The organism is Georgenia satyanarayanai, from assembly GCF_009193135.1.
Taxonomy (GTDB): domain Bacteria; phylum Actinomycetota; class Actinomycetes; order Actinomycetales; family Actinomycetaceae; genus Oceanitalea; species Oceanitalea satyanarayanai.
This window is the reverse complement of the sequence record NZ_VUKC01000005.1, coordinates 1-115343: the sequence shown is the minus strand read 5'-3', so window position 1 is coordinate 115343 and position 115343 is coordinate 1. Positions and strand designations below refer to the sequence as shown.

The 115343-nt window shown below is 71.4% G+C and carries 101 protein-coding genes (1 of these 101 running past the window's edge); 50 read left to right on the top strand and 51 right to left on the bottom strand.

All coding sequences use genetic code 11. From position 1 onward, the window contains the following. The 4 genes in view from hemC to hemL are tightly spaced (at most 23 nt apart) and all read left to right on the top strand, a layout consistent with a single transcriptional unit that may run on beyond the window. A protein-coding gene (gene hemC / locus GD632_RS08160) for a hydroxymethylbilane synthase (protein ID WP_226924748.1) crosses the window boundary here: on the top strand, window positions 1-467 show its 3' portion. 490 nt of this gene lie to the left of the window's left edge; the window shows 467 of its 957 coding nt (coding positions 491-957); the start codon falls outside the window, past its left edge; the stop codon is at window positions 465-467. Next, complete coding sequence (locus tag GD632_RS08155; RefSeq protein WP_152190803.1) at window positions 464-1225, top strand: uroporphyrinogen-III synthase; 762 nt, start codon at window positions 464-466, stop codon at window positions 1223-1225. The genes hemC and GD632_RS08155 overlap by 4 nt, the downstream gene beginning before the upstream one ends. Continuing rightward, window positions 1222-2202: a porphobilinogen synthase gene (hemB, locus tag GD632_RS08150; protein WP_152190801.1), complete on the top strand. Its 981-nt coding sequence runs from the start codon at window positions 1222-1224 to the stop codon at window positions 2200-2202. Before GD632_RS08155 ends, hemB begins: the two co-directional genes overlap by 4 nt. 23 nt (window positions 2203-2225) lie before the next feature. Next, window positions 2226-3569, top strand: a complete 1344-nt coding sequence (gene hemL, locus GD632_RS08145; protein WP_152190799.1) for a glutamate-1-semialdehyde 2,1-aminomutase — start codon at window positions 2226-2228, stop codon at window positions 3567-3569. A gap of 147 nt (window positions 3570-3716) precedes the next feature. Here hemL and GD632_RS08140 read toward each other — a convergent pair whose 3' ends face one another. From GD632_RS08140 to GD632_RS08085, 12 genes are all read right to left on the bottom strand, one after another. Continuing rightward, a complete protein-coding gene (locus GD632_RS08140; RefSeq protein ID WP_152190797.1) occupies window positions 3717-5642 on the bottom strand; it encodes a DUF4127 family protein in 1926 nt (641 codons plus the stop codon). A gap of 39 nt (window positions 5643-5681) precedes the next feature. Further along, window positions 5682-6476, bottom strand: a complete 795-nt coding sequence (locus GD632_RS08135; RefSeq protein ID WP_452176648.1) for a carbohydrate ABC transporter permease — start codon at window positions 6474-6476, stop codon at window positions 5682-5684. Window positions 6477-6585: 109 nt separating this feature from the next. Then, window positions 6586-7506: a carbohydrate ABC transporter permease gene (locus GD632_RS08130; RefSeq protein WP_152190792.1), complete on the bottom strand. Its 921-nt coding sequence runs from the start codon at window positions 7504-7506 to the stop codon at window positions 6586-6588. Next, a complete protein-coding gene (locus GD632_RS08125) occupies window positions 7506-8801 on the bottom strand; it encodes an ABC transporter substrate-binding protein (RefSeq protein ID WP_152190790.1) in 1296 nt (431 codons plus the stop codon). Before GD632_RS08125 ends, GD632_RS08130 begins: the two co-directional genes overlap by 1 nt. Window positions 8802-8871: 70 nt before the next feature. Further along, window positions 8872-10488 carry an FAD-dependent oxidoreductase gene (locus tag GD632_RS08120; protein ID WP_152190787.1) on the bottom strand — a complete coding sequence of 539 codons (1617 nt, stop codon included), beginning with the start codon at window positions 10486-10488 and terminating at the stop codon, window positions 8872-8874. A 30-nt stretch (window positions 10489-10518) separates the two neighbouring features. After that, window positions 10519-11556 carry a LacI family DNA-binding transcriptional regulator gene (locus tag GD632_RS08115; RefSeq protein ID WP_152190785.1) on the bottom strand — a complete coding sequence of 346 codons (1038 nt, stop codon included), beginning with the start codon at window positions 11554-11556 and terminating at the stop codon, window positions 10519-10521. Window positions 11557-11860: 304 nt separating this feature from the next. Beyond that, complete coding sequence (locus tag GD632_RS08110; RefSeq protein WP_152190783.1) at window positions 11861-13123, bottom strand: AGE family epimerase/isomerase; 1263 nt, start codon at window positions 13121-13123, stop codon at window positions 11861-11863. A gap of 77 nt (window positions 13124-13200) precedes the next feature. Then, window positions 13201-14280, bottom strand: coding sequence for a WxL protein peptidoglycan domain-containing protein (locus GD632_RS08105; protein WP_152190781.1), 1080 nt, complete (start codon window positions 14278-14280; stop codon window positions 13201-13203). Window positions 14281-14377: 97 nt separating this feature from the next. After that, entirely contained in the window at window positions 14378-16276 is a 1899-nt protein-coding gene (locus GD632_RS08100) for an alkaline phosphatase (protein WP_193311406.1), read from the bottom strand. A 286-nt stretch (window positions 16277-16562) separates the two neighbouring features. Continuing rightward, window positions 16563-18089 carry a glutamate--tRNA ligase gene (gene gltX / locus GD632_RS08095; RefSeq protein WP_152190779.1) on the bottom strand — a complete coding sequence of 509 codons (1527 nt, stop codon included), beginning with the start codon at window positions 18087-18089 and terminating at the stop codon, window positions 16563-16565. A gap of 12 nt (window positions 18090-18101) precedes the next feature. Continuing rightward, window positions 18102-18674 carry a DinB family protein gene (locus tag GD632_RS08090; RefSeq protein ID WP_152190776.1) on the bottom strand — a complete coding sequence of 191 codons (573 nt, stop codon included), beginning with the start codon at window positions 18672-18674 and terminating at the stop codon, window positions 18102-18104. Beyond that, window positions 18671-19048 carry a VOC family protein gene (locus tag GD632_RS08085; RefSeq protein ID WP_152190774.1) on the bottom strand — a complete coding sequence of 126 codons (378 nt, stop codon included), beginning with the start codon at window positions 19046-19048 and terminating at the stop codon, window positions 18671-18673. The genes GD632_RS08090 and GD632_RS08085 overlap by 4 nt, the downstream gene beginning before the upstream one ends. 118 nt (window positions 19049-19166) lie before the next feature. Here GD632_RS08085 and GD632_RS08080 point away from each other — a divergent pair, with 118 nt between their 5' ends. The 4 genes from GD632_RS08080 (at window position 19167) to GD632_RS08065 (ending at window position 23187) form a co-directional block, all read left to right on the top strand. Further along, a complete protein-coding gene (locus tag GD632_RS08080) occupies window positions 19167-20537 on the top strand; it encodes a TrkH family potassium uptake protein (protein ID WP_226924747.1) in 1371 nt (456 codons plus the stop codon). Beyond that, window positions 20530-21228, top strand: coding sequence for a potassium channel family protein (locus tag GD632_RS08075; protein ID WP_226924746.1), 699 nt, complete (start codon window positions 20530-20532; stop codon window positions 21226-21228). The genes GD632_RS08080 and GD632_RS08075 overlap by 8 nt, the downstream gene beginning before the upstream one ends. A gap of 219 nt (window positions 21229-21447) precedes the next feature. Beyond that, window positions 21448-22248, top strand: a complete 801-nt coding sequence (locus GD632_RS08070; protein ID WP_152190772.1) for a carbon-nitrogen hydrolase family protein — start codon at window positions 21448-21450, stop codon at window positions 22246-22248. Window positions 22249-22332: 84 nt separating this feature from the next. After that, window positions 22333-23187, top strand: coding sequence for a hypothetical protein (locus tag GD632_RS08065; protein ID WP_152190770.1), 855 nt, complete (start codon window positions 22333-22335; stop codon window positions 23185-23187). A gap of 107 nt (window positions 23188-23294) precedes the next feature. Here the strand turns inward: GD632_RS08065 and GD632_RS08060 are convergent, their stop codons facing one another. Next, entirely contained in the window at window positions 23295-23714 is a 420-nt protein-coding gene (locus GD632_RS08060) for a MarR family winged helix-turn-helix transcriptional regulator (RefSeq protein WP_152190767.1), read from the bottom strand. A gap of 72 nt (window positions 23715-23786) precedes the next feature. Here GD632_RS08060 and GD632_RS08055 point away from each other — a divergent pair, with 72 nt between their 5' ends. Together GD632_RS08055 and GD632_RS08050 are read left to right on the top strand one after the other, a co-directional pair. Then, complete coding sequence (locus GD632_RS08055; protein ID WP_226924745.1) at window positions 23787-24878, top strand: acetylserotonin O-methyltransferase; 1092 nt, start codon at window positions 23787-23789, stop codon at window positions 24876-24878. Then, complete coding sequence (locus tag GD632_RS08050) at window positions 24875-25273, top strand: DUF1304 family protein (RefSeq protein ID WP_152190763.1); 399 nt, start codon at window positions 24875-24877, stop codon at window positions 25271-25273. Before GD632_RS08055 ends, GD632_RS08050 begins: the two co-directional genes overlap by 4 nt. A gap of 145 nt (window positions 25274-25418) precedes the next feature. Here GD632_RS08050 and GD632_RS08045 read toward each other — a convergent pair whose 3' ends face one another. The 3 genes from GD632_RS08045 to GD632_RS08035 are packed head-to-tail and all read right to left on the bottom strand — an operon-like array spanning window position 25419 to window position 27924. After that, a complete protein-coding gene (locus GD632_RS08045) occupies window positions 25419-26228 on the bottom strand; it encodes a MetQ/NlpA family ABC transporter substrate-binding protein (RefSeq protein ID WP_152190761.1) in 810 nt (269 codons plus the stop codon). 11 nt (window positions 26229-26239) lie between these two features. After that, window positions 26240-26941, bottom strand: coding sequence for a methionine ABC transporter permease (locus GD632_RS08040; RefSeq protein WP_152190759.1), 702 nt, complete (start codon window positions 26939-26941; stop codon window positions 26240-26242). Beyond that, window positions 26938-27924: a methionine ABC transporter ATP-binding protein gene (locus GD632_RS08035; RefSeq protein ID WP_152190757.1), complete on the bottom strand. Its 987-nt coding sequence runs from the start codon at window positions 27922-27924 to the stop codon at window positions 26938-26940. The genes GD632_RS08040 and GD632_RS08035 overlap by 4 nt, the downstream gene beginning before the upstream one ends. A 404-nt stretch (window positions 27925-28328) precedes the next feature. On the opposite strand from GD632_RS08035, the gene GD632_RS08030 reads away from it, so the two are divergent. After that, window positions 28329-30323, top strand: coding sequence for a hypothetical protein (locus GD632_RS08030; protein ID WP_152190755.1), 1995 nt, complete (start codon window positions 28329-28331; stop codon window positions 30321-30323). 97 nt (window positions 30324-30420) lie between these two features. Here the strand turns inward: GD632_RS08030 and GD632_RS08025 are convergent, their stop codons facing one another. The 3 genes from GD632_RS08025 to GD632_RS08015 all read right to left on the bottom strand — a co-directional run bounded on the left by GD632_RS08025 (window position 30421) and on the right by GD632_RS08015 (window position 35850). Continuing rightward, on the bottom strand, window positions 30421-31641 hold the full coding sequence (locus tag GD632_RS08025) for a pyridoxal phosphate-dependent aminotransferase (protein WP_152190753.1): 1221 nt from the start codon (window positions 31639-31641) through the stop codon (window positions 30421-30423). Between the two features lie 96 nt (window positions 31642-31737). Then, complete coding sequence (locus GD632_RS08020; RefSeq protein ID WP_152190751.1) at window positions 31738-33054, bottom strand: hypothetical protein; 1317 nt, start codon at window positions 33052-33054, stop codon at window positions 31738-31740. A gap of 450 nt (window positions 33055-33504) precedes the next feature. After that, window positions 33505-35850, bottom strand: coding sequence for an amidase family protein (locus tag GD632_RS08015; RefSeq protein ID WP_193311405.1), 2346 nt, complete (start codon window positions 35848-35850; stop codon window positions 33505-33507). 377 nt (window positions 35851-36227) lie between these two features. On the opposite strand from GD632_RS08015, the gene GD632_RS08010 reads away from it, so the two are divergent. Next, complete coding sequence (locus tag GD632_RS08010) at window positions 36228-37499, top strand: MFS transporter (RefSeq protein ID WP_152190747.1); 1272 nt, start codon at window positions 36228-36230, stop codon at window positions 37497-37499. A 20-nt stretch (window positions 37500-37519) separates the two neighbouring features. Here GD632_RS08010 and GD632_RS15975 read toward each other — a convergent pair whose 3' ends face one another. After that, the gene (locus GD632_RS15975) at window positions 37520-37660 is read right to left on the bottom strand and encodes a hypothetical protein (protein WP_193311404.1); all 141 of its coding nucleotides are present in this window, start codon (window positions 37658-37660) and stop codon (window positions 37520-37522) included. 177 nt (window positions 37661-37837) lie between these two features. Here GD632_RS15975 and GD632_RS08005 point away from each other — a divergent pair, with 177 nt between their 5' ends. Continuing rightward, a complete protein-coding gene (locus GD632_RS08005) occupies window positions 37838-38593 on the top strand; it encodes a ZIP family metal transporter (protein ID WP_152190745.1) in 756 nt (251 codons plus the stop codon). A gap of 23 nt (window positions 38594-38616) precedes the next feature. Here GD632_RS08005 and GD632_RS15970 read toward each other — a convergent pair whose 3' ends face one another. From GD632_RS15970 to GD632_RS07995, 3 genes are all read right to left on the bottom strand, one after another. Continuing rightward, complete coding sequence (locus GD632_RS15970; protein ID WP_193311403.1) at window positions 38617-38781, bottom strand: hypothetical protein; 165 nt, start codon at window positions 38779-38781, stop codon at window positions 38617-38619. Between the two features lie 127 nt (window positions 38782-38908). After that, the gene (locus GD632_RS08000; RefSeq protein WP_152190742.1) at window positions 38909-39268 is read right to left on the bottom strand and encodes a VOC family protein; all 360 of its coding nucleotides are present in this window, start codon (window positions 39266-39268) and stop codon (window positions 38909-38911) included. A gap of 177 nt (window positions 39269-39445) precedes the next feature. Continuing rightward, window positions 39446-40462: a zinc-dependent alcohol dehydrogenase family protein gene (locus tag GD632_RS07995; protein ID WP_152190950.1), complete on the bottom strand. Its 1017-nt coding sequence runs from the start codon at window positions 40460-40462 to the stop codon at window positions 39446-39448. 260 nt (window positions 40463-40722) lie between these two features. Between GD632_RS07995 and GD632_RS07990 the strand changes: the two genes are divergently transcribed. Together GD632_RS07990 and GD632_RS07985 are read left to right on the top strand one after the other, a co-directional pair. Beyond that, complete coding sequence (locus GD632_RS07990; RefSeq protein WP_152190740.1) at window positions 40723-43323, top strand: Ig-like domain repeat protein; 2601 nt, start codon at window positions 40723-40725, stop codon at window positions 43321-43323. Further along, complete coding sequence (locus GD632_RS07985) at window positions 43320-46625, top strand: multicopper oxidase domain-containing protein (protein WP_152190737.1); 3306 nt, start codon at window positions 43320-43322, stop codon at window positions 46623-46625. Before GD632_RS07990 ends, GD632_RS07985 begins: the two co-directional genes overlap by 4 nt. 100 nt (window positions 46626-46725) lie before the next feature. Here the strand turns inward: GD632_RS07985 and deoC are convergent, their stop codons facing one another. From deoC to GD632_RS07945, 8 genes are all read right to left on the bottom strand, one after another. Continuing rightward, complete coding sequence (gene deoC, locus GD632_RS07980; protein ID WP_152190734.1) at window positions 46726-47400, bottom strand: deoxyribose-phosphate aldolase; 675 nt, start codon at window positions 47398-47400, stop codon at window positions 46726-46728. Between the two features lie 83 nt (window positions 47401-47483). Further along, window positions 47484-48212 (bottom strand): GntR family transcriptional regulator, encoded by a 729-nt coding sequence (locus GD632_RS07975; RefSeq protein WP_152190731.1) that lies wholly within the window; start codon window positions 48210-48212, stop codon window positions 47484-47486. Window positions 48213-48312: 100 nt separating this feature from the next. Next, the gene (gene rbsD, locus GD632_RS07970) at window positions 48313-48792 is read right to left on the bottom strand and encodes a D-ribose pyranase (RefSeq protein WP_152190729.1); all 480 of its coding nucleotides are present in this window, start codon (window positions 48790-48792) and stop codon (window positions 48313-48315) included. Window position 48793: 1 nt separating this feature from the next. Continuing rightward, window positions 48794-50332, bottom strand: coding sequence for a sugar ABC transporter ATP-binding protein (locus GD632_RS07965; protein WP_152190727.1), 1539 nt, complete (start codon window positions 50330-50332; stop codon window positions 48794-48796). 3 nt (window positions 50333-50335) lie between these two features. After that, window positions 50336-51367, bottom strand: coding sequence for a substrate-binding domain-containing protein (locus GD632_RS07960; protein WP_152190725.1), 1032 nt, complete (start codon window positions 51365-51367; stop codon window positions 50336-50338). Window positions 51368-51400: 33 nt separating this feature from the next. Then, window positions 51401-52423: an ABC transporter permease gene (locus tag GD632_RS07955; protein WP_152190722.1), complete on the bottom strand. Its 1023-nt coding sequence runs from the start codon at window positions 52421-52423 to the stop codon at window positions 51401-51403. After that, a complete protein-coding gene (locus GD632_RS07950) occupies window positions 52420-53349 on the bottom strand; it encodes a ribokinase (protein WP_226924744.1) in 930 nt (309 codons plus the stop codon). The genes GD632_RS07955 and GD632_RS07950 overlap by 4 nt, the downstream gene beginning before the upstream one ends. 426 nt (window positions 53350-53775) lie before the next feature. Continuing rightward, window positions 53776-54393, bottom strand: a complete 618-nt coding sequence (locus tag GD632_RS07945) for a dihydrofolate reductase family protein (RefSeq protein ID WP_152190719.1) — start codon at window positions 54391-54393, stop codon at window positions 53776-53778. 92 nt (window positions 54394-54485) lie between these two features. Between GD632_RS07945 and GD632_RS07940 the strand changes: the two genes are divergently transcribed. The 6 genes from GD632_RS07940 to GD632_RS07915 all read left to right on the top strand — a co-directional run bounded on the left by GD632_RS07940 (window position 54486) and on the right by GD632_RS07915 (window position 60309). After that, window positions 54486-54797 carry a hypothetical protein gene (locus GD632_RS07940; RefSeq protein ID WP_152190717.1) on the top strand — a complete coding sequence of 104 codons (312 nt, stop codon included), beginning with the start codon at window positions 54486-54488 and terminating at the stop codon, window positions 54795-54797. A gap of 321 nt (window positions 54798-55118) precedes the next feature. After that, window positions 55119-55646: a DUF4854 domain-containing protein gene (locus tag GD632_RS07935; protein ID WP_152190715.1), complete on the top strand. Its 528-nt coding sequence runs from the start codon at window positions 55119-55121 to the stop codon at window positions 55644-55646. A gap of 75 nt (window positions 55647-55721) precedes the next feature. After that, window positions 55722-56888, top strand: a complete 1167-nt coding sequence (locus GD632_RS07930; RefSeq protein WP_226924743.1) for a MalY/PatB family protein — start codon at window positions 55722-55724, stop codon at window positions 56886-56888. A gap of 111 nt (window positions 56889-56999) precedes the next feature. Then, entirely contained in the window at window positions 57000-58856 is a 1857-nt protein-coding gene (locus tag GD632_RS07925) for a hypothetical protein (protein ID WP_152190713.1), read from the top strand. Then, on the top strand, window positions 58853-59392 hold the full coding sequence (locus GD632_RS15960; RefSeq protein WP_193311401.1) for a hypothetical protein: 540 nt from the start codon (window positions 58853-58855) through the stop codon (window positions 59390-59392). Before GD632_RS07925 ends, GD632_RS15960 begins: the two co-directional genes overlap by 4 nt. After that, window positions 59389-60309, top strand: a complete 921-nt coding sequence (locus tag GD632_RS07915) for a Kiwa anti-phage protein KwaB-like domain-containing protein (protein WP_152190708.1) — start codon at window positions 59389-59391, stop codon at window positions 60307-60309. The genes GD632_RS15960 and GD632_RS07915 overlap by 4 nt, the downstream gene beginning before the upstream one ends. Before the next feature lie 31 nt (window positions 60310-60340). On the opposite strand, the gene GD632_RS07910 is transcribed toward GD632_RS07915, so the two are convergent. Both GD632_RS07910 and GD632_RS07905 read right to left on the bottom strand, forming a co-directional pair. Next, on the bottom strand, window positions 60341-61489 hold the full coding sequence (locus tag GD632_RS07910) for a glycerate kinase (RefSeq protein WP_152190706.1): 1149 nt from the start codon (window positions 61487-61489) through the stop codon (window positions 60341-60343). Between the two features lie 68 nt (window positions 61490-61557). Next, window positions 61558-62184: a dihydrofolate reductase family protein gene (locus tag GD632_RS07905; protein WP_152190703.1), complete on the bottom strand. Its 627-nt coding sequence runs from the start codon at window positions 62182-62184 to the stop codon at window positions 61558-61560. Between the two features lie 173 nt (window positions 62185-62357). Here GD632_RS07905 and GD632_RS07900 point away from each other — a divergent pair, with 173 nt between their 5' ends. The 13 genes from GD632_RS07900 to GD632_RS07840 all read left to right on the top strand — a co-directional run bounded on the left by GD632_RS07900 (window position 62358) and on the right by GD632_RS07840 (window position 77438). Then, a complete protein-coding gene (locus GD632_RS07900) occupies window positions 62358-63218 on the top strand; it encodes an HAD family hydrolase (protein ID WP_193311400.1) in 861 nt (286 codons plus the stop codon). 285 nt (window positions 63219-63503) lie between these two features. Further along, complete coding sequence (locus GD632_RS07895) at window positions 63504-65237, top strand: polysaccharide biosynthesis protein (RefSeq protein ID WP_226924742.1); 1734 nt, start codon at window positions 63504-63506, stop codon at window positions 65235-65237. Beyond that, window positions 65234-66445: an aminotransferase class I/II-fold pyridoxal phosphate-dependent enzyme gene (locus tag GD632_RS07890; RefSeq protein ID WP_152190697.1), complete on the top strand. Its 1212-nt coding sequence runs from the start codon at window positions 65234-65236 to the stop codon at window positions 66443-66445. Before GD632_RS07895 ends, GD632_RS07890 begins: the two co-directional genes overlap by 4 nt. After that, complete coding sequence (locus GD632_RS07885) at window positions 66442-67434, top strand: ATP-grasp domain-containing protein (RefSeq protein ID WP_152190695.1); 993 nt, start codon at window positions 66442-66444, stop codon at window positions 67432-67434. The genes GD632_RS07890 and GD632_RS07885 overlap by 4 nt, the downstream gene beginning before the upstream one ends. Next, window positions 67431-68132, top strand: a complete 702-nt coding sequence (locus tag GD632_RS07880; RefSeq protein WP_152190693.1) for an HAD family hydrolase — start codon at window positions 67431-67433, stop codon at window positions 68130-68132. The genes GD632_RS07885 and GD632_RS07880 overlap by 4 nt, the downstream gene beginning before the upstream one ends. Further along, entirely contained in the window at window positions 68129-69358 is a 1230-nt protein-coding gene (locus GD632_RS07875) for a polysaccharide pyruvyl transferase family protein (RefSeq protein ID WP_152190690.1), read from the top strand. The genes GD632_RS07880 and GD632_RS07875 overlap by 4 nt, the downstream gene beginning before the upstream one ends. A 3-nt stretch (window positions 69359-69361) precedes the next feature. Next, on the top strand, window positions 69362-69997 hold the full coding sequence (locus GD632_RS07870) for a sugar transferase (RefSeq protein ID WP_152190688.1): 636 nt from the start codon (window positions 69362-69364) through the stop codon (window positions 69995-69997). Beyond that, window positions 69994-71247 (top strand): glycosyltransferase, encoded by a 1254-nt coding sequence (locus GD632_RS07865; protein WP_152190686.1) that lies wholly within the window; start codon window positions 69994-69996, stop codon window positions 71245-71247. The genes GD632_RS07870 and GD632_RS07865 overlap by 4 nt, the downstream gene beginning before the upstream one ends. 35 nt (window positions 71248-71282) lie before the next feature. Continuing rightward, entirely contained in the window at window positions 71283-72338 is a 1056-nt protein-coding gene (locus tag GD632_RS07860; protein ID WP_226924758.1) for a polysaccharide pyruvyl transferase family protein, read from the top strand. Between the two features lies 1 nt (window position 72339). Next, a complete protein-coding gene (locus tag GD632_RS07855) occupies window positions 72340-73143 on the top strand; it encodes a glycosyltransferase family 2 protein (protein WP_193311398.1) in 804 nt (267 codons plus the stop codon). After that, window positions 73140-74354 (top strand): lipopolysaccharide biosynthesis protein, encoded by a 1215-nt coding sequence (locus GD632_RS07850; RefSeq protein WP_152190679.1) that lies wholly within the window; start codon window positions 73140-73142, stop codon window positions 74352-74354. Before GD632_RS07855 ends, GD632_RS07850 begins: the two co-directional genes overlap by 4 nt. A gap of 106 nt (window positions 74355-74460) precedes the next feature. Beyond that, window positions 74461-75546, top strand: a complete 1086-nt coding sequence (locus GD632_RS07845) for an EpsG family protein (RefSeq protein ID WP_193311397.1) — start codon at window positions 74461-74463, stop codon at window positions 75544-75546. 419 nt (window positions 75547-75965) lie between these two features. After that, window positions 75966-77438 carry a polysaccharide biosynthesis tyrosine autokinase gene (locus tag GD632_RS07840; RefSeq protein ID WP_152190674.1) on the top strand — a complete coding sequence of 491 codons (1473 nt, stop codon included), beginning with the start codon at window positions 75966-75968 and terminating at the stop codon, window positions 77436-77438. Between the two features lie 205 nt (window positions 77439-77643). Here GD632_RS07840 and GD632_RS07835 read toward each other — a convergent pair whose 3' ends face one another. From GD632_RS07835 to GD632_RS07815, 5 genes are all read right to left on the bottom strand, one after another. Continuing rightward, on the bottom strand, window positions 77644-78567 hold the full coding sequence (locus tag GD632_RS07835) for a hypothetical protein (protein ID WP_152190672.1): 924 nt from the start codon (window positions 78565-78567) through the stop codon (window positions 77644-77646). Window positions 78568-78636: 69 nt separating this feature from the next. Further along, window positions 78637-79152 carry a CAP domain-containing protein gene (locus GD632_RS07830; RefSeq protein WP_152190670.1) on the bottom strand — a complete coding sequence of 172 codons (516 nt, stop codon included), beginning with the start codon at window positions 79150-79152 and terminating at the stop codon, window positions 78637-78639. A gap of 83 nt (window positions 79153-79235) precedes the next feature. Next, window positions 79236-79799 carry an LPXTG cell wall anchor domain-containing protein gene (locus tag GD632_RS07825; RefSeq protein ID WP_193311396.1) on the bottom strand — a complete coding sequence of 188 codons (564 nt, stop codon included), beginning with the start codon at window positions 79797-79799 and terminating at the stop codon, window positions 79236-79238. A 62-nt stretch (window positions 79800-79861) separates the two neighbouring features. Beyond that, a complete protein-coding gene (locus tag GD632_RS07820; RefSeq protein WP_152190666.1) occupies window positions 79862-81802 on the bottom strand; it encodes a DUF4012 domain-containing protein in 1941 nt (646 codons plus the stop codon). A 49-nt stretch (window positions 81803-81851) separates the two neighbouring features. After that, entirely contained in the window at window positions 81852-82328 is a 477-nt protein-coding gene (locus GD632_RS07815; protein WP_152190664.1) for a DUF6098 family protein, read from the bottom strand. 144 nt (window positions 82329-82472) lie between these two features. Between GD632_RS07815 and GD632_RS07810 the strand changes: the two genes are divergently transcribed. Then, a complete protein-coding gene (locus tag GD632_RS07810; RefSeq protein WP_152190662.1) occupies window positions 82473-83075 on the top strand; it encodes an arsenate reductase/protein-tyrosine-phosphatase family protein in 603 nt (200 codons plus the stop codon). A gap of 27 nt (window positions 83076-83102) precedes the next feature. Here GD632_RS07810 and GD632_RS07805 read toward each other — a convergent pair whose 3' ends face one another. After that, window positions 83103-83747 carry a TetR/AcrR family transcriptional regulator gene (locus tag GD632_RS07805; RefSeq protein ID WP_226924741.1) on the bottom strand — a complete coding sequence of 215 codons (645 nt, stop codon included), beginning with the start codon at window positions 83745-83747 and terminating at the stop codon, window positions 83103-83105. Window positions 83748-84075: 328 nt separating this feature from the next. Between GD632_RS07805 and GD632_RS07800 the strand changes: the two genes are divergently transcribed. After that, the gene (locus GD632_RS07800; protein WP_152190657.1) at window positions 84076-84468 is read left to right on the top strand and encodes an STAS domain-containing protein; all 393 of its coding nucleotides are present in this window, start codon (window positions 84076-84078) and stop codon (window positions 84466-84468) included. A 79-nt stretch (window positions 84469-84547) separates the two neighbouring features. On the opposite strand, the gene GD632_RS07795 is transcribed toward GD632_RS07800, so the two are convergent. After that, window positions 84548-85186 carry a dihydrofolate reductase family protein gene (locus GD632_RS07795; protein ID WP_152190655.1) on the bottom strand — a complete coding sequence of 213 codons (639 nt, stop codon included), beginning with the start codon at window positions 85184-85186 and terminating at the stop codon, window positions 84548-84550. Between the two features lie 229 nt (window positions 85187-85415). On the opposite strand from GD632_RS07795, the gene GD632_RS07790 reads away from it, so the two are divergent. Further along, window positions 85416-85955 (top strand): hypothetical protein, encoded by a 540-nt coding sequence (locus GD632_RS07790; protein WP_152190653.1) that lies wholly within the window; start codon window positions 85416-85418, stop codon window positions 85953-85955. A gap of 130 nt (window positions 85956-86085) precedes the next feature. On the opposite strand, the gene GD632_RS07785 is transcribed toward GD632_RS07790, so the two are convergent. Both GD632_RS07785 and GD632_RS07780 read right to left on the bottom strand, forming a co-directional pair. Then, window positions 86086-87129, bottom strand: coding sequence for a GTP-binding protein (locus GD632_RS07785; RefSeq protein WP_152190651.1), 1044 nt, complete (start codon window positions 87127-87129; stop codon window positions 86086-86088). After that, complete coding sequence (locus GD632_RS07780) at window positions 87126-87383, bottom strand: type B 50S ribosomal protein L31 (RefSeq protein ID WP_152190649.1); 258 nt, start codon at window positions 87381-87383, stop codon at window positions 87126-87128. Before GD632_RS07780 ends, GD632_RS07785 begins: the two co-directional genes overlap by 4 nt. 61 nt (window positions 87384-87444) lie before the next feature. Between GD632_RS07780 and rpmB the strand changes: the two genes are divergently transcribed. From rpmB to GD632_RS07745, 7 genes are all read left to right on the top strand, one after another. Continuing rightward, window positions 87445-87681: a 50S ribosomal protein L28 gene (gene rpmB, locus GD632_RS07775; protein ID WP_152190647.1), complete on the top strand. Its 237-nt coding sequence runs from the start codon at window positions 87445-87447 to the stop codon at window positions 87679-87681. Further along, window positions 87681-87851, top strand: a complete 171-nt coding sequence (gene rpmG / locus GD632_RS07770) for a 50S ribosomal protein L33 (RefSeq protein WP_152190645.1) — start codon at window positions 87681-87683, stop codon at window positions 87849-87851. The genes rpmB and rpmG overlap by 1 nt, the downstream gene beginning before the upstream one ends. After that, window positions 87851-88156 carry a 30S ribosomal protein S14 gene (rpsN, locus tag GD632_RS07765; RefSeq protein ID WP_152190643.1) on the top strand — a complete coding sequence of 102 codons (306 nt, stop codon included), beginning with the start codon at window positions 87851-87853 and terminating at the stop codon, window positions 88154-88156. The genes rpmG and rpsN overlap by 1 nt, the downstream gene beginning before the upstream one ends. A gap of 63 nt (window positions 88157-88219) precedes the next feature. Next, the gene (gene ykgO / locus GD632_RS07760) at window positions 88220-88345 is read left to right on the top strand and encodes a type B 50S ribosomal protein L36 (RefSeq protein WP_152190641.1); all 126 of its coding nucleotides are present in this window, start codon (window positions 88220-88222) and stop codon (window positions 88343-88345) included. 95 nt (window positions 88346-88440) lie between these two features. Continuing rightward, a complete protein-coding gene (locus tag GD632_RS07755; RefSeq protein ID WP_226924740.1) occupies window positions 88441-88767 on the top strand; it encodes an ArsR/SmtB family transcription factor in 327 nt (108 codons plus the stop codon). Next, entirely contained in the window at window positions 88764-88919 is a 156-nt protein-coding gene (locus tag GD632_RS07750; RefSeq protein ID WP_152190637.1) for a zinc transporter permease, read from the top strand. The genes GD632_RS07755 and GD632_RS07750 overlap by 4 nt, the downstream gene beginning before the upstream one ends. 72 nt (window positions 88920-88991) lie before the next feature. Then, a complete protein-coding gene (locus tag GD632_RS07745; RefSeq protein WP_152190635.1) occupies window positions 88992-90008 on the top strand; it encodes a CobW family GTP-binding protein in 1017 nt (338 codons plus the stop codon). 374 nt (window positions 90009-90382) lie between these two features. On the opposite strand, the gene GD632_RS07740 is transcribed toward GD632_RS07745, so the two are convergent. The 5 genes from GD632_RS07740 to GD632_RS07720 are packed head-to-tail and all read right to left on the bottom strand — an operon-like array spanning window position 90383 to window position 97994. Next, complete coding sequence (locus tag GD632_RS07740; protein WP_152190633.1) at window positions 90383-91288, bottom strand: anchored repeat-type ABC transporter permease subunit; 906 nt, start codon at window positions 91286-91288, stop codon at window positions 90383-90385. Further along, entirely contained in the window at window positions 91288-92076 is a 789-nt protein-coding gene (locus tag GD632_RS07735; RefSeq protein WP_152190631.1) for an anchored repeat-type ABC transporter ATP-binding subunit, read from the bottom strand. The genes GD632_RS07740 and GD632_RS07735 overlap by 1 nt, the downstream gene beginning before the upstream one ends. Further along, window positions 92073-93059, bottom strand: a complete 987-nt coding sequence (locus GD632_RS07730) for a choice-of-anchor M domain-containing protein (protein WP_226924739.1) — start codon at window positions 93057-93059, stop codon at window positions 92073-92075. Before GD632_RS07730 ends, GD632_RS07735 begins: the two co-directional genes overlap by 4 nt. Window positions 93060-93088: 29 nt before the next feature. After that, a complete protein-coding gene (locus GD632_RS07725; RefSeq protein ID WP_152190940.1) occupies window positions 93089-94690 on the bottom strand; it encodes an anchored repeat ABC transporter, substrate-binding protein in 1602 nt (533 codons plus the stop codon). A 1-nt stretch (window position 94691) separates the two neighbouring features. Next, the gene (locus GD632_RS07720) at window positions 94692-97994 is read right to left on the bottom strand and encodes a TIGR03773 family transporter-associated surface protein (RefSeq protein ID WP_193311395.1); all 3303 of its coding nucleotides are present in this window, start codon (window positions 97992-97994) and stop codon (window positions 94692-94694) included. 241 nt (window positions 97995-98235) lie between these two features. On the opposite strand from GD632_RS07720, the gene GD632_RS07715 reads away from it, so the two are divergent. From GD632_RS07715 to GD632_RS07700, 4 genes are read left to right on the top strand one after another with little or no spacing between them, the layout of a single operon-like run. Beyond that, complete coding sequence (locus tag GD632_RS07715; RefSeq protein WP_152190627.1) at window positions 98236-98949, top strand: GntR family transcriptional regulator; 714 nt, start codon at window positions 98236-98238, stop codon at window positions 98947-98949. After that, entirely contained in the window at window positions 98946-99965 is a 1020-nt protein-coding gene (locus GD632_RS07710) for an ADP-ribosylglycohydrolase family protein (protein WP_152190625.1), read from the top strand. Before GD632_RS07715 ends, GD632_RS07710 begins: the two co-directional genes overlap by 4 nt. Window positions 99966-100009: 44 nt before the next feature. After that, on the top strand, window positions 100010-101500 hold the full coding sequence (locus GD632_RS07705; protein WP_152190623.1) for a purine-cytosine permease family protein: 1491 nt from the start codon (window positions 100010-100012) through the stop codon (window positions 101498-101500). Next, on the top strand, window positions 101497-102435 hold the full coding sequence (locus GD632_RS07700; RefSeq protein ID WP_152190621.1) for a PfkB family carbohydrate kinase: 939 nt from the start codon (window positions 101497-101499) through the stop codon (window positions 102433-102435). Before GD632_RS07705 ends, GD632_RS07700 begins: the two co-directional genes overlap by 4 nt. 47 nt (window positions 102436-102482) lie before the next feature. On the opposite strand, the gene GD632_RS07695 is transcribed toward GD632_RS07700, so the two are convergent. From GD632_RS07695 to GD632_RS07685, 3 genes are all read right to left on the bottom strand, one after another. Further along, window positions 102483-103055, bottom strand: a complete 573-nt coding sequence (locus GD632_RS07695; protein ID WP_152190619.1) for a hemerythrin domain-containing protein — start codon at window positions 103053-103055, stop codon at window positions 102483-102485. An 80-nt stretch (window positions 103056-103135) separates the two neighbouring features. Continuing rightward, window positions 103136-103753: a dihydrofolate reductase family protein gene (locus tag GD632_RS07690; RefSeq protein ID WP_152190617.1), complete on the bottom strand. Its 618-nt coding sequence runs from the start codon at window positions 103751-103753 to the stop codon at window positions 103136-103138. Window positions 103754-103864: 111 nt separating this feature from the next. Continuing rightward, on the bottom strand, window positions 103865-112234 hold the full coding sequence (locus GD632_RS07685; protein WP_152190614.1) for a DUF2341 domain-containing protein: 8370 nt from the start codon (window positions 112232-112234) through the stop codon (window positions 103865-103867). 164 nt (window positions 112235-112398) lie between these two features. Between GD632_RS07685 and GD632_RS07680 the strand changes: the two genes are divergently transcribed. After that, entirely contained in the window at window positions 112399-113418 is a 1020-nt protein-coding gene (locus GD632_RS07680) for an LLM class flavin-dependent oxidoreductase (RefSeq protein WP_152190612.1), read from the top strand. A gap of 47 nt (window positions 113419-113465) precedes the next feature. Here GD632_RS07680 and GD632_RS07675 read toward each other — a convergent pair whose 3' ends face one another. Then, on the bottom strand, window positions 113466-114062 hold the full coding sequence (locus tag GD632_RS07675) for a class I SAM-dependent methyltransferase (protein WP_152190610.1): 597 nt from the start codon (window positions 114060-114062) through the stop codon (window positions 113466-113468). Between the two features lie 206 nt (window positions 114063-114268). On the opposite strand from GD632_RS07675, the gene GD632_RS07670 reads away from it, so the two are divergent. Further along, window positions 114269-115343 (top strand): DUF222 domain-containing protein (locus GD632_RS07670; protein WP_193311394.1); only part of this gene is annotated, 1075 nt, incomplete at its 3' end.

Sequence of the window (115343 nt, the reverse complement as noted above, 5' to 3'; positions counted from 1 at the left end):
CCGTCGTCCTCGCCCGCGCCGGCCTCGCCCGGGTCGACCGCCTCGGCGCCGTCACCGACACGCTCGACCCCGAGGTCGTCGTCCCCGCCCCCGGGCAGGGCGCCCTCGCCGTCGAGTGCCGCAGCGAGGACCTCGCCGACCCCGCGCACCCGCTCGCCGCGGGCCTGCGGCGGCTCGACGACCACGCCACCCGCCTGGCCGTCACCGCCGAGCGCGTCGTCCTGCGCGTCCTCGAGGCCGGCTGCGCGGCGCCGCTCGGCGCCCTCGCCCACCTGGAGGACGGGACGCTGCACCTGCACGCGACCGTCGTCGAGCACGACGGCAGCCGCCGCCTCAGCCACCGCGCCACCGTCACCCTCCCGGGTGACGACGCCGCCTCGCTCGCTGCGGCCGAGACCCTCGGCACCGACGTCGCGCACGCACTTCTCGAGGCGGGGGCCGCGAGCATCACCGGACGGCCCGCGTGAGCCTGGCCGGCCGCACCCTGCTCCTGCCCAGCACCGACGCCGCCGACCGCCTCGCCCGCGCCGCCGCGGAGCAGGGCGCCCGCACCGTCACCGCCGACCTCATCCGCCACGAGACGATCACCCCCACCGACGCGCTCGACGCCGCCCTCCGCGACGCCGGCACCGCCGACTGGGTCGCCCTCACCAGCGCCACCACCGTCGCCGTCCTCGCCGAGCGCGCGGCGGCCCTGGGGACGACGACGGCGCAGCTGCTCGCCCGCCCGCGCGTCGCCGTCGTCGGCCGGGCGACCGGCGCCGCCCTCGCCGCGCACGGCGTCGAGGCGGACCTCGTCCCGCCGGCGCGCTCGAGCGCCACCGACCTCCTCGCCGTCTGGCCCGCGGGCACCGGCACCGTCCTCGTGCCCCGCTCGGAGATCGCCGCCCCCACCCTCGTCGCGGGCCTGCGGGAGCGCGGCTGGGACGTGCGGGACGTCGTCGCCTACCGGACGCTGCCGGTGACGGAGCCCGACCCCGCGGTCGCCGCGATGCTCGACGGCGGAGGCGTCGACGTCGTCGTCCTCACGTCGGGGAGCACCGCGAGCGCCTTCGCCGCCCTCTACGGCACCACCGTGCCCGCCCGGCTGTGCGCGATCGGCGCGAGCACCGCCGACGCCGCCCGCCGCGCGGGGCTCCCGGTGCACGCCGTCGCCGACCACCAGACCACCGCCGGCCTGCTCGCCGCCGCGGCGCACGCCCTCACCACCGGAGCCCGCCCATGACGCACCAGTTCCCCGCCGCCCGCCCGCGCCGCCTGCGCCGCAGCCCCGCGATGCGACGGCTCGTCGCGGAGACCCGCCTGCACGCCGCGGACCTCGTCCTGCCGATGTTCGTCAAGGAGGGCCAGGCGGAGCCCGCGCCGATCGCGTCGATGCCGGGTGTCGTCCAGCACTCGATGGACTCCCTGCGGCGCGCGGCGGTCGAGGCCGCCGAGGCCGGGGTCGGCGGGCTCATGCTCTTCGGCGTCCCGGCCACGCGTGACGCCGTCGGGTCCTGCGCCACGGACCCCGGCGGGATCCTCAACGCCGGCCTGCGCGCGCTCGTCGAGGAGGTGGGGGACGCCGTCGTCGTCATGTCCGACCTGTGCCTGGACGAGTTCACCGACCACGGCCACTGCGGCGTGCTCACCGCCGACGGCACCGTCGACAACGACGCGACCCTCGACCGCTACGCCGAGATGGCCCTCGCGCAGGCGGAGACCGGCGCCCACCTGCTCGGGCTGTCCGGGATGATGGACGGGCAGACCGCGGCGGTGCGGGCCGCGCTCGACGGCGCGGGGCACACCGACGTCGCGGTCCTCGCCTACTCCGCGAAGTACGCCTCGGCCTTCTACGGGCCCTTCCGCGACGCGGTCGACTCCGCGCTCCAGGGTGACCGCCGTACCTACCAGATGGACGCCGGCAACCGCCGCGAGGGGCTGCGCGAGGCGACGCTCGACCTCGCCGAGGGCGCCGACGTCGTCATGGTCAAGCCCGCGATGAGCTACCTCGACGTCCTGTCCGACGTCGCCGCCCACTCCCCCGTGCCCGTCGCCGCCTACCAGGTGTCCGGGGAGTACGCGATGATCGAGGCCGCGGCGGCGCAGGGCTGGATCGACCGGCGCCGCGCGATCGAGGAGTCCCTGCTCGGCATCCGCCGCGCCGGCGCGGACCTGACCCTCACGTACTGGGCGACCGAGGTCGCCGGCTGGCTGCGCTGACCACCCACCCGCAAAGGAACCCGATGCTGCCCACCGACCCGATGGACGAGATCTTCAGCTCCGCGCGCGCCGTCATCCCCGGCGGGGTGAGCTCCCCGGTGCGCGCCTACGGCTCGGTGGGCGGGGTGCCCCGCTTCGTCGCCGCCGCACGCGGCCCGCACGTCACCGACGTCGCGGGGCGCGAGTACGTCGACCTCGTCATGTCGTGGGGGCCGGGGCTGCTCGGCCACGCGCACCCGGAGGTCGTCGACGCCGTCCAGCAGGCGGCGGCGCGCGGGCTGTCCTTCGGGGCGCCGACGGTCGCGGAGGTGGAGCTGGCCGAGGTGATCCGTGAGCGCGTGCCCCCGGCCCAGCGGGTGCGCCTCGTCTCGACCGGGACCGAGGCGACGATGACGGCGATCCGGCTCGCCCGCGGGGCGACGGGGCGCGACCTCGTCGTGAAGTTCGCCGGCCACTACCACGGGCACGTCGACGCGCTCCTCGCCGAGGCGGGCTCCGGGGTGGCGACCTTCGGCATGCCCGGGTCGGCCGGGGTGACGGCGGCGACGACGGCCCAGACAATCGTCCTGCCCTACAACGACGCCCCCGCGCTCACCGAGGTCTTCGCCGCGCGCGGGCACGAGATCGCCGCGGTCATCACCGAGGCGGCCCCCGCCAACATGGGCGTCGTGCCGCCCGAGGCCGGCTTCAACGGGCTGCTGCGGCAGATGACCGAGGCCCACGGGGCGCTGCTCATCCTCGACGAGGTGCTCACCGGCTTCCGCGTCCACCGCTCCGGCTGGTGGGGCCTGGAGCGCGCCTCCGCCGGCGACGGCGGCACGCGCGCCTGGGAGCCGGACCTCGTTACCTTCGGCAAGGTCGTCGGCGGCGGGATGCCGCTCGCCGCGGTCGGCGGGCGGGCCGAGCTCATGGACCTCCTCAGCCCCCTCGGCCCGGTCTACCAGGCGGGCACGCTCTCGGGGAACCCGCTGGGGACGGCGGCCGGCCTGGCGACCCTGCGGCTCGCCGACGACGCGGTCTACGCGCGGGTGGACTCGGCGGCCGGTGCCGTCGCCGACGCCGTGGGCGCCGCGCTCGACGCCGAGGGTGTCCCCCACCGGGTCCAGCGGGCCGGCAGCCTGTTCTCGGTCTTCTTCGGCGAGGCGGCGGCCGCCGCGCCGGTGCGGGACTACGCCGCCGTCCAGGCGCAGGACGCCTTCCGCTTCCCGCCGTTCTTCCACGCGATGCTCGACGCCGGGGTCGCCCTGCCGCCGTCGGTCTTCGAGGCGTGGTTCCTCTCCGCCGCGCACGACGACGCCGCCGTCAGCCGCGTCCTCGACGCCCTGCCCGCGGCTGCGAAGGCCGCTGCCGCCGCCCGGCCGGCCTAGACCCGCCGCCGACAGCCGGGTCCTCCGCGCTGCTGATCCTGCTCGGCGCGGCTGACGTCTCAGCCGCCCGGAGCAGGATCAGCAGCGGGGTCCACGGTGTGCCGGGCTCGCTGCCCGCCGACGTGCGCCGAGGGACGACGAGCGAGGTCAGCGGGTGAGCGCGGACCGCCGGCGCACGAGGAGGAGCGTCGCTCCCCCGAGGAGGAGCGCCCCGACCAGCCCGGCCGCGGCGGAGGTGGCCGCTCCCGTCGCCGGCAGGCGATCCGTGGACGGCGACGACGGCGCGGACGGTGCCGCCGTCCCGCCCGGCCCGGTCCCGGGCTCGGTGGGTGCCGGTGCCGTCGGCTCCCCGCTCGGGTCGTCGGTGGGCTCCTCCGTCGGCTCACCGGTCGGCTCGGTGGGCTCCGGCTCCGGCTCCGGTGCGACCAGCCGCACCTGGGGCTCCAGCTCCGCCTCGAACAGCCGCGGCCACGGCAGCGCGACGTGCGTGGAGACGAGCTCTCCGATCGTCGCGTCCGCGGCGCCGGGGGCCAGCACGGCGGTGCGCCCGGCGAAGTGCTCGGCGTGGAACTCCTCGGTCAGCGGCACAAGACGCTCGACGACGAAGGCCTCCATCACCTCGGTCTGCTCCTCGGTGAGGCCGAAGACGTTCCACCCGCGCTCCTGCGCCTCGGCGTAGGCAGCGGTCTGGACGTCGTTCTTCCACCGGTCGTCGAGGACGAAGCGGTGGAGCAGGTAGCTCACGTGCACCTCGGCCTGCTCGACGAGCTCCTCGACGGAGTCCCCCACGGATCCTGCCTCGAGGTAGGACCACCGCGCGAAGCCGTGCCCCGTCGCAATGCCGAGGGCGTTGCCGGCCGTGTTCCACGCCGAGTAGGACAGCAGCGAGGCGATCTCCACCGACTCCTCGAGCCGGTCGGTCAGCGCCCGCTCCGCCCGGTTGACCTCGAGCGCGTCGAGGACGATGACGTCCTCCCCCGCTTCCTCGAGCTCGGCCACCCGGGCGACGAAGGCGTCCAGGTCGGTCGCCCGGTCGCCGTCGTCGGCGGAGGGGGTGTTGACCAGGAGCCAGATGTCGGGCTCCTGCGCCACGACCGTCCCCCCGGCCGCCACGACGTGCCGCTCGATGTTCTCCGCGTAGCTCGTGTCCTCGAACGGCGCGACCCAGTCGGCGCCGTCGATGCCGGAGTACTCGACCGCCACGGCCGGGCTGGTGCCGTTGAGCCCCTGGACGAAGCGGCTCACGAGGGTGGCGTCGACCTCGTCGGCGCCCGGGAAGATCTGCACGGTGTCCTGCGCGCCGAGCTCCTCCACGAGTGCGCGCAGCTGCTCGCGCTCGGCGCGGTGCAGGCCGTAGGGCGCGGCGTCGTCCTGCGCGAGCACGAGGTGGTCGACGACGCCCTCGGCGGCCCACTCGACGAGCATGAGGTTGACCTCGTGGTTGCGCTCGCGCGCGGCCACGTAGTCGGCGAGGACGTCGTCAGGGATCTGCGCGCGGACCTCCTCGAGGTCACCGCGCAGCTCCTCGTGCCCGAGGTTCTCCACCCGGTCGGTGAGGATCGCCCACTGCTGGATGAGCGTGTAGTACAGCTCGGCGTTCTCTCCCAGAGCAGAGAGCGCCAACCGCTGGATCGTGTCGTAGACGTAGATCGGGGTGCCCGGGCGCTGCTCGCGCAGCTCCCGGAGCACCGACACGCGCTCGCGCGCCTCCGCCGCCGTGGCGGCGACGCCGGTCCGCGAGGCGATGAGCCCGCCGTAGGCGAGCATGCTCACCGACACGACGAAGCCGTCGGCGTCGTCCTGGTCGAGCAGCCACTGCCCGACGGCGTCACCGTCACCGGGCGTGGTGAAGGTGCCGACGAGGTCCTCGGGCGGCAGGACGACGTCGACGTCGGCGCTGGCCGCCGTCATCGTCGGGAAGTAGACGTTGGCGGGGCGGTCGTCGAGCGGCACGACGACGAGCCTGGGGTCGTCGTCGGCCACGTCGGCGGTGGCGGGCGCGGCGAGCAGGGCCGTCGCGAGCGCGGCAGTGGCGAGCGCAGCGGTGCCGCGGCGGGTGGGTCGGTCGGTCATGGGTCCTCACAGCGTCGTGATTCGGAAGGCGGGAAGGGGTCAGCCCTTGAGGCCGGTCTGGGCCAGCCCCTGGATGAACTGGCGTTGAGCGAAGATGAAGACGACGAGCACGGGCACGACCGTGAGGGTCGTCGCCGCGAGCTGGACGTTCCAGATCGGGCCGCCGTACGCGTCGACGTACTGCGTCAGCGCCTGCGGCAGGGTGAAGTTCTCTCGGCTGGAGAGGAAGACGATCGGCTCGAGGTACATGTTCCAGGACTTGAGGAACATGAAGATCGCGACAGCGGCCACGGCCGGGCGGGCGAGCGGGAAGGCGATCCGCCAGAAGATCCCGAACCGGGTGAGCCCGTCCATCCGGCCCGCCTCCTCCAGCTCGGCCGGCAGGGCGAGGAAGAACTGGCGCATGATGAAGGTGGCGAGCACGCTCGGCGCCCCGAGGATCGGGATGACCACGAGTGGCCAGTGCGTGTCGATGAGTCCCATGGCGTTGACCATCCGGAACAGCGGCACGATCGTCACCTCGATCGGCACGAGCAGCCCCACGAGGACGAGGACGAACAGGAAGTTCGCCCCCGGGAAGCGCACCCGGGCGAAGGCGTAGCCCGCCATCGAGGAGAAGAGGATCGTCCCCAGGGTGACGAGCAGCGCGATGTACAGGCTGTTCCAGTACTGCTGCGCGAAGGGCTGCAGCTCGAAGACCTGCCGGTAGGGCTCGAGCGAGGGGCTGGTCGGCCACAGGGTGGGCGGCACCCGCAGGATCTCGCTCGTCGTCTTCATGCTCGACGTCGCCATCCACCACGTGGGGAAGAGGAAGGGGACGCACGCCAGAGCCATGACGACGACGAGCACCCAGCGCCAGGGGCGGCGTCGGGGCCGCGGCCGTCGTGGCGTCGCGTCGGGCGGGGGCGCGAAGGTCGTCTCGCCGACGGCCTGGTCGACCAGGTCAGACTTCATGGAACACCCACCGCTTTCTCGTCTGCCACTGCACGAGCGTGAGGGCCAGGACGATGACGAAGAGCAGGACGGCGACGGCACTGGCGTAGCCGAACTGGTTGAACTCGAAGGCCTGGCGGTAGAGGTAGTAGACGAGCACCGTCGTCGTGTTCCCCGGCCCGCCCTTGGTGAGGACGTCGATGAGCGCGAAGGTCTCCAGCGAGCCGACGATCGTGAGGATCGAGACGAGCAGGAGCGTCGGGGAGATCATCGGCAGGACGATCGAGCGGAAGCGCCGCCACGGGCCTGCACCGTCGAGGGTCGCGGCCTCCTGGATCTCTTCCGGCACGCCCTGGAGGGCGGAGAGGAAGAGGATCATGTTGAGGCCGACGTTCTTGAAGACTTGGACGACGACGACGGCGACCATCGCCGTCACGCTGCCCCGCAGCCAGTTCGGCCCGTCCACCCCGACGGAGCCGAGCGCGGAGTTGATCCCGCCGTCGGCCTGGAGGAGGAAGCCCCACACGATCGTCCACGCGACGAGGGAGACGACGACCGGTGAGAAGAAGGCGACCCGGAAGAAGGTCGTCCCCGGCAGCTTCTGGTTGAGGAGCACCGCCAGGCCGAGCGCCAGGCTGATGTTGAGCACGACGACCCCGACGGAGAACCAGAGGCTCGCGACGAGCGAGTCGCGCAGCGCCTGGTCCTGCAGCATCCGCTCGTAGTTGGCGGCGCCAGCGAACGTGAAGGTGTTCGCCAGGACGTTCCACTCGTGCAGCGAGTACCAGATCACCGCGATCAGCGGCCCGACGACGAACAGGAGACTGCCCGCGATGACGGGGGCGGTGAAGGCGTAGCCCCAGGCGGCGTCGCGCCGCCGCCAGGCGGACCGGCGCGGCCGGCCCGCCCGGGTGCCGGTGAGGACGGCCATCAGTTCTCGAGCAGAGGCTCGATGGCCGAGCACACGGTGCCGAGGACAGCCTCGACGTCGGCGGACGGGCTCCACAGCTCGTCGAGGGCGCCGCGGACCGCGGCGTCGAGCTGGGCGAAGTTGCGGTGGGCCGGCTTCACCTGGGCGTCGACGATGCTGCTGATGACGGCGGTCTCGAGCTGCTCGGGCGACAGCAGCGGGTTCGCGTCGCCGAGCACGTCGACGGTGAGGAGGGACTCCCGCGGCGGCGGGAAGTAGGCGGCGAGCTTCTCGGCGCTCTCCGGGCTGGTGAAGTAGGCGAGGAAGTCCGCCGCGATCTCGGGGTTCTCGGAGTTGGCGAGGACGCCGATGCCGGCCTGGCCGATGACGTCCTGCTGGCCGGCGGGGCCGGCGGGCAGCGGGACGACGTCCCACTCGAAGGACCCGTCGAGCGAGGCGGCCCGGGAGATCTGCGTGATGGTCATCGTCACGTCACCGGCGAAGAAGTCGCTGCTCGTGCCGGGGCCGGGCATGGCGGCCTGCTCGAAGGCGGCGTCGTGGAACCACGTCATCGCCTCGACCATCTCGGGCTCGGTGAAGGTGCACTGCGTCCCGTCCTCGGACCACGGCGTGGCGTCCCAGCCGTCCCACACCGTGGCGAGGTTGCCCCAGCCGGCGTAGTCGAAGTCGCGCACGACGAGCCCTGCGCCGCCGAGCTCCTCCGCGCTGGCCGCCGAGATGTCGCGGGCGGCGTCGTAGGTCCACTCCCCCGCGGCGAGCAGCTCGGCCGGGTTCTCCTGCCCGGACTCCGCGACACGGTCGGTGTTGACGAACATGACGAACGGGGAGTTGGAGAAGGGGTAGGCGTAGACGCCGTCCCCGTCCGACCACAGGGACAGCGCGGAGTCGAGGAGGTCGTCGAACTGGTAGCCCTCCTCGCCCTCGAGGGTGGGCCGGATGTCGGTGAGCGCACCGCTCTCGACGAACTCCGGTGCCGAGCTCTCGAAGATCCACGCGAGGTCCGGGGCGTTGCCGCCCGCCAGCTGGGTGGTGAGTGTCGTCGTGTAGTCCTCGAAGGGCAGCGGCTCGAAGGTCACGCTCGCGACGGTGTCCGGGTGCTCGTCGACGTAGTCGGCGGCGATCTCGTCGAAGAGCGCGAGCTGGCTCTCGTCGGCGGTCCAGACGGTCATCCGAAGGTCGACGGGCGAGTCGGGCGTGGCGGCCGTGCCGTCGCCGTCGGCGTCGCCGCCGCATGCGGCGAGGGAGCCGACGCACAGGACGGCGAGGGCAGGAACCAGAGTTCGACGGTGAACCATCTTGTCTCCTTCATCAGGGGTGGTGCCGAGCGCCGGACGGCGTCGGTGGAGGGGCTGGGCGGGTGCCGGGTCAGTACCCATAGACGCCGTCCGGCCAGTGGAGCTCCACGCCGTCGGCGAGGAGGCGAGAGCGCAGCTGGTGCACGAGGGCGGGGTCGCCGTGGACCTGGTGCGGGGTGGTGCGGTCGGTGATCGACGTGGCAGCGAGCACGCCCGCGACCTCCCCGATGTTCCACTCCACCGGGTGCAGCCGGTAGCAGCCGTTGGTGATGTGGGTGGTGCCGATGTTCTTCGCCGCCGCGAGCAGGTTGGTCACCCGCTGCGGGACGAGGGCGCCGAGCGGGATCTCGAAGGGTGCAGAGCCGACGTCGACGTAGTTGTCGCCCCCGGTCGAGGGGTGCAGGTCGATGCGGTACATGCCCACGCCGACGCTGTCGGGGTAGCGGCGCGAGCCGGCGTCCCCGCGGACGGCGAGGGAGACGTCCTGCTCCCGGATCGTCTCGAGCGCGCGGATGCGGCGTCCCTCCCGGTGGTAGGGGGCCATCGCCAGACCGTCCTCGGTGCCCATGACGTCCGGGCGCAGGCGCAGCCCGGGCCAGCCGGCCCCGCCGTCGGGGCGTGGGGCCTCGGTCTGCATCCAGTAGAGCATCGAGAGGCTGAGCTGGCGGGCGTCCTCGAGCCGGGCGGCGACGACGTCCTCGGGGACGTCGATGACCGGCCCCTCGAAGTAGTCGATGCTCGGCCAGTTCACGAGCGTGATGTCGCTGGGATAGGTGCCGGGCTCGAAGAGGTCCTTCGCCGCGATGCGGCGGAAGGTCCACAGGTTGCCGTCACCGGGGTTGAGGCTCTGGTCGGCGAACACGGACAGCGGCTCGTCGCCGGGGTTGGGCGCGAAGTGCCGCTCGGTGATCTCCAGGGTCCGCGGGTGCGGGGCGGTCCAGCTGAGGAGGTTCCCGCCCCAGAAGTCGGGGCGGACCGAGCGCCAGTGGTCGTACTGGGCGGGACGCTCGATCGTGTGGTCCTCGCCGTCGATGTGGTCGACGGCGAAGCAGACCGACACGGCCTGGATGTTGTCCGGCTGCGCCTCGGCCGGCGCGCTCGGCTCCCCCGTCTCGGCGGAGGACTCGAAGCCGGTGACGTACTCGGTGCCGGACAGCGGCAGGAGGTCACCGGTCTCGGTCGCGTCGAGGACGTACTCGGCGCCGACCGTCGTGAGCTCGCCCGTGCGGAGGTCCTCGAGGGTGACGGAGCGGATCGCGTCGCCCTCGGTCTCGCAGGAGACGGGGCGGCGGTGCATGAGGACGCGCAGCTGTCCGCCGGAGACGTAGGGGGCGAGCATCTCGTCGATGACGGCAACGGCCACGCGGGGCTCGTGGCACAACTTGCTCACCCAGCCGGCGCCCGGGTTGAGGTCGCTCTTGCGGCGCGCGGCCTCCTTGAGCGGGTAGCTGCGTCGGTAGTAGTCACGGATGCCGTCGCGGAAGCGGCGGTAGGAGGACGTGCAGCCGAAGTCCTCGATCCACGGGTGCTCGTCCGGCGGGACGGCCTGGGAGGTGGACTGGCCACCGAGCCAGCCGAACTCCTCGGTGAGGATGACGGTCGCGCCGTGGCGCAGCGCGCCGAGCGCGCCCGCCACCCCGCCGAGCCCGCCGCCGACGACGAGGACCTGGGTGCGTAGTTCCACCAGTGTGTGCCTTTCTTCTGGCCGGGTGCCCGGCTACTGACGTGGGGCGACGGTCGCCCCGGGGACGAGGGTGCAGGGGATGCTCACCTGGAGGTCGCCGGCGGCAGCCGGGTCGGCCGCGAGCTGGCACAGGACGATGCGCAGGGCGTGGGCGCCCATCTCCCAGCGCGGGATGAGGAAGCCGCTCCAGTCGACGTCCTCGCCGTCGGGGCGCTCCGGGTCGCCCAGCCGGGCGATCGACAGGTCCCGGGGGACGTCGAGACCGCGGGCCAGGGCGGCCCGGCGCAGCGGGGCGGCGAGGTCGGAGGTGACGAGCGCGGCCGTGACGCCCGCGCCCTGGAGGGTGTCGAGGAAGGCGCCCGACTCGAGGTCCGGGGCGTCGAAGGTGACCGGCTGGAGCCCGGCGGCGGTCATCGCCTCGCGGTAGCCGCGGGAGCGGTCCTCGATGGACTCGTGGCCGGTGAACTCGTTGACGAGGACGATGCGCTCGTGGCCGAGGTCCACGAGCCGCTCGACGACGGCGCGGGTCGCCTCGCCGTAGGCGGCGGCCGCGTAGGGCGCCTGGCCCTCGGGCGCCTCGCGCCGGCCGACGAACGCGAAGGGGAAGTCCTGGCGCAGGAGCTCGGCGAGGTCCTCGGGGTAGCTGCGGCGCCCGAGGAGGACGCAGCCGTCGGCCACCCGCAGCCGCCCGACGCGGCCGGTGGAGACGAGGCTCTTGCCGGAGCGGCCGGACATCGAGGTGAACATGAGGAGGTCGACCCCGGAGCGCTCGGCCTCGTCCTCGATCCCCTCGAGGAAGGGGTAGTAGAAGTCACCGCCCGAGTGCGGGAAGACGGGCTCGTAGGTGTAGACGCCGACGATCGAGCTGCGGCCGCCCGCGAGCAGCTGCGCGCTGGGGTTGGCGGAGTAGCCGGTGACGGCGATCGCCTCGAGGACACGCTCGCGCACCTCGGCGCTGACCCGGCGCTGGGCGGCGCCGGTGCCGTTGAGCACCATCGACACGGTCGTCTGACTGACGCCCGCGAGGCGTGCGACATCCGCCTGCGTCGCGCGTCGTCCCTTGACCACCATCGCTGTCTCCTTCGACCGAGTGGTCTCCAGAGAAGTGGGTTTTGCGTAAAACTACAACCCACTCAATTTAGGCCAGGTCATGCGCACAACTCGGTGGCACATGCTGGCACTCGCGCACACCTCGACACACGACAGTGGTGTTTTGCGTATGACGTATGGGCCAGCGGCCCGAGCCACGCCAGGTGGACCAGGCCGACGGCGCCCCCACCGTGACGGCGGAGCGTCGGCTCGGCACTCGGCGTCAGTCGCGCCCCGGCAGCACTGCGCCGCGCTGCACTTTCGGGAGCAGGGTGCGACCGGACGGTCAGGCTCGGCGCAGGGCGCCCTCGCCCAGGGCGGAGGCGAAGGACGGGGTGAGCGGGACGTCGGCCATGAGCGCGGCCTGGTAGGCGTGGTACACGTCCGGCCTGCCCTCCCACGTCCCCGCCGCCGGGCGGTTGGCGGGGTCGAGCTCGTGGTGCCAGGAGCCGCCCTCGTGGTCGACGAGGTAGGAGTCGGCGTACCCCCACCAGCGCTCGAGGTCGGCGGCGTGGGCGGTGTCACCCGTCACGCGCTCCAGCACGGTGGACGTCGCGATGGCCTCGGTGACGACCCAGTGCATCCGCGCCCTGACCACGGGCTCTCCCGACCAGTCGGTCGTGTAGACGAAGCCCTCCGCGCCGTCGGCGTCCCACCCGTCGGCCACAGCCTGCGCCGCGAGCGCCACGGCGGCCTCGGGCAGGCCGGCCGGGGCGTCCGTGCCGAGCGTCGCATCGACGGCGAGGAGGAGACGCGCCCACTCCAGACCGTGACCCACGGTGGCGCCGTAAGGCTTGAACGGGTCGGCCGGGCGGTCGCGGTTGTGCTCGAGCAGCGGGGTCCAGTCGGTGGCGAAGTGCTCGGGGATGCGCCAGCCGTTCTCGCGCGCCCAGGTGGCGACGTGCGCGGAGATCCGCCCGGCACGCTGGTGCCAGCGGGCGTCGCCGGTGACGTCACCGGCGGCGAGGTAGGCCTCGACGCTGTGCATGTTCGCGTTGATGCCGCGGTAGGGGTCCAGCGTGGTCCACGCACGGTCCCACTCGTCGACGACGAGCCCGGCCTCCTCGTCCCAGAAGTGCTCGTCCTGGCCGGCGAGCGCGAGGTCGAGCAGCTCCTCGGCGCCGTCGACGCCCGCTGCGAGAGCAGAGCTCGCCGCGAGGACGACGAAGGCGTGGCCGTAGGCCTGCTTCGTCGTGTCCGACGGGCCGTCGGCGGTGACGGCGGCGAACCAGCCGCCGTGCTCGTCGTCGTGCAGCGGTCCGCGGAGGGCGCGCACGCCGTGGGCGGCGAGCGCCACGAGCTCCTCACGGTCGGGGCCGCGGAGGGCGGGCTCCTCGTCGGCGAGGACGCCGAGGCTGAACACGTGCGTCATCCGGCAGGCGATCCACAGCTCGACCGTGGACGGGTCCACCGCACCGTGCTCGTCGAGGTACCCGAAGCCGAGGTCGCAGCGCGCGGCGGCGGCGAAGCGCAGCAGCTCGGCGCGCTGGGCACGGCGGTAGTCGACGCTGCCCGGGCGGGTGTCGGTCGTGGGGCTGGAGTGCGTCATCTCGGTTCCTTCCGAATCGCGGCCGTCCATACCGTAGTGCGCCCCGCCCGGGGCAGCGGCCTCGGCAGTCCCCGCGGTCAGGTGGCGGTGGTCACGAGCTCGCGGGCGGCCTCGGCGCGGGCGGCGGCGACCGCCGCCTCCAGCCGCGCCCGGGCACGCCGGCGGCGGACCGCCACGAGCACCCCGAGCCCCGCCACGAGCACGAGGACCGCGAGCTGCGCCCACGGCAGCGCCCACAGCGAGACCGTCCCGACAGCGGCCAGCAGCTCCCCGGGGACCTCGTCGCTCCCCACGACCACCGGTGTCACGCCCACCTCGGCGCCGAGCCGGAACGTCGGCCAGGCCGGGACCGACGCGGTCTGCGTCGCGGACCGGCCCGGCAGGACCTCGCGCGGCCCGTCGACGGCGACCTCCCCGCCCCCGAGCCCGAGCAGCCCGGTCACGCGTGCGACCTGCGCCGCCCCCAGCCGCACGTTGCCCTCGTTCTCCACCGTCCACGACAGGTCCACCGTCCCGGGCGCGAAGGGGTTCCACGACGGCCGGTACTCGGCGCGCAGGTCCGCCACCCCGAGCGCCGGCACGATGTCCCCGGCCACCCGCAGGTGCAGCCGTGCACCGGCGCGCGAGTCGAGCGCGACCGAGCTGCCCTCCTCGTCGGTGCCCACGGAACGCAGCGAGGCGACGATCCCGGCGGGCTGGTCACCGGGCGTCGCGTCCTCCGGCACGGTGACCGTGAAGGGCACGACCGCGCTGCCCATCGGCTCGAGCACGACCGCGTCCTCGATCTCGACCCACGAGCCGGCCGCCTCGGGCGCGACGTCGCTGGGGAGCACGTCGAAGTTCCCGCCCGCGGTCACGGTGCCGTCCGAGGCGAGGAGCGCGAGCGTGATGGGTTCCTCCGAGTAGTTCGCCACCTCGACGTGGTCGGTGTGGCTCGCTCCCGGCTCCAGCTCGAGCCGGAAGGAGACGCGCCCGTCGGCGCCGTCGGGCCCGGCGGGCGCGATCCCGAAGGTCACCTGGTCCGCGGTGCCGGGCACGACGCCGGTCGCGTCACGGGAGTCGGTGGCCGGCACGTCGTCGGAGGGGACGACGTCGGTGGGCAGCGCCGTCGGGAGGACGACGACGGCGGCCGGGAGGGCGAGCAGGATGCTCGCCACGGTGGCGCGTAGGTGGGTCCTGCGCGGGTCCTTCGACGGGGCCGCGCCGGCCCCGCCGGTGGAGCGCCCCGGCGGGCACGGCAGTGTGGTGGTGTGGTCAGTCGACCGGGAAGAGGGTCACGGTCAGCGACCCGGCGTAGGCGCCGTCGCGGGTGTCGACCGGTACCTCGAGCTCGAGGTCCGCGTCGAGCACCGCGGTGCCGATGCGGCCCTCGGCGTCCGCGGACGCGAGGGTCTGCGCGGCGGCGAGGCCCGTACCGCCGGACATCACCGTGCGCACGCGCTCACCGGCGGTGACGCCGGCCTGCCTCTCCACGAGGCCGGGCGTCCAGCCGAGGTGCCCGGCGCGGATGGTGCGCTCGCCGTCGGAGACCAGTGCGGAGGCCTGGCCGGAGACGGACCAGCCGGCGGCCTCGGCGCGCGAGTCGGTGACGGACACGGTGGGCAGCGCGCCGTCGAGGCGGAGGCGGTCACCGGCGTGGCGGAGGTCGCCGAGCTCGACCTTGCCGTCGGCCACGCTGAGCACGAGGGTGCCGGGCAGGCCCGGGCCCTCGCCGTCACCGATCTTCGGGATCACGGCCTCGACCTCGATGCCGCCCTCGGACGGCTGGGTGGCCCACAGGTCGTCGAGGAGGAAGTTCGCGAGGTCGGTGTTGTCCAGGTAGCCCCCGCGCACCGGGTCGGTGCCGGTGGCGCGGGCGAAGAGCGTCTCCAGGCCCACGCCCTTGGCGAAGACCGGCACGAGCTGGTTGGTGTGGCTGCCGGAGTACCAGTCGACGTCCGGCAGCTCGCCGGCGGTCCCCTCCATCGGCGTCCAGCCCGGGTCCGAGCCGGCGCCGGCGAGGTAGCCGGTCTCGTGGTCGGCGGTGACGATGATGAGGGTGTTGTCCCAGCTGGCGTCGGTGTCCTCGGACTCGACCCACTCGACGGCGGCCTCGACGGACGCGTTGAAGTCCTGCGTCTCCTCGATGTTGCGCGCCGTGTCGTTGGCGTGGCCGGTCCAGTCGATGGCGCCACCCTCGACCATGAGGAAGAGGCCGTCCTCGTCCTGCTCGAGGACGTTGAGCGCGCCCGCCGTCATCGTCTCCAGGGACGGGACGTTGTCGTTGAGCGGCGTGTCGTAGGGGGCGGTCTCCTCGCCGTCGGCGGCGCGGCCCTGCTGCAGGGTCGAGGCGACCTGGGCGAGACCGAAGACGCGCTCGGGGACGTCCTCCCCGGCGGCGAGCGCCTCGAAGTCGGCCTTCTCCTCGATGTAGTCGAAGCCGGCCTGCCCGTCCTGCACGCGGGCGAGGTCGCTCTCGGAGATGTAGCCGTAGGAGGCCTCCGCGCGACGTTCACCGGAGTCGGTGAACTCCGGGTGCCCGGCGCCGAGGATGACGTCGACGTCGCTGCCGATCATCTCGGTGGCGATGCCCTGGTAGTCGTTGCGGTCGGCGTTGTGCGCGACGTACGAGGCGGGGGTGGCGTGGCTGAAGGGCACCGAGGAGACGACGCCGGCGGCGCGGCCGGTGGCGATCGCGCGCTCGGTGAGGTTCTCCACCCGGTTGCCCTCGTGGTCCAGGCCGGTGGCGCCGTTCGTCGTCTTGACGCCGGTGGCCATCGCGGTGCCCGCGGCGGCGGAGTCGGTGGCCGGCCCGTTGATGTACTGGAAGTCCGTCCACGCCTTCCCGGCGTCGTAGGAGTTGCCGTGCTGGAAGGTGGCCATGTTGGTCAGCGCCCAGTCCTCGTAGACCTGGACGGCCTCGCCCGGGAGCGTGCGGATCTTGCCGTCGGGGCCGCTGAGGACCTGGTAGCGGGCCTGCCCGGTCTCGTAGAGGTTGGTGCTGGCGACGTGGTTGTAACCCATGCCGTCACCGATGAAGACGATGACGTTCTCGGGGACGGTCGGCGTGTCCTCGGGGGCGGCGCTTGCAGCGGCGGCCGTGCCGACGAGGGCAGCGACGACTCCGGTGGCGATCAGACCGCGGCGGGTCAGGCCGCAAGGTCGGTGATCCATGGGGATGCTCACTCTCGACTCGATTCGTGCCCGCGGTGTGCGGGCGCCTCGGACGCTAGGAACCGGTGGTGAACCGGGAGGCGGAGTTGAGGGAACCGTCGGTGAACAGCAAGCGGCCGGCAGTCGAGACGATGCGGGGTCTGCTACCCCCGCAGGACGAGAACCGGCCCTTCGGACGAGCGGGCGGAGAACGGGACGACTCGTGAGCAGCTCGAGGCCGAGTGCGACCGGCCGCTCGCCGCGACCCGCCGAGAGGTGTGGTCCCGGCGCGGGCGCCGGGGATACGTCAGAGGCTGGCCCGGAGGGCGCGCAGGCGCGTGAGGGACGCGTCCTTGCCGAGGATCTCCATCGACTCGAACAGCGGCGGCGACACGCGCCGCCCGGTGATGGCCACGCGCAGCGGCGCGTAGGCGAAGCGCGGCTTGATGCCCATCTCCTCGACGAGCACCGCCTTGAGCGCCTCCTGCTGGGCCTCCGGGGAGAAGTCCTCCAGGCCCTCGAGGACCGCGATCGAGCGGTCGAGCACGTCGGCGGCCTCGGGGCGCAGGGCACCGCGCGCGTCCTCCTCCACGGCCACGGCGTCGTCGGCGACGAAGAGGAAGCCGAGCATCCCCGGCGCCTCGCCGAGCAGCGTCATGCGCTCCTGGACGAGCGGGGCCGCGGCGGTGAGCAGCGCCTGCTGCTCCGCGGTCAGCTCGTCGTAGGACCCGGCCGGGACCACGCCGGCGTCGCGCAGGTACGGCACGAGCCGTGCGCGGAAGTCCTCCGCCGGGAGCAGACGCAGATGGGTCGCGTTGATGGCCTCGGCCTTCTTGAGGTCGAAGCGGGCCGGGTTGGGGTTGACGTCGGCGACGTCGAAGGCCGCGACCATCTCCTCACGGCTGAAGATGTCGTTGTCCGGGGAGATCGCCCAGCCGAGCAGCGCGAGGTAGTTGAGCAGACCCTCGGGGGTGAAGCCCCGCTCGCGGTGGAGGAAGAGGTTGGACTCCGGGTCGCGCTTGGACAGCTTCTTGTTGCCCTCCCCCATGACGTAGGGCAGGTGCCCGAACTGCGGCATGACCGAGGCGACGCCGATGTCGAGCAGCGCCCGGTAGAGCACAACCTGGCGCGGGGTGGAGGACAGGAGGTCCTCACCGCGCAGCACGTGGGTGATGTTCATCAGGGCGTCGTCCACGGGGTTGACGAGCGTGTACAGCGGCTGGCCGTTGGCACGGACGATGACGAAGTCGGGAACCGAGCCGGCCTTGAAGCTGATCTCACCGCGCACGACGTCGGTGAACGCCACGTCCTCGTCGGGCATCCGGATGCGGAGCACCGGCTCGCGGCCCTCGGCGCGGAAGGCGGCCTTCTGCTCCTCGGTGAGCTCGCGGTCGTAGCCGTCGTAGCCGAGCTTCGGGTCGCGGCCCGCGGCGCGGTGGCGCGCCTCGATCTCCTCGGGGGTGGAGAAGGACTCGTAGGCGTGCCCCGCCTCGAGCAGCCGCTCGGCGACATCGGCGTAGAGGTCCATGCGCTGCGACTGCCGGTAGGGCTCGTGCGGCCCACCGACCTCCACGCCCTCGTCCCAGTCCAGCCCGAGCCAGCGCATCGCGTCGAGGAGCTGCTCGTAGCTCTCCTCGGAGTCACGGGCGGCGTCGGTGTCCTCGATCCGGAACACGAAGGTCCCGCCCACGTGGCGCGCGTAGGCCCAGTTGAACAGCGCCGTGCGGATGAGCCCGACGTGCGGGGTCCCGGTCGGCGAGGGGCAGAAGCGGACACGGACGGCGCCGGAGCGGGCGCCGTCGTCGGCAAGGGCGGGAGCGGGGTTCTCGGTCATGGTGCCCCCAGCCTATCGAGCGCCGTCGGCGACCTCCTTCAGGTGCTCGACGTACTCGGTCCACCACCGCTCGCCCCGGCCGGGGAGGTTCGCCGCCCCCACCCGCAGGCCGGCGGCGCCGTCGATCTGCTCGCGGACGATGTCGGCGTGACCGATGTGCCGGGAGGTCTCGGCGATGACGTGGACGAGGATGTGGTGGAGGGTGACCTCGTCCTCGCCCCACCACGGCACGCGCCCGGGTGAGTCGAGGTCGAGCCCGGCGATGGTGGCGTCGGCGTGCGCCCACGCCTGGCGGTAGCCGGCGACGACGTCCTCGACCGACTCCTCCGCCGTCGCCCACATGTCCGCGTTGTCCTCGGCGTCGTCGCTCATCCACGGCAGGTCCACCGGGCTCGGGCGGCCGAAGGTGTCACCGAAGTACCCGAGCTCGATGCCGGTGAGGTGCTTGACGAGCCCGAGCAGGTTGGTGCCCGTGGGCGTGTGCGGCCAGCGCAGGTCCCGCTCCGGGAGGCCCTCGAGCTTCCACAGCAACGCCTCACGGGCCCGCTGCAGGTACTCGTGGAGCGTCTCCTTGGCGTCCCTCATGACGCCGCCCGTGAGAAGCACAGGCAGAAGGGGTGGCCGGCCGGGCTCGCGTACACCTGGAAGTCCTCGTCGTCGTCCGGGTACTGCGCCTCCTGCAGGAGCTGGGCGCCCACCGACATGACGTGCTCGTGCGCCTCGGGGAAGTCCTCCACCCACAGGTCGAGGTGCACCTGCTGGGGGTTGCCGTCGGGCCACTGCGGCGGGACGTGGTCGGGCGCGAGCTGGACGGAGACGGGCACGGCGCCGTCGACCACGACCTTGTGCCAGTCGTCGGCGGTGACGGTGACGGTGCCGCCGAGGACCCCCGCCCAGAAGCGGCTCTCCGCGGCGATGTCGGCGGCGTCGAAGACGGTGGTCAGGCGGGTGATCCTCACGGGCGGCCTCCTCGTTCGGGTGGGTGGGTGGCCGCCACGCTAGCGAGGTCGGCGGGCGGTGGGAACACCACCTCGCGTCGTGTAGGCGAAGGGGGCCGGGCGGGTCTACAGTCCTCGCGTGCCACTCACGGGCCGCTCACGGCCTTCCTTCCGGCGCCTGCGTGCGGCGCACCCCGCAGAGGCGATCGTCGCGGCCTACGCCGCCGCCCTCGCGGTCGGGACCGTCCTCCTCCTGCTTCCCGTCTCCGTCACCGAGGCCGCCGGTGGTCGTGCCAGCCTCGTCGAGGCACTCTTCACGGCCGGCTCGGCGGTCTCGGTCACCGGGCTCGTCGTCGTCGACACGCAGACGCACTGGAGCACCTTCGGGCACGTCGTCATCTTCCTGCTCATCGAGCTCGGCGGGCTCGGGCTCATGACCTTCGCCTCGCTGCTCGGTCTCATCCTCGTCCACCGGCTCGGGCTGCGGACCCGGCTGGTGACGAGTGCGTCGATCGGGACCCCGAGCGCGCACGACCTGCGCGGCGTCGTCGTCGGTGTCGCCACGATCGCTCTCACCGTCCAGGCCGCCACCGCCGCGATCCTCGCGGCGCGCCTGGCCCTCACCCACGACTACCCGCCCGGGCGCGCCCTGTGGCACGGGGTCTTCCATGCGGGCTCGGCCTTCAACAACGCCGGCTTCGCGCTCTACTCCGACAACCTCATGGCCTTCGTGGCCGACCCGTGGGTGTGCCTGCCGGTCGCCGTCGCCGTCATCCTCGGCGGGATCGGGTTCCCCGTCTTCCTCGAGCTCAGCCGCCACGCGCGAGTGCCCCGGCTCTGGGGCATGAACACCCGCATCGTCCTCGTGGGCACGGCCGTCCTCCTCGTCGGCGCCACGGTGACGGTCACCGCCCTCGAGTGGGACAACCCCGGCACCCTCGGCCCGCTCGACGCCCCGGCGAAGCTGCTCGCCGGGTTCTTCGCCGCCGTCGTCGCGCGCACAGCCGGTTTCAACACCGTGGACGTCGCCGAGATGAACACCCAGACGTGGTTCGCACACGACGTGCTCATGTTCGTCGGCGCGGGCCCCGCCGGCACGGCCGGCGGCATCAAGATCACGACGGCGGCCGTCCTCGTCGCCATCGTCCTCGCCGAGATCCGGGGCGAGGGCGCGGTGACGGTCTTCGGCAAGCGCCTCTCCCGCGCGGTGCACCGCCAGGCCATCACGGTGCTCAGCCTGGGCGTCGCCGTCGTCATGGGTGGCACGTGGGCGCTGCTCATCACCACCGAGTTCACGCTGGACCAGATCCTCTTCGAGGTGGTCTCCGCGTTCGGCACGGTGGGCCTGTCCACCGGGATCACCCACCTCCTGCCCGACGGCGGGCAGCTGCTGCTCGTCGTCATCATGTTCGCCGGCCGGGTCGGACCCGTCACGCTGGCGACCGCCCTGGCGCTGCGACCCCGCACCCGCCTGTACGAACTGCCGAAGGAGCGACCCCTCATTGGCTGAGCACCTCCGTCCCCGCCGCCGCGCGATCACCGCGCTCGGGCGGGGCGACTCCGTCGTCGTCATCGGTCTGGGCCGCTTCGGCCAGGCGCTGGCCCTGGAGCTGGCCGAGTCGGGCGTCGACGTCCTCGGCGTCGACACCGACGAGACGATCGTCCAGGACTTCAACGGCCGGCTCACGCAGGTGGTCCGGGCCGACGCCTCCCGCGAGGAGGTGCTCCGTCAGCTCGGAGTCGCCGACTTCACCCACGCCGTGGTGGCGATCGGCTCGAGCATGGAGGCCTCGATCCTCGCCAGCTCGTGGCTGCTGCGCCTCAACGTCCCGCACGTGTGGGCCAAGGCGATCACCGCGGCGCACGGGCAGATCCTCACCCAGCTGGGCGTGCACCACGTCGTCTACCCGGAGAGCGAGATGGGCCGGAAGGTCGCGCACCTCCTGCGGGGCACGATCGCGGACTACCTCGACCTCGGCGGCGGCTTCGCGATGGTGACCGCCCAGGCGCCGGTGCTCATGACCGGCAAGCCGCTGGACAAGGTCGGCTTCCGCAAGAAGCACAACCTCAACGTCGTCGCGGTGCGTCAGCCGGACGGCAGCTGGGGCCACGCCACCGGCGAGACGGTGCTGAGCAGGGGCGACACGATCATCGTCGTCGGGCCGGCCGCCGTCGCCGAGGGCTTCATCGACATGCGTTGAGTCCACGCCCGTCGTCACAAGCAGATGAATGCGCTCCCACAAGCGCTGTCACCCGCTAGTGTGTCCACACGCAGACCTGAGCCGGCCCACGACAGCCGGCGGGGGGCGACGACGGCGCTACTTCTCGGGCGGGGGGTGGCGCCGCCGGCGTGTGCGGGACGCGGCGCGCCGAGGCGGGAGAGGTACCCTCGGCCGGACGACGTCGGAGGGAGGAGCGCCATGTCGCTGACGGTTGCGGTGGTCCAGTTCGGGCCCGGTGAGGACAAGGCCGCGAACCTGCGCACGATCGAGGAGCACCTGCGCACGGCCGCTGCCCGTGGCGCCCGGCTCGCGGTGCTCCCGGAGTTCTCCGTCTTCACCGCCCCGGCCATGGACGAGCGCTTCGTCGCGAGCGCCGAGCCCCTGGACGGCCCGGGCGTCGGGCGGCTGCGGGAGCTGTCGGCCGAGCTGGACCTCACCGTCGTCGCCGGCGTCAACGAGGCCGCCGACGGCGAGCGCATCCGCAACGCGCTCGTCGGCGTCCAGGGCGGTGAGCTGCGTGCGGTGTACCGCAAGGTCCACCTCTACGACGCCTTCGGCTACCGCGAGTCCGACCGCGTCATGGCGGCGGACCCGCAGGAGGCCGCGCTGCTCGAGGTCGACGGCTTCACCGTCGGGCTGCAGACCTGCTACGACGTCCGCTTCCCCGAGGTCTCCCGCACGCTCGTCGACGCCGGTGCCGACGTCCTCGCCGTCCCCGCCGCCTGGGCGCCGGGACCGCTCAAGGAGTACCACTGGGGCACGCTGCTGCGGGCGCGGGCGATCGAGAACACCGTCTTCGTGCTCGGCGCGGACCAGACGGCGCCCACGGGCGTGGGCAACAGCGTGGTCCTCGACCCCATGGGGGTGGCGCTGGCCGCCGCCGGCGAGGCACCGGGCGTGGCCGTGGCACAGCTGGACCGGGCCCGCCTGGAGCAGGTCCGTGAGGTCAACCCGGCGCTGCGGCTGCGCCGCTACCGGGTCACGCCGGAGGCGCGCTGAGCCGCGGGACGGCTGCACCCGATTTGGCGCACATGCCTATACAATTCCGCGGGCGGCAACAGGTGCCGCCGGACGGAGGCAACGATGCGCTCACACATCCGGATGGCAACTGTCGTCCTCAGCCTGGGCCTCGTGGTGGCCGCGTGCTCCGATGCCGAGGAGGCGCCGGCAGACGCCGCACCCACGAGTGAGGGCCAGCAGTCGACGGCAGAGACCACGGACGCCGAGACCGACGCCGAGGATCACGGCGCTCACGGCGCGCACGGCGGGGAGGACCACGACGCCGCAGCGGCAGCCGCGGCCTCGGGGCCGGTCAGCGCCGCGGTGCTGGGGACCTCGACCGGCTCCTACGGCCCGCTGGACGAGGGCCTGGGCAGCGCGACGAACACGCTCGTCGTCGAGGGCACCGTCACGCTCGTCAAGGACGAGAACGGCACCCAGATCTCGACCAACGTCACCGGCCTCACCTCCGGCGCGACCCACCCCGCGCACCTGCACGACGGCTCGTGCACCGAGTTCGGCGGGCACTACATGCACGACCACGCCGGCCAGCCGGAGCCGCCGAACGAGATCTGGCTGTCCTCGAGCAACGACCCCGCCGGGCCCCTCGAGCCCAGCCAGACCGGCAGCGCGCTCGGCTCGGGCGGGGCCGAGTGGGTCCCGCGGGAGACACCGCTGTCGATGATGATCCACGACTCCGAGTTCCCCGGGCTGCCCATCGCCTGCGCCGACTTCGCCGCCTACGACGGCCCCGTCACCCTCGTGCTCGAGGGCACGGTCGACGGCGTCGACGCGATCGAGTACTCCCTCGACGGCGGGGAGTGGCTGGCCTACGAGGGCCCGGTCGAGATCGCCGACGCCGGCTCGCACACCGTGGCCTACGCCCCGGCCGGCGAGCACGACGACGCCCCGGAGATCACCTTCACCGTCGCCGGCTAGCCTCCACCGATCCCCGCTGCCGAAACGGATCTGCGCGCCTGACACATCAGCCGCGCAGGTCCGTTCCTGCAGCGGGGTCCGGGGCGGGCGAGCCTTCTCCCGGGAGGTCACCCGTCGGGGTCGGTGACCTCCCGCAGCCGGACCAGCGCCTCCCGGAGGCTGCCCGTCAGCTCGGCACCGAGGTGCCCCTCCCACTCCCGTTCCACGGCGGCCACCACCTCCAGCGCCCGCACGGCGCCCGCACGGCCCCGCGGGGTGAAGCGGATGAGACGGGCGCGCCCGTCCGCCGGGTCCGGGACCCGCTCGACGAGCCCTTTCTCCTCGAGCGCGGCGACCAGGAGGCTCGCCGTCTGCTTCGTCACCTGCGCCTGCCGGGCGAGGTCGGTGAGGCGTGACCCGCCGTCGGCGATCCGCTGCGCGAGCCGGGCCTGGGCCGGCGTCACGTCGAAACCGGCGGCCTGCATCGCGCCGATCACCCGCTCGTCCATCGCGCGGTAGGACACGAACATCAGCGTCGCGAGATCCATCGGCACACCCCCTTGACAGCGGTCCGGCACGGAGGAAACTAGTCAGTACTACTGACCATCTTAGGGGTCATCATGAGCAGGGTCCCTCCCACCCGGCTCGCCCGGGCCGCGACCTCGGTCCGGACGACGGTCCAGCACCTCGCCGCGCGCATGGTGCCGCCCGAGGTCGGCGTCCTCGAGCTGGGCTCCGGCTTCATGTCCACGCACGCGCTCTACGCTGCGGCACGTCTGGGTGTCCCCGACACGCTCGCCGCCGGCCCGCTGTCCCCCGCCGACGTCGCCGCGCGCGTCGGCACCCAGCCGGACGCGACCCACCGGCTGCTGCGGGCGTGCGCCACGTGGGGCGTCTTCCGGGAGGAGCCCGACGGCCGTTTCGCGCTGACGCCGCTGGCGGACCGGCTGCGGTCGGGCACGGCCGACTCGATGCGCGACGTCGTCCTCATGCTCGGCGACCCGCGCTACCAGCGCGTCTGGGCCGAGCTCGCCGCAACCGTGCGGACCGGCGAGCCGGGCGCCGAGCGGGCACTCGGCCGGTCGATGTGGGAGGTCCTGGAGCAGGACGCCGAGTTCGGCGACGTCTTCCACGCGGCCATGACCCGGCTCTGCGCCCTGGACTGGCCGGCGGTCGCCGCCGTCTACGACTTCACCCGCTTCTCCCGGGTCGTGGACGTCGGCGGCGGGCACGGGCAGCTCCTCGCCCTCGTGCTCGGGGCCTCCCCCGCCGCGCAGGGGGTGCTCGTCGAGCGGCCGTCCATGGCCGACGGCGCTGCCCGCCTCCTCGGGGAGGCCGGCCTCGGTGGCCGCTACCGCTTCGAGGCCGCCTCGTTCTTCGACTCGGTCCCTCCCGACGGTGACGTCTACCTCCTGCGCCGGGTGCTCCACGACTACGACGACGCCGGGGCCGCGGCGGTCCTCACCACCCTGCGCGCGCACATGCGCGAGCGCGCGACCCTCCTCGTGCTCGACGGCGTCGTCCCGTCCGGGAACGCCCCCCACCTCACCAAGGCGCTCGACCTCGACATGATGCTCTTCGTCGGGGGCCGCGAGCGCACCGAGCCCCAGTGGCGCGCCCTCCTGGCCGACACCGGGTTCCGGACCACGCGGATCGTCCCCACGGTCTCGCCCATCTCCGTCATCGAAGCCGTCCCAGGCAGGAAGCCATGAGCACGTTCACCCAGATCTGCGCCGCCCTCGCGGCGGTCATCGTCATCGCCGTCTCGCCCTTCGAGGCGTTCTACATCCACCGCCCCCGGGTCCAGCGCTTCCTCGGCATCGAGCCCGACGGCCTCCCCAACGTCCACCTCTGGTCGTTCTGCATCGGGGCGCGCAACGCCCTGGTCGGCGTCGGCACCCTCGTGGGGCTGTGGATGGTCAACTTCGGCGACCGGGCGGCGGGGACCGTCGTCGTCGTCGCCTGCCTGGTGTACCTGCTGCTCTCCTCGCTGTTCATGGGCCTGGCCGACGCGCTCGGCTACTGGCGGCCACGGGGCAAGAGCGTCAAGGGCACCGTCGCCTCCTCGGTGCTCCCGGCCGCCGCGCTCGTCGCCGTGGCGCTCTGAGACGGCCGGTCCGGTCCGCGGCCGCGGCGGTCCCGCACGCCGCTGCAGAAACGGAACTGCGCGGCTGACATGTCAGCCGCGCAGTTCCGTCTCAGCAGCGTGGTCCGGGAGGGCGGTGCCGGCCCCAGCCGGGCGCCCCCCGAAGTCACTCCACGGGGATGATGACGCCCTGGTACTGCTCCTCGAGGAACTGGTCCATCTCGTCGGAGGTGAGCAGCTCGTAGAGGGTCGCGATGCGCGGGTCGTCGGCGAGCTCCGGGGTCGTGGACAGCACGTTGTAGTACTCGCTGTCGCTCTCCTCGGCGAGGATCATCCTGTCCTCGCCCAGGCCGGCGGGCAGCGCGAAGGCCGCGGTGACGATGGCGGCGTCCTGGTCCTCGACGGCCTGCGGGAGCGTGGCGTTCTCGATCTCGACGAACTCGATGTTGCGCGGGTTCGCGGTGATGTCGGCGATCGTGATGGGGTCCTCGGTGACCTCGATGAGCCCGTGCGCGGCGAGGAGCTTGAGGGCGCGGCCCTCGTTGGTCGGGTCGTTGGGGATGGCGACCGAGGCGCCGTCGGGCAGCTCCTCCAGCGACGCGTAGTCGTTGGAGTACAGGCCCATGCGTGGGAGGTACACCTCGCCGACGGACACGAGGTCCTCGCCCATCGCCTCGTTGAAGGTCTCCATGAACGTGGTGTTCTGGAAGAGGTTGGCGTCGGCGTCGCCGTCCACGACGGCGGGGTTCGGCGTGTTGTAGTCGCTGAACGGGATGAACTCGATGGTCAGGCCCTCGGCGGGGCCGAGGTCCTCGGCGAGGAAGCGGAGCATGTCGCCGGCGGGGACCTCGAGGGCGGCCACGCGGATGGTGTCGGACTCGGCGCCGGAGGTGGCGGCGTCGTCGTCCCCTCCGCCGCACGCGGCGAGCGTGAGGGCGGCGACGACGGCGACGGGCAGGGTGCGGGTGAGGCGCATGGATCTACTTCCTAACGGTGGGAGGCACGTCGGGCGACGTAGTTGCCGACGGACTGGAGGATCTGGACGAGGACGACGAGGAGCACGACGACGACGAGCATGTACTCGAGGCTGTAGCGCTGGTACCCGTAGCGGTAGGCGACGTCACCGAGGCCGCCGCCGCCCACGGCGCCGACCATCGCGGAGTAGCCGATGAGGCCGACGACGGTCGTCGACAGGCCCAGCGTGAGCGCGGGGACCGCCTCGGCGAGGAGGACCTTGAAGAGGATCGTGCGCTTGGTCGCGCCGAGGGAGACGGCGGCGTCGATGACCCCGCGGGGCACCTCGCGCACCGCGATCTCCACGAGCCGGGCGAAGAAGGGGATGCCGGCGATGGTGAGCGGGACGATCGAGGCGGTCGGTCCGATGAAGGTGCCGACGACGAACCGCGTGAACGGGATGAGCAGGAACATGAGGATGATGAAGGGGATCGAGCGGCCGATGTTGACGACGACGTCGAGCGTCCGGTTCACCACCTTCCCCAGCGCGCGGGAGCCGAAGGGCTTGGCGTAGAGGCCGCCGTCCTCGGTGGTGACGAGGAGGACACCGATGGCGACGCCGACGACGACCGTGAAGAGCAGCGCGACGAAGACCATGTAGAGGGTCTGCCAGGTGCCGGTGGTGACGACGTCGATGAGCCGGGACCAGAAGTCCGGGTCGTTGCGGTCGATCATCGGACCACCTCCACGAAGAGCCCCTGCGAGCGCAGGTAGGTGAGCGCGGTCTCGACCTGCTCGGCGGACCCCGGGATCTCGAGGCGGGTGCGGCCGGTCTGGGTGCCGTCGTGGATGGTCTCCATGGCGGCGCCGAGGATCGCGACGTCCAGGCCCTGGTCGCGGGCGAGGCGCGCGATGACCGGCTCGGAGGACGTCTGCCTGGTGAAGGTGACGTCGATGATCGTCGTGCCGCGCGGCGCGGGGAGCTCACCGAGCTGGAAGAGCTCGGCGGCCAGGCGCGAGCCGGGGGTGGTGAGCAGCCGGTCCATGGGGCCGTGCTCGAGGATGCGGCCGTCCTCCATGAGCGCGGCGGAGTCGCAGATGCGCTTGATGACGTCCATCTCGTGGGTGATGAGGAGGACGGTGAGGCCGAGCTCGCGGGACAGGCGGCGGATGAGGTCGAGGACCGAGCGGGTGGTCTCCGGGTCGAGCGCCGAGGTGGCCTCGTCGGACAGCAGGACGCTCGGGTTGTCGGCCAGGGCGCGGGCGATACCGACACGCTGCTTCTGGCCGCCGGAGAGCTGGGCGGGGTAGGCGCCGGCGCGGTCGGACAGCCCGACGAGCTCGAGGATCTCGGTGGCGCGCCGGCGGCGCTCCGCGCGGGCGGCGCCGGCGATCTCCAGGGCGAGCTCGACGTTGGCCTGCGCGGTGCGCGAGGACAGGAGGTTGAAGTGCTGGAAGATCATCCCGGCTCGGCGGCGGGCCTCGCGCAGCTCCTTGCCCTTGAGCTCGGAGATGACGGCGCCGTCGACGGTGACCGTGCCGGAGTCCGGCTTCTCCAGGGCGTTGACCGTGCGGATGAGGGTGGACTTGCCCGCGCCCGACTGCCCGACGATCCCGAAGATCTCCCCCGGCTCGACGCGGAGGCTCACGTGGTCGAGCGCGTGGACGTCCCCGCCGGGTGTGCGGAACGTCCTGGACACGTCCACTAGGTCGATCAAGCGGGCCTCCTACGGGTGCACGAGCGCGCGCGGGGGTGCGGCGCGTCGTGGGCAGGTCCAGGGTCCGACGGCAAACGGTGCGCTGTCCACCTCTAGAGACGCCCGTCTCAGCATGCGGCCTGTGACATGCGGCGCGGCCAGGCGCGCGGCTCGGCGCACGGGCCGCGCGCCGCCCCGGCGTCCTCGCGTCGTACGATATGCCCCGGCACTGGTCGTGCAGATGGGCGACGCAGCGCTGCCCTTCGGTGGCGCGACCCGGTCACCCCCGCACCGACCTGCCCCTGCCCGCGGTTCACCCGCTCCGGGCGTGTCCCGCCACCTGCGCCGGTGCCACGGTAGGCGCAGACGATGGAGTCGAGTCTGCCGTCCGGGGCAGCTCCCGCCGTCGTCGGCGGGAGTGCGTCATGGGCTGGAGAAGCGTCGGCATCCTGGTAGCCGAGTCTGCGCCGTCCACCGAGCCTGAGACGTGGAGCCAGCGCGCCGCCACCGCGGTGGCGGACTTCTTCGAGCGGTGGACGGCGCCGCTCGACTCGCTCGCGCTCGCCGTCCTCGGGCTCCTTGCCGCCATCTACGTGCTCGCGCGGGCGTGGACACGGTGGTTGCTCCCGAGGTCGTTCGCCCACCTCCCGGCGGCCGGTACGCGCCGGGGCCTGGAGCGCGCCGGCGCCTGCGCCCTGGCACTCCTCGCGACGATCGCGTTCGTCCACCTCCTCGTGGGGGCACCGAGCACGAGCGCAGACCTGGGCCCGCTCCTCGCGCGGGTGACCGGCATCCTCGTGCTGGCGCTCGGGGCGGCTCGCGTGTTCGCCGGCCTGCTCGCGAGCGCCTTCAGGGTGTCGGTGACCGCGCGCGCACCGGACGGCACGGAGTCCCCTCAGCGGGCCGCACATGTCGTCGGCCTGCTCAACGAGCTGGGTGCGCGGTCACCGCAGGGGGCCGAGTACCCCCGCGGCACCGACGTGTCCGCCCTGGACACCGCTGCCCTCAGCGCGCTGCCGACAGGCGCGGTCGCGAAGATCCTCGTCGGGATCGTCAGCGTGTTCCTGCCCCGCGCCCCGTGGGAGGTGTCGGTCGACGAGGAGTCCGAGAACCGGGAGACGGTGCAGATCGCCCACAACGGCCGCACGGTGCTCGCCGCCGTCGTCGATGGCCCGCTCCTCGGGCTCCGTGACCCGGCGGTGAAGGGTGGGGTCGCCACGCCCGCCACCGCCGCGACGACGACGGTGACGCCCGACCTGCACCGGGTGACGGCCGCGATGGTGCTCGCCAAGCTGCACGAGGTCCACCACCTGCCGGGGCTCGGCGGTGCGACGGACGGCACCTCCATCGGGCTCCAGGCCGTGGCGACGACCGACTTCGCGCGGGACTACGACGCCGCGGTGCCGCTCCTCGCCCGAGCCGTCGCCATCGACAGCGGGAACCTCGGTGCCGCCCTGGCTCTCCTCCACCACCGCTTCCGTGACGCCACGGACCCCGCCGAGCTGGCGACCTACGACGAGGCGCTCGCCCGGCTGGGGCAGCGACTCACCGAGCTGGCGACAGCATGCCCGACGGAGAACGCGCTCCTCCCCCTGCGTGCCCGGCTCAACCGGGTCGTCGCCCAGATCAACGGGGCGTACGCGAGCGACCGTGCGGACACGGACCCGAGTGCGTTGGACGACTGCCGCAAGCTGGCGGAGAAGCTCGTCACGGACGTGCGGACCCTCCTCGCGGACGAGAGGACCGCCGCGGACAGCAGGACAGTGCTCGCGGCGATCCAGCGCTCCGCACGCATCCTCATGGTCGTCGGCAAGGACGAGGAGCTCGAGCCGCCGCTCACTCCGCTCGAGCACCACCAGGCGGCCTGCCACTACGCCACCGCTGCCCCGCCGAACCCCGGCAGGGCGGTCCACCACCTGCGTATCGCGGCGACCGACCCCGAGCTGGCGGCGTGGCGGGCGAAGGACCCCCAGCTGGGACGCTTCCGCACGACGGATGTCTACCGGGAGGCGTTCCCTCCCGAGAAGGGCACGTTCCTCACCCTGCCCGGCGTCGCCGAGTCCACGGGCGCGCTCACCCGCCTGGGCATCACCAACGAGCGCGCGCTCCTCGGGCACGGTGCCGACGAGCTCGGCCCGCTCCTCGGGCGCACACCGACGACGGCGGCGCGGCTCCTCGCCCTGGCACGCCTGGTGTCGCGGGTTCCGGCCGGCCTCCACGCCTGGCGGTTCTCCATCGCCACCTGGGTGGTCGAGCAGGCGCACGGACCGACGACGCGGTCGGAGCTCGCCGAGTCGGCGGGGAAGACGTTCGCCGAGATCCTCGATGCCAAGGAGATCGAGGCGCTCCAGGCCTGGGTCAGGGGCAGCGGGCTCCCCTGGCGCTCCCCCGTCGCGGACTACCTGCGCGCCGTCCGCTGACCCCGCCTGCTGCCGACGCTCGCGTCGCACCTCCCCGTCATCGGTCGCCCATCCGAACGGCGTCGGAGGTGGTGAACGTGCGACGCACGTGCGGCGCTCAGGCGCGCAGCCGGGCCAGTCCCTCCGCCGCCCGCTCGAGCACGCTCTCCTGCTTGACGTAGGTGAAGCGCACCCACGAACCGAGCGCCTGTGCCGTCGGCGAGCCCGCGGCACAGAACGCACTGACGGGGATCCCGACGACGCCCGCCAGCTCCGGCAGCCGTCGGCACAGGTCGACGGCGTCGGTGAACCCGAGAGGGGCGGCGTCGGCGACGACGAAGTACGTGCCGGCAGCCCGCACGGTCGCGAAGCCGGCGGCGTCGAGCGCGCCGGTGAGGAGGTCGCGGCGGGACTGCAGCGACGCGGTGAGCCCGGCGACGTACTCCCCCGTCCGCCCGTCCTCGTCGGCGAGCGCCGTCGCGACGGCGTGCTGGAACGGGCCGGAGGCGACGTAGGTGAGGAACTGCTTGACCGTCCGCACGGCGGTGACGAGCTCGGCCGGGCCGTGGACCCACCCGACCTTCCACCCGGTGAAGGAGAACGCCTTGCCGGCCGAGGAGATCGTCAGCGTGCGCCCCGCCGCCGCGGGCAGCGTGGCGAGCGGGACGTGGCGCGCGCCGTCGTAGGTGAGGTGCTCGTAGACCTCGTCGGTGACGACGACGGCGTCGCGCGCGGCGGCCTGCTCGGCCAGCAGGGTGAGCTCCTCGGTGGTGAGCACCGTGCCGGTCGGGTTGTGCGGGGTGTTGACGAGGACGAGACGGGTGCGGTCGGTGAAGGCGGCGCGCACGTCGTCGGCGTCGAGGTGGAAGCCCTCGGGGCCGGGGCGCAGCGGGATCGTCCGGTGGGTGGCGCCGGCCATGGCGATGGAGGCGGCGTAGGAGTCGTAGTACGGCTCGAGCGTGAGGACCTCGTCGCCCGGGCCGGCGAGGGCGAGGATCGCCGCGGCGATCGCCTCGGTGGCGCCGGCGGTGACGAGCACCTCGGTGTCCGGGTCGACGCTCAGGCCGTACTCGCGGCCCTGGTGCACGGCCACCGCCTCGCGCAGCTGCGGGATGCCGGGGCCGGGCGGGTACTGGTTGTGCCCGTCGCGGATCGCGGCGATCGCGGCGTCCTTGAGGTGCTCCGGCCCGTCGACGTCCGGGAAGCCCTGCCCGAGGTTGACCGCGCCGGTGCGGGTCGCGAGCTCGGACATCTCGGCGAAGATCGTCGGGGCGACGGCTCCCGACGGCGAGAGCAGGCCGGCCCCGCGGGCCACGTCGATCCAGCGGTCACTACGCATGGTCGGCATCCTCCCACCGCCCCGCCGTCGCCGGCGCGGCCGACCACGAGCCGTCGTCGCCGCTGACGACGCCGGCACGAGGAACCTTCCCCCCTCTCACCCGCGCCGGGCGGACTGCTCCTTCACCCAGCTCTCCAGCCACGCTCTCCCGCTGGGGAGCTGCTCGGGCCGGTCGAGCACGACCAGGGTGTTGAGGTCGAGGTTGTGGTGCTGGCCGAACGCGGGCAGCACCTCCGTCCGGAAGCGCTCCGGCTGGTCACGGACCAGCAGCAGGACCCGGTCCCGCGAGCCGGGCTCCCGCGCCTCCCCGACCAGCCACCCGGCCGCGTACTCCTCGTCGAAGCGGCCGGACAGCCCGCCGTGCTCACCCGGCTGCTCCATGACCACCAGCGGCGCCTGCCCGGGTGGGCTGGCGACGGTGACGTCGTCGAGCTCGGTCGCGGCGTGCGTGCGGCGCCGTCGCAGCTCCGCCTCGTCCAGCGCGGCCGTCAGGGGGTAGGCGGTCCACTCCCGGACGCTCACGAAGGACCCGAGGGAGGGCCTGGAGAGGGGCGTGCGGAACGCCACCTGGAGGAACTGCTCCTGCAACGCCGTCGCGGCGTCGACCCGCAGACCCCGCCGGCGTGCGGTGAGCACCACGAGGTGGTCCTGCGCGACCGCGCCGGCGCGGGACAGCGCCCGGCTGCCGAGGGCCGGCAGCATGCCGAGCAGCGCCAGACCCGCGGCGAGGAGGTAGATGCCCCACGGGGGACCGTCGTCGTACGTCGGGAGCCAGAGGGCGAAGAGCACGGCTCCCCCGGCGGCGGCCCAGAGGACCACGGCCGGCACCCGGAGCCACCCCGCGAGCCCGGTGAACGGCTCGACCACGGGCAGTCCCCGGGCCAGCTGACCCGGGCGCGCGCCGGCCCACCGGACGGCGTACCGCGCATCGGCAAGGGCGATCACGGGACGCATGAACGAGAGCACCCAGCGGGCCAGCACCGTGGCGCCCAGCAGGACCGGGAGAGAGAGCACCAGCAGACGTCCACCAGGACCTGGGAGCTCGCCCAGCGCCTCGAAGGGGTCAGCGGCCGCGCCGTCCTCGCCCGAGACGACCATGCCGACGACGAGGGCCACCACCGCGGCCACGACGGTGGCCGCGCCGAGGATCCAGAACAGCCGCGAGAGGAGCGTCGCGAGACGCTCCGCGCCGAGTCCGTCCGGGTGGTCGAGGCGCCGGGACGACAGGAAGTCACGACCGTCCTGCACGCTCACAACCGTGCGGGCCGGCCGGTTGGTGAGCAGGGCCTCGACGGAAGCGCGACGGCCGGCCGTGCCCACCAGCCGGTCGACCTCCCCGGCGCCGAGCAGCCGACGGACCCGGGCCGCGGCACGCCGCCGCTGGGCCTGGGACATCTCGCTGGCGGTTCTCACACGGGCCCCCTCGTCGACCTGCTCCCGGCGCCGCCTCGAAGCCGGCCTCCCCCGTCCTCAAGGGTGCACCATGCACGGCCGGTCGCCGTCACCCGCCGGGGCCGGGCGCCGGTGACTCGTCGTCGTCCGGTGCCGTGGCGTCGTCGGTCGCGGTGGGCTCCGGGTCGGTGGGCTCGGGCTCCGGCGCGGTCGGCGCGGGCTGGGTCGGCTCCTCCGTCGGCTCCTCGTCGTAGCCGAGGCCGGTGCCGCACGGGTAGACGTCGCCGACCGTGACTGGCAGCCGGCCCCCGGGGGCGGCGTCACCTCGACAGGACGGTTCGTGACGGGGCAGGACCTGGACGTTCGGCGCAGAGGCGCGACGTGGCCGGGCCCCGGGCGTGCCCCACGCGAAGGGCCCACACCCCCGTGGTGGAGGTGCGGGCCCGTCGCGGCAGGTGCGTTGCCCGGAGGTCAGCCCACCGGCAGGCGCCGCACGCCCAGGGTGTCGCGGCCGTCGCCGTTCCAGTCCCCGACGAAGACCTCGTCGGTCGCGCGCCCGTACATGAGCGAGAAGTCGGCTGCCCCACCGACGAGGGAGTTCTTCACGAAGTAGGCCTTGCCGCGCCGCACCGCGAAGGTGTCGGTTCCGTTGCCGTCCCAGTCACCTGCCAGCGTGACGTCGGCTGCCCGGCCGTAGGTGAACACCCGGTCCGCGTCGCCGCCGACCATCGCGTTCTTCACGTGGTAGGTCGCCCCGCGCCGGACGGCGAAGGTGTCGGTACCGTTGCCGTCCCAGTCCCCGACCACGATCGCGTCACCGGCACGGCCGTAGCTGACCACCGTGTCGGCGTCACCACCGCGGAGCGAGTTCTTCACGTGGTAGGTGCTCCCGCGACGGATCGCCAGCGTGTCGACGCCGTCGCCGTCCCAGTCACCGACCACGACGACGTCTCCCGGTCGGCCGTACGTGAACACGTGCTCGGCCGGGCCACCCCTCGGCGCGTTGCTGACGTGGAACCGGTTCTCGCGACGCACGACGATGGAGTCGGTCCCGTCACCGTCCCAGTCACCGATGAGCACCTCGTCGGTCGCGCGTCCGTAGTGGAAGGCGTGGTGTGCCGTCCCCGACCAGTCGTCGGAGAGGAAGAACCCGGACGGCGACGGCGAAGGCTCGACCGGGCCGGGGGTGGCCGGCAGGTCGGGGAAGCCTGCCGGCGCGGCCCGGAGCTGGCTGGCCTGCTCGTAGTCGTAGGCGAGGCCGAGCAGCTCGCCCTCGGAGTAGGGCCGCCCCATGAAGGAGAGGTCCATCGGCAGCCCCTGGGATCCGAAGCCCATCGGCACGACGACGCCCGGGAACCCCACGGAGCTGTACCCGGCGAACGTCGAGGGCTTGGGGACGCTGGACCGAACGAACGTCGGGTCCTCGACGGTCTCGACGGGGTTGTTGATCGGCGTCGCGAAGCTCGTCTCGTACGGGAAGACGAGCGCCTCGACGTCGTTGTCCTCGAAGAGGGAGAGCTTGTACTCCGTCGCGGCGGGCAGGACGCGCTCGACGAGGTCCTGGAACGCCGGGTCGTCGGTGGACGTCGTGAGCGACCGCTTCAGCAGGTTCAGGACGCTGGCCTCCACGGGCAGCGCCGACTGGCTGACCTCGGCCTCGTAGATCTCGATGAACTCCTCGACCGTCTTGGGCACGTCCGGCCCGAAGGTCGCGAGGTAGGTCTCGAACTCCTCCTTGAAGCGGTAGTCGGCGATGGTGCGGATGTTGGGGCCGCCGTTGGTGAGGTAGAAGTCGACGAACTCAGGGTCCAGCTCGATGTCGACGAGCGTGGCCCCCTGCTCCTCGAGGGTCTCCAGCGCCTCCTCCGCCATCGCGTCGATCTCGGGGTCGCCCCCGAAGAACGTCCGCACGACACCCAGCCGCACGCCGTCGAGAGCGTCCTCGTCCAGGTGGTCGAGGTAGTCGATGCCGGGCGCGCCGGGGGCGCCACCGGGGTAGTCCTCGTACACCTCCACGCTCAACGGGTCCGCCTCGTCCACGCCGGTCAGGGCGCGCATCATGATGGCGGTGTCGGTGACCGTGCGGGCCATCGGGCCGGCGGAGTCGAAGGTGAGGTTCTTGGGGACGATGCCGTCACGGCTGATCAGGCCCGTCGTCGGGCGTAGGCCGACGATCCCGTTGTAGGCCGCGGGACCGCGGACCGACGTGCTCGTGTCGGTACCGACGGCGAGGACGGCGAGGTTCGCCGCGATGGCCGCGCCCGACCCGGCGCTGGAGCCGCCGGTCCCCCGCTTGGCGTTGTACGGATTGACCACCTGTCCGTTGATGGTGTTGTAGCTGCCTCCGGCGAACTCTCCCATCTCCGCCTTGCCGAGGATGAGAGCACCCTCCTCACGGAGCCTGGCGGTGATGAAGGCGTCGTCCGGCGGCACGGCGTCCTCGAGGATGACCGAGCCGTTCGTCGTCGCCATGTCGTGGGTGTCGATGTTGTCCTTGAGCAGCACAGGGACGCAGTGGAGGTCGCTGCGCGGGCCAGTGCTCGCGTACTCCTCGTCGAGGGCTGCGGCGGTCTCGAGGGCGTCGGGATTGACGGTGGCGACGGAGTTGATCCGTGGGCCGGCGTCGTCGTACGCCGCGATCCGCGCGATGTAGAGCTCGGTGAGCTCGACGCAGGTGAGGGACCCGTCGGCGAACGCGCGGGAGATGTCCTCGATCGTCGCTTCCTCGACGAGGAAGTCGTCGTCGAGCGCCGGCTGCGCGACGGTCGGTGCCGCCGTGGCGAGCGTCGCCATCGTCGTGACACCGAGCAGTGCCACGCCTCGTCGTCCTGCGAGCACGCGGGTAGCGGCTCTCTCCTTCGTGTGCTTCATGTTCCATCTCCTCGTGCGTACCGGTACGTGTGAGCCGGGCAGACGGAGCGGCCGCAGGGACGCATGAGCTGCTGTTCCTCGGCCATGGCGACGCCCCCTACCCCAGGACTGCTCCGCCGTTCGGAACGAGACGCCCAGGTGTGAGGCGATACTGCGAGACCGTCGTTTCCCGCGAGTTACCTGCTGTTGCGCCCACGTAACAGGCGCACACCGCCGAGGGGCTCGGCCCGGCCTGCGCCCTCCGCGCGTCGCGAACCGCGGCAGTCCGAGAGCTCCCGGCTTCGCCTCGGTCCTAGACTCGGCCCGTCGGCGAGAGGACAGCGATGCCGCAGGACCACCACAGCCAGCGCCGTGCCGTCGTGCTCCTCGCCCTGAGCAACGTGCTCGGTGGGATCGGGGTGGCGTCCGGGATCGCCGTCGGCGCCCTGCTCGCCGAGCAGCTCGGTGGCACGGCCGTCGCGGGCCTGGCCCAGGCCACGGGCGTCCTCGGCGCCGCGGTCGCCGCCGTCCCGCTCGCCACCCTGGCCACCCGGCGGGGCCGGCGGTGGTCGCTCACCCTCGGGTACACGATCGCCCTGCTCGGCGCCGGCGTCGTCGTCACGGCCGCCGTCGTCGGCTCCTTCCTTCTCCTGCTGCTCGGGCTGGGCACCTTCGGGGTGGCCCAGGCCGCGAACCTCCAGTCCCGGTACGCCGCCGCCGACGGCGCGAGCGCCGCCACCCGCGCCCGGTCGATCGCGGTCGTCATGTGGGCGACGACGATCGGCTCGGTCGCCGGTCCGAACCTCACCGCCGCCGGCGAGCGGGTGGCGTCGGGCGTCGGGGTCCCGGGCCTCGCCGGGCCCTACCTGTTCTCCGCGCTGGCCTTCGCCGTGGCCGCCACCGTCCTCGGCACCTTCTTCCGCCCCGCCGGCGGACCGGCGGACGGAGCCGTCGGACGGCCGGAGGCGGGCGCCGCGTCATCGCGCCGGGCGGTCGGTGCCACGGCCGCCCTGCGCTGGGCCGCGGGCCACCCGGTGGCCCGGTTCGCCGTCGGGCTCATCGCCGGGGCGCACGCCGTCATGGTCATGGTCATGGTGATGACGCCGGTGCACATGCAGCACAGCGGCATGAGCCTCGAGCTCGTCGGGATCGTCATCAGCGTGCACGTGCTGGGGATGTACGCGCTCAGCCCGGTCTTCGGATGGCTGGTGGACCGGTCCGGCGGCACCACCGTGGCGGTCGAAGGCATCGCCGTCCTCCTCGTCGCCACCGTCCTGGGCTTCGTCGCGGCGGCCTCGGGCGGTCGACCGGTCCTCACCGCGGTCGCGCTCACGGTGCTGGGGCTCGGCTGGTCGGCGTCGCTCATCGCCGCCTCCGCGCTGCTCACCGAGGTCGCGCCCGACGACGTCCGGGTCCCGTTGCAGGGCGCCACCGACGCCGTCATGAGCTACGCGGGCGCAGCCGCCGCCGCCCTCGCGGGGCCGGTCCTCGCGGCCGGCGGGTTCCGCGCGGTCAACGTGGCCGCGGCCGCGCTCCTGACGCCTGCGGCGCTCCTCGCCGTGGGCGCCGTCCGCCGTCCCGCCGCCCACGCCACCGTGCCCGCCGACGGCGGGTGACGGCGGCGTCGCGGCTCGGGTCAGACGAACTCCTCGATGTCCCCGGGCTCGGCGGCTGCTACCGGAGGCGCCGCCGGCGAGGTCTCGTGCGCGGCGGCCACGGTCTCGCGCCGCGGGTCCGTGCGCTCGTCGGTGATCTCGGTCAGGTGGTGTCGCTTCATCGCAGACGGGGCTGCCTTCCGGTCCGGTGTTCTCACCGCCCGGTGTCGAACGATTGATATCACGGCACCACTCGACCGGCACGCCATTCCGCGCTCGAACTCACCATGGGGTCGCGGTCCGTCCTTTCCCGGTGTAGGGATGGGTGGCCGGTCGGCACCGAATGGATCGAGGAGCACGTGACAGAGGTTCTCGAGGCAGGCGCGTGGGGGGCGCTGGGCGGCGCCGCCCTCGTCATCGGGGCCGCCGTCGCGTGGTTCGTCCGGGTGCCGGCGGCCGTCGTCGCGGGCGTCATGGCCTTCGGCTCCGGGGTGCTCATCTCCGCACTCGCCTTCGAGCTCGTCCAGGAGGCGGCCGACGTCGGCGGCGTGTGGCCCACGGCCCTCGGCTTCCTCGCCGGGGCGGTCGTCTACATGCTCGCCAACGCACTCCTCGCCCGCCGCGGCGCCCGGCACCGCAAGCGCTCGCAGGGGCAGCAGCCCCGCGAGGAGGAGTCCAGCGGCAGCGGGGCCGCGATCGCCGTCGGCGCCCTGCTCGACGGCGTGCCGGAGTCGGTCGTCCTCGGCGCCAGCCTGCTCGGCGGCGCCGGGGTGAGCACCGCCGTCGTCGCCGCGGTGTTCATCTCCAACCTGCCCGAGGGCCTGTCGAGCGCCGCCGGGATGAAGCGGTCCGGGCGCAGCGCGCGGTACGTCTTCGGGGTGTGGGGCGGGATCGCCGTGGCCAGCGCCGTCGCGGCCGCCCTCGGCTACCTGCTCCTCGGCTCCGCGTCACCGCAGGCCGTCGCCGCCATCACCGCGGTGGCCGCCGGCGCCATCCTCACCATGCTCGCCGACACGATGATCCCCGAGGCGTTCGAGCGCACGCGCACGCTGACCGGGCTGATCGCGGCGGTCGGCTTCGTCACCGCCTTCGCGATCAGCCGCGCGGGCGGCTGAGCCGCCTGACGGGCGGCATCCCGTCAGAGGAACTCTTCGGAGTCCCCGAACTCACCGATGACGAAACGGAGCGCGGCCTGCTGGATCTCGTACTCGGCCACCACGGTGTCGCGCCACGACTTCGTGCGCTCCACCGACTCCGTGCGCTCGGCCGATGTCTCGACCAGGTGATCTCGCTGGGTGCCCATGGGGTTGCCCTCCCGTCCGGGGTGCTGGCACCGCCCGATGCCAACAGGGCTATTAGTACCACGGTAAGCGGCAAAGGCACAGGTGTCTAAGAATTCTTCCCGTCTCCGGACAACTGTCGCGACGCATTCACCAGCACAGGCAGAACGGGTGCCCCGCCGGGTCCGCATACACCTGGAACGTGTCCGCCGCGTTCCCGTTCGTGGCGCCCTTGAGCAGCCGGGCACCGAGCGCCATCACGTGCTCGTGCGCCTCGCTGATGTCGTCGACCCACAGGTCGAGGTGGATCTGCTGCGGGGTGCCGTCGGGCCAGTCCGGCGGCACGTGGTCGGGCGCCAGCTGCACCGCGACAACGGGCTTGCCGTCGACCACCACCTCGTGCCAGTCGTCGTCGGCCTCGATGGTTCCTCCCACCACCCCTGCCCAGAAGCGGCTCTCCGCGTCGAGGTCGGCGGCGTCGAACACGACGAGGTGGTGCTTGATCTGCATGGCGGCCTCCTTGCTCGCGAGGGCCAGGCTAGTGGCCGCCGCCCCGCCGGCGCGAGGGGCAGAATGTGGTGATCTCGTGCTCACTCCGGGACGCACGTCCGGTACTCCCGCACGCAGCACGAGGTGCGTCCGGACGACGGGAGGTGCGTCCCGGCGCAGGGGCCCGCCGGCGGCGCCTCAGACCCGCAGCAGGGCCTTGATCGCCCGGCGCTCGTCCATCGCGCGGTACGCCTCGGCGGCGTCCTCGAGCGGCACCTCGAGGTCGAACACGCGGCCCGGGTCGATGCGCCGGTCCCAGATGAGGTCGATGAGCTCGGGCAGGTACTCGCGCACGGGCGCCGGCCCGCCGTGGAGGTGGACGTGGGAGCCGAAGAGGAGCCTGCCGGGGATCTCGACGCCGTGGGAGACACCGACGAACCCGACGTGCCCGCCCGGCCGGGTCGAGCGGATGGCCTGGAGCATCGCCTCCTGCGTGCCGACGGCCTCGATGACCGAGTGGGCGCCGAGCCCGTCGGTGAGCTCCTTGACGGCGGCCGCGCCCTCGTCACCGCGCTCGGTGACGATGTCGGTGGCGCCGAACTCCGTCGCCAAGGCCTGCCGGTCGGCGTGCCGGCTGAGGGCGATGATCCGCTCGGCGCCCATCTCGCGGGCTGCCAGGACTCCGAGCAGCCCCACCGCGCCGTCGCCCACGACCGCCACCGTCCTGCCCGGCCCCGCCTGCGCCGCGGCGGCCGCGAACCAGCCGGTGCCGAGGACGTCGGAGGCGGCGAGCAGGCTGGGGATGAGGTCCGGCGCGGGCTCACCGGGCGTGGCGACGAGCGTGCCGTCGGCGAGCGGGACGCGCAGGTACTCGGCCTGGGAGCCGGTCATGCCGACGCGCTGGACGCAGGCGGACTGGTAGCCGGAGCGGCAGATCTCGCACGTGTTGTCGGAGGCGATGAACGAGCCGACGACGAAGTCGCCGACCTTGACGTTGCTCACCGCCGAGCCGACCTCCTCGATGACGCCGACGTACTCGTGCCCCATGGGCCTGGGCTCCCGGATCTCGTCCGCGCCGCGGTAGGGCCACAGGTCCGAGCCGCACACGCAGGCCGCGGCGAGCCGGATGACCGCGTCGGTCGGCTCCTGGACGGTCGGCATCGGCAGGTCCTCGACGCGGACGTCGCCCGCTCCGTGCAAAACAGCTCCGCGCATGAGGGTCACTCCATCTCGTCAGGTCCGGACTGCCAGGTTCGCCTCCCGCGCCTACCGCCACAACCGGGGACGACGACGGCGGCCCCGCTCGCGTGCCGCGGGCGCGGCCGGGCGCGCTCAGGAGGTGACCCGCCCGCGCTGCCCGATCGGGCGCAGCGGACGGCCCTCGGGGACATCGACCCGGCAGCACCGCCGGTCCTAGCATCGTCGCAGGTCATCAAGCGTCCACGGGTGGGCGCACCGACCCGGGAGGCGTCACCATGGCCGTTCACCTGTCACTGGCCGGCAACGCGGTGGGCGACGGCTTCCTCATCGCCCCACTGGGCTCGACGTACCCGGCCGAGCTCCTGCTGTGGACCGACGCCGGCACGCTCGCGGTGACCCTCCAGGCCTCCCCCAACGTCGCCGGGCTCGTCTTCTCCCAGACCTCCCTCACCCTCTCCACCACCCCGTCGAGCGTCATGGTGCACGCGACCCTGCAGAGCGGCGCGCGGGGTGACACCGTCATCGAGGTGCTCGACGGCGCCGCCGTGGTCGCGAGCTTCGCGGTGACCTCGCTCAACAGCCCGGTCGTCCACTTCCGGGGCCGGTTCGAGGCCCGGTTCGCCACCGACAACGCGGCCTACAACCGCAACCCCGTGTACACGGCGACGAACGACGCCGTGGTCCCGCCCGGATGGACGTGGGCGCTGGAGGGTGAGCCCGACTTCGTGCCCCCCGTCGGGAACGTGCCGGAGAACCTCGAGACACCGGTGGGCCGGGTGGTCCGCTTCAACGGCCCCGTCGCGCTGCGCAGCCACGCGCAGCCGGTGACCACCGCGGTCGACGCCGTCGTCGGCACCACCGCCGCGGGACCCGAGCGGTTCACCCGGGGCGACCCGCTCATCGGGGAGCCGGTGGACCTGGGTCCGGACACCTACCTCGCGGGCAACAACCCGCAGCACCCGGCCGACCCGCAGCCGGAGGAGATCTGGGGCGCGGCCCTCGAGCCGATGGCCCTGTTCGAGCTCCACCTCGGCAGCCGGCTGAGCGGCCGGTCGAGCCTGGGGCCCTTCGTCGCCAAGGCGACGACGATCAACCAGCACACCCGCACCCCGGACGACCGCCCGATCGCCAACGGCCTGGTCGGCGCCTCGCTCGACCTCGCCGGCATCGGGCTGCCGGACCTCGCCACGTGGAGCGCCACCCGCATCGACCAGCTGCTCGCCGACTACACCGCCCTCCCGGCCGTCGACACCGTCCAGCGCCGCAACCTCAGGCGCCGGATCGGGCACCTGCTCTCCTCGGTCACGGCCGCCAAGCGCTCGGCCGTCCAGACCGCGCACCCCGGTGAGTTCACCGTGCGCGCCGGCACCCTGCCCGGGGGCTGGTCGGGCAAGGAGGTCTACGACGGCAAGGTCAACGCCGACCTCACGTTCACGCCGAACGGCTCGGCCGTGGTCCAGTACCTCTCCGGCCACAGCTCCCTGAACTTCCAGTGGACCCCGTTCGCGTTCCACTCCGACGAGCTCCAGGGCCACCACTGGGGCCTGCTCGGCGCCGGCTCCCTCCTGCACGGCGCGTACACCGGCGACCCCCACACCACCACCGTCGACGGCACCCGCTACGACTTCCAGAGCGTCGGGGAGTTCACCCTGCTCCGTGGCGACGGCCTCGAGGTCCAGGTGCGGCAGACACCGGTGAACGCCGCGAACCCCGTCACCGACGGCCACAGCGGCCTCACCGTGTGCGTCAGCATCATCACCGCCGTCGCCCTCCGGGTGGGGCGTCACACCGTCTCCTACCAACCCACCCGCGAGGGCAGGCGACTCCAGCTGTTCGTCGACGGCAAGCCCCGCGACCTGCCGTCGCACGGCCTGGACCTCGAGCGGCACCGCCTCACGGTGTTCGACGCCGACGGCGAGGAGGGGCTGCGCGTCGACTACACCACCGGGGCGGTCGTCACCGTCACCCCGGCGTTCTGGGGCAGCTACAGCGTCTGGTACCTCAACGTCGCCGTCTCCGGGACGGCGGCGCACGAGGGCGTCATGGGGTACCTCCCCGAGAAGAGCTGGCTGCCGCGCCTGCACGACGGCACCGACGTCGGCCCGATGCCGTCCGACCTCCACGACAGGTACAAGCTCCTCTACCGCACGTTCGCCGACTCGTGGCGGGTGGGCGACCAGTCGAGCATGTTCGTCTACGAGCCGGGGACGTCCACCGACACCTTCACCGACCGTGACTGGCCCGGCGAGCGCCCACCGTGCGACACCATCAGACCCGAGCTCGCCCCGCCGGGACTGCACCAGCTCGACGGCATGGACCTCGAGAAGGCCGAGATGGTCTGCCGGGTCGTCACCGAGCCCGACCTCCACGCCAACTGCGTCTTCGACGTCGCCACCACCGGCGACGAGGAGTTCGCCCGCGGCTACGTCACCGCGCAGGAGCTGCGGATCTACGGCACCAAGGTCGAGATCGCCGGCTTCGAGGCGCCGGTGTTCGGGGACCGGATGCCCCGGGACGTCCCGCCGGAGGAGGCGCGGCCGCCCGCCGGTGCCCTCGCCGTCACGGCCCGCGTGTCCGCGCTCGCCGCCGGCCGTCCGGTGCCCACCGGCTCGGTGACCCTCGTCGTCGACGAGGTGCCCCTCCGGCGCCCGCTCGAGCTCGACGACGGCGGCCGGGTGCGCACGGTCCTGCGGCTCAAGCCGGGCCGCCACGTCATCCGCGCGGTCTTCTCGGGCGGCGGGAAGTTCGAGTACCACTCGAGCACCAGCCCGAACCTGCGGCACACCGTCAAGGAGCGGGCCGGTGAGCGCCCACCGGGCAAGGAGGAGCGCCCCGGGAAGGAGCGCCCGGCGGCAGCTCCGGCGGACGAGCCATGACCAGCGGCGGCAGCCCGTACGAGGTGCCCGTCGCCGTCGACGCCGACCCCTCGACGCCCACGTGGCTGGAGACGACGATCGCCACCCGCCACGCCATGGTCGACATCGGCGGGGTCATGGCCCACGCCGAGACCTTCAACGGGGCGATCCCCGGCCCGACGCTGCGGATGGACGTGGGCGACCGCGCCTTCGTCCGGCTCGTCAACGAGATGCACCACCCGATGGGCGTCCACCTCCACGGCATCGAGCTCGCCAACTCCGCCGACGGCACCGAGGTCACCCAGGACGGCGTCCAGCCCGCCTCCCACCACCCGCCCCCGGCGCCCGCGCCGGCGGGCGGCACCTACCTCTACGCGTTCCGCGCGACCCGCCCCGGCCTGTACTGGTACCACCCGCACCACCACCACGCGACGAACCACGTCTTCCGCGGCATGTACGGGATGATCGTCATCGCGGACCCGCACGAGGCGGCCCTCGTCGCCGCCGGTGTGCTGCCGGGGGCGGCGGACACCCGGCAGCTGGTGCTCAGCGACATCACGGTGTGCAAGGCACCCGGGTCCAACGACGCCACCACCTACCCCGACCCGACCGCCCTGCCGGCCGCCGACCGGCCCGAGTGGCTCAGCGGCGCCACCTCCCAGCCACCCCCGACACCCGTGACGCTGTGCGAGCTCCCCACCGCCGTCGACGACGCCGGGGACCCGGCCCTGGCGTCGTACGGACTGGGCGACGTCCCGAGCGTGTTCCGCCCCGGCCAGCACAACGAGGGCCAGACCGTGCTGACCAACGGGGTGGCCGTCGGCGGGCGGCTCGGGCAGCCGGGGGCTCCCGGCGCCCTGCTGCCCGGCGCGCAGACGATGAACGTCCTCGCCGGCCAGGGGCTGCGCCTGCAGATCGCCAACTGCGCGATCAGCCGGTACTTCCGGCTCATCCTCACGACGAGCACCGGGGCCACCGTCCCGCTCCTCCGGGTCGGTGGTGAGGGCGGGCTGCTCGACGCGGCGATCACCGAGGGCGGCGTCGTCGGCGGTCACGACGCCAAGTACGACGTCGGGGAGATCCTCCTGCCGCCCGGCAGCCGCGCCGACGTCGTCGCCGCCATCCCCCCGACGGCGAGCGGCGTGCTCACCCTGTGGACCCGCGACTTCCGCCGCAACGGAGGTCTGTGGGCCGGCCTGCCCACCGTTCCGGTCATGCACCTCCAGGTCACCGGCCCCGCCCCGAGCACCTACACGATCGCGGCGGGCACCGCGCTGCGGGCGGCCGTCCCGGCGCCCGTCGAGACCCTCGGCCCCACGACGGACACCCTGCTCGACCCCGCCACCTTCACGCCCGCCAAGCCGGGCTCCGCCCTCCAGGACATCCAGGTGACCGGCACGACGGGCATCGACGGCGTGAGCGGCTCGTTCATGGGCTTCGCCTCCTACACGGACGCGCCGCACATCGCGACGTCACGGTGGGCCGAGAAGGCGAAGGTGCTCGAGCTCACCGTGACGAACCTCAGCGGCAGCCACCACCCGTTCCACCTCCACGGGTTCTCCATCCAGCCGGTCGCGCTCGAGCAACCCGGGTTCCCCACGTACACCTGGCCCTACCGCGAGTTCCGCGACAACGTCGACATCCCGGCCGCGTACACGCTGCGGTTCAGGGTCCGGCTCGACGAACGCACGCTCAAGGACGGCGTGACGATGGGCGGCGCCCTCGGCCGGTGGCTGTTCCACTGCCACATCTTCATCCACCACCACCAGGGAATGATCAGCGAGCTCGTCGTCTCCGGCGGCGACGGCAGCGAGCGCCCGCACGTCGACGTCGGCGGGTCGTGGGCCTACACGCCCGTGGGCGGGATCGCGCAGCGGCACGGCACCTACCACCACCCCGACGGCGACCCGGTCACCCTCACCGCCACCGCCGGGACGGTGGTGGACACCGGTGGTGGGACGTGGTCGTGGAGCTACGACGCCGCCGGGGCGACGCCGCACGTCGAGTACGTCTACGTCACGGGGACCGACCCCGCCGGCCGGGTGGACCAGGCGGTGTTCCGGCTCAAGGTGGGCGCACCCGACGACGGCGCGGACAACGGTGACCCGCACGTCCACACCGTCGACGGGAACCGCTACGACTTCCAGGGCGCCGGGGAGTTCGTCCTCCTGCGCGACCACGAGGGCATGGAGGTGCAGGCCCGCCACTGGCCGGTCCGGGCGGCCAGCCCCGTCACCGACCCGGCCACCGGGCTCACCTCGTGCGTGAGCCTCAACACCGCTGTGGCGGCGCGCGTGGGCGAGCACCGCGTCGTGTACCAGCAGAGCCGCCCGGGCGAGAAGGGCGAGCCCGAGCTTCTCGTCGACGGCGAACGGGTCCGGCTCCCCCGCGGCGGGCTCGACCTCGACGAGCACCGGCTCACCGCCGTCCCGCTCGACAACGGCGCGAGCGGCCTGCGTGTGGACTACGCCAGCCAGGCGGTGCTCACGGTGACACCCCACCTCTGGTCGGCGTACGGGCTGTGGTACTTCAACGTCCACGTCTCCCGCACCCAGGCCGAGGAGGGGATCATGGGGCCGATCGCCGCAGGGAGCTGGCTGCCGATGCTGCCGACGCGCACATCGGTCGGCCCGCTGCCGGCGAGCCTGCGGGCGCGGCACCAGGTGCTCTACCGGACCTTCGCCGACGCGTGGCGGGTGACCGACGGGACGAGCCTGTTCGTCTACGGACCCGGGGAGTCGACGGCGTCGTTCACCGACCGGCGCTGGCCGGCGGTGAAACCGCCGTGCCGGCTCCAGCCCTGGTTCGACGTGCCGGGCGCGCAACCGCCGGTGACGGGACTGTCGGTGGAGGCGGCCGAACGTGCGTGCCGGCTCGTCACCGACGGTGCGCTGCACCACGACTGCGCGCTCGACGTCGCGGCGACCGGGGACGAGGAGTTCGCCCGGGACTACCTGCGCGAGCAGGCCCTCGCCCGGCGCACCGTCACGGTGCAGCTCGTCGTCGACCGGCCCGACCCAAGGGCGGGGACGATCCTCGTGGCGACCGTCCTGCCGCTCTCGGGCCGCGGCAAGGAGTGGGCGGCGGCGAGCGGGTCGGTGACCTTCGTCGTCGACGACGCACCGGTCGGCCAGCCGGTCCGGCTCGACCGGCGCGGGCGGGCGATGCTCGTGCTCCACCACCTCAAGGAGGGGCGCCACCGGGTGCGGGCCGAGTACGGCGGCGGTGGCCGGGAGTCGTTCCTCCCGTGCTCGAGCGCCACGGCGGTTGTGTCCGCGGGCGACCGGTCCGAGCACGGGGGCGGCCACCACGCCTCGGCGTGACACATGCCCCGGACCTCTGGCCGTCCTTCGACGCGGCACAGCCCCGGGGATGGTCAGGGACCCGCCGCGCCTTCGACGCCGCGAGCCCCTGACCACGAGCTCAGTAGGAGACCGTGAGCTCGTCAGCGGTCGCCGTCACCAGCGCGATGCCCGCACTCGTCCCGAGCAGCACGGCGCCTGCCGCAATGAGCGAACGCGCCTGGTCCAGATCCTTGATGCCACCGGACGCCTTGACCTGCACGCCCTGGGGCGCGCGAGCAACAAGGAACTCGATGCTCGCCGGATTGGCGATCTCGACGGCGCCGCTGCTTGCGTTCTTGAGGAACGCGGCACCTGCCTCGATCGAGAGCTCGACCGCCGCCTCCTTCTCCTCCGCCGTGAGAAGCGGCAGCTCGAGCATGACTTTGACAGGCACACCGGCGGCGACGACACCCGCGATGTCGTCACGGAAGTCGTCGTAGCGGCCACTCTTGAGCCACCCGACCTGAACTCCGCAGTCGATCTCATCCGCACCGGCCTTGACCAAGGCTTCCGCCTCGGCAGCCTTCCCGGCGGGAGTCATGACGCCGCAGGTGGGGAAGTCGAGGGCGGAGGCCACCTTGATGCCGCTGCCGCGCAGGACATCGGCCACGAGTGGCACCCAGGAGCCGGGCACCATGGCGGCGTTGAACCCGTGCTCAAGTGCCTCCTCGGCGTGGGCGACCATCTGGTCCCTGGTCACGCCGGTGTCAATGAGGGTGTGCTGGATGTAGGGGGCGAGGCTGGGCTCGGTCATGTTTTCACTCCACTTGTCTATGGACAACTATGTACAACTCTAGGCCAGGCGGGAACAATGGTCTATTGCAAGAAGGGCAGCTGTCAGCGAGAGAGCAGCGAGGTCACGCGCATCCGCTCACTGTGGATCCACACATCGGAGTACTCGACGGGACGACCGTCGGCGAGGTAGGTGATCTGCTCGAGGTACAGCAGGGGGTGCCCCTCGAGGACGCCCAGGCGCTGAGCAAGCTCTGCCGTCGCCGCGACGGCACTAAAGGTGCGACGGCCGCGGGAGATCTTCAGCCCGTGCCGAGACTCCAGCTCACCGAAGAGAGACTGGTGGCTGAAGTCGACGGTCTCAAGGCCAGGGGCGACGTCCAGCCGGACGTAGTTCACGAGGTAGGCCACCGGCCCCTTCGAGGATGACCGGACACGCTCGAGGTGCAACACGTCCTGCCCCTTCGCCAGGTCCAACAGCGCCGAGACCGGGGCCGGCGCCCGCATCGTGTCGACGGTCAGCACCTCCGTGCGCACCTCCTCGCCTCGGTGGGCGAAGTCCTCGCTCAGGGTGGTGAGCTTCTGCGCGATGGAGGGCTCGAGGGCGGTCGCGGTGACGAAGGTCCCGCGACCACGCGCCTGCACGAGCAGGCCCTCGCGGATGAGCGTCGAGATCGCCCGTCGCAGGGTGCCTCTGGAAATCCCGAACTCCTGGGCCAGCTCCGGCTCACTGCTCAGCCGGTGGTCGGGCTGCCACTCCCCCGAGATGATCTTCTCCCTGATGACGTCCGAGACCTGAACGTTCAGTGGCTGCGGACCCTCATGGTCGAACATCGGTGCGGCTCCCACTGGCCGCCTCCTTCCGCGCGTCGTTGCCTGGACGATCATGCCCTGCCCACCACCGTCACACGTGGTGACAGGCAGGGCACACCGCTCAGTCTGTCCGCGACTCGGCGGCGCGCATGCGGTCCTGGTAGTAGTCCGGCACGACGACGCCGGGCTCGTCGAACCACCGCGGGACGTCCACCCCGCACACGAGGCCGACGTTGCCCCACGGGTTGAAAGCACCGGTGCGAATGATGATCTTGGCGCGCTGAGCCATCTCGCCGAGCATGTCGGCGTGCGACCGAGTCTCAAGCGGAGCATCGGAGAAGGTCTCCTGAACGAACGCCGCAAGCGGCTCGTTGTGGGTAACGACGTCCTCTGCCAGGACGACGCCCTCGACGATGAGCTCCCTGCTCACGAGCTCGAGGACGGTCTCGAGCTTGGGAAGGTCCTCCGCGATCGCCAGGTCCACCCTCGTCGCGGTGCTCGGGATCGGGAAGCCCGCGTCGACCACCATGACGAGGTCGGTGTGACCGAGGGTCGCGAGCGCCCCGGACAGCTGGGCGTTGAGAATTCCGTTCCGCTTCACTTCAGGCACTCTCCTTGAGTGTGTCGGCCCCAGTGGCCAGGGCCATGATTGATTCCTCGGTCGCGGTCGCCGTCGGCAGGACACCGACGACGTGGCCGGCGGCCATGACCGCGATGCGGTCAGTGATCGCGAGCAGCTCGGGCAGGTCAGAGGAGGACACGACCATGGCCATGCCGCTCGTCGTGAGCTCCCGGAAGACCGCGTAGATCTCTGCCTTGGCTCCGACGTCGACACCGCGGGTCGGCTCGTCGAGGAGCATGAGCCGGGGGTCGATCGCCAGCCATCGCGCAATGAGCGCCTTCTGCTGGTTGCCACCCGACAGCTGAGTGATGGCCTGCCCGACGTTGGAGATCTTCACGCGCAGCTGCTCCGCCCTATCCTTCGCGTCGGCGCGGAGTGCGCCGCGACGGAGCAGGCCGAGCTGCGAGCGTCGCGACAGCGTGAGCACGTTCATGTTGTCGGCCACGCTCATCGTCGGGAAGATCCCCTGGTGCCGCCGCTCACCCGGCAGGTAGGCGATGCCGTTGGCGATCGCGTCCCGGGGCGACGGGTGGCGCACGTCCTCGCCGTCGAGGGCGATCGTGCCGCCGTCGATCGGATCGGCGCCGAAGACGGCCCGTAGGAGCTCGACGCGGCCGCTGTCAGGTAGCCCCGCGATGCCGAGCACCTCGCCCGGTGCCACCTCGAGGCTGACATCGTGCACCCGAGATGCCCGCACCTCACGCAGCGTGAGCCGCGGGACCTGCCCACTCTCGCGGTGCGAAGTCGTCTCCGAGCGTGCGAGCTCGGATGACAGCTCTCGGCCGACCATGGACCCGACGATCTGGTCGGGCGTGACCTCCGGGGTGTCCCAGCCGCCGATGTGGTGGCCGTCCCGCAGGACATGGATGCGGTCGGAGAGCGCGAAAACCTCCGGGATCCGGTGGGAGACGTAGAGCATCGTCACACCGTCGGCGCGCAGGCCCTCGATGACGGCGAAGAGGCGCTCAGACTCCGCGGGCGAGAGCACCGCCGTCGGCTCGTCGAAGATCACCACGCGCGCCTCACGCGCCAGTGCCCGGGCGATGACGACGATCTGCTGCGTTGCCGCATCGAGCTCACGCACGAGACGGCGAGGGTCCAGACGCTCGCCGAGACGGTCGAGCAGCTCGGCAGCGCGGGCGTCGATCGCTCGTCCGCTCGGGAAGAACCGGCTGCCCGGCTCCGCCCCGAGCATGATGTTCTGCGCGACGGTCCGCTCACCCGCGAGGGCCAGCTCCTGCGGGACCAGTGCCACCCGGTGCTCGCTCAGCATGACGGACGGGTCGAAGCGCGTGACGGGCGTGCCGCGCACCTCCACGTCCCCCGCCGTCGGGGAGTCGAGCCCCGCGAGGATCTTCATGAACGTCGACTTGCCCGCTCCGTTCTCCCCCATGACGGCGGTGAGCGTGCCGTCGTACACGTCGAGGGTGACGTCGTTGAGTGCGCGCACCGGTCCGAAGTGCCGGGTGAGGCCCCGGACCGACAGGGCGACCTGCCGGGAGTGGTCGGTTGCCTGCACGGGTCAGCCCTCGACCGGCACGTCGGCGACGGTGTCCGGGGTGACGACGAGCACACCGGTGTCGACGTCGTCGATCTCCACGCCGTCCTTGAGGAAGTCCGCGAGGAGCTTGACGGCCTGGTAGCCCTGCTCCGCCGGGGCCTGGCTGATCGTGAGGTCGACGACGCCACGCTCGAGGTAGCCGACCGTCTGCGGCTGGACGTCGAAGCCGATCGCGTGGATCTCACCGGCCTTGCCCGACTGCTCGATCCACTGCGCCCCCGCGGTGAAGCTGCAGCAGTCGAGCGAGACGAGGGCGAGCGCGTCACCCTGGCCGGCCATCGTCGACTCGACGGTGTTGTAGGCGGCGGTCGGCTCGTTGCCGGTGTTCACTGGGCCGACGACCTCGATCCCGCTGCCCTCGATGCCCGTCTCGAAGCCGGAGAAGCGGTCGTTGGACCACCCGGCGCCGGAGTCGACGGAGAAGACGACGACCTTACCGGTCTCGCCGTCGAGCACGGTGAGGAGCTCCTCCGCGAGCGCCTCACCGGAGGCGACGAGGTCCTGGCCTACGAAGCCCATCTGCTGGGAGTCGGGGTTGTTGGTGTTGAAGGAGATGATCGGGATACCGGCGTCGTAGGCCTGCTGGATGACCGGCTTGAGCGCGTCGTTGCTCGCGGAGGACACGGCCAGGCCGTGGATCGCCTGCTGGTTGATGAGGGTCTGCAGCTCCGACACCTGGTCGGCCGCGTCTCCGCCGGAGGGGCCGATCATCTCGGCGTTGACGCCGAGCTCCTCGGCGGCGCGCTGCATGCCCTCGCGGATCGGGACGGCGAAGGCGAGCGACGGGTCGTGGTAGCTGAGGCGGATCTCGAGGGTCTCGCCGGCGTCGACGGCGTCCTGGATGTAGGGGGCCAGCTGGAAGCCGCCGTCGCCGTCGTCCTCGGCAGCGGCGGAGCCGTTACCGGAGGTGACGGCACCGCAGGCAGCGGTAAGGAGGAGGGCGCCCGCACCGAGCAGGGCGGCGGCGGAACGACGAAGGGTGGAACGGGACATGATGACTTCCTTGTCTGATGAGGCGGGTGGGGTCTACTTCTTGGAGCCGGACCTGCGCCCGAGCCAGGCGTCAGCGGAGACGGCGATGATGATGACGGCGCCGGTCGCGACGGTCTGCCAGAAGGACGAGATGCCGCGGAGGTTGAGGACGTTCTGCAGGACACCGATGAACAGGACACCGATCGTGGTGCCGAGCATCGTGCCGGAGCCGCCGGCGAGGGCGGCGCCACCGATGATGACGGCGGAGATGACCGTCAGCTCCATGCCGGTGCCGGTGACGCCCTGCACGTAGGAGAGGAAGGACAGGCCGAGCACGCCGGCCAGACCGGCGACCGTGCCGGAGATCGTGAAGGCGACGACCTTGACGCGGTTGGCGTTGATGCCGGACAGCCGCGCCGCCTCGGCACTGCCGCCGACGGCGTAGCTGCTGAACCCGTACCGGGACCGGGCGAGCACGACGTAGCCGATGAAGGCGACGACGACGAAGAAGATGAGCTGCATCGGGACGATACCGAACAGCCGTCCCTGACCGAGGAGGTTGAACTCGGTGACCCCGGGGTCACCGGAGGACAGGGAGATGGGCGAGCCGCCGCTGATGAGCAGCGCGAGACCGCGGTACACGCTCAAGGTGCCGAGCGTGACGATAAAGGACGGGATGCCGAAGCCGACGGTCATGATGCCGTTGAGGAACCCCGCGAGGGCTCCGGCCAGGACGCCGAGCAGCGACGCGACGGGCCAGGCCATCCCGTCGGCCATGAACAGGCCGGTGGTGATGGCTCCGAGTCCGTAGATCGAGCCGACCGAGAGGTCGATCTCGCCGTTGATGAGCACGAAGGTCATGCCCACGGCCATGATGCCGAGCTGGGCCACCTGTTGGCCGACGGTGAGCAGGTTGCTGCTGCCCGTGAAGCCGGGGGCTACGAGCGCGCCGACGACTAGAAGGAGGCCGAGGGCGATGAGAGTGCTGGCCTCGCGTGCGTGGAGGAAGCGCCTGAGCGGCGAGGGCCGAGCGGTTGACACGGTGCGGGGTGCCGGCGGTGCTGCGGTGGCGGTCATCGCGCACCTGCCTGGACGGAGGCGTTCATGAAGGCGTCGAGCTCCTCGGTGTGAGGGATGGAGGGGATGACCTCGGCGATACCGACGGCATAGGCGCCAGCAGCGGCAGCGAGGCGGACGGCAGCGGGCAGCTCCTTGCCCTGGTCGAGGGCGTGAGCGAGCGCGCCAGTGAAGGTGTCACCGGCCCCCGTGGTGTCGACCACGGCGCGGGGCGGGACAGGGTCGACGCGGTAGCGCCGTTCCCCGTCGTCGACGAGGGCACCGGCGCTTCCGAGGGTCATGACAATGACGCCCTCGCAGACCTCCCGGAGGCGGTCGACCAGCTCGTCATCCGCTGCCGTCGCGTCAGGAGCGAGGCCGAGCATGGTGCGCGCCTCGCTGGCGTTGGGGGTCAGGACGTCGATCCACGGCCACACCTCCGCGGGGATGCGCTGAGCAGGCGCGGGGTTGAGCAAGGTCCTCACCCCGTGGCGGTGGGCGGTCTCGAGCGCGGCGGCGGCGACCTCGAGCGGGATCTCGAGGGACACCACGAGAAGGTCGGAGGCTGCGATCGCCGGCTCGAAGCTCGAGACGTGGTCGCGAGTGAGGTCGTCGAGTGCGCCAGGGGCAATGACGATGCGGTTCTCACCGTCACCGTCGACAAGGATGACCCCGACCATCGTCGGGGAATCGGTCCGCACCACCGCGTCGACGCCGATGCCCTCGGCCCGCCAGAGGTCGAGGGCAGAGTCGCCGAACTCGTCGCGACCGACGGCGGTGAGGATGGAGACCGAGGAACCGAGGCGGGCGGCGGCGACGGCCTGGTTGGACCCCTTGCCACCATGACTGGAGGAGAAGGAGCCGTCGGAGATCGTCTCACCGGCCACCGGGATGCGCGCCGATCGCATGGTGAGGCCGACCCCGTAGCTACCGACAAGCGTAATCATGTATGACCTCTTTGTCTGGGGACAACCCTGTACAAGACGAGACTGTAGAGGTGCTCTTGATCACTGTCAAAGCGGTCGAGGCCGTACCGACGTCCACCCGACGCGACCACTCCCCGCCTCGACACGGCGGGCGGACGCGACCGCCTCAGGGCGCCACGACGCCTGCGGCGGCAACCCGCTCCACCGGACCGCCGACAGATTCTTGCTCGCCGAGCAATGCCTCAGATCTCCGCGCTCGAGGACGCCCGCCCTCGCCCTCCCCCCACGCAGAAGCCCTGGTTGCGGTGTTGAGCCACGCTCACCACGGCCCGTCGAGAGCCCCGAGGAAGAACCGCCCCACACACCCAAGCCTCCCCGGTGAGCGAGTGGACGACCTCGCACCGCCCGCCCTCTCCGCGGAGATGAATTCGAGCCGTCAGGGTTGTCCTAGGTGACGACGTCGTACACGAGGTGCGTCGCCGTCGACGTCGGGGTGACGGACCGCTGCACGAGGGTGCGCGGCTGCGCTCCCGCGAACAGGGGCGTCCCGGCGCCCAGGATGAGCGGCGCGAGGTGGAGCGAGAGCACGTCGACCAGCCCGGCCGCGAGCGCCGAGGCGATCGTCGCCCCGCCGCCCATGACGACGACGTCGAGGTCCTCACAGCGCTCCTCCGCCGCCGACTCCGCCCGCTCCCGCGCCACCGCGACGGCGGCGGCGAGCCCCGTCGTCACGAAGGTCCAGTCGAGACCCGTCAACCGGACGGCCCTCGGCGGTGAGCTCGTCACGACGACGAACGGGGGCGTCCCCGCCTCCCCGGCCCCGTACCCGACCTGCTCGCTCCAGCCCCGCGGCCCGTCGACGACGTCGAAGAGCCGCCGCCCCATGACCACGGCGCCGGACCGTGCCGTGCCCTCCCGGAGGGTGCGCTGGTCGGCGGGGTCGTCGGAGAAGGCCCAGCGGTGCAGGGGCTCGCCGCCGGTACCGAGGCCGCGCTCCGGCCCGGCTCCGGGACCCGTGACGAAGCCGTCGAGGGAGGTGGTGATGTCGGCGATGACTCGGCTCATACCAGGACCGACCGTCCCCGGCGGCGCTCCTCATCGGGATGCGAGGAGGCAGCCGTGGTTGCGACGTCACACCCTCGCGCCACGATGGGGCCGTGACCCAGGAGCTGCTCGCGTGGGACGCGCACGCCGCGGTGTGGCAGTGCGTGCTCAACGAGCAGCGCATCCCCCACCGCCGCGCGCAGCGCAGCTGTGACCTCCCGGTCCCCGTGACGGCGCGGCTCGTGTGGGAGCACGACGGCGAGGAGCACCTCGAGACCGTCGCCTGGGCGTGGACCTCTCGCAGCGTGCTCGTCGAGGTGCACGACAGGCGCCGCCAGACGATCGGCGTCTGGCTCCCCGCCCGCGACGTCCGGCGCCCCGCGAGTGCCGGGCAACGCCTCGCTCAGACGGCTTCCTCGCCCTGATCGTCGGCGTCGATCATCACCCTCAGCCGAGACTGCACCGCAGCGTGCTCCGCCATGAGTGCCTCGTGCCACGACGGCGCGGGCCTCATCACCTGCGCACGGTCCACGACCTGCTCATCTCCCATGGGGCTCCCCTCCCGCCGGGTGTCGGCAACCCGCCCGGTGCCGACCTGCACAACAGTAGTCGACAACCTCCCGACGTGCGCCACGGACTGCGAACGGGTAGACCCGTAACTCGGAGCGCAGATCGGCCACCGACCCGGCGGACCTGCGCTCTTCCGCGCCCGAACGGGCCGGACCCACCGACGAAGGCAGAGGTTCGTGCACACCAAGACCATCCGCGCGGGGGCGACGTCCCTGGCCGCGCTCGCGCTCGCCCTTTCTCTCGCCGCCTGCGGCTCGGACGACGCGGAGCCCGAGGCGACGACCGAGACCACCCAGGAGGCCACCTCCGAGCCGACCACCCCGGAGGCCGAGCCGAGCGCCACCGAGGAGGAGGAGGCGGAGACCGGCGCCGCCGACCAGGAGGCGGCTCTCGACGAGTACGTCGCGCTCGAGCAGGAGCAGCTGGAGGCAGCGGGCGACTCGCTCAAGGAGATCTACTCCGAGGTCACGGTCACGGCGGAGTACCCGGACACGGCCGTGTTCGCCTACACCTACGCGCAGCAGGTCGACCCGGAGGAGGCGGCGACGCAGCTCGAGAGCATGGCCGGGGAGCTCAAGGACCTCTGTGAGACGGCGGTGTTCCCCGCCATGGAGTCCGTGGGCGTCACCCCGAACCAGAGGGTCACCTACGTCTACAACAACGCCGACGGCACCGAGCTCTGGACCCAGACGTTCGAGTCGTAGGACCCGGGCGGTGACGTCCACGGGATAGCGTCGTGGACGTCACCGCCGCGTCCGGCGGCCGAACGAGGAGGACCTGTGCACCGATTCGACGAGATCACCGTCGACCAGCTCCGCGCCGCGGGCAGCACCAAGTGGACGATGTTCCCCGACGCGATCGGTGCCTTCGTCGCCGAGATGGACTTCGGCGTCCCTCCCGCCGTGGCGGAGGTGGTCCGCACGGCCGCCGACACCCAGGCCCTGGGCTACCTCCCGGCCGCCGACCGCACGGCCGCCAAGCGCGCCACCGCCGGCTGGCTGGACCGCCGCTTCGACTGGCAGGTCCCTGAGGACAACGTCTACCTCCTGCCCGACGTCCTGTCCGTCATGCGCATCGCCGTCCAGCGCTTCACCCCGCCGGGGTCCCCCGTCATCGTCCCGACACCGGCCTACATGCCCTTCCTCACCGTGGTCCCCGCCCTGGACCGCGAGGTCGTCGAGGTCCCCTCGACCCTCGGGGAGGACGGCCGTTACCGCCTCGACCTCGAGGCCATCGACGCGGCCTTCGCCGCCGGCGCCGGCCTCCTCGTCCTGTGCAACCCGTGGAACCCCGTCGGACGGGTCCTGTCGCGCGACGAGCTCACCGCCGTCGCCGAGGTCGTCGACCGCCACGGCGGGCGCGTCTTCTCCGACGAGATCCACGCGCCCCTCGTCCTCGACGACCTCCCCCACATCCCCTACGCCTCGATCGACGAGCGCACCGCCGGCCACACGATCACCGCCGTCGCCGCCTCCAAGGGCTGGAACATCCCCGGCCTCAAGTGCGGGCAGATGGTCCTGTCCAACGCCGACGACGTCGCCGCGTTCGCCCCGTACGCCACCGACGCCGGGGACACGGTCGGGCTCCTCGGCGGCCGCGCCGCCACCGCCGCCTACACCCACGGCCAGGACTGGGTCGACGACGTCGTGGACTACCTGCGTGGCAACCGCGACCTCCTCGCCGAGATGGTCGACCAGATCCCGGGCCTGCGCCTCAGCCCGGTGGAGGGCACCTACATCGCCTGGCTCGACTGCCGCGAGCTCGACCTGCCCGGCGGGCCGGCCCAGTTCTTCCGCCGCCACGCCGGCGTCGCCCTCACCGACGGCACCCACTGCGGCGCCGCCGGCGACGGCTTCGCCCGCCTCATCTTCGCCATGCCCCGGCCCATCCTGCGCCGGGCCCTGGAGCGCATGCGCGAGGCCGTCCGCTCCCGCGACGCCGGATGAGGCGCTGAGCCGGGACGACTGAGGCACGTGCGTGTCCTGATTCCGGCCCCGGCCGCGGGCGGTCCGCCATACTGAGGGCACTGACAACGATGTCGAGCGCCCGGAGCACCGATGACCTCCTTGAGCACTGCCGCCGACGTGTGGCAGGAGTGGGTACGTCTCGGCGTGATCCGCCCGCAGGACTACGACGCGGATGTCGTCGAGGCGCTCACTCCGCTGATTGGCGGGGCCGAGGCCCCCGCGAGCACGGTCGCCGACCGGCTCCGCTCCCGGGACGTCACCGTGCGTGACCTCGTGCGCGCCGTCACGCCGCTGCTCACGTCCTTCGCCGGCATGGTCCGCGACCTGTTGCGGCTGTACACGCGGGTCGGCGCGCAGCACGCCACCGGTGAGAACCTTCGCATGGAGTACGAGTACGAGGACGGCCACGTCGTCGACGAGTCGCTCGCTGCCTTCCGCGAGCACGTCGCGTCTGCCGAGACGGCTGTCGCGCTGCTGCCCTCGCTCGTCTTCGATCCGACGCGTGCGTGGCAGGGGCCCGGCTCCGAGTACCGGGAGGTCGAGAGCGAGTTCTCCCGGACGGTTGACGGGAGCTACGACCCCGTCATGTGGGACGACACCCTCCCCCCGCCGCCCGCCACCGGACGCCCGGACGTGGACGACGTCCTCGCCCAGTGGTGGACCCTCCTCCAGGAGTGCACTCGGCTCATCGCGGCCGTCGCCGACGACTACGGACAGCTGCGCGCGTGGCTGTACAGCGAGCCGGAGGACGTACCCCGACACCACATCGACCTGGGCTGGGCCGCGACGGACTTCTGGCCGGTGTTCCAGATGCACGCGGCTCACGGCCTCGCCGAGTCCACCCGGCAGGGGAAGCCTCCGTCACTCGAGGAGCTCGCGGCACTGCGGGAGTGGCTCGACAGCTTCTGGCAGGAGACCCCCACGGAGATCTCGCTCGACGCCCTGGCGGACATCTTCTCGATGCCGATGTGGGGACGCCGGCACGAGCTGTACGCCGCCTGGATCCTCACCCAGCTCGACCGGGCGCTTCCCGGACGGCTGCACATCGAGCTCGTCGACGGCGCGCTCCGGTTCCCGTTCTCACCGACGCGGCTCGCCACGCTCCAGGCGGCTGACCTCGCCGGACGCTCGTGCGACATCGAGCTGTGGAGCGAGTTCCGCACGCCTGCCCACGACCTCGTCGGCTCCGGCAGGAGGAGGGCCGTGCAACCCGACTACCAGTTCCGTCGGGCAGCGACGACCGACGCAGCCGGAGTCGTGCTCGCCGTCGAGGTGAAGCAGTACCTACGGTCCGCCCTGCGCAACCCCAGGGACGCGCTTCGTGACTACGCGGTCAACCTCCCCACCGCCCACGTCGCCCTGGTCGCGCACGGTCCCCTCAGTCCGCGGGTCCTCGAGTCGTTCGCCCCCACCATCAGGGACAGGGTGTCCGCGTTCCCCTACGTGCGGCCGACCGAGCCCGCGCGGTGTCGGGAGTTCCGTGCCGCCGTCGCCGCGCACCTGCCACCACCCCCGCCCGCACCGGCCGAACCGCCTCGCGCCGCGGCGGCACCCACGGCTGCGCGTGCCGGCAGTGCGGCACTCGTGACGTTGACGTGGAGCCCCGCCGTCCACGATCTCGATCTCCACGCTCGTCGCGAGGACACCGACGAACGAATCTCCTACGCGAATCTCGAGGAGCGGTGGGGCCGGCTGCACGACGATGCCGTCAACGGCGGGCCGGAGCAGCTCACCCTGCACCCGACCGGTGGTCGGATCAGGGTGACGGTCCGTGTGTATGACGGACCCGCGTCGCTGCGCGACGCAGGAGCAGCGGTCGAGGTCGCCGTCGACGGCTCCGTCGCGCGACTGGCTCCAGCTCGCGGCGTCAGCTCCGAGTGGACGGTGGGTGAGCTGACGCCGGAGGGACGATTCGTGCCGGGCGCCGAGACGATCATCAGCCCATGAGCTCCGCGGCGCCTCCACGGCTCGGACCTCTGCGCCTCAGGGTGGAGCTCACCCTGGCCGCCTTCACGCCGGCATTCGCGCTGCTCGCCGTTCGCGCCTACGCCACAGCGTGGTTCTGGCTGTTCGCCGGCATCGCCGCCACGGGACTCGTCCTGCTCGTGGTTCTCGCGGCGGTGGTCCGGGTCGGCAACCCTGAACCTTTCCGCTTCACCGAGGTGGAGGACCGTGGGGAGGAGGTCCTCGGCCACGTCGGCGCCTATCTCCTGCCCGTCGTCGTCGACGCCTCGATGGGCACACGCGACGTCGTCATCGCGGTGACGGCTCTCGGCCTCATCGTGCTCATCCACGTCACGACGGGCCGGGTCCACGTCAATCCGCTGGTCTACCTGACGGGACGGCGGATCTACACCGGCGTGAGTGGCGGGAACGCCTACTACGTCATCGCGCGGACCGACCCCTCCGACTGGGCCGAGACACGGCCGCAGTTCGTCCCGGTCGCCCCGTCACTCCTCGTCGAGAGGACGGCAGGCCGATGAGCACCCCGGATGTCATCGCGGAGCAGCTGACGGCGCGCCTGGCAGAGTCGGTCTCGCTCGCCGTCGGGCGGTTCTCCGACGACTCCGTCGCCGGAGAACGACTTGCCCTGAGCAGGAGCACCGCAGAGGCCTTGCGGGGAATCGCTCGCCCGATGGTCGACCGGCTCAGGACGGCACGTGCGGTGCCGTACACCGCGGGCAACGAGGTGGAGGGCGAGGAGTACTTCCTGGTGTCGGACGCGGAGACCCTCGCCGACCTCGGACCGTTCCGCCGGCTCGCGTTGAACCTCGGGAGCATGCCGATGACGCGGCCGGCCGACCTGGACGGCTCCCTCGACGTCACCGCCGCGGGGTTCGGGGACGAGGACGCCGCACGGGTGGTCGCGGTCCAGAAGGCAGACCCGCGGAGGGGCCACCGCGGCGGGAGGTTCTTCGCCCTTGGGGCCCAGCAGCTGACTCTGCTCGACGAGCCCCTCTTCGCGTTCTCACCGCGGTTCGACTTCGTCGTGGGGCCCGACTGGGCCGTCGTGCTCAACCAGCGAGCGTTCGAGAGCCTGCTCCGGCACGTCTCCCAGGTCGAGAAGCGGATCGGAGGGTGGGTCTCCAGCATCACCACGCATCTGCCGATGGCGCCGGGCAGCGCCGACGCCCTGCGTGCCGTGGCGATGCGCGACTCTCGTACGTGGCGCCGCCTGCGCGAGATCAGCCACCGCGGTCACCTCTCGCGGATCACGGTCGATCAGGTCCGTGCGTACAGCGTTCGCGTCGGTCTCGACGCCGACACCGTCGTCCAGGACGGCCAGCTCGTCTTCGACCCGGCCGAGCGGTTCGGGTTCCTCCACCTGCTCAACGAGGACCTGTACCGCGGGGATCTCACCGACGAGGTGTACGAGGCCCAGCGCAAGGCGCCCACATAGGGACTCCCGCCCTCCCCGCGCGGAGGTGGGGTCACCGGGCGAGCATGCGGCAGACGGACTCGGCCGCGTCGGCGACGAGCTCGGCCGCGTCGTCCCTGAGCTGGTCCTCTGTGGCCGGCCCGCGGGCGATGGACACGGCCGCGGTCAGTCCCGCTGCGGCCACCTCCGCCGCCGACACCTCGACACGACCGGCGACGACGACGATCGCCGCGCCCGCGGGGGCACAGTCGCGCACGCCGTCGACGACCTTGCCGTGCAGCGACTGCGCGTCGAAGCTGCCCTCACCGGTGAGCACGACGTCCGCGCCGGCGAGCAGGGCCTGAAGGCCGACGGCGTCGGCCACCAGGCGGGCTCCCGGGACGATCTCCGCCCCCAGGGCGGCGCACAGGGACGCGGGCAGCCCACCTGCGGCGCCCATGCCCGGCGTGCTGAGCAGGGCGGCCTCGTCGGCGCCCGTCGCATCGGCCAGCGTCCTCGCGAGGTGGGCCAGACCCGCGTCCAGGGCGACCACGTCCGACGGCGTGGCCCCCTTCTGCGGGCCGAAGACGGCGGCCGCGCCGCGCTCCCCGACGAGCGGGTTGTCGACGTCGACGGCGACACGCCAGCTGGCCCGGCGGGCGAGCGGGTGGAGGTCCTCGAGCTCGATGCGGTCGATGGCTGCTAGCCCTCCCCCTCCGGGTGCGACGGGCGCACCGTTGCGGTCAAGGAGCCGCGCCCCGAGGGCACGGAGCACGCCGGCGCCGCCGTCCGTCGTGGCCGAGCCGCCGATGCAGAGCAGGATCTCCCGGGCCCCGGACTCGAGGGCGGCGCGCGCGAGCTCGCCGACGCCCGCGGAGTCGGCGCGCAGCGGCTGGAGCGGCACGTCGCGCACGTACGGGAGCCCGTTGGCCTCGGCCGCCTCGATGACCGCCGTCGTCCCGTCCGCGGAGAGCCCGTACCTCGCCGTCCGGGTCCGGCCGAGGGCGTCGGTGACCTCGCAGCGCACCTCCCGGCCCTGCCACGCGCCGAGCAGCGCGTCGAGCGTGCCCTCACCGCCGTCGGCCATCGGCACCGCGGTGACGGTCGCCCCCGGACCGAGCGCTCGGCGGGCTCCCGCCGCCATCGCGCGTGCGGCCGCCAGGGCGCTCAGGCTCCCCTTGAACGAGTCCGGCGCGACGACGACCCTGATGCCCCTGCGCATGGTCCGCAGGCTAGGGCGCCGCCACCCGCAGCCGCACCTCGGTGGTCCGGGGAGGGCCGCTCGGAGCGCTACCGGGTGAAGGTGAGGTGCACGACGCCGCTGGGGGTCGAGACCGCCTCCACGCGGTACTGCTGCTCCAGCGCTTCCAGCCCGTCCCACAACCGCACGCCTCGCGCGAGGAGGATCGGGACCTGGACCACGTGGAGGTGGTCGACGAGCCCGGCAGCGAGGAACTCGCGCAGCACCGTCGGCCCGCCCCCGATGCGGACGTCCCCGCCGCCGGCCGCCTGCCGCGCGACCTCGAGCGCTGCTGCGGGGGTGGTGTCGAGGAAGTGGAAGGTCGTGCCGCCGGCCATCTCCAGCGGCGGGCGAGGGTGACGGGTGAGCACGTAGGTCGGTGTGTGGAAAGGCGGGTCCTCGCCCCACCACCCGCGCCACTGCGGATCGTCCTGCCACCCGGGTGGGCCGAACTTCCCCGAGCCCATGATCTCCGCCCCGATTCCCTGGCCGTGACGCTCGGCGAGGGCATTGTCGACACCGTCGGCACCGGAGGCGTCGTCCCAGAACCGGGTCGCGAACATCCACTCGTGGAGCCGCTCCCCGGCGTGGCCGAACGGGGCGTCGAGAGTCTGCGGCTCCCCGGTGGCGAAGCCGTCGAGCGAGATCGAGAAGTTGTGGACCCTGACGCGAGACATGGCAGCCCTCTCCCAGTTGACCGTGCCCGGGGATGGACCTGCCTCGCCGCGCGAACTCATCGCGGCCGACGCGGACACCAGCTGTCGTCCGGCTGCCTCGGCGATGTTCCCACTCTGCCCTGCGGGGCGACGTAGCGTGGAGGGAGCACCCATCTGTCGAGCTGAGGAGTCTCGTGAAGCCCTGGCCTGAGTTCGTGCCCCGTCTGGTGGCGACCGACATCGACGGCACGATCCTGCCCCACGGGGGCACGGTGAGCCCCCGTACCCGTGACGCGCTGCAGCAGTACGTAGAGCGAGGCGTCGACGTCGTGCTCGTGACGGGACGGCCGCCACGGTGGCTGCCGCCGGTCGTCGAGGCGACGGGCCTGAGCGGGGCGGTCATCGCCGCGAACGGTGCGATGGTCGTCGATGCGTTGAGCCTGGACCACATCGAGATCAGCGCGATCTCACCGGACCACACGGCAGAGGCCGTCGGCAGGTTCACCGCCGCCCTCCCGGACGCCGTGTTCGCCGTCGAGACGCCCTGGGACATCCGCGTGGGCCCCGGGTTCACCGAGGCCCGCACGCGCGGCCGCCGCGAGGGGCTCACCCCGGCGGGACCGCCCGTCACCGACGTGTCCTCGATGGACGAGCTGGTCGAGACCGGGGACGTCATCAAGATCCTCGTGCGCAGCCCCGCCTCGCACCCCGACGAAATGCTGGAGGCGGGCCGCGCCGAGGCCGGTCACGTCGTGAACGTGACCCGCTCTGGGGTCGCCCAGCCCCTCCTCGAGCTCGGCCCGCTGGGCGTCACCAAGGCCTCGACCCTGGCGGCGTTCGCGCGCGCCCGCGGCATCGACCAGTCCGACGTCGTCGCCTTCGGGGACATGCCCAACGACGTCGAGATGCTGCGCTGGGTGGGCCACGGGTTCGCCATGCACGGCGGTCACGCCGAGGCACTGGCCGCAGCACCTCATGTCGCTCCTCCCGTCGAGGAGGACGGCGTCGCGCAGGTGCTCGAGACCTTCCTCGCGCCGCGGACGACGCTCACGTAGCCGCGCTGCCATCTACCACTCGGCGTTCCCCTGGTCATGTCTCGCGTGGCGAGGTCCCACGCTGCGGACGACAGCGCCACCTGGCCGTGCGCTCGGTCACGCGAAGCGTTGTGCGCGATGGGTGTCCCGTATGCTGCTCGACGACTGAAGCCCATCTGGGCCTGCCGTTTCATGCCGCTCGATCGGCGATCAAGGCGCGCCACTAGGAGGATCACCTTGTCCGGGGGGACACTGGCTCGACGAAGCCTGATCGGGCTGTGGGACTGCGCCGCCTGGTGCATCGCCGTGGCGCTCATCGTTGGGACCCGATACGAGTTCTACCTCAACGACGCCCAGTGGAGCACCGTCATTCTCTATGCCGGGCTGGCAAGCGCGGCGCAGGTCGTCGTGGGCGCGCTGCTCAAGCTCTACCGCGGGAAGTACCGGGTGGGCAGCTTTGAGGAGAGCCTCGGCCTCCTCCTCTCCGTGGTCGTGGTAGCGCTCGTCCTCATCGTCACGTTCGTCCTCATCCGCGATCTTGAGGAGTTTCCCCGTGGCATCGCGTTCCTCGCGCCGCCATTCGCACTGACTCTCATGGCCGCCGGTCGGTGGGCCTACCGTGCGTGGACCACGCCGACGCGGCCATCGAGCGAAGAGACCGAGAACGTCCTCATCTACGGCGCTGGTGACGCCGGCTACCAGCTGCTCCGACTCGTCAAGATGGACTCGTCCTCCCCGTACCGGGTTGTCGGCTTCATCGACGACGACCCCGGCAAGCGTCACCTCAGCCTGCTCAACGCACCGGTGCTGGGGAGCCGGAACGACATCGTCCGGCAGGCCCAGGCGCGTGGTGTCACGACGGTCATCCTCGCGATCTCCGCCGCGAGCAAGACGATGATCGCCGAGGTCGCCGACATCGTCGAGGGTGCGGGTATGAAGTTCCTCCTGCTGCCGCCCCTCAGCCAGATCCTCGGTGGGCGGGTCAAGCTGAGCGACGTCAAGGAGGTCGACATCGCCGACATCCTCGGTCGCCGCCAGATCCGTACCGACATCGGTTCCATCGCCAACTACCTCACCGACAAGCGCGTCCTCGTCACGGGCGCCGGTGGGTCCATCGGTTCCGAGCTCGCCCGCCAGGTGCACAAGTTCGGTCCCGCCGACCTCATCCTCCTGGATCGGGACGAGTCCGCGCTCCACGGCGTGCAGCTCTCCATCTACGGCAAGGCACTCCTCGACACCCCGGACATGGCCCTCGCGAGCATCCGCGACAAGGACGCGCTCCGGGAGATCTTCGCGGTCCACCGCCCGGAGGTCGTCTTCCACGCCGCCGCGCTCAAGCACCTGCCCATGCTCGAGCAGTACCCGGAGGAGGCGTGGAAGACCAACGTCATCGGCACGCAGAACCTCCTCGAGCTCTCCGCCGAGTTCGGCGTCGACAAGTTCGTCAACATCTCGACCGACAAGGCCGCGAACCCGACGAGCGTCCTGGGCAAGACCAAGCGCCTCGCCGAGCAGCTCACGGCCTGGTACGGCCAGCACGCGAGCGGCACGTACCTCTCGGTCCGCTTCGGCAACGTCCTCGGTTCGCGCGGCTCGATGCTCCACACCTTCCGCCAGCAGATCGAGCGGGGCGGGCCGATCACGGTCACGCACCCCGACGTCACGCGGTACTTCATGACGATCCCGGAGGCCAGCGAGCTGGTCATCCAGGCCGGCGCCATCGGCAGCGACGGCGAAGTGCTCGTCCTCGACATGGGAGAGCCCGTCAGGATCCTCGACGTGGCGCGGCGGCTGGTCACCCACTCCGGTCAGGACGTCGAGATCGTCTTCACCGGCCTGCGCCCGAACGAGAAGCTCCACGAGGACCTCTTCAGCGAGAACGAGACTGGGGTGCGTCCCCAGCACCCGCTCATCTCGCACGTCGCCGTGCCTCCGATCGCACCGGCCCAGCTGGACCGCGTGCACGACGACGGGAGCCCGCACCACGGAGATGCTGACCGGTCGGCTGAACCGGACTACCAGAAGGAGCGCCAGTCATGAACGATCGGATCTTGCTCTCGCCGCCCGACACCGGGCCGGCCGAGGAGGAAGCCGTTCTGCGTGCACTCCGAGGTGGGTGGGTGGCGCCCCTCGGCCCCGAGGTCGACGCCTTCGAGGAGGAGATCGCGTCCTACACCGGCAGGAAGCATGCCGTCGCGCTGTCATCCGGCACTGCCGCACTTCACCTCGGGCTTCTCAACTACGGCGTCGGTCCGGGGGACGTCGTGGTCACCGCCACGATGACCTTCGCTGCCACAGCGAACGCGATCACCTATACCGGTGCGGAGCCCGTCTTCGTCGACTGCGACGAGACGGGGAACATCGACGTCGATCTCCTCGACCACGCAGTTACAGATCTTCAAGCGCAGGGCAGACGGATCGCGGCGATAGTCCCCGTCGACCTGCTCGGCAAGGTCGCCAATTACGAGCGGATCACCGAGATCGCCGCCCGTGCGGGTGCACCGGTTCTGTCAGATGCCGCCGAGTCGCTCGGCGCATGGCGGAACGGCCGCCCCGCTGGGAGTTTTGGCGACGTGTCAATCCTGTCGTTCAACGGCAACAAGGTGATGACCACCTCCGGTGGCGGCATGCTCCTCACCGACGACCCACACGTCGCGACGAGGACGCGATACCTCGCGACCCAGGCCCGCCAGCCCGTGCTGCATTACGAGCACACGGAGATTGGCTACAACTACAGGCTTTCGAACATCCTCGCCGCGATCGGCCGCGCACAGCTTGGCCGCCTGGACGAAATGATCGCGCGCCGACGATGGAACCGCCTCAGGTATCGCGAGATGGTCTCTGCGCTCCGGGGGGTCCAGATGTTCGGCGCTCCCGACGGCTCCGACGGGGCTCCGACCCGCGACAACTACTGGCTCACGTCGATACTTGTCGACCCCGACGCCGCCGGCTGGAGCGCCTCGACGCTCGCAACGCGACTCAACGCAGGCGGTATAGAGGCCCGTCCACTGTGGAAGCCGATGCACCTCCAGCCCGTCTACGGGGGCCTGCTCTCCTATGTCAACGGCACCTCGGAGCGGCTGCACTCATCGGGACTGTCGCTCCCTTCAGGGTCTGTCATGACTCCAGCACAACTCGACCGCGTCATCCAGACGGTTCAGGAGGTGACCGGGGATCTACACCGGGCAGTTCCAGATGCTTCGGCGCTAACAGCTTCGCCGTCCACGTCCGCCCCGCATAGCCGATGACCACCACCGTCAACGTCCTGATCCTGAGCGCAGGGCGCCGAGTCGAGCTCGTACGGGCGTTCCAAAGAGCGCCGCAGGGTCTCGACGTCACTCCACGGGTTGTCGCTGCCGATGCCAGCGCTCTGGCCCCTGCGCTGTACTTTGCGGACGCACACGAGGTTCTCCCCCGGTGCACGGACGACAACTATGTGCAGGCTCTGCTAGACCTGTGCACGAGGCACGCGATCGACCTGGTCATACCCACGATCGACACCGAGCTCGCAGTGATGGCGGCAAATCGCGAGCTGATCGAGGAGACGACCGGCGCGCTGGTCGCCATCTCCGACCTATCCAGCATCGCCGTCTGCCGGGACAAGGTGAAGACCCACACCTATCTCCGGAGCAAGGGTCTCGTCACCCCACACCTCTACACCGAAGATGAGGTGACGGGGATGCGCGTTAAGTTCCCTGCCTTTGCGAAGCCACGCGGCGGTAGCTCATCGGTCGGCGCACAGCGCATCGACAACGCCGTTGATCTCGAGGCTGCTCGCCGCACGACGCCTGACCTCATGGTCCAGAGCTACGCATCGGGAGATGAGTACACAGTCGACTGCTTCGTCGCCCCGGACGGAAGAACGCTCTCGATCACGCCACGACTTCGTATAGCAACGCGCTCGGGCGAGATCTCGAAGGGAAGGATCGACCATGCGCCGGAAGTAGTTGAGGCGACCGAGCGACTCCTTGCAGCGCTCCCGCTCCGGTACCACGTCACCGTGCAGTGCATCGTCGATAACGGGGCGGTCTCCTTCATCGAGATAAATCCTCGTTTTGGCGGGGGCGCTCCCATGTCGATCCACGCGGGCGCCGACTCCTGTCTGAACCTCTACCGGATACGCCTCGGCCTCCCCACCCCGCCCACACCGGCCAAGGACGGCGCAACGTTCCTCCGGTTCGACAGGACATTGCAGGTCGGAACGAGCGCGGAGCCCCAAGGGGTACTGTTTGAATGAGCCAGATCAACTTCGTCGTATTCGATCTCGACGACACGCTGATGCCCGAGGAGAACTACGTCCGAAGCGGCTTCGCCGCGGTGGCCGACTTCCTCGCGCCGGTCACCACGACGAGTGCCCCGGTGATCGTCGACGCACTGACGTCTTTCCAGACCGAAACTCCGGGCCGCACCTTCGATCGCATCTTGCAGTTCCTGCAGGTAGACCGATTCACGCCTCAGGAACTGGTCACCGTATATCGCGAGCATAAGCCGCGCATCGACTTCTACGCCGATGTCATGCCTACTATCTCCGCTCTTCGCCAAGTCGGCGTCCGAATAGGCATAGTCACTGACGGTTACGCCGTTGCGCAGCGTAGCAAGTTGAACGCGCTCGGCGCTTCTGAGCTCGTCGACGACATCGTCGTCACCGACGAGTACGGACCTGACTTCTGGAAGCCAGATCCCAGAAGCTTTGAGATGCTCGCACGCAACGCTAACTCCGACATCGCACAAATGGCCTACGTCGGCGATAACCCGGCGAAGGACTTCGCCGTCGCCAGCACGCTCCCGCTAACGACTGTACGCATCATGCGGGACGGCGTCCACGGTCACCGCTCGTATCTCAATGACCTACGCGAGCAGATCAGAATTTCGGCTCTGACCGACATCCCGCAGGTTCTTTCGCTACTACCATATTCGGAAGGGAGGAAGGTTTGAGCCAGCGCATCGGCTTTACAGGCCCTTTCTCGGACGTGAACTTTGGCGACTACGCGATGCTCGTCAACAACTACCTGGACATCACGCCTGACGAAGCCGTGCTCTACGCGGCCGATTCCACCTTCCTGCAGAAGGTCGTCGACCACTACCTGAGCGATTCGAGTCCTGCGATACGTCCAGTGGACCTGCGGACGGACGCGGCAGACGGCCTCGATCTCACCGACGCGAGCTTCACACCCGCAGAAGCACTCCCCATGTACGCCGACCCGCAAGGTCTGCTCGATTCCGTGGCGGGTCTCGACGTTCTCGTGGTGAACGGAGGCGGCTACCTCAACGGACTCTGGGCCTCACCTCATCGCGCGCCTCAGCTCATGCAGATCCTCGGCCCCGTGTACGCAGCGAGAAGAGTGGGCACGCAAATCGTGTTGACCGGGAACGGTTACGGCCCATTCGGGGCTTACGAGGACTTCTTCTTCTCCTTGCTCAACGACTTGCCGGGAGTTGCCCTACACACGCGGGATGACATCTACTCCCCTGCTCACCTCCGCCGACTCGGCGTTGCGAGTGAGCGTGTCAAGCAGGTGCCCGACGACCTGTACTTTCTCAGTCCAGGGGTGCCGCAGGCCTGGGACAACGACCTCCCTCCCAAGTACGTCGTCATCGAGTCCTACGCGCCCGTCGAGGAGCTCGCCGCAAATCTGGACACGATCACGCGCTTCGTCCGGGCCATGCGTGACGTGCACGATCACGCAGTCGTCTTCCTGCCTCTCAACCTTGGCCGCGGCGGCACAGATCAAGCCGCGTTCCTCGCCGATCGTCTGCCCGATCTCCATGTTGTCGACATCGAGGCCCACGGGTTTCTTCCTATCGAGACCGCCGCCGCCGTGATAGGTGGTTCATCCCTGGTCGTCAGCATGAGGTACCACGCTGCCGTCCTGGCGATCCAATTAGGAGTGCCTGTCGTCAGCGTTCTGCGTCCCGTCCTAGGAAGTCGCCAGTACTACCACAGCAAGACCTACGGCCTGCTGGCGAAGGCTCTCGGTGCGGATATCGACCAGTCCCTTTTCCTGCGGAATGACATGTACGAGACACTCGACGAGGTGTCCTCGGAACTCAGCGCAATCATTGGCTCCCAAGGTCACGTCATCCGCTCGCGCAAGACGGGGCACGACGCATCCCTCAAGCGCGAACGCGACGCACTGATCAAGCAGATCAGGGAAGTTTGATCGATGGCCCTTTACGAGAAGCTCGGGAAAAGAGTCTTCGACATCGTTGCGACGACGGGCGCTCTCGTCGCTTTCGCACCGGTCTCCGCGGTTATCGCAATCGCCATCCGCGCCGAGTCCCCCGGCGGGGTCCTCTACACCCAGACGCGGATCGGGAAGAGCGGGAACCCGTTCAAGATCTACAAGTTCCGAACGATGCTCCCGCTCGAGCAGAGTTTCCGTCCAGACGGGAGCCCACTCGACAATGACGAGCGAGTCACCCGCGTGGGATCGGTTCTCCGGCGACTGAGCATCGATGAGGTGCCGCAGCTCATCAACGTTGTCAAGGGCGACATGTCGCTGGTCGGCCCACGCCCGACCTTGCCGTACCAAGTCTCTCGGTACACCGATGAGCAGCGCCGGCGCCTACGCGTGCGCCCCGGTCTCACGGGCCTGGCGCAGGTGAGCGGGCGCAACTCCCTGACGTGGACCGAGAAGATCGAGTACGACGTCAAGTACGTCGATGACATCACCTTCCTTGGAGATCTGAGGATCGTGGTTCGCACGCTGAGTACGGTTCTGCGGAAGGAAGACACTGCGTTCAACCGCCATGACGACCTCAGTGTGCATGAGCGTGACTACAGGGACGACATCACATGACTCGGGGTCGAAACTCGGAGAGGTGGCTGCGCCTTCCACGACGTGTCCGGACTCGCGCGGAACTCCCCAGCGATCGGCGCGAGGCCCGACGAGTCATCCTCCTGCTGGTCACCGCCGACCAGTCCGTGAAGCTGCTCTATCCCCATTGCCGGGTCCTCCGGGACAGAGGATGGACTGTGCACGTCGCATCCTCACCAGGTCCCAACCTCGAGAGCCTGCGAGCCAGCGGCTTCGAAACACATCCCATCGCCATGAGGCGCGACGTCTCCCCCGCTCGCGATGCGGTCGGACTCGTCAGAATCACACTGCTGCTCTGGAAGTTGAAGCCCGACGTCGTGAGCGCCGGAACTCCGAAGGCGGGTCTGCTCGGTACGTTGGCGGGAGCGGTGACCCCCAAGGTCAAGTCGGTCTACCTCGTGAGGGGACTGCCGCTCGAAACCGCGGTCGGCCTCAAGCGGAAGATCCTCATGGCCACGGAACGGCTGGCCTGCAGATCAGCAGATTCCGTCCTGACGATCAGCAGATCGCTCGAGACGCGGCTGGATGACCTACGGATCTGTGACCCGAAGAAGATGCGCACTCTCGGACCCGGATCGTCCAAGGGAGTCGACATCGACCGGTTCGTACCGGACGAGTCGTCCCGTCAACATGCCGAGTCGACGCGGAGAACGTTGACCGAACCGATCCTTGGCTACATCGGGCGTATCGCACCAGACAAGGGCCTGGATATCCTCGCGGACTCGCTGTCAATCCTTGCTGCACGGGGCGTTCGGGGAACTCTCCTCGTCATCGGAAATGACGACTCGCCCGCGAGCGCAGCGATACGAGCACGGCTGGACAGGTCGGACTGGACTGTCGTCCAGCGTCCCTACGAGCCAGCTGTCGAACGGGTGTATCCCGTCCTCGACATCCTGTGTGTCCCGAGCCGTCGCGAAGGTTTCGGCAACGTCGTGCTCGAGGCCGCGCTCGCCGGCGTCCCATCGGTGGGGATGTCAGTCACCGGAGTCGTCGATGCCATCGTGGACGGAAGTACCGGCCTGATCGCACATGCCTCGGGAGCAGCTGCGTACGCCGCGTGCATCGAGAAGCTGGCGGCCGATGAACACTTGCGAACGCGGCTCGGCACCGCGGCCCGTGAGCGCGTCGTTGAGCAGTTCGGCGAAGACGCCGTGTGCACTCGCTATGTACAACATTACGAGTCACTGACTCCAGCCCCATCGGATGAACGACAGAGACGAGGGTCCTGGTGAGTACAAGCCGAGTCACCGCGGTTGGCTATTACGGTATGTCGAACTTTGGCGATGACCTGTTCCGCGCGACTATCGTCGCGCGCGGTTCCGACCTGTGGCCGTCCGCACGAGTGCGCACGTCGGCTCCTCGCGACAGGTCCACCCGCGTCGGTCGGGCATACCAATCCGCGTCGAAGGCCGGCGCCATGCTTCGGCTGACCTATGCAGTGCGTGACTTTCGCTGGGCCGACGAGATCGTCTTGGCAGGCGGGTCGGTGTTCCAGGCAGTCAGGGGACGCCACGTCATGGAGGCCTGGCTTGCCCGACACAGGCTCCGCCGCCTGTCGGCGCTCGGAGTCTCGTTCGGACCCTTCTCGAGCGCGACGATCGAGCAGGAAGTAGCCGAGTTCACGCGGGCGTTCGAGCGCATCGTCGTCAGAGACCGGCCCTCGATGGAGTTCGCGGAGCTGTGGGATATCGCGGACAAGGTCGAGTTCGGGGGTGATCTCGCGGCGCTCTACCCCTTCGAGGCCGAACTGCCGACGCCATCGGATGACCTCACCAGCGTCGGAATCATGCCTTGCGCGTACAAGGGCCTCGACCGTCGGGCGTACCTCGGCGGAATCTCGGAACTTCTCGCCGCCCTTAAGGAAGTCCATGGGGCGCGGCTTCGAGTGACGTCGATCGCGCTCAACTACCACCCGACCAACGGTGACCTCGAACTCGCCAAGGACGTCGCTCGCGCTGCCCGAGCTCACACCGACGATGTGCAGCTTCATGTCTACGACGGTGATCTAGTTGAAACACTTGGTGTGATCCGACGCCAGTCGTTCAACGTGGCCACCCGCCTGCACGGAGGCATCGTCTCGTACCTCACGGAGACACCCTTCGCCCAGGTGAGCTACCACGCCAAGTGCGCCGACTTCATGAACGACATCGGGGCACCCGACGCCGCCACACTCCCCACTGATGCAGACGTTTCGCGGTGGCGCGCTCTGGCTGAGTACGCGTGTGCATACAGTCGACCCCAGATGAGCGTGGACGACTACCGTCAGCGGGCCGAGTCGACGTACGTCGAAGGCTCGGGGCGGATAGATAGAAGAGGAAACTAGCTTGGACGTTTCTGTCATTATCCCGCACTACGGCGACACCTCGACGCTGAAGCGCGCGATCGAGTCGGCTCTCGATCAGACCTTGCCACCTCAGGAGATCATCGTCGTCGACGATGCGAGCCCGGTTCAGGATCGGGAGGCACTCGCTCGCCTCGTGAAAGAGCTCTCACCAAGCGTCCGCGTCGTTCAGCTGCACGAGAACTCGGGCCCGGGCGGCGCACGCAACGCCGGTTGGGATGCGGCGGGCGGCGACGTCGTCGCCTTCCTAGACTCGGACGACTCCTGGCTTCCCACGAAGCTGGAGAGGCAGTGCGGCGCCCTTGAGAGCCAGGCGCTCGACCTGGTAGGCGGGCCCAACGTCTGGTTGGCTCTCGGAGACACCACGTCTGAGCAGGGTCCTCGCAACGCAGCCGTCGTGACTCGTCGGGCTCTTCTCTTCAAGAATCGCTTCGCCACCTCAAGCGTCATGGTGCGGCGAGAAGTCGGACTGCGGTTCAACGCCGAGCGCCGGTACGCAGAGGACTACGAGCTGTGGTTGCGGCTCCACCTCAATGGAATGCGTCTTGGGCGCCTCCCGACGCCCCTGAGCGTGAGCTACAAGCGCCCATTCGGAGACTCGGGTCTCAGTGCGAACCTCGCTGCCATGGCGCGCAATCAGCTGCACGTCTACTACCGGGCGCGAGCGGACCGCCTGCTCAGCTTCGGCGAATGGCTCGTGGCCAGCGCATGGTCAGTCGCCCGAAGCGGACGACGGTTCGTGAAGTCTTTCGCCTTCCGGGTGTTCGAGAATCGCCGACCGCGGTGAGCAGACGGCTCAGCCTCCGGGGGTGGGGTTCGTCGCTCGGCCTCACAACCGGATACCTCGCACGCGCCGCAACTCAGTGGTTCTTGCTCTGGTTCTTTGCGGCAACCGCCGGTCCGCAGGGCGCGGGCCAGTTCTCACTCGCAATGGCACTGTCCGCCCCGGTGTTTATCTTCTCGCAGCTAGGCATGCGCAATCTCTATATGTCTATGCGGGACCGTCCGGGCCTTTCCACGTTCTTCAACCTCCGTACCATTCTTTCCCTGGCAGCCGGTGGAGTGGTGCTCACCATCGTTGCGATCCGGTCAGACATCGGGGCCAGCATCGTCGGCCCTGTCATAGCGATCAAGTTCTTCGACTCGTTGACCGATATCTGCGTCGGGGCTCTCCACGCCAATGGCCGAACCAGTCGCGTAACGGCGTCGATGTATGCGAACGCGGTCGGCACGACCACAGGTGCCGGCGCGGTGTTCTACCTCACCGGAGATCCCATCTCATCGCTCTGGGCGTCTGCCGTCGCGTCGGCACTCGTCTTCGCATACTTCGGCATCCCTGTGCTCCGCGCATATCGAACTCCGACATTTGGAGGCTTGCGCGCACGCTTGACGGAGAGCGGAGTCATCGCGAGGTCAGGCCTGCCCCTCGCGGTGGCCGAGGCAATCTCCACACTGCTGGCGTACCTGCCCGTGCTGTATCTGGCGGAGACCGCTACACAAACCGAGATCGGCCTGTTCTCGACTGCGATGTATGTGATCACATTCGCCAACCTGTTCTACAGCTCTACCCAGCAAGTCTGGCTTGCGCGACTCGCGCAGGAGCATCGGGCGGGCCGTCTCCGAGCGGCGGCCATGCCGCCCCTCATCGCAATGGCGGCACTAGGACTGCTCGGCGCCGGCGCTACGTTCGCGCTTCTGCCACCCCTGCTCCCTGTCATCTATGGGCCCGAGTTCGGGCTCACCCACTCCCAAGTCGCCCCACTTGCCATCGCGGTCCTCATGCTCGCATTCTCATACGCCGCAAACCTTCTCCTGCTGGTCCTGAACAGGTACACAAGACAGTTGTACGTCGCGGCCTCCGCCCTCGGCGTCTCGCTCGTGACAGCGTTCATACTGTGGGACCACGGCTCGATCTGGGCAGCTGGCGTCCTGGTCGCGACCGCCGCCTGCGCGCGGGCGGTCGGTGCGGTCACAGCACTCCTCCGGGCAGAGAGTTGACCAGACATATGGGTTGCGGTCTCCGCGATCGAAGAGCAGGGATCGATCTAGATCATCTCGGGACGCAAGCAGGCCGACACACTATGCATGGAGCGGAGGGCGCCGAGTGGTCGAGAGCATCCTGATCGGAGCCATCTTGGCGACCGCTGTTGCATGGTCGCTCGCTCTCGCGCTCGTCCCGTCGGGCCGGGAGACACCCGGCGCCTTGGTGTTTCCTCCCCTCGCTGTATATACGTCACTCGCTGGCTACGCGGCCCTTGTCGTAGGTCGTGGCATTAGCGACCGACAGAACTACCTACGGGATCTCGAAGAGGTCGCTCGTGGCGGTGGCATCGATTCTATCGAGCGCGAGCCGTTGTTCTGGGCATTCCTCAAAGGCGTCTCATTGTTCGGCGACACCGATGTCCACCTCTATGTCGGCGTAGCGATCGTGTGCGCAGTCGCCTATATCGCGGCCCTCCGGCTGCTGATGCCATGGGCTTCCGTTCCCGTGACGTTCTTGGGCGTACTTGCACTCGGCTTCTTCGTGACATACTCGTCGGTTGCCATTCGCCAGGGACTTGCGCTGGCCTGCATCGTACTGGCGATCTCACTGCTTCTCAGCGGCGCTAAGAAGTCCGCTTTCGCCGCACTCATCGTGGCGAGCCTCTTCCACTGGTCAGCCATCACGGCCGCCGCAATCATCCTCATAGTGTTCGTGACCAAGGTCAGTTACGCCACGCTCGTGAAGATCTGGCTCATTTCGTCCGCAGCGGCATTCACGGGCATCTTTCGATTCCTCTTGAGCCCTCTCAACCAATCGATCGACAGACTGGGCGCATATGCCGACCCGGACCTCGCCCGCAGTTACAGCGGTGGCACTCTCCGAGTCGAATTCTGGCTGTTCTCGCTCGGTCTGCTCGTCGCCATCCACTTCTTCGCGGTGCGGGGTCCCGGTGAGCGGGGCGCGACAGAACTCGCTCGCTACTTCGTCGCACTCAACTGCATGTACCTGCTCTTGGCGCATGTGTACTTCTCGGACCGCATCGCCGTGTATTCATGGACTCTGGCGCCGATCGCGCTCATCCCCGCACTCGTCAAGGGGGGTCGCACACTCGGCGACCACTTGAGAGTATTCGCGACCTTGATCGCCATCCTCGCCGTCGGCTTCCTGTTCGGCCCGTTCGGGGAGATCTTGTCCGGAGCCACCTAGGCGGATGACCAGCGAAGACGGACGACGGTGCGTCGACTCGCCCATCATGCTCCGCGCCGTCACAGTGCTTTATCGCTTGTTCAGCAACCAGCGACTGACGCACGGCTCGACAGGTCACTCCCGCACGTGCCGGACACCCATGGCGTGATAACTGCCGCTCAGGCGCTTTGGCACTCCCCCAGTCACGCCTGCGGTCGTTGCGGCTATGACACTGGCCGCTCCTCAGGCCGACTGCCTCCTCCGCCCCGGAAGGGCGCTCCGTCTTCCCTACCGGAGAGCCCCTGAGCCGCCGGTTCGGAGGGCCGAAGCGCCCCAGTGCCGCGGCGACGGCACGGCTGGCATCGCTTCGGCCTGAAGCCGCTACACGCGAAGGTGTGGGAGGATGTTTCGGCACGATAACTGGGCTACCGGGGGACCGAATGGATCTGCGCGACTACTTGCAGGTGCTGCGCACACGATGGCTGACCGTCGTCACCGTTGGGCTGCTGACCCTTGCCGCAACCGCAGCAGGCACGCTTCTCACCACGCCGGAGTACACCTCGTCGACGCGGATGTTCTTCGCCGTGCAAGGAGGCGAGTCGGTGTCAGATCTCGCGCAGGGCTCGACGTTTACCGAGAAGCAGATGGCGTCCTATGCCGAGGTCGCCAAGTCTCCGATCGTGCTCGGCCCGGTGGCGGACCGCTTCGGACTGGGCGGGGACGCCTCCAAACTCGCGGCTGCCCTCAATGTGTCTGTTGCCACGGACACGACGATCCTCGTCATCGCGGCAACGGATGAGGACCCGGTCCTGGCGCGCGACCTTGCGAACGCGGTCGCAGATCAGTTGGCGTCTACGGTCGGCGGCCTTTCCCCCGAGCGGCCCGACGGTACCGAGACGGTCCGCGCGACCATGCTGAGCGAGGCCCAGGTGGCAGACTCGCCGTCCTCGCCGAGAACCGCTCGGAACCTCGCGATGGGCCTCGTACTCGGTGTGCTCCTAGGCGTAGGCGTAGCCCTCCTCCGTCAGTTGCTCGACACGAAGGTTCGCGACGACAACGACATCGCCGCCGTCACCGACGTGACGCCGCTGGCAACCGTGCCGGTAGACCTCACGGCGACCGACCACCCAGTATTCATGCACGACGACTCCATGGGCGCCCGAGCCGAGGCGATCCGCCGTCTTCGCACCAACCTCCAGTTCGTCGACTTCGGTGACCGTCCGAGCTCGATCGTCGTCACCTCCTCCGTCCCAGGCGAGGGTAAGACGACCACGGCCATCAACCTGGCAGCCTCTCTCGCCGACGCCGGCGCGCGCGTCATCCTCATCGACGCGGACCTGCGCCGTCCCTCCGTCGCGAAGTACATGGGCTTCGAGGGACGCGTCGGTCTGACGACGGTCCTCATCGGCCGTGCGAACGTCGAGGACGTCGTCCAGCCTTGGCACGGCACCTCGCTGGATATCCTGCCCTCAGGCCAGATCCCGCCGAACCCGAGCGAGCTGCTCGGGTCGCGTGCCATGACTCGCCTCCTGGGCGACCTCGCAGGAGCCTACGACGTCGTCCTGATCGACAGCCCGCCGCTGCTCCCCGTCACCGACGCTGCCATTCTCAGCAAGCTCGTGGGTGGGACCCTGGTCGTCGCCGGTGCGGACCGCCTCCAGAAGCCGCAGTTGCGGACGTCGCTCGAAGCACTCGGGAAGGTGGACGCACACGTGCTCGGCATCGTGCTCAACAAGGCGCAGCGCAAGGAGCGCGACCGCTACGCATACGAGTACTACAGCAGCGAGGACCCCTCGCTCACCGGCTCCCGCGTGTCCGCGACGCGCTCCAGCCGCCGGACGTCGGCGCCCCAGCCCACTCACGCCAAGCGCTCGACCTGGCCCGGCGAGAAGCTCTCCGCCTCGCGCCGCTAGATCCGCAGAGCCACGCCCCTCGGTGGGCGCGGGCGCTCTCGCACCGGCCCTGCCGGAGCAACGCTGCTCCGGCCAGGGTGCGACGAACGAGCGCACGATGACGGGTCCCTCGTCTGTCTGCAGGACTGTCCTCGACGGTGCAGGCGCTGCCCCCTGGCCGGGCTCGACGAGATCCCGGCGGATGCTCCCCCGACGCCCTTCCGAGCTACCAGCTCTGGCCGCCGTCGGTCGATACGTAAGTCGCGTCGCCCGCCCACAGCCACAGGGCGTCAGGACCACCGGACACGGCGAGAGGACCGTCCCCAGCATCCACGCACGACGTATCGTCCAGCGCGGCACCATCGACGGTGGTCAGCACGACGGCGACGTCGTCGTCACAGCTCTCGTGGGCCCCTGCCAGGATGAAGCCACCGTCCCGCACGCCGATCGCGGAGGCGGTGATCGGCGCCTCGGTCTCCTCCCAGGACGCGCCTCCGTCGGAGGTGAGCGCGAGATCGCCGTCCCGGCAGAGCAGCGCGGCGTCGGTGGCGTCGAGCGCGGCGAGGTCGACCGCCTCGCACGGTGCTGCGACCGTGCCGGCCGGCGTCGCCATCGTCGCTCTGTCCGAGGGGATCAGGTACCAGGAGCCTTCGAGGTACTGGTCGTTGCTGAGCCAGCTGGAGCCCGCGGTGGACGAGGAGAGGTACGTCGGCTCGCAGTCGGCCGCTCCCCCGATCGCGAAGAGCGTCTGCGGCCCGAGGACGCGCACCCTGCTCACCGGCGCCAGGTCGAGCGCCAGCTCCTCCCAGCTCTCGCCACCGTTGCTGGTGCGCTCGAGAGTCGCCGGGTCCGAGCAGTCACCGACCTCTGCCCGCCAAGCCGTCGCGGCGTCGGCGCCGACGATGATCCGCTCGGCCGGCTCACGCCGGTCGGGCTGTTCGCTCGGCGTCGGGAGCTCCACCGGCTCCCGCTTCGCCGGCGGCTCACCTTCCGCAGCTTCCGCCGGGCTCGCCGACGGCGCAACCTCGGGGGCGCCGCCGTCGACACCGGGCGCCGGTCGAACGACGAGGAGTCCGATGAGCACGATGTTGAGGACGACGAGTGCCCCAAGTCCGAGGACGGACCACGGGCGGCTGGAGCGGAACGGCATGGACTTCACCTCAGGGACGACGGGACCGAGCAGAGCCCGGGCTGGGCGACCCGCGCGGGACACGGACGGTCAGGGACCGAGGAACACCTGCGAGCACAGCAGCTTGACGCCGTCGGGCACGCAGCCGATCCCGATCTCGGTGAGGTCGGGATCGATGATGTTGGCGCGGTGGCCGGGCGACCCGAGCCACGCCTCCACCACATCCATCGGCCGCGCTGTGCTGTTGACGAGGTTTTCCGCCGCCGTGGTCACCGGCGCGCACCGGTCGATGACCGGCTTCAGCGGGGCGTGGACAAGCTCCTCCTGCCCGACGAGGGCCTGGGCACGTTCGAGAGCGGCCTCCCGCGCACAGTCCGAGTACTCGAGGCCGGGCAGCCCCTCCTCGTCGCGCGCCTCGTTGGTGAGCTCGGTCAGCTCGTCCGCGTAGGCAGCGGGGTCGGACGTGGCCGTCGGCGAGGCGGCGGCAGAGGGCTCGTCGGTCGAGGACCCTAGGGCGTCTTGCGGCGCGCCGCACGCGGGAAGGAGGAACAGAGCGACGAGCATTGCCGTGAGGCGGTGGCGACGGCGCGCGTGCGGGTCACGCACTGGGCAAGCTCCCTCCCGGACGCTCAGAGGGCCCCTGCGATTGCTCGCAGGGGCCCTCCGAAGACGGTCGTGACGATGGGGCGTCAGGCAGTGACCTTGCCGCGGCGGGCCAGGAACAGAGCCGCGCCACCGACGAGCAGCAGCACGACGCCACCGATGATGAGCGGGGTAGCGGTCGCACCCGTCTCGGGGAGGGACGGGCCGGCGGCGCCGCCCGTGCCCTCGCCGGCGCCGGGAGCAGCGGTGGCCCCACCGTCGCCGGGAGCGGGGGTGACCCCACCGTCGCCGACAACGACCTGGAAGGTCTCGATGACGTTGCCGTCAGCGTCGGTGGCGACGATCTGGTAGACCGCCTCAGCGTGAAGCGTGACGCTGAAGACGGCGGCGCCGTCGACGGAGGTCTTGGTCAGGGACTTGGTGCCGGCGATCTCGATGTCGTCGTCCTCCACGGCGTCCGAGGAGATCGTGAGCGTGACGTCGGTGCCGGAGGGCGCCTGAACGGTGACCGTGAAGGCCTCGCCCGGAGCCGGGTTGGTCGTGGAGATCACTGCGTCGAAGTCGTCCTCACCATAGGTGGCGAACGCAGCGGTCGGTGCGAGCACGAGCAGAGCGGCCGCGAGCAGGCCAGCGAATGCGCGTCGGATCATGGTCTTCCCCCATTGGGTCGTCAGGACCGTGTCGGTCGATCGGTCGGACTTAAGGTTATCGGCTACTGTCGACATGTCAACGCGGTCGAGATGTACCTCTCACCGCCCGGCCCCGGAGTCGTCCTCAGGACCGCGTCCTCAGTGAAACCCGGACCCGTGGTGATGTCGAACTGGGTGATGACGGAATCTCCTGGGCTGAGACTGACCCGCCGGCCGACGACCACCTGCTGGTCGTGCACCTGGGGGAACGCGCCGACCTCGTCCGCGTTCGGGTCACGCACGTCCGTGATTCGACCACCGGTGGGGGCGTAGACGAGGAGGTTCGAGCGCATGTCGCCCTCCTCCACGATCCGACCGGCGCCGACCACGGACGGCGGCAGGTCCGGCGCGTCGTCGGGCACGTCGGACGCGAGCGTGACCGTGACGGTGAGGTCCTGGTTGCCGTTGGCGTGGCACTGCTTGGCCTCGATCTCGACCTCCATCCGCTGGTAGTACGCGATCTTGGCCTCGCTCAGGTCGTTGACGTAGACGCCGACGACGGGGGCGCCGCGGCCGTCGTCCCCGCGGAGCTCGCCACTCAGTGACGTCCCGCTCAGCAGCTCCTGCTCGTCCTCGTGAGCCGACCAGACGAACATGCGTCCCTCGTCCGCAGCTTGCACAAGCGCCGCCACGGTAGCGGCCGGCGCTGCCTCGCCGTCCATGACGGCGGAGAAGATCTCCGCAGCGGCGACCTCGAAGAACTCGTCCTGGGCGCCGGTGTCCTCGATGTACCGGTACACCCCGTTGAGCATGATGTCCGCGGCGTTGTCCGCGTTCAGCTGGGCGTCGCCCTCGAACATCTCTGACGAAACACCCAGGGCGCCGAGCTCGTCCTCGTCGAGACCGATCGGCCCGGTGGCCTCGAGAAGCTCACCGAGCGCGACCGGGTCCAACGACAGGACGCCGTCGACCTCCCCGCCCACGCCCTCGCTCCACATCGCCCGGATGATCTCGGCGCTGCGAGGAAAGTCCGGCGTCGCGGTGACGTTGCCCGGGAAGCGGGCCAGCTGGGTGCCGAAGAGGGCGACCTCGGTCTCCGTCAGCTCGACCGCCCCGTCGCCGAAGTATCCGACCTCGCCCGCCGAACGCTGCTCGACCAGCTCGATCGCGCCATCGTCTGCACGGACAAGGAGAAAAGCGCCCGTCAGGCCGCCCGTCGCACGGGGCTCGGCGTTGTTCTGCACCATGAAGATGTAGTCGCGCGACTCGTCCGCGCCGAGCATCGGCGGGATGAGCTGGACCGCGCGCGACGCCGTCGCGGTGAGACCGGCGAGCTCGCCCACCTGGCCCTTAAGGTTGTCGATCTGGTCGCCGAGCAGGCCGACGAGCTCGTTCGAGTCCACCGAGTCGAGACGGTCCCTGCCCGCGAGCACAGCATCGTTCGCAGCGACGACGCGGGGAGCCACCTCCGTGAAGGGGGCGAGGTCGATTCGACCGTCCTGCGGAGCGAGCCGCGCGGGGGCCACGATGTCCGTGGCGGCGACGAGGTCGGGGAGCGCGTCCGCGGCCAGGTCGTCGACCACGACCGTGGCGGTGCGGACGGCCTCGACGTTGGGGCCGGCCCACGGCAGCCTCGCCGCGACCGCCCAGTGCGGCCCGGCAACGGCGTCCCGGGCGGCACTCGTGTGCTCGCGCAGGTCAACCGCCGTGGAGCTCGCGGCGTCGGTCTGCCCGCCCAGCGCCTCCTGGCGCAGCTCGGACACCAGCGGCATCGCCGCCCGCATCTCCACGACCGCGGTCCGCCCCTGGAGGGCGAAGAGGACCAGGAGGGCGATCAGGCCGAGCAGGATGCCGACGATGACGAGCGCCAGCACCGTGCGGTTGCGGCCCTTCTTCTTGCGACGACGACGCGACGTGCCACCGCCGTCGGTGGTGCTGCTGGTCGCCGCACGGGCACCAGGGCGCATGTCACGGGTGGCGGAACCGCCGTCGTCGTCGAGCCAGCTGGGGAAGTTGTCCGTCACGGGGACCATCACATCACGGCCCGACAGGTGACGACCTCCTCCCCTGGTGCTATCCCGTGAGAGAGCGGAAGGCGCGCGTCTGCCAGGCGGCGTAGGACTCGTCCGCCTCGACGAGCACCTTGTGGCTCACGAGCGCCAGGGGTCGCAGGTGGGCGATGAGCGGCTCGCAGTCCGGCCCGCGGCCGCGAACCTGCCCGGCGATCAGCCACGGCTCGATGCCGCTGTGGACGAGGTGGGAGTGCCGGGTGAGCTGACGCGCGATCCACGTGCGCGAGCCGGCGCCCCACCACGGCTCGGGGCACATCGGCCAGGCCGGAACGCCCGGCAGCAGGTTACCGCTCTCGCGTTCGCGCCGGTTGCTCGTGTCCGAGTCGTCCGGGCTGTAGCTGAACCGGAGATACACGTCGTCATGCGCGCTGCACGCGCGCACGACGTCGCTGAGCGTGACCAGGACCGGCAGCTCGTGGCCGCCGCGCTGGGGCTGGTACATGCCGGTGTTGGCGCCCGACGGGTTGATCAGAGCCATGACTACCCCTTTGCACCGTTGCTCCGGCTCCCGGGATACGTGAACCGGTGACGACAAGTCTCCTCCCGCGCCCGTGGACACGCCATCCCACCAGGGGTCGATGTCGATAGGCTCAAGGCCTACTGGCGACGGGAAGGGACGGCCATGGCGGCATACCGATCGGGTGAGGACTTCACGCTCCTCATCGTCTGCACGGGAAACATCTGCCGCTCCCCCGCCATCGAACGGCTCTTCCGGTCCGCCTTCGCCCCCGAGAGCGGGATCGCGGTGCACAGCGCCGGGACCGGGGCGCTCGTGGGCGAGCCGATCCAGCCGCCGATGGTCGCCCTGCTCGAACGGGCCGGTGTTTCCGCGGACGGCTTCGCCGCCCGGCGGGTCACCGAGCCGATGGTCGCCGGGGCGGATCTCGTGCTGACCGCGACGCGTCAGCACCGCGCCGACGTCGTGGACCATGTGCCCGCCGCCGTCCGGCGCAGCTTCACGCTGCGGGAGTTCGCCCGGCTGGCCGCCGCCGTCGACCCCGCCGAGCTGGACAACGTTGCCGGTCCCGGCGCCCGGCCAGCCGAGCGTCTGGCGGCTCTCGTGCCCCTCGCGGCGCGGGAGCGGGCGCAGGTGCCCGCCGAGCTGGACGACATCGTCGACCCGTACCGGCGCTCCGACGAGGTGTACCAGGAGTCCTTCGACCAGCTGCTCGACGCCGTGCGGGTCGTGGCACGGGTGGTGCTGGGAGTCGGGGCGACCGCCTGACACCCGCGGTTTCGCGGCCGGCTCGGCTCAGTCCGCGTAGCGGAGCTGGCGCTGCAGACCGGCGAGGAGGATGTCGAGGCCCTGGTCGAGCTCCGTGACGCCGTCGTAGGTGGCGAGCTCGTCGGCGAGCGCGCGCACGCGGGGGAACTCGCTCCGCGGGAGGCGGTGGAGCCCCAGGCGGAGCAGGGCATCGCTCTCGTCGGGGTCCGCGACCACTTCCTGCAGCTCGGTGAGGACGTGGCCGTAGAGGAAGCCGAAGTAGGCACGGTAGACGTGGAGCGCGTCGGCCGGTGAGAAGCCGGCGTCGACGAGGAGGTCGAGCAGCACCTCGAGCGGCCGCAGGGTGCCGAGCGGACGCAGCCCGAGCGGCGTGGCGAGCGGGCGCGTGACGAGCAGTGGCACCATGCGGGGATGAGCGACCGCCAGCGCGCGGAAACGGTGGGCCACCCGCCGCAGCTCCGCGGTCCAGTCCGTCGCGCCCGGCGTGGTCACGAGATCGGCCATGACGCTCTCGACGAGGCTGTCGACCAGCGCGTCGCGGCTCTCCGCGTAGCGGTACAACGCCATGGCGTTGCAGCCCAGCTCGCGAGCGAGGCCACGCATCGTCAGCGCCTCGGCACCGCCGTCGTCGACGATCTCGAGCGCGGTCGCAAGGACCCGTTCGCGGCTCAACGGCTCCCGACGGCGCTCTCTGGCCTGACGGGCGGCGTCGTCGTGCGCGGGTGTTCCTGCCCCTACCACTGAGCTCCTTCCGCGAGGTCGGCGCCAGATTAGCGCTCGATCTCGCTTGCGTGGGTATACACCGTAGACGTACGGTGTTAACCTGCGCAAGAAACGGCGTGGACCGCGGGTCTCGACCCGCCCCGGCACGACACTCTCCGCACGGCGCTCGGCGTACCGCCGAGACTTGCAGAGGCGAACGAACTCCTCCCGCCAGCGGGTCGATCATCATCTACACCGACGAGGGCACGCACGTCCTTACGGGAGAGACGAGGCCACCATGTCCACCCAATCTCAGCTCCCCGAGCCCGCAGCGGGCAGCGTCACGCTCATCGCGTCACCGGACCGCGTCCGCCTCGTCCTCAGCGGTGAGCTCGACATGCTCATGAAGGTCGAGCTCCTCGACGCCGTCCACGAGGCCGTCCTGCACGACGTCCCGGTCGAAGTGGACGTCCGCGACGTCACGTTCATGGACTCCTCGGTGCTCGCCGCGCTCAGCCGCCTCATCCAGGCCACTCGCCAGCGCCCGACCTTCATCAGCCCGCCCCCGGTGGTCCGCTTCCTCCTCGACGTCACCCGCATCGGCGACCTCGTCGACATCGTCGGCGTCGACAACGAGCCCCTCGAGCCCAGCAGTGCGGAGCAAGCCTTCCCGGGCACCACCTCTGCCTGACCCGGTCCGCCCTCGCGACCTCCGTCCACGGTAGGCGACCGGCACGCCGCACCAGCAGCGAGCGCGGAGTCGGGCCCGCTCACGCCGTCGCGGTCTCCCGGCCCTCCTCCACCCCGTAGGTCCCGGACGCGAAGGGCACCGGTCGCAGGACGCGCGAGACCACCCCGCCGTCGAGCACCTCGGTGTCCACGACGTCGAAGCCGCTCGGGGCCGCGCCGTCGTCGAACAGCCGCTTGCCCGCCCCGACGACAACCGGGAACTCGATGACCCGGTACTCGTCGACGAGCCCCTCGTTGTGCAGCGTCTGGATCAGCTGCCACGAGCCGTGGACCTGCAGCTCCTCCCCCGGCCGCTCCTTGAGGGCGCGGACCGAGGCGGCGACGTCGGCGGCGACGACGCTCGCCGTGTTGGCCCATGTCGGCGTGGTGAGGGTGGTCGACACGACGTGCTTGGGCAGGCCGTTGAGGGCGGCGGCGACCGTGTCGGCCGGGTCGGTGACCTGCGGCCAGTAGCCGGCCATGATCTCGTAGGTGACGCGGCCGAAGAGCAGCTCGCTGGTCCGCTGGAACCAGCCGTCGACGACGGCGCCGAAGCCCTCACCGGCCACCGGGACCATCCACCCGCCGCGGTCGAAGCCGCCGCTGGGGTCCTCCTCCGGGCCGCCGGGGCCCTGCATGACGCCGTCGAGGGAGACGAAGGTGTGAACGGTGAGCCTCATGCTCGGGATCCTTCCTGGTTCAGGTGTGCTGTCCCAGGTGTGGACCCCAGGCACGGGGCGAACTCATCGGGGCAGCGGGTCGGGCTGCTCACCCGCGACGCAGGACTCGACCAGCACCAGCGCGCAGGTGTGGCCGACCTCGCGCAAGAGGGGACTTTGGACCCCTCAACCGGGGGGTCGGACGGGCGTATGTATGGGGTGCACCCTTTCTCTCCCCGGGAGCCCCGCCGTGACCACTGCACCCGTCCTGTCCCACCTCGCCTCCCGCGACCACGCCGAACGCGTCCTGTCGGCACTGCATCGCGACGACGTCACCCGCCTTCTCGGTGGCCAGGCGGCCCCCACGCCACCCCAGGTGGCGACCACGCTGCGTGCGCTCGCCGACTTCCCGCTGTGCCTCCGCATCCTGCCCCAGGGCGCCCGCCGGCAGCGCGGCGGCGACCCGGCCACCGGCCTCGCGTCGTACCTCGCGGGCTTCGCCGACCACCTGGCCCATCACGAGCTGCGCACGCCCTACGACCCCCGCTACTGGATCCTCGGCGAGCCGGTCACCGTCCGGCTGCAGCGGCTGCTGTCGACCGGCGTCGTCCTCGACGGCGCCCGCCCGACCCCGCAGCAGAGCGCCGCGACCCTGCTCGCGCTGGCCGACACGCGCGCCCTGGAGCTGCCGCGCCGGATGGTGGAGGTCGCCGGTGACGGTGACCTGCCGTGGAACGGGGCGACCGGCATCGGGCGGTTCTTCCGGGACCTCGCCGACCTCGTCCGCTGAGGTGCCGGGTGCGTCCCCGCGAGCGGTCGCTGGCCGCGCCGGTGCTGAGCGGGTCAGGCGTCGGTGCGGCGGCAGGACAGCCTGTCGCGCCGCGGGGCGATGGGCGCGACTCCGGAGCGCTGCGGATCTCCTACACGGCGTCGCCGACGGCGCCGAGCCAGGGGTCCAGCCCGTCCCCCTCACCCGCCCACGACCCCAGCCCGCCGGCGAGCTCGACGTCGGTGAGCAGGACCTCCTGGAAGGCGTCGACGACCCGGCGCGGCTCGCCGCCCACGCCGGTGACGACGAGGTGCGTGCGCGGCTCGCCGTCCCACGTCCCGATGCGGCCGATGCTCACGTCACCGACCGCCCCGTCCCACGCGCACGCGAGGCGGGGCCGGCTCGCGACCCAGAAGTGCCCCTTGCTGCGCACGGCCGCCCCGCCCAGCTCCTCGGCCCGCTCCATGAGCCGCTCCGGGTGGACCGGCCGCCATGAGCTGAGGTCGACCGTCCAGACGTCCTCGGCCGGCTCCGCTCCGGTGGCCGAGACGGCCAGTAGGTCACCGCGCCTGGGATCCGGACGGGCGTCGAGGAGCCGGTCGGTGGGGACCGCGTACCAGGGAGCGAGCCGGTCCGGCCCCACGAGGTGGGCGACCAGCGCCTGGGCCCGCTCGTCGCCGTCGCCCGAGACGAGGACGACGTCGGCCGTCTCGAGCTGGCCGACGACGACCTCCCCGATCGTGCGGTCGTCCTCCGGCGCCGCCCCCAGCCCACGGTCGCCGAGCCGGTCGCCGCTCGCGAGGTCGTCGAGGAGCGCGTCGAGGTCGACGACGGTCGCGACTCCCGCGGGCACCGCGCCCGGGACCGTCCGCAGCGCGTGGAGGACCGGGACGGCCTCGATCGCCGTCGGCAGCGCGAGGACGACCGCCGCGGGGCGCTGGGCGACCAGCTCCTCGAGCGTCGGCAGGATGTCCTCCCGCGTGGCGCAGGACGCGCAGGCGTGGTCGAGTCGCCGCTCCGTGTCGGACCGCACCCCGGACGCGTCGTAGACCACGCGACGCAGGGCGCCTGTGTGGACGTCGATGTCGTGCTGCAGGACGACGGCGCCGGGGATGTCGCAGAGCAGTGCGCCCGCGGCGGACCCCCGGAGCACCTCGTCGGTGGTGCACAGCGTGATGACGGGGACCTCGCTCACTGCTCGGCACCCCGCTGCCCGTACCGGCGGCGGAAGCGCTCGACGCGCCCCTCGCTGTCGAGCACCCGCGAGCGCCCCGTCCAGAACGGGTGGCTGGCGGAGGAGATGTCGACGTCGTAGACGGGGTAGGTCCTGCCGTCCTCCCACTCGACGGTCTCCTCCGGCCGGAGGGTGGAGCGGGTGAGGAAGGCGACGCCGGCACCGGCGTCGCGGAAGACGACCGGGCCGTACTCGGGATGGATGCCGGACTTCATCAAGCGCCTCCTGCTATTGTTGTTGAGATCGATTCTCATTATCGTACAGGAGGTCCCCGTCATGTCCGCCCACTGCCAGGTCACCGGGAAGGCGCCGAGCTTCGGCCGTCGCGTCTCCCACTCCCACCGACGGACGTCGCGCCGCTTCAACCCCAACATCCAGGCCCGCCGCTACTGGGTGCCGTCGCTCGGCCGCAACGTGCGGCTGCGGGTGTCCACCACGGGCATCAAGATCATCGACAAGCGCGGGATCGACGCCGTCGTCGCCGACATGCTCGCGCGCGGGGAGAAGCTCTGATGGCCGGCAAGCGCACCGACGTGCGCCCGATCATCAAGCTCCGGTCCACGGCAGGGACCGGGTACACCTACGTCACCCGCAAGAACCGCCGCAACACCCCCGACCGCCTGACCATGCGGAAGTTCGACCCCGTGGCCCGCCGCCACGTCGAGTTCCGGGAGGAGCGCTGATGGCCAAGAAGAGCAAGATCGCCCGGGACGCCCAGCGCCGCGAGATCGTCGAGCGCTACGCCGACCGTCGCGCGGAGCTCAAGCGCGCCGCCGTCAACCCGAACCTGCCCGACTCCGAGCGCCGGGCCGCCATCCGCGCCCTGCACAAGCTCCCCCGCGACGCGAGCCCCACACGCCTGCGCAACCGCGACGTCGGTGACGGCCGCCCGCGCGGCCACCTGCGCAAGTTCGGCATCTCGCGGATCCGCTTCCGCGACATGGCGCTGCGCGGGGAGCTACCCGGCGTGCGCAAGTCGAGCTGGTAGCCCACATCCGCAACCCCACCCCGAGCACGACGCTCCCCGACGTGCCCCGACCCAGGAGGTCCCATGAAGGTCCGCTCGTCTCTCAAGTCGCTCGCCAAGCAGCCCGGTGCGCAGGTGGTCCGCCGTCGCGGGCGCATCTACGTGGTCAACAAGCAGAACCCGCGCTTCAAGGGTCGCCAGAAGGGCTGACCCCGCCCGCTCGGCCGGGGTGACATGGACACAGGAGTCATTCTCATCTAACATGAACATATTGCAATCTTTTCATACATATGGTGGAGTGTGACGTGCACGAGGAACCTGGTCTGGCAGATGCGGCACAGCTGTTCAAGGTGCTCGGCAACGAGTCGAGACTGAGACTGCTGCGCCTCGTCGGCCAGGAGCCGCGGACAGTGGGAGCACTGGTGGAGGTGGCCGCGATGTCACAGCCACTGGTCTCCCAGCACCTGCGAACCCTGCGTCAGGCCGGACTGGTTGCTGCCCAACGCAGTGGCAGGGAGGTCGTCTACTCCCTCGCCGACCGCCACGTCGAGCACGTGGTGGACGACGCCCTCGCGCACGTCCAGGAACCGGTGGCCCGCGGGGCCACGCCGAACGATGGGGAGCACTCATGAGCACCACGCATGCCGAGGCCGAGCACACCACCACCGAGCACGAGCACGGCGAGGCCTGCGGCCACGAGGCCGTGGAGCACGGTGACCACACGGACTACGTCCACGACGGTCACAAGCACGCCGCGCACGGTGACCACTACGACGAGCACTGATCGTTCCCGGCGCGGGGGAGGCGCGGCCACGGCCGCTCCTCCCCCGCTGCTGTGCCGGAGGAAGGACTCGCATTGCCCCGGCCCGTCCCCGTCATTGCACTCACCGGGTATCTCGGAGCGGGAAAGACGAGCCTGCTCAACCACGTCCTGCGGCAGCCAGGCGCCCGCGTGGGCGTCGTCGTCAACGACTTCGGTGACCTCAATGTCGACGCCGGCCTCGTCACCGGGCAAGTGGACGAACCGGCGGCGATCACCGGCGGCTGCCTGTGCTGCCTGTCCGACACCGACGAGCTCGACTCGGCCCTCGAGCGCCTCGCGAGTCCGCGCCTGCGGCTCGACGCGATCATCGTCGAGGCCAGCGGCCTCGCCGACCCCGCGACCCTCGCGCGCCTCATCCGTTTCAGCGGTACCGACGGCGTGCGCCCCGGTGGCATCGTCGACGTCGTCGATGCCGTGCGGCACCACGAGACCGTCGACCGCGACCCGAGACCGCCGGCTCGCTACGGCGTCGCGTCCCTCGTCGTGGTGAACAAGCTCGACCAGCTGCCAGCCGCCGAGCGCGACGCCGCCGTCGACGCCGTCGCCTCCCGCGTCCACCAGCTCAACCCGCGCGCGCACGTCGTCGGCGCCGTCGGCGGGCGCATCGACCCGGGGCTCCTCTACGACGTCGCAGACCCGGCCGAGGACCCGGGCCAGCTCCCGCTGCGCGAGCTGCTCCTCGCCGACACCGGGTCGCACCCGCACGTCCACGCCGACTCCGTCACCGTCACCGCACCCGGCGGCGCCGACCCGGCGCGCGTCGTCGCCCTCCTCGAGGACCCGCCGCCGGGGGTCTACCGCATGAAGGGCACCGTGACGGTGCGCCCCGGCACGGTGTGGCGCTCCTACACCGTCAACGTCGTCGGCCACTCCCTCCACGTGGCTTCCTCCCGCCACGCCGCACCGGGCAGCGAGCTCGTGGCGATCGGCCTCCACCTCGACGGGGAGGCCGTGCGGGCCGCCCTCACCGCGGCGGTCGCCCCCGTCGACGGCACGCCGCCGGCCGCCGGGTTCCGCCGCCTCCAGCGGTACCGGCGGCTCAGCCTGTAGGAGCTACTTCTTCGATGAGCTCGCCGGAGTCGTCGGGGGCACCTGCGGCGGCCGCTGCGGAGTGGACCCAGACGGCTTTGGCATCCACCCTCTCGCCTCGAGCCGGCCACCGGGGCGCTGCTGAGGCATCGATGTCACTTCTCCGTCGATCCGGCGGGTGGTGCAGGAGTCGCCGGCGGCGAAGAAGGGCGGTCGCTCCTGCCCACGCGTCCGACAGGGACATACCCCGAGGACTCGCTTCGACGGACCTCTTGCGAGGTCCGGGCCCCTCATCAACCCGACCCGACGAACTCTCGCCAACCACGTCGACCACGTCCGTCGGCGCGACCGCGATGGCTGTGACATCGGGCCGGGTTGCCCTCAAGGACTCTCGGTCAGGCCGCGACCGGCTCCCGGACCGCGCGCTCCTCGCCGTCGGCGACAGATCGCTGCGCGAGCAGCTTCCCGAGCAGCCCGTGCCGGGGCGCCAGCACCCAGGTGAGGACGAAGACCGCCGTCGCGAGGAGCACGATGGTGCCGCCCGTGGGGATGTCGACGGCCCAGGAGAGGTAGAGACCGACGAACGCGCACACCGCACCGATCGCCGGTGCGAGGACCATCATGAGCCCGAGCCGGTCGGTGAGGAGCCGTGCCGTCGCCGCCGGGACGACGAGCAGCGCGATGACGAGGATGTTGCCGATGACCTGGACCGAGACGACCACGGACACGGCGACCATGACGTAGAGCAGGATGTCGAGCGCGAGGATCGGCAGGCCGGCCGAGCGGGCCATCTCCCGGTCCAGGCTCACCGCGACGATCTCCTTGTGGAACAGGAAGGCGAGCAGCAGCATCGCCACGCCCGCCCCCGCGACGACGTAGACGTTGGAGTCCGGGATGCCGGTGATGGAGCCGAACAGGAAGTTCTGCAGCGAGCCCGAGTAGCCCGGCGCGCCCGAGATGACGACGATGCCGAGCGCGAAGGCGCCGACGAAGAAGATCCCGATGACGCTGTCCTCCTTGAGCCGCCGGTTCTGGGAGAACACCGCGACGAAGACCGCCGTGAGGACGCCCGCGACCATGCCGCCGACGACGAGGGAGCCCTGGAGGACGAAGGCGATCGCCAGGCCGGGGAAGACCGAGTGCGCGACCGCGTGGCCGACGAAGACCATCCCGCGCAGCACGACGTGGCTGCCGATGACGCCGCAGACGACCGCCGACATGACGGCGACGAGCAGCGCCTTGGGAAGGAAGGAGAGCAGCGGGTTGCCGAGGTCCTGGAAGAACTCCACAAGGCTGAGCATCAGCGCACCCCCAGCGCGGTCAGCAGCGGGGAGTCGGGGCGGAAGCCGAAGGCCCGGATCCACACGGCCGGGTCGGTGAGCTCCGCGGGCGGGCCCGAGGCGACGACCGCCTGGTTGACGAGGTAGAGGCGGTCGAAGGTGTGCATGGCTCCGGCGAGGTCGTGGGTGGTCATGAGCAGGGCCCGGCCCTCGTCGCTCAGCGCCCTGAAGAGGTCGGTGAGCAGCTCCTGGGTGGGGATGTCGAGGCCGGTGAAGGGCTCGTCGAGCAGGAGCAGCCGCGGGCGCAGCGCGAGCGCGCGCGCCACGAGGACCCGCTGGCGCTGGCCGCCGGACAGCTGGCCCACGGGCCGGTCGCGCAGGTCGGCCATGCCGACCCGCTCGAGCGCCTCGTTGACCGCGCGGAAGTCGTCGACCTTGGCCCGGCGCAGCCAGCCGATGGTCCCGACCCGTCCCGAGAGGACGACGTCGTGCACGCTGATGGGGAACTCCCAGGCAAACTCGTGGCGCTGCGGGACGTGGCCGACCGTCCGCCGGGCGGCCCGCGCGCTGCTGCCCGAGACGTCGACGTCACCCTCGCGGACCGGGACGAGACCGAGCACGGAGCGGATGAGCGTCGTCTTCCCGGCACCGTTGGGCCCGATGAGACCGACGAGCTCCCCGCCCGCGACGGACAGGTCGACGTCACGGAGCACCGGTCGGCCGCCGAGGTCGACGGCGAGGCCGCGCACGGTGAGCTCGGCGCCGCCCGCCCGGGTAGCGGGCGCGGCGCTCTGCTGCGTCGTCGTCATCGCTCATCACCCGGCTCGAGCGCCGCGCGGCGGTCACGCCGCGAGCGCATGACACCAGCGGCGACGATCGCGCCGAACACAAGCACGACGGCGGCGATGCCGATCGCGAGGAGCGGAGCGGCGCTGCCGCCCTCCTCCGCTGCGTCCTCGGCCGCCGGGCCGCCCGCGTCGTCCGCGGCCGTCGCCTCCTCCGTCGCCGACGCCGCGTCCGTCGTCGCCTTGCCGTCGTCGGTGGCCGCCTCCTGCCCGCCCGCGAACGTGGCGGCAAAGGCCTCGGCCGGGTCGGTGTCCTCCCCGACGGCGAAGCGCAGGACGGCGCGCTCGCCGGCGGTCGTGCCGTCGGTGAGCTCACCGCGCAGCTCGACGTCCACGAGGTAGGTGCCGGGATCGGTGAAGACCCAGTTCGCGTGCACGTGGGTGTTGGTGTCGGCCCAGATGTCCTGCGGCTGCGGGTCGTCGGAGGTCCACAGCAGCTCGGCGTCGGCGAAGTTGCCGCTCTGGAGGAACACGGTGAGCTGGCCGGGGCCCTGGACGCCGTGCAGGCGCAGGGTCATTCCGCGCACGAGCTGGTCGACGACCTCGGGGTCCTGACTGTTCCACCCGAGCCACGGCACCTCGTAGTCCTCCGTCTGCGGGATGACGTGGACGTCGGCGCCGGGCTCGGCGTCGATGAACGCGAACTGCTCGTCCTCGGGAGCCGGCAGCACGGCGGTGTCGCCGAGACGGAGCACGAGGTCGTCGAGCTCGCGCCACACGGGCGGCGCGCTCGTGTCGTCGCGGGCCAGCACGGTCCACTCGCCGTCGATGAACCGCGGGCCGATGTCGACGTGGCCGCTGTCGACGACCACCTGCGCAGTCCCGATCTCCTCCCCCCGGTCGACGTTCTGGTCGAGGCCGTCCTCGATGGACGCCGCGGCCGGTAGGACGGCCGTGAGCAGGAGGGCGGCGCCGGTGAGCGTGGCGAGGGCGTGGGGTCGGGACACGGGTTTCCTTGGTCTGGTGGTGGGGCGCATCAGGACAGGCACTCCCGCAGCGTGTCGGCGTTGAACCGCATCATCTCGACGTAGTTCGTCACGGTGTCGTCGAAGGTGTCCCCGTAGATGGGGCACACCTCGACGTCGAGGTCCTCGGCCGTCTCGACGAGCGTGGAGGAGCGGGCGATGAGGTTCGGCTCGAGGAACACGGCCGGGATCTGGAGGTTGCGGATCGTCTCGACGAGCCGGCGGCGCTCCTGCATGCTCGGCTCGGTCGCCGGGTTCGGGGTGACGAAGCCGGCGATGTCGATGTCGTAGGCGGCGGCGAGGTACCCGAAGGCGTCGTGCGTGGTGACGAGGTAGCGCCGCGACGGCGGGATCTGGGCGATCGTCTCCTCGACGTACGTGTCGAGCTCCTCGAGCTCGGTGAGGTAGGCGTCCGCGTTGGCGCGGTACTCCGCCGCCCCCGCGGGGTCGATCTCGCTCACCGTGTCCCGGATGATCTCGACGTAGGACTGGGCGTTGGCGACGTTCTGCCACAGGTGCGGGTCGATCTCCCCGTGAACGTGGGCGCCGAGCACCGCCTGGGGAAGCTGGTAGACCTGCTCGCCCGCGCGGCCGAGGAAGCGGAAGCCCGGGTCGGGCGGGATCTCGTGCAGCGCGCGGGTGGGGACGTCGATGACGACGTCGTCCGCCGCGTGGACCTGCTGCGTGAGCTCGCCGCCGCCGTGGGGGTCGGCGTAGACGTAGACCTCCCCCTCGTCGAGGTCGACGGCGAGGTCCGCGTGGCCCTGGGACAGCACGGTGGAGCCCTCGTGGCCGGGCACCGAGTGCGGGTCGACGCCGACGGCGAAGGTGAAGGTGGTCTCCGGGGCCACCGCCACCTCGGACCCGTCGTCGACGGTGAGGTCGGCGGCCAGGGTGAGCTCGTAGATGCCCGGCTCGGTGAAGGCCCAGCTCATGTGGGTGTGGGCCTCCGGGGGCAGGCTCGTCACGTCGTCGTCGTCCAGGCCGTCGCTCGAGTCGACGTAGAAGGCCGGGTTGCCGAAGGTCTCGGTGAGGTAGGCGACGAGCTCGCCGGGGCCGGTGACGTCGGTGGCGCGCAGCTCGACCTTGGAGGTGCGCGAGGCGCCGTGCTGCTCACCGTCGCCCCGCACCCGCAGGCCCAGCCACACGGTGTCGAGCGAGACGTTCTCCACGAGCGGGATGATCTCCGCCGCGTACTTCACCGCGGCCTCGGCGAGCGCCACGTTCGGGACACCCGCCGGAAGGTTGCCGTCGATCGTCCGGATGATGGAGTGGTCCTCGAGGAGCATGTAGTTGGAGAAGGCGGCGTCGGCGTAGACCACCGACCGCACGTCACGCAGCGTGGGCTCGTAGCTGTGCGGGTCGGCGCCCGTGGGGACGAGCTGGACGACGTCCATCCGGTCGCCGACGACGTGGCGCGCGAGGTCGGCGAGGATGCCGGTAGTCGCGAGGACCGAGAGCTCGTCCACTGCTGAGCGGTCCGCGGGGGTGCCGCCGCACGCGGCGGGGAGCAGCGTGCCGGCGGCGACAACGGCGGCCGCGGCGCGACGGCGGGAGCGGGGTGTCCCCGCCCCCCGCCCGCGGGAGGAGCCGCGGTGGGGGGCGGGGTGCATGTCAGGCGCGGGCACGGATCCGTCGCGAGACGAGGACCGCGACCGTGCCGAGGACGAGGCTGGCCAGTGCCGCGCCGAGCGGTGCGACGTCCGCACCCGTCTGCGCGAGCCGGCACGGCTCGCCGGAGGCGGTGACGCCCCAGCCGGGTCGCGGCGCGTCCTCGTCGGACGCGGCGTCACCCGTCGTCGTCATGGTGGCCGTCGTCGTCGTGGCGGCGGTGGGCGCGGCGGTCGACGGGTCGTCCTGGCCCACGGAGAAGCGGAGCGTGTCGGTCACGCTCTCGCCGTCGGCGCTCAGCGTGAACGTCACCGCGTAGTCGCCCGCTTCGGTGAAGACCCAGTTGCCGTGCTGATGGGTGTTGGCCGGGATGGTGTACGTCGTCGGGCCGCCGACGGAGTCGACGACGCGCTGGCCGACGAGGTCACCGAAGGTCCCGTTGAGGAACACCGCGAGCTCACCTGGCCCCTCGACGGACTCGAGCCTCAGCTCGACGCCGTCGGCGCCGGGACCGTTGACGACGGTCTCGTGCTGGGTGTTGAAGCCCAACCACGGCACGCCGGGCTCCTGAACCTGCTGGATCATCCACACGTCCTGTCCCTCAGGGGCGATGAACGCGAGCTCCGCGGGGACCGAGTCCGCCTCGCGGCGGGCGTGCTCGTCGTCGAGGACGAAGACGACGTCACTCGGGTCCCGCCACACCGGCGGTGCGGTGCGGTCGTCCTTCACCTGCATGGTGAAGGACCCGTTGACGACCGCGGGGCCGAAGTCGAAGTGGCCCTCGGTGCCGTAGGTGACGTCCGCCGGCGCGGAGCTGCCACCGGTCTGCCGGCCACTGGTGGACTGCCCGGAGCCCCCGGTCACTCCCGGGACAGGGAAGCACTGGGGCGCCCCGCCCGTGCCGTTCCCACCCGGGGTGGCGGGGCCGGGCGTGGGCCGCGGCTTCGGGGTGCCGGGGCCCGGGTCGGGCGTAGGCGCGGGGTCCGGACTCGGTTCGGGGTCGGGCGTCGGCTCCGCTGCTGCGAGGACCGTGACGCCGGCCCAGCCGACGAGCTCGTTCTCGGCGTCGACGACGGAGAGCCGGTGCGCGCCGAACGCAGCGGAGGCGGGGATCGTGGCGACGAACGTGCCGTCGTCAGCCTGCACCCAGCCGTTGGTGGCCGCGACCGGCTCGGAGTGGAGGAACGCTGCGGCGTAGCCGTCGCCCAGTGACGGAGCGGAGACGACGACCTGCTCGCCGGCACGCACCTGGTCCCTGTCGAGAGTGACGCCACCGCGGTTGTCGTGGGTGAGCTCGTCGTCCGCCGGCGCCTGCGGGGCCGTCGTCGGGACCTGGACGCAGTCGCGGTAGTCGGCGGGGAGGTCCTCACCGACGGTGAAGAGGTATCGGCCGGTGTTCGTCGTGCGCTCGGCGCCCGAGCTCGACACCGTCGCGCTCACCGTGAGGTAGTAGGCACCCGGCTCGGTGAAGGCCCAGTTCGCGTGGGCGTGGGCGAGGAAGTCCTGCTCGATGGTGCCGGGCAGGGCGTACCCCCCGTCGGCGAGCAGGGAGCCCACCTGGCCGAAGGAGCCGTTGGTCCACATAAGGACCTCGCCGGGCCCGTCGACCTCGCTGACGTCGATCTCGACCGTGTCGTAGTGACCGGCGAGCGGCTGGCTCTCCCAGCCCGGCCAGAGGAGGTCCTGGTTCTGGGCCAGGGGCAGGTGATGCACCGTCTCGCGCTGCAGCTGCGGCGGGATGGCGGCGACGGCGGGCAGCTCGACCCGGGCCGCCTCCTTGACGTGGAGCTCGACGTCCTCGGGACGTCGGATCTCGTGCGGGGAGACGGTGTCGTCCTTGAGGGCGAGCGTCGGGGCACCGTCGACCATGGAGAGGTAGAACGCGTCGACGTGGCCGCGGTCGATCCGGGTGTCCCAGCACTGTCCGGGCTCCGGGCTCGGCTCCGGGTCGGTCGGCTCCGGGCTCGGCTCCGGGTCGGTCGGCTCGGGCTCCGGCTCTGGGGCAGGGGTGACCTCGACGGTCACGGGCGTGGAGGTGACGACGTCGGTGCCGTCGATGACAACGGTCGCACGCAGCTGCTCGCCGTCGGTGTCGGCGGTCCCGGCATAGATGGCACCGGTCTGCCCCTCGACGGCGGACCAGGTCGCGCCGTCGTCGGTGGAGGACTCCCAGCGGTAGGTCGCGCCCTCGACGATCAGGTCGGGCGTGGCCGCGAGGGTGACTGTGGCGCCCTGCTCGTAGGGGTTGGCCAGGCCGTCCACCGTGAGGGTGGTCGGCAGCTCGGGCTCGGGTTCCTGGACGGAGAGTGCGACGGGCTCGGAGACGACGCTGGTCTCCCCCACCGTCACGACGGCGCGCAGCTGCTCGCCATCGACGTCGGCGGTGCCGGTGTAGGTGCTGGTGGTCTGGCCCTCGACCGTGGCCCACTCCCCGCCGGGGACGGCGGACTGCCAGGACCAGGCGACGTCGGCGACGTCGGGGTACTGCGCCGCGGTCAGCTCGACGACGTCACCGGTCGCGTACACCGCCGCCGGCGCGGAGACTGTCACGGTCTCGGGCACGCGGTCGAAGTCTCCGACGGAGAAGAGGTAGCGGGCGCTGTTGGTCCCGACCATCTCGCCAGTCGCCTCGTCGAGGACCTCGGCGCTCACCGTGAACCAGTAGTCACCCGGTTCGGTGAATACCCAGTTCGCGTGGACGTGGGCGAGCAGGGTCTGGGTGATGGTGCCCGGCAGCTGGACGTCGCCGCCGTCGAGCAGCGGCACGAGGTTCCCGAAGGCGCCCGAGGACCACAGGAACACCTCACCGGGACCCTCGACGTCGGAGACGTGGATCTTCACCGGCACGTCGTAGCTGCTGCCACCAAGCCCAAGACTGTCCCAGCCCGGCCACAGCAGGTTGTAGTCCTGCGAGAGCGGCAGGTAGTAGCCCGAGGTGCCGTGCAGCGCCTCGGGGAGGGCCGCCACCGCGGGGAAGTCGATTCTCGCCTCCTCCTTGACGTGGAGCTCGACGTCCTCCGGGGCACGCTGGACGTGGCTGCCCGTGACGTCCTCCTTGAGGTTGAGCGTCGGCACCCCGTCGACGAGCGTCACGTTGAACGCGTCGACGTGGCCGGAGTCGAGGAACAGCTCACGGTCGTAGGACTTGTCAGCGACCGCACTGGCCGCCGGCGTGACGGCGGTCTGTGCCGGCTGGGCGGCGGCCGCGGGGGCCGCGAGGCCCAAGGTGAGGGCGAGGAGGGCGAACAGGGAGGTCGACCGTCTGCGGTCGACAGGACGGCGGGTACCAGCGGGCGTCGGGGCCATGGGCATCTCTCAACATTCCAGCGCGTCAGCGCGTCGTGGGGGTAGACACCCGTCACCATAGCGGAACGATTCTCATTCTCATTATCGATCTCACTGCCGCGACCGTATGCACAGGCGCACTGCCGCCGGGGCCAGTGCTTCAGAGGTACCGAGGGCACCGCTTCAGGCAGATTCCGCATTCCGCGACCGCTCGGGTACAGCGCGCTTGACACTGCCGCTGTACAGGTATGAACATGTCCACATGCCCCGCCCCCCAGTCGCGTCGACGCGACGTGAGCACATCGTGCACACGCTGCGCGACCGCATCAGCGCCGGTGAGCTCCGCGCCGGACAGCGCCTCGGCAGCGAGAGCGCCATCGCCGCCGAGTTCGGCGTCTCCCGCGGTACCGTCCGCCAGGCGCTCCAGGACCTCCAGCGGCTCGAGCTGATCGCCACCCGCGCGGGCGTCGGCTCCTTCGTCACCTTCGACGGCCAGCCGCTGGACGCCGACGCCGGGTGGGCGCGCGCGCTCACCGCCGCCGGCGCCGAGGTGACCACCGAGATCCTCGCCATCACCCTCGAGCAGCAGGCTTCACTCCCGGCCGAGCTGGACGGCCGCGACGTCGTCGTCGTCAGCCGCCGCCGCCTCCTCGCGGGCCGGCCCGTCTCCTACGAGCGCGCGACCGTCCCCGCGACCGGACCGCTGCGCGAGCTGCCGACGACCGGCCTGGTCGACGACTCCCTCACCGCCACGCTGCGGGCCGCGGGACTCGCGCCCGACCACGGCACCCAGGACGTGCGGGTCGTGGCCACGAGCCCGGAGGTCGCCGCCGTCCTCGAGCACGAGCCCGGCACCCCGTTCCTCCACACCACCCGCACCTCCTACGCGAGGAGCGGTGAGCTCGTCGAGCACGTCGAGTCCTTCCTCGACCCCGCCCACTTCAGCCTCCACCTCACCTTCGGGGAGCCCGCATGACGGACGTCCGCGCCCGCGCCCTCGGCGCACTGACCGGCCTCGCGCTCGGCGACGCCCTCGGTATGCCGACCCAGTCGATGTCCCGGGAGCGCATCGCGCGCGAGCTCGGGCCGATCACCGGACTCCTCCCCGGACCGCCCGACCAGCCGATCGCTCCCGGCATGCCCGCCGGGTCGATCACCGACGACACCGAGCAGGCGCTGCTCGTCGCCCGGCTCCTCGTCGACGGTGACGGCCGGGTCGACGCGCGCGCCTTCGCCGACGCCCTCATGGCCTGGGAGCGGCGCATGCGCGACAAGGGCTCCCTCGACCTCCTCGGCCCGTCGACCTCGGCCGCGATCTCCGCCATCGCCGCCGGCGGCGACCCGGCCGAGGCCGGCTCGGGCGGGACGACCAACGGCGCCGCCATGCGCGTGACGCCCGTCGGTGTCGCGGTCTCCTCGAGCGACCCTGACGCCCTCCTCACGGCCGTCCACGACCTCAGCTTCGTCACGCACAACACCGGGCTGGGGCTCTCCGCGGCCGCGACCGTCGCCGGAGCCGTGTCCGCCGGCATCGACGGCGCGAGCCTCCGCGAGGCCATCGACCTCGGCCTGGCCCTGGGGCGGCGGGCCGAGCACCTCGGCCGCTGGGTCGCCGGCGCGTCGATCCCGGCGCGGGCCGAGTGGGCGATGCGCCAGGCGCGGACGATGACGACGGCGGAGCTCGCCGACTTCCTCAGCGACGTCGTCGGCACCTCCGTCCAGTCCCAGGAGTCCGTCGTCAGCGCCCTGCTCATCACCCAGCACTTCCGCCACGAGCCCTTCGACGGGCTGTGCTTCGCGGCGACCATCGGTGGGGACACCGACACCGTCGCCGCGATGGCCGGCGCCATGCTCGGCGCCCACGTCGGTGACGCCGCGTTCCCCGCCACCGCCGTGCAGACCGTCGTCGACGTCTCCGGCATCGACCTCGCCCGGACCACCACCGAGCTCCTCGACCTCCGCGGCGCCCGGGCTCACGCCGTCGCCCCCTGACGGCCCAGACTCCCCCGCTCATCCCATCCAACGAAGGGTGCACCATGCCCACGCAGCCCGCCGCCCAGCCGACCGCGACCGAGCAGGCGCAGGACGTGATCCTGTCCAAGTACGAGCAGCGCGGCATCGAACCGGTCCCACCGTCCGAGCAGCAGGGCAACCCGCTCGAGCTGTTCTGGGTGTGGTTCGCCGCCAACCTCTCGATCCTCGGCATCCCCCTCGGCGTCACGCTCGTGGCGCTGGGGCTGAACATCTGGCAGGCGCTTATCGCCGCCGTCGTCGGGGCCTTCGGGTCCTTCGCGATCGTCGGCGTCATCTCCATCGCCGGACGGCGCGGCGGCGCCCCGAGCCTCACCCTGTCCCGGGCGATCTTCGGGGTGCGGGGGAACATCGGCCCCACCCTCGTCTCCCTGGGGTCGCGGCTCGGCTGGGAGACGGTGAACACGACGACCGGCGCCTTCGCGCTGCTCTCGCTCTTCGCGCTGCTCTTCGGCACGAACCCGGACGCCAAGCAGGTGCCCGTCCTCGCCCTCGTGTGCATCGCGATCTTCGTCGTGTGCACCGTCGCCGTGTCCGGCATGGGCCACGCCTTCCTCGTCACCGTGCAGAAGTGGGCGACGTGGATCTTCGGGGCGCTGAACATCTTCGTCGCCGCCTACCTCGTCACCACCGTGGACTGGGCCCTGGTGACCTCCGCCCCCGCCGGCCCGGTCTCGGCGGTGGTCATCGGCATCGGCACCATCGCCGCTGGCACGGGTATCGGCTGGGCGAACGCCGGCGCGGACATGGCGCGCTACCAGTCGGCGCGCGCGAAGGCCGGCTCGCTCGTGCTGTCCGCCTCCGCGGGCGCGGGCATCCCGCTCGTCATCATCATCGGTCTCGGCGCCATCCTCGGCGCCGGTGACAGCGGCCTGGCGAGCGCGGGTGACCCCGTCGCAGCCGTGCGCGGCGTGCTGCCAGCCTGGGTCGCGATCCCGTACCTCGTCACCGCCTTCGGCGGCCTGCTGCTGTCCAACCACCTCTCGGTGTACTCCGCCGGGCTCACGACGCTCACGCTCGGCATCCGCATCAAGCGCGTCAACGCCGTCATCCTCGACGTCGTCGTCACCACCCTCGGTGCCATCTACTTCATGCTCATCTCGGAGAGCTTCTACGGCCCGTTCATCACGTTCATCTCCCTGCTCGCGGTCCCGATCACCGCGTGGGTGGGTGTGTTCGTCGTCGACATGCTCGGCCGGCGCAGCTACGACCCGGACTCGCTCATGGACCTCACCCGCTCGTCGGGCTACTGGTTCCGGGGTGGCTTCGAGTGGCGTTCCACGGTGGCATGGGCCGTGGCGATCGTCGCTGGCTTCCTCTTCACCACCGCGCGGGTCAGCGAGAGCGAGGTGTGGTTCACCGGCGCGCTCGCCGACACCTGGATCGGTTCCAACGGCCTGGCTTGGGTGGCCACGCTCGTGCTCTCGGCCGGGCTGTACGCCGTGCTCGGCGGCGCCCGCGCCGGTCACCGCGACCCCTCGGTGACGGCGCGATGACCGGCCGCGTCGTCCACACCGGCCAGGCGATCGTCGACGTCGTCATGCGGGTCGCCTCCGTCCCGGCCCCCGGCTCCGACGTCTTCGCCAGCGACTCCGCCCTCCTCGTCGGTGGCGGGTTCAACGTCATGGCCGCCGCCCGCCGTGAGGGGGCACCGGTGGTCTACGTCGGCGGGCACGGCACCGGACCGCTCGGGGACCTCGTCCGCGGCTCGTTGCGGGCGGAGGGCGTCGAGGTGCTCCTGCCCGAGCACCCCGCCCTCGACACGGGTTTCTGCGTCGCGCTCACCGACGACGACGCCGAGCGCACCTTCGTCTCGACCGTCGGTGCCGAGGGGCACGTCCCCGTCGACGCGCTCGACGACGTCGTCGTCACCGCCGGCGACGTCATCTACGTCAGCGGCTACTCCCTCCACCACCCGGCCAACGCCGCGATGCTCGCCCGTGCACTGCCGCGGCTGGCCGGGGCGGGTGAGATCGTCGTCGACGCCTCCCCGATCATCGGTGACGTCCCCGCCCAGGCGCTGCAGACGCTGCTCGACGGCGCGACGCTCTGGACGGTGAACGAGCGGGAGGCGCGGGTACTGGCCGAGCGGGTGCTCGGCCAGGTCCCGGAGCTGGCCCCCGAGAAGCTCGCGGGACGGCTCGCCGAGCGGCTGGGGACGGTCGTGCTGGTGCGCGTGGGACCGCAGGGCTGCTGGGTCGCCCGGCCTGGCGGGCGCCCGGCGCTCGTGCCCGGCATCACCGTCACCGCCGTCGACACGAACGGCGCCGGCGACGCCCACACCGGTGTGCTGTGTGCCGGCCTCTGCGCCGGCACGCCCCTGGAGGAGGCCGTCGCCAGGGCCAACGTCGCCGCGGGCATCGCGGTGACCCGCCCCGGCCCGGCGACGTCACCGACCGCCGCCGAGATCACCGCGCAGCTGGCGGGGTAGCCTCCGGTCCGTTCTCGCGCCGCGACGATGGGCAGGAACTCGGTGGGTCAGGCGTCGGTGGTGCGGCCGGAGAGCTTGTCGCGCAGCCGGTCGATGAAGCCGACGCCGGGGCCGAGGGTCTTGTGGAAGAGCTCGGAGTGCGGGGCGCTGGGGTGGGGCCGGGTGGGCGCGGCCTTCATCGCCGCCTCGACCTTCTCGCGCAGCTCGACGAGCTCCTCCCGCGGGATGTGCTGGCGGAGCTTGGGGAACTGGTCGGTCTCCTCGTCGTTGGCGTGGTGCTTGAGCATGCCGTGCATCTCGCGCACCTCCTGCAGGAAGCGGGGGTCCGCGGAGTCGAGGTCCTCGATGCGCTTCATGACGTCGACGAGCTCGTCGTGCTCCTTCTTGTCGTGCTCGACCTCCTCCTTGCCGTTCGGCACGTGCTTCTCGACCGCCGGGTAGACGTGCATCTCCTCGGCGACGGCGTGCCGCATGACCTCCGCGATGAGCGTGTCCGCGAGGTCACGGCGCTCCTTGGGGTCGGCGGTCTCCTGGATCGTCTCGAGCAGCGCGATCATCAGCGCGTGGTCGTTGGTGAGGAAGTCGACGACGTCCTGCTCGGCGCCTGGGGTCTGGCTCATGGAAGTGCCCTCCTGTGTGTGCGTCGTTGCCTTGTCGCAGGGTAGGTCGGCCCCGCCGGGCGGGCACCTCGGGCGCAGGCTCAGGCGCGGTCCCGACGGCGGTAGCGGCTCACCACGACCCCGGACGACAGCGGCCACGTCTCGGCGAGCACGAAGGTCGACGGCGTGAAGCCGGCCGTGAACAACCGTTTGCCGGTGCCGAGCACCACCGGGTAGACCGCGAGGCGGTACTCGTCGACGAGGTCGTGCTCCCCCAGCGTGCGGACCAGCTCGGTGCTGCCCCACACGCGCACCTCCCGGCCGGGCTGCTCCCGGATGCGACGGACGTCGCCGACGAGGTCCGGCCCCAGAAGGTGGGAGTTCACCCAGCTCAGCCCGGTGAGCGTGCGTGAGGCCACGTACTTCGGCACCCGGTTGTACCGCCGGGTGAGCTCACCGGTGAAGCCGTCGGCGCTCTCGTCCCACACCCCCCACGAACGGGCGAAGATCTCGTAGGTCCGGCGCCCGAGGAGCAGCGCGTCCGTCCTCGACTCCCACTCCGCCACGAGGTTGCCGTCGTCGTCCCCGCCGTGCGCGGCGTCGTAGTCGGCCGCCCACCCGCCGTGCGGGAACCCGCCGTCGTCGTCCTCGTGCGGTCCGCCGCCGCCCTGCACGACGCCGTCGAGGGTGATGTACGCCTGCACCACGATCTCGCTCATGCCGGTGTCGACCGGCGGCGCCGGCGGAACTCGTCGGGGTGTCGTTCTTTCAGGAGCGCGAGGACGACGAGGGCCCGCAGCCGTGGTCGGCTGCGGGCCCTCTCGCAGGTGTCAGCTCACCTTGGCGGCGGACCCCACCGCCTTGGCGGCCGTGGCCGCGGCGGGTGCCTGGCCGACGGGCCGGCGCACACCGAGGGTGTCGGTGCCGTTGCCGTCCCAGTCGCCCACGTACACCTCGTCGCCCAGGCGTCCGAAGGTCAGCACGCGGTCCGCGTCCCCGCCACGCAGGGAGTTGTTCACGTGGTAGACCCGGCCGCGCTGGATCGCCAGGGTGTCGGTCCCGTTGCCGTCCCAGTCACCCGCCAGGGTGACGTCACCGGCCCGGCCGTAGGTGAACACCGTGTCGGCGTCCCCGCCACGCAGGGAGTTCTTCACGTGGTACGTGGCGGCCCGGCGCACCGCGAAGGTGTCCGTCCCGTCCCCGTTCCAGTCACCCACGAGCACCGTGTCGCCCTCGCGGCCGTAACGGAACACCGAGTCGGCGTCCCCGCCACGCAGGGAGTTCTTCACGTGGTACTCGTTGCCGCGGCGCACCGCGAAGGTGTCCGTGCCGTCCCCGTTCCAGTCACCCACGAGGATGACGTCACCGGGCCGGCCGTAGGTGAGGACCACGTCCACGTCCCCGCCCTGCTGGGCGTTGGACACGTGGAACACGTTCCCGCGGCGCACCGCGATCGTGTCCGTACCGTTGCCGTCCCAGTCACCGATGAGCACCTCATCGACCCAACGGCCGTAGGCGAAGCGCACGTCCGTGGACCCGGTCCAGCTGTTGGACAGGTGGAACTCCGCGGTGCGACGGTCCGGCTGCGGCTGGCCCGGCTCCTCCGGCTCGCTCGGGTCCGTCGGCTCCTCGGTCGGCTCCTCCGGCTCGCTCGGGTCCGTCGGCTCCTCCGTGGGCTCCTCGTCCTCGACCGGGACCACGAACTGGTTCGTCACGCTCCGGGTGACGTTGCCGCCCGCGTCGGCGAGGTCGACGTACCACTCGTACGTCGTCCCCGGCTCGATGCCGGTGAGGGTTACCGAGGCCGGCTCGGCGCCGACCACCGGCACCGGCGCCCCCACCTGGGTCGGCACGCCCACCGCGAGGGTGAGTCCGGAGGCGACGAGCGTCCGGCGCTGCTCCCCACCGAGGTCGAGCTCGAGGACGAAGTTCTCCGAGTCGTCCCCGTGGAAGCCCGGCACCTTGTCCTCGGAGATCGGCGAGTGCCAGCGCCCGTCGGAGATCCACGTGTCCAGCCACGGCGAGTACGTGTTGACGTACAGCAGCCCGTTCTCGGCGTCGACACTGATGTTCTTGTAGAACTCGTGCCCACCCCACGGACGCGTCTGGTAGTCGGTGAGGATGCCGTAGGACTGGCTGCCGTGGTCCGTCTCCCGCGCCGTGACGAAGCTGCCGGAGTTGTGGCCGCTGAGCGTGAGGACGACGTTCGGGTACGGGTCCACGAGCAGGTCGTTGATGCGCTCGTTGGAGAAGGGCGCGTCGGGGAACCGCGCGACGAGGTGGTGGTGCGTCGCGAGGATGATCGTGTGGTCCGGGTGTGCCTCGATGACGTCCTGCGCCCAGGCGAGGCCCGGTGCGTCGTCGTCCTCCGCCGACCAGAACCCGACGGCGAGGAAGAGCAGGTCCGCGCCGTCGATGTCGGCCGTGTAGTAGAAGTTGTCGATGTCGTGGCTGTCCCCGAACTCGAAAGGGGTGCCCGCGACGCTCTGCTCGAAGCGGGACATCGGGAAGTACTTCTGCAGCATGAGCCGCCCGTTGCGCTCCAGCGAGTAGTCGTGGTTGCCCCACGACACCATGTACGGGAGCCCCGCCTCCTCGAGCAGCTCGGCGCCGCGGATCGTCGACGACCACTGGTACTCGTCGTCCAGGTACTCGCGGTTGACCCAGTCACCGGCGTGGAGCACGAGCTCGGTCTTCCGCTCCTCCGCGTTCGACACGAGGTGCTCGAAGATGTCGAGCATCATCCACGGGGTCGCCTCGGCGTAGAGCTGGGTGTCGGGGATGTGGTTGAAGGCCCAGTCGAAGTCCGCGCCGTCGGGGTACTGCTCGTGGACGCGGCCCTCCCCCCAGGGCTCCTCGACCAGCCCGCGCCACACGAGGAGGTGCACGGCGCCGTCCTCGTCCACGACGTTCTCCTCCGCCCGAGCGGTGACGTCCAGGGCGACCGTCCCGCCGTCGGCGTCGTGGGCGCTGTCCTTGAGCAGCCACTGCCCGCCGCCGTGGTCGTAGACCCAGGCGGAGACGCGGCGGTCGTCGCCGGTGCCGGACCAGCTGAGGTGCAGCTCCTCCGCGGCGGCCTGCTCCTCGGTGAGGGCGATCTCGTAGATCTGGAAGGGGTTCGCGTCCTCACCGACGGTGGTGGGCAGCAGCTCACCGGCCACCTCGCCCGACTCGGGGGTGAGGGCGGTCGGGACCCGCTCCTCCGTCACCCCGGTCCGCACGACGACGTTCTCCTCGCCGACGGCAACGGTCTCGTTCGTGTGGAACGTCGCCTCCGTCGGCTCGGGCTGCTCCGTCTGCGGCGTGGCCGTGAGCGTCACGTCCGTGGCACCGGGCACGACGCCGGACTCCTCGACCGCCGGGGCGGCCGGTGCGACGGTGTCCGTCACGTCGACGTCCACGACGACGGGCACCGAGGCCATGTCCTCGTCCGTCACGCTCCGCGCGCTCAGCGTCACGCTCTGGCTCCCGGTCGCGAAGACCGGCACGTCGAGGGTGAAGCTCCCGGCGTCGACCGTCTCGGAGAGCACCTCGCGGCCGGCCACCGCCGCCGTGACGACGGCGCGCTCGCTGAGCGACCCGGAGAAGGTCACCGGTCCGGCCTCGACCTCGGTGCCCCCGGCAGGACCGCCGACGACGAGGGTCAGCGGCTCGTCACCGCGCTCGACCAGCGCACCGTAGGTGACGGCGTCGCCCACGTAGTTGGCGTAGCGGAAGGCCTCGAACTCGGGCAGGAAGCCGAAGCCGGCGATCTGCACCTCGTCGACGGAGCCGTGGAACGGTGCGGCGAGGGTGCCGTCACCGGAGTCGACGTCCCCGATGGTCGTGAGGACGCCGTGGTCGGACGCGGTGAAGCTGCGCTCGTCCTGGCCCTGGTACTGCTCCACGCCGTCGACGAAGACGGCGGAGGTCATGCCGTCGTAGACCTGGGTGACCAGGTGCGGCTTGCCGTCGGCGGGGACCTGGACGGTGGGGGTGGACCCGCCGCGGTACGCCTTGACCGAGCCGTCCGACGTGACACCGTGGAAGAACGCCGCGTCCGCCCCGACCCGCTGCTTGGCCACGATCGCGCCGTCGCCGCCCTCGAGCGCGGTGAGGTCCTCCGGGGTGAAGGAGTAGACGCCGCTGACGGTGATGGTGCCGAAGCCGCCACCGACGTCACCCGGGTACTGGAGACGTGAGCCGGCGAAGCGCGACTCGCGGGTGCCGCCGTCGGTCGGCGTCGCGGTGAGGTCGGCACCGACGAGCGTGCCGGTGTGCTGCCCGGTGGAGTCGACGCGCTGCTCCCCCGCCGCGGTGTCCTGCGCGAAGTGCTCGACGAGGGCGTAGCCGCCGCTCCACACGTCGGTCGGGTCGTTCGTCGCGTCCCCGCCGCCGTAGTACGCCCACACCGAGGTGGTGGACCCCGCGGCGAGCAGCGGCACCCTCACCCAGACGGTCGAGGCCGCGCCCGGCTCCCAGTGCTCCACCTCGTGGGACAGCGGGGCGCCGTCCGCGGACGTGAGGGTGAGCTCGTCGGCCGCGACGGCCGGGGTGTCGGCGATGGTGAGGCGCACGGGCGCGTCGGTGAAGTCGCGCCGCGTGTCGTTGCGGACCTCGATCGCCTGCCGTGCCGTCGCGTCCGGGTCGGCCCACGCGACGACGTCGCCGTCGGTGGAGACGAGACCGGCGAGCTCCCGCATCCGCAGCTCGAGTGCGGTGAGCGTGCCCAGGCCGGTCAGCCCCCGCTGCTGGTCACGGGTGAGCTCGTCGACGGTGGCGCGGGCCGCGGCGACGGCCGGCGCGTCGTCGAGCGTGGCGTCCGCCGGGTCCGGGAGCGCCGCGAGGACCTCCTCGACCGGCGAGATCTGCCGGTCGATGCCGAAGCCCTCGACGCGCGTGGGTGCCCCGCCGTCGCGGATCTGGAAGACCTCGACGGTCAACCGCTCCTCGCTGACGTCCACGGAGGTGAAGGTCTCGACGTTCCCGGCGCGCGGGGTGCCGAGCCGGTCGAAGAGACGGAGGTAGGCCTCGAGGTCGAAGTGGTCCGTCTCGTCGATCTGCTGGTAGTGCTTCGCGCCCGCGGTGTTGGGCATGAGGTAGATCGTGCCCTCGGGGTCGAGGTGGTACTCGATCCGCTGGCCGTTGACGACCTCGGTGATCGTCGTCGTCTCGACGACGCCGGCGCCCTCGACGCCCTCGGGGTCGTGCTCGAGGACCTGCGTGCGCGACATGTAGTGGTCGTGGCCCTGGAGGACGAGGTCGATCTCGAGCTCGTCGACGACCGGGACGAGGACGTCACGCAGCGCGAGGATGTCGGAGTCGTCGGCGTGGTTGCCGGCGGTGTAGACGCCCTTGTGCATGGTGAGGACGAGCCAGGTGGCGCCGGCCTCGCGTGCTGCCGTCGCGTCCTGCTCGAGCCAGGTGAGCTGCTCGTCGCTGATCGCCTGCTCGGCGTCCTCGTTGGTGTTGAGGACCATGAAGTGGGCACCGTTGTAGGTGTAGGAGTAGTACGCGCCGGTGCTCGTGTCCTGCTCGTTCGGGTGCTCGAGCATGAAGTGGTCGACAAAGGCCTGCGCGGCCATGTCGTGGTTGCCGGAGGCCGGGGCGATCGTCGTCGCGAGCAGGCTGCCCTGCGCCGCGCCGAGCATGTCGACCCAGTCCTGCTCGACGTCGCCGTCCTGGACGACGTCGCCGTTGTGGACCATGAACTCGGCCTCGGGCACCGCGGCGAGCGCCTTGCGTATCGTCCCCGCGGCGAGCTCGGCCTCGGTGGAGGCCTTGGCCTGGGTGTCGGTGAGGTCGATGAACGTGAAGTCCCCCTCGCCGCTCGCGGTGCGGAAGGTGCCGGTGGCGCTCCACACCTCGGAGACCGAGTCACCCACCCGGTAGTAGTAGGTGGTGCCCGGCTCGAGCCCCGTCGCGACGGCCTGGTGGACGGTCTCCCCGTGCGCGCTCCCGTGCTGCGTGGCGGTGACGAGCTGTGTCGTGCCCGGTGCCAGACCATCGTCGGTGCTGAGCAGCACCGCCGGGGCGTCGGTCGCGATGGAGTGGTACCAGGTGAAGGCGCGCTGTGTGGCCGGGTCCCCGTAGAAGGTGGTGGTGATCCGGTTGGGGTACTCCTCGGGGAGCACGTACTTGAGGAGGGGGCGGCCGGCGTCGGGATCCCAGCGCCAGTCGTCGGTGAAGTTCCACCCGAGCGCCTCGTAGGTGGCCTTGTCCGCGAGCTGCGAGGGGGTCACGTCGGTGCCGTGCTGGTTTTTCGTGCCGGGGCCGCTCACCGTCCCGCCGCCGATGGTGATCTCGACGTTGGCGAGGTTCTCCTCCGCGGTCCAGCCCTCGTGGCCGGTGTAGCCGGCGATGCGGCCGGCGAAGCCGTCGACGGCGCCGGTGTACTCGATGACGCCGTCGAGGGCGACGTTGCGGGTCACGGTGCTGCCGGTTCCGGGGACCGCACCGACGAGCCCGGCGTGCACGCCCTCGGTACCGGCGCCTCCGTCGGCGAGGACGGTGACGGCGGACTCGACGAGGTTGAGGGTGACGTCGACGCCGCCACCGAGGGTACCGAGGACGCCGCCCGCGGCATGCGCCGCGGTGACGTCCACGTCGACGGTGCTGCGGACGACGACGGCGTTGCTCGCCGTCGCGGCGAGGCCTCCCGCGACGTCGGCGGCGGGTGCCGTCACCTCGGTGTCCACGAGCTGGACGCGTTCGATGCGAGCCTTGCGGTCCGCCGTGCCGACGAGGTTGACGGCGAGCCCGGAGACGGGGTCGGTGCGGTCACCGCCGTCGGCGCGCACGCCGTCGAGGGTGAGGTTGCGGACGGTGCCGGACAGGTCGCGGACCATGCCGAGCGCGGCGGAGGTCTCGCTCGGGCCGTAGGTGAGGCCGGTGATCGTGTGGCCGCGGCCGTCGAGGACGCCGTCGAAGGTGTCGATGCCGACGAAGGGCTCGCGGCCGGTGAGGTCGAGGTCGTCGAGGAGCTCGACGTGCTTGCCACCGAGCAGGGACCGGTCGCCGCCGTTGACGCGCTCGGCGAGGAACTCCAGGTCGCTGGGCGTGCGGATCTCGAAGGGCACGGACCCGGTGCCCTCGCCGAGGAGGAAGGCGCGGTGCGGGACCGGGTGACCGAGGCCCTCGTCCCAGCGCCACTGCTTCTCGAAGTCCCAGCCGAGGTCCTCGTAGGTCTGCTGCCGGGCGAGCGCCTCGGGGGTCGTGTCGGTGCCGTGCTCGTTGCCGGGCCCGGGAGAGTCGGGCCGCTCACCGCCCACGGTGATGGTCTCGTTGGCCAGGTTGTTCTCGACGACGAAGCCCTCGTCGCGGTAGATGCCGAGCACGCGGCCGGTCTCGACGGTGCTCGCCCCGCGCCAGCCGATCGTGCCGCCGAGGAGGACGTTCTCGCTCACCCGGCCCGGGGCGTTCTCGTTGTACGCGCCCTGGTAGGACAGCAGCATGCCGCCGTGCGCACGGGCCCCGCCCGCGGTCACGTGGGCGTCGACGAGGTTGTTGCGGATCTCGACGTCGTAGCGCCCGTAGCCGACCACCGCGGCCGGGTACCGGGCGCTGCGGAAGGAGCCCTGGACCCAGTTGTTCGTCACGGTGACGCCCCGCTGGGCGTTGGCGGCGATCGCGGCGGCGTACTGGTGGCCCGAGCTCAGCTCGGCGTTGATGACGGAGTTGCCGTCGATGACCGTGCCGCCGGTGGCGTTGATCGTGATGCCCGCGACCTGGGAGGCCTGGGTGACCGCGGCGCGGACGCCGTCGAGGGTGAGGTTCGTGACCGTGGCGCCGACGAGGTTGCGGAAGAGGGCACGCTCGTCGCTCTGGGCGCCGGGACCGTAGGTGATGTTGAAGATCTTGTGGCCGGCGCCGTCGAGGACGCCCCGGAACTCGTCGATGCCGGCGAACGTCCCGCCGGCGAAGTCGATGTTCGCCGCGAGGACGTAGTGCAGGCCCCCGTACTGGGCGTTGTCGCCGTTGATCGCCTCGGCGACGGTGCGGAGGTCCGCGGCCGTCGCGATCCGGAAGGGGGCGTCCGCGGTGCCCTCACCCGCCATGTCGGGGAGTGTGGGTGCGGGCTCCCCGGGGTCGACGGGCTCCTCCGGCTGCTCCGGGCGGGGGTCGACGGGCACCGGGAGCTCGTCGAGGACGAGGTCCTGCGCCGCTCGGGCGGGGACCGGCTGGGAGAGCTCGGCGTCCCAGCGCCAGACCTGCTCGAGGTCCCAACCCAGGTCGGTGTACGTCTGCTGCTGGGCGAGGAGCTGCGGGGCGGTGTCCGTGCCGTGCTTGTCACCCTCGCCGGGCGCCTCCGGGCGATCGCCACCGACCGTGATGGTCTCGTTCGCGAGGTTGTCCTCGAGCACATAGCCCGGGCTGCGGACGTGCCCGAGGACACGGCCGGAGGCCAGCCGGTCCTTGCCGTCGTGCCAGGTGACGGCGCCGTCGAGCAGCACGTTGTGGCGGATGTGGCTCTCGGCGTTCTCCTTGGAGTACGCGCCCGTGTAGCCGAGGACCATCCCGCCCACGGCCTGGTTGCCGGTGGCGGTGACGACCGCGTCGACGAGGTTGCGTTCGAGGACGACGTCGTACCGCGCGTACCCGACGACGGCGCTCGGGTAGCGCTCGCTGGTGAAGGAGCCGTGCGCCCAGTTGTCCCGGACGGTCACGCCCTCGCGTGCGTCGTTGACGAAGGCTGCGACGTACTGCTGCCCCGTGCTGAGGTCCGCGTTGACGACGGCGCTGCCCTCGATGACGGCGCCGTTGCGCGCCTCGACAGCGATGCCGGCGACGCGCAGCTGCTCCTCGACGTGGACGGTGAGGCCGTCGATGGTCAGGTCCCGCACCGTGCCGCCGTCGAGCATCCGGATGAGGCCGCGGTTGCCGTCCGCGCCCTGTCCGTAGGTGAGGTCCGCGATCCGGTGGCCCGCACCGTCGAGCACGCCCGTGAAGCGGTCGATGCCCGGGAAGGAGGCGCCGTCGAGGTCGATGTCGGCGGCCAGACGGTAGTGGTGGGCGCCGTACTCGGCGTGCGCGTTGATGGCCGCGGTGACCGCGAACAGGTCGGTCGAGGAGGTGATGAGGAAGGGATCCTCCTCGGTTCCCGAGCCGGCGATCTCCGCGAGGGGCTCGGCGGCACTGGCCACCGGCAGGACGAGAGTGAGGGCGAATGCCGAGACGAGCATGACGCTGAGGAGTCGGCGGACGAGCGTGCGGAGGTGCATGCTGGACAGCTCCAGGTTCGGGGGCGCGCCTTCGGACGGCGAGCACGACGGGGGCCTGGTGACCGTAGGCAGCGCAGACGACCTCCCGATGAACGGATCTTGGCGTCCTCGTGAACACTCGGCGGCTCGTGGAATAGGCCGGCCCCGCCGGCGTTGTCCCGGCCATGAAGAACATCGGATTCCTGTCCTTCGGCCACTGGACGCCCTCGCCGCAGTCCATGGTGCGCTCGGCCTCCGACGCGCTGCTGCAGTCGATCGACCTCGCCGTCGCCGCCGAGGAGCTCGGGGCCGACGGCGCGTACTTCCGCGTCCACCACTTCGCCCGCCAGCTGGCCTCGCCGTTCCCGCTCCTCGCCGCCGTCGGGGCCCGCACGAGCCGCATCGAGATCGGCACCGGCGTCATCGACATGCGCTACGAGAACCCGCTCTACATGGCCGAGGACGCCGGCGCCGCCGACCTCATCTCCGGCGGCCGCCTGCAGCTCGGCATCAGCCGCGGCTCACCCGAGCAGGTGGTCCGCGGCTACGAGCACTTCGGTCACGTGCCCGACGACGGCACCTCCGACGCCGACATGGCCCGCTCCCACACGCTCCGCTTCCTCGAGGTGCTCGACGGCGAGGGCTTCGCCGAGCCCAACCCGCGCCCGATGTTCCCCAACCCGCCCGGCCTGCTCCGTGTCGAGCCGCACTCCCCCGGCCTGCGCCGTCGGATCTGGTGGGGGGCCGGCTCACGCGCCACCGCCGAGTGGACCGCGCAGCAGGGGATGAACCTCATGAGCTCGACCCTCCTCACCGAGGACACCGGTGTGCCCTTCCACCAGCTCCAGGCCGAGCAGATCCAGCGGTACCGCGACGCGTGGGCGGCCGCCGGGCACGCGTGGGAGCCGCGAGTGTCGGTGAGCCGCTCGATCTTCCCGCTCGTCACCGACCTCGACCGTCAGCTCTTCTGGCGGGACACCCACTCCACCGACCAGGTGGGACACCTGGAGGGCGGGCTCGCGCGCTTCGGCAAGTCCTACGCCGGTGAGCCGGACGCGCTGGTCAAGGAGCTGGCCGAGGACGAGGCGATCGCTGCGGCGGACACCGTGCTCCTCACCGTGCCGAACCAGCTGGGTGTCGACTACAACGCGCACGTCATCGAGAGCGTCCTCACCCACCTCGCCCCGGCGCTCGGCTGGCGGTGAGCGCGGGCTGGCACGGCCACGGCCGCGCGCCCGCCCGGCAGGAGCCCTCAGCGTCGGGCGACGAGCACGCCCACGGTTCGCGCGCCCGGGACCGCGTGGACCTGCGCGTCCTCGACCGTGAAGCCGGCGCGTCCCAGGTGCACGGTGAGCCCGTCCACGGACCAGGTGTACGCCGTCGTGACCGCGTGGTCGAAGGGCTCGCGGTCGGGGCCGACGAAGAAGCCGACGGCGAGGCTCCCGCCCGCGCGGAGGCAGCGGGCGAGCTCGGCGAGCGGCACGTCGATGAGGCGCGGGTCGGTGTGGATGAGTGAGAACCAGGCGAGGACGCCGCCGAGGCTCCCGGCGGCGACGCCGAGGTCCTCCGCCCGACCGGTCCGGTAGCGGGCGTCGGGGTAGCGGGTGCGGGCGTCCGCGACGAAGGCCGCCACCGGGTCGACGCCCTCGATGTCGACGCCCCGGTCGTGGAGGTAGCTCGTCCACTGACCGGGCCCGCAGCCGACGTCGAGGATCCTGCCCTCGACGCCGCGCGCCCAGGCGAGAAGGTAGTCCCTGTCCCGCTGCACCGCGTGCTCGATCATCCCGACGGCGTCCGTGTACTCGGCCGCACGGGCGGAGTAGGCCTCGCGCACGGCATCGGTCGACACGCGAGGCACCCTACGCGAGGGGCATCCCCAGGCTCTCCGTCGGATGTCAGTGGTCGCTGGGACGATGTGACCAGCAGCACATCGAGGGCATGTGGGAGGTGGGCGAGGTGGCGGAGACGTCTTCGGCGCAGCGCTCGTCCCGGATGTCAGTGGTCGCTGAGACGATGTGACCAGCAGCACATCGGAGGCTTGAGGGGGTGGGGACCGTGGCCGTGGAGGTGGTCGACGGCGCAGCGTCCGCCCCCGGGCGCGACCCGGTCGAGACGCTGAGTGCCTTGCTCGCTGCGGCGAGCGGCCTCGCGGGGAGGAGCTGGCACGAGGTCGAGGGCTACCGCCTCCACGAGGCCCTGGGCGTGCTGGTCCAGCTGGAGCGGGTCCTGACCGGAGCACAGGCGCAGGTCCTGGCCGTGATCGAGGCGAACGGGCTGTGGGCGCTGGACGGGCAGCGGACCTTCGCCGCCTGGTTACGCACCCAGACCGATGGCACCGTGCAGGGTGCTTCCCGGCAGGTGCGTCAGGCGCGTGCGCTGCGGGACCTGCTGCCGCTGACGCGCACGGCCCTGCAGGAGGGGCGCCTGAGCGAGGAGCACGTCGCTGTGCTCGTCCGTGGGGCGATCACCACCAACCGGCAGCGGGCGCAGCTGTCCGACGAGGAGCTCGGTGAGGCGTTCCTCGTGGAGCAGGCTCAGCGGATGGATGCGGGGTCCTTCGCCAAGGTCGTGGACAGCTGGGCGATCATGGCCGACCCGGAGGCCGCCGACCGGGGCTGGCGGGAGGAGGGGGCCAAGGAGCAGCTGACGCTCTCGCGCACGCTGGACGGCTACCACCTCGCCGGGTGGCTGGACGAGCTGTCCGGGCAGACCGTGGACACCGCCCTGCGCGCGCACATGGGCCGCAAGGCCACAGGCGATGAACGGACCCCGGCCCAGCGGCGGGCCGCGGCGCTGACGTCGCTGGCGCGCCAGTCTCTCGATGCCGGGGAGCAGGGCAAGGGCGCCCGCATCCGGCCCCACGTCACCGTCACCACCGACATCCAGACCCTGCGGGCGCTGGCGGCGGCCACGGGGTCACCGAAGCCGCCGGTCACCACCAGCGGGCGGGAGCACGAGCCGGGCGCCGAGCTCGGGTTCTGGGACGAGGCGTCCTTCACCGCACCGGGCGGGCCACGCGACCCGGGGCAGGAGAGCGTCGACCCGTTCGTGCTGTCCCCCCAGGCGCGGGCCTGGATGGATGCCTGGCGGCCGGGTGACACCCACGTCATCTCCACCGCCATCGCCCCCC

Bases quoted from the DNA above. Each gene is read 5' to 3' on its own strand.
- hemB (WP_152190801.1), top strand. From the start codon at position 1,222: ATGACGCACCAGTTCCCCGCCGCCCGCCCGCGCCGCCTGCGCCGCAGC.
- hemL (WP_152190799.1), top strand. From the start codon at position 2,226: ATGCTGCCCACCGACCCGATGGACGAGATCTTCAGCTCCGCGCGCGCC.
- GD632_RS08140 (WP_152190797.1), bottom strand. From the start codon at position 5,642: ATGACCGACCGACCCACCCGCCGCGGCACCGCTGCGCTCGCCACTGCC.
- GD632_RS08135 (WP_452176648.1), bottom strand. From the start codon at position 6,476: ATGGCTCTGGCGTGCGTCCCCTTCCTCTTCCCCACGTGGTGGATGGCG.
- GD632_RS08130 (WP_152190792.1), bottom strand. From the start codon at position 7,506: ATGGCCGTCCTCACCGGCACCCGGGCGGGCCGGCCGCGCCGGTCCGCC.
- GD632_RS08125 (WP_152190790.1), bottom strand. From the start codon at position 8,801: ATGGTTCACCGTCGAACTCTGGTTCCTGCCCTCGCCGTCCTGTGCGTC.
- GD632_RS08115 (WP_152190785.1), bottom strand. From the start codon at position 11,556: ATGGTGGTCAAGGGACGACGCGCGACGCAGGCGGATGTCGCACGCCTC.
- GD632_RS08110 (WP_152190783.1), bottom strand. From the start codon at position 13,123: ATGACGCACTCCAGCCCCACGACCGACACCCGCCCGGGCAGCGTCGAC.
- GD632_RS08100 (WP_193311406.1), bottom strand. From the start codon at position 16,276: ATGGATCACCGACCTTGCGGCCTGACCCGCCGCGGTCTGATCGCCACC.
- gltX (WP_152190779.1), bottom strand. From the start codon at position 18,089: ATGACCGAGAACCCCGCTCCCGCCCTTGCCGACGACGGCGCCCGCTCC.
- GD632_RS08090 (WP_152190776.1), bottom strand. From the start codon at position 18,674: ATGAGGGACGCCAAGGAGACGCTCCACGAGTACCTGCAGCGGGCCCGT.
- GD632_RS08070 (WP_152190772.1), top strand. From the start codon at position 21,448: ATGTCGCTGACGGTTGCGGTGGTCCAGTTCGGGCCCGGTGAGGACAAG.
- GD632_RS08065 (WP_152190770.1), top strand. From the start codon at position 22,333: ATGCGCTCACACATCCGGATGGCAACTGTCGTCCTCAGCCTGGGCCTC.
- GD632_RS08060 (WP_152190767.1), bottom strand. From the start codon at position 23,714: ATGGATCTCGCGACGCTGATGTTCGTGTCCTACCGCGCGATGGACGAG.
- GD632_RS08055 (WP_226924745.1), top strand. From the start codon at position 23,787: ATGAGCAGGGTCCCTCCCACCCGGCTCGCCCGGGCCGCGACCTCGGTC.
- GD632_RS08050 (WP_152190763.1), top strand. From the start codon at position 24,875: ATGAGCACGTTCACCCAGATCTGCGCCGCCCTCGCGGCGGTCATCGTC.
- GD632_RS08045 (WP_152190761.1), bottom strand. From the start codon at position 26,228: ATGCGCCTCACCCGCACCCTGCCCGTCGCCGTCGTCGCCGCCCTCACG.
- GD632_RS08040 (WP_152190759.1), bottom strand. From the start codon at position 26,941: ATGATCGACCGCAACGACCCGGACTTCTGGTCCCGGCTCATCGACGTC.
- GD632_RS08030 (WP_152190755.1), top strand. From the start codon at position 28,329: ATGGGCTGGAGAAGCGTCGGCATCCTGGTAGCCGAGTCTGCGCCGTCC.
- GD632_RS08025 (WP_152190753.1), bottom strand. From the start codon at position 31,641: ATGCGTAGTGACCGCTGGATCGACGTGGCCCGCGGGGCCGGCCTGCTC.
- GD632_RS08010 (WP_152190747.1), top strand. From the start codon at position 36,228: ATGCCGCAGGACCACCACAGCCAGCGCCGTGCCGTCGTGCTCCTCGCC.
- GD632_RS15975 (WP_193311404.1), bottom strand. From the start codon at position 37,660: ATGAAGCGACACCACCTGACCGAGATCACCGACGAGCGCACGGACCCG.
- GD632_RS15970 (WP_193311403.1), bottom strand. From the start codon at position 38,781: ATGGGCACCCAGCGAGATCACCTGGTCGAGACATCGGCCGAGCGCACG.
- GD632_RS08000 (WP_152190742.1), bottom strand. From the start codon at position 39,268: ATGCAGATCAAGCACCACCTCGTCGTGTTCGACGCCGCCGACCTCGAC.
- GD632_RS07995 (WP_152190950.1), bottom strand. From the start codon at position 40,462: ATGCGCGGAGCTGTTTTGCACGGAGCGGGCGACGTCCGCGTCGAGGAC.
- GD632_RS07990 (WP_152190740.1), top strand. From the start codon at position 40,723: ATGGCCGTTCACCTGTCACTGGCCGGCAACGCGGTGGGCGACGGCTTC.
- GD632_RS07985 (WP_152190737.1), top strand. From the start codon at position 43,320: ATGACCAGCGGCGGCAGCCCGTACGAGGTGCCCGTCGCCGTCGACGCC.
- deoC (WP_152190734.1), bottom strand. From the start codon at position 47,400: ATGACCGAGCCCAGCCTCGCCCCCTACATCCAGCACACCCTCATTGAC.
- GD632_RS07975 (WP_152190731.1), bottom strand. From the start codon at position 48,212: ATGTTCGACCATGAGGGTCCGCAGCCACTGAACGTTCAGGTCTCGGAC.
- GD632_RS07960 (WP_152190725.1), bottom strand. From the start codon at position 51,367: ATGTCCCGTTCCACCCTTCGTCGTTCCGCCGCCGCCCTGCTCGGTGCG.
- GD632_RS07955 (WP_152190722.1), bottom strand. From the start codon at position 52,423: ATGACCGCCACCGCAGCACCGCCGGCACCCCGCACCGTGTCAACCGCT.
- GD632_RS07950 (WP_226924744.1), bottom strand. From the start codon at position 53,349: ATGATTACGCTTGTCGGTAGCTACGGGGTCGGCCTCACCATGCGATCG.
- GD632_RS07945 (WP_152190719.1), bottom strand. From the start codon at position 54,393: ATGAGCCGAGTCATCGCCGACATCACCACCTCCCTCGACGGCTTCGTC.
- GD632_RS07925 (WP_152190713.1), top strand. From the start codon at position 57,000: ATGACCTCCTTGAGCACTGCCGCCGACGTGTGGCAGGAGTGGGTACGT.
- GD632_RS15960 (WP_193311401.1), top strand. From the start codon at position 58,853: ATGAGCTCCGCGGCGCCTCCACGGCTCGGACCTCTGCGCCTCAGGGTG.
- GD632_RS07915 (WP_152190708.1), top strand. From the start codon at position 59,389: ATGAGCACCCCGGATGTCATCGCGGAGCAGCTGACGGCGCGCCTGGCA.
- GD632_RS07910 (WP_152190706.1), bottom strand. From the start codon at position 61,489: ATGCGCAGGGGCATCAGGGTCGTCGTCGCGCCGGACTCGTTCAAGGGG.
- GD632_RS07905 (WP_152190703.1), bottom strand. From the start codon at position 62,184: ATGTCTCGCGTCAGGGTCCACAACTTCTCGATCTCGCTCGACGGCTTC.
- GD632_RS07890 (WP_152190697.1), top strand. From the start codon at position 65,234: ATGAACGATCGGATCTTGCTCTCGCCGCCCGACACCGGGCCGGCCGAG.
- GD632_RS07885 (WP_152190695.1), top strand. From the start codon at position 66,442: ATGACCACCACCGTCAACGTCCTGATCCTGAGCGCAGGGCGCCGAGTC.
- GD632_RS07880 (WP_152190693.1), top strand. From the start codon at position 67,431: ATGAGCCAGATCAACTTCGTCGTATTCGATCTCGACGACACGCTGATG.
- GD632_RS07870 (WP_152190688.1), top strand. From the start codon at position 69,362: ATGGCCCTTTACGAGAAGCTCGGGAAAAGAGTCTTCGACATCGTTGCG.
- GD632_RS07865 (WP_152190686.1), top strand. From the start codon at position 69,994: ATGACTCGGGGTCGAAACTCGGAGAGGTGGCTGCGCCTTCCACGACGT.
- GD632_RS07860 (WP_226924758.1), top strand. From the start codon at position 71,283: ATGTCGAACTTTGGCGATGACCTGTTCCGCGCGACTATCGTCGCGCGC.
- GD632_RS07840 (WP_152190674.1), top strand. From the start codon at position 75,966: ATGGATCTGCGCGACTACTTGCAGGTGCTGCGCACACGATGGCTGACC.
- GD632_RS07835 (WP_152190672.1), bottom strand. From the start codon at position 78,567: ATGCCGTTCCGCTCCAGCCGCCCGTGGTCCGTCCTCGGACTTGGGGCA.
- GD632_RS07825 (WP_193311396.1), bottom strand. From the start codon at position 79,799: ATGATCCGACGCGCATTCGCTGGCCTGCTCGCGGCCGCTCTGCTCGTG.
- GD632_RS07815 (WP_152190664.1), bottom strand. From the start codon at position 82,328: ATGGCTCTGATCAACCCGTCGGGCGCCAACACCGGCATGTACCAGCCC.
- GD632_RS07810 (WP_152190662.1), top strand. From the start codon at position 82,473: ATGGCGGCATACCGATCGGGTGAGGACTTCACGCTCCTCATCGTCTGC.
- GD632_RS07800 (WP_152190657.1), top strand. From the start codon at position 84,076: ATGTCCACCCAATCTCAGCTCCCCGAGCCCGCAGCGGGCAGCGTCACG.
- GD632_RS07795 (WP_152190655.1), bottom strand. From the start codon at position 85,186: ATGAGGCTCACCGTTCACACCTTCGTCTCCCTCGACGGCGTCATGCAG.
- GD632_RS07780 (WP_152190649.1), bottom strand. From the start codon at position 87,383: ATGAAGTCCGGCATCCATCCCGAGTACGGCCCGGTCGTCTTCCGCGAC.
- rpmB (WP_152190647.1), top strand. From the start codon at position 87,445: ATGTCCGCCCACTGCCAGGTCACCGGGAAGGCGCCGAGCTTCGGCCGT.
- rpmG (WP_152190645.1), top strand. From the start codon at position 87,681: ATGGCCGGCAAGCGCACCGACGTGCGCCCGATCATCAAGCTCCGGTCC.
- rpsN (WP_152190643.1), top strand. From the start codon at position 87,851: ATGGCCAAGAAGAGCAAGATCGCCCGGGACGCCCAGCGCCGCGAGATC.
- ykgO (WP_152190641.1), top strand. From the start codon at position 88,220: ATGAAGGTCCGCTCGTCTCTCAAGTCGCTCGCCAAGCAGCCCGGTGCG.
- GD632_RS07750 (WP_152190637.1), top strand. From the start codon at position 88,764: ATGAGCACCACGCATGCCGAGGCCGAGCACACCACCACCGAGCACGAG.
- GD632_RS07740 (WP_152190633.1), bottom strand. From the start codon at position 91,288: ATGCTCAGCCTTGTGGAGTTCTTCCAGGACCTCGGCAACCCGCTGCTC.
- GD632_RS07735 (WP_152190631.1), bottom strand. From the start codon at position 92,076: ATGACGACGACGCAGCAGAGCGCCGCGCCCGCTACCCGGGCGGGCGGC.
- GD632_RS07725 (WP_152190940.1), bottom strand. From the start codon at position 94,690: ATGCACCCCGCCCCCCACCGCGGCTCCTCCCGCGGGCGGGGGGCGGGG.
- GD632_RS07720 (WP_193311395.1), bottom strand. From the start codon at position 97,994: ATGGCCCCGACGCCCGCTGGTACCCGCCGTCCTGTCGACCGCAGACGG.
- GD632_RS07715 (WP_152190627.1), top strand. From the start codon at position 98,236: ATGCCCCGCCCCCCAGTCGCGTCGACGCGACGTGAGCACATCGTGCAC.
- GD632_RS07710 (WP_152190625.1), top strand. From the start codon at position 98,946: ATGACGGACGTCCGCGCCCGCGCCCTCGGCGCACTGACCGGCCTCGCG.
- GD632_RS07705 (WP_152190623.1), top strand. From the start codon at position 100,010: ATGCCCACGCAGCCCGCCGCCCAGCCGACCGCGACCGAGCAGGCGCAG.
- GD632_RS07700 (WP_152190621.1), top strand. From the start codon at position 101,497: ATGACCGGCCGCGTCGTCCACACCGGCCAGGCGATCGTCGACGTCGTC.
- GD632_RS07695 (WP_152190619.1), bottom strand. From the start codon at position 103,055: ATGAGCCAGACCCCAGGCGCCGAGCAGGACGTCGTCGACTTCCTCACC.
- GD632_RS07690 (WP_152190617.1), bottom strand. From the start codon at position 103,753: ATGAGCGAGATCGTGGTGCAGGCGTACATCACCCTCGACGGCGTCGTG.
- GD632_RS07685 (WP_152190614.1), bottom strand. From the start codon at position 112,234: ATGCACCTCCGCACGCTCGTCCGCCGACTCCTCAGCGTCATGCTCGTC.
- GD632_RS07680 (WP_152190612.1), top strand. From the start codon at position 112,399: ATGAAGAACATCGGATTCCTGTCCTTCGGCCACTGGACGCCCTCGCCG.